General features: G+C 53.5%; 115 protein-coding genes, 1 pseudogene and 1 other annotated feature (2 of these 117 running past the window's edge). Of the genes and pseudogenes, 58 read left to right on the forward strand and 58 right to left on the reverse strand.

Annotated elements, in window-relative coordinates; translation table 11 throughout:
- A protein-coding gene (locus tag HV127_RS20910; protein ID WP_182238444.1) for an alpha/beta hydrolase crosses the window boundary here: on the forward strand, positions 1-56 show its end. 745 nt of this gene lie to the left of the window's left edge; 56 of the gene's 801 nt are visible here — the last part of the coding sequence; its start codon lies beyond the left edge, outside the window; it ends in the stop codon at positions 54-56.
- 3 nt (positions 57-59) lie between these two features.
- On the opposite strand, the gene HV127_RS20915 is transcribed toward HV127_RS20910, so the two are convergent.
- Positions 60-1493: an aldehyde dehydrogenase gene (locus HV127_RS20915; protein WP_182238446.1), complete on the reverse strand. Its 1434-nt coding sequence runs from the start codon at positions 1491-1493 to the stop codon at positions 60-62.
- Positions 1494-1766: 273 nt separating this feature from the next.
- On the opposite strand from HV127_RS20915, the gene HV127_RS20920 reads away from it, so the two are divergent.
- Both HV127_RS20920 and HV127_RS20925 read left to right on the forward strand, forming a co-directional pair.
- Positions 1767-3365 (forward strand): ABC transporter substrate-binding protein, encoded by a 1599-nt coding sequence (locus tag HV127_RS20920; RefSeq protein ID WP_182238448.1) that lies wholly within the window; start codon positions 1767-1769, stop codon positions 3363-3365.
- Positions 3366-3382: 17 nt separating this feature from the next.
- Positions 3383-3616: a DUF2526 family protein gene (locus HV127_RS20925; RefSeq protein WP_182238450.1), complete on the forward strand. Its 234-nt coding sequence runs from the start codon at positions 3383-3385 to the stop codon at positions 3614-3616.
- A gap of 100 nt (positions 3617-3716) precedes the next feature.
- Here HV127_RS20925 and HV127_RS20930 read toward each other — a convergent pair whose 3' ends face one another.
- The gene (locus HV127_RS20930) at positions 3717-4166 is read right to left on the reverse strand and encodes a DMT family transporter (RefSeq protein ID WP_182238452.1); all 450 of its coding nucleotides are present in this window, start codon (positions 4164-4166) and stop codon (positions 3717-3719) included.
- The gene (locus HV127_RS20935) at positions 4163-4681 is read right to left on the reverse strand and encodes a GNAT family N-acetyltransferase (protein WP_182238454.1); all 519 of its coding nucleotides are present in this window, start codon (positions 4679-4681) and stop codon (positions 4163-4165) included. Before HV127_RS20935 ends, HV127_RS20930 begins: the two co-directional genes overlap by 4 nt.
- Positions 4682-4839: 158 nt before the next feature.
- Here HV127_RS20935 and HV127_RS20940 point away from each other — a divergent pair, with 158 nt between their 5' ends.
- Together HV127_RS20940 and HV127_RS20945 are read left to right on the forward strand one after the other, a co-directional pair.
- Complete coding sequence (locus HV127_RS20940) at positions 4840-5415, forward strand: XRE family transcriptional regulator (RefSeq protein ID WP_182238456.1); 576 nt, start codon at positions 4840-4842, stop codon at positions 5413-5415.
- A gap of 213 nt (positions 5416-5628) precedes the next feature.
- Positions 5629-6666 (forward strand): NADP-dependent oxidoreductase, encoded by a 1038-nt coding sequence (locus HV127_RS20945; RefSeq protein WP_182238458.1) that lies wholly within the window; start codon positions 5629-5631, stop codon positions 6664-6666.
- Positions 6667-6713: 47 nt separating this feature from the next.
- On the opposite strand, the gene rihA is transcribed toward HV127_RS20945, so the two are convergent.
- Positions 6714-7649: a pyrimidine-specific ribonucleoside hydrolase RihA gene (rihA, locus tag HV127_RS20950; protein WP_182238460.1), complete on the reverse strand. Its 936-nt coding sequence runs from the start codon at positions 7647-7649 to the stop codon at positions 6714-6716.
- 298 nt (positions 7650-7947) lie between these two features.
- Between rihA and HV127_RS20955 the strand changes: the two genes are divergently transcribed.
- Complete coding sequence (locus HV127_RS20955; protein ID WP_110274828.1) at positions 7948-8247, forward strand: DUF406 domain-containing protein; 300 nt, start codon at positions 7948-7950, stop codon at positions 8245-8247.
- Positions 8248-8337: 90 nt separating this feature from the next.
- On the opposite strand, the gene pqqU is transcribed toward HV127_RS20955, so the two are convergent.
- Complete coding sequence (gene pqqU, locus HV127_RS20960) at positions 8338-10449, reverse strand: TonB-dependent receptor PqqU (RefSeq protein ID WP_182238462.1); 2112 nt, start codon at positions 10447-10449, stop codon at positions 8338-8340.
- Positions 10450-10710: 261 nt separating this feature from the next.
- Between pqqU and HV127_RS20965 the strand changes: the two genes are divergently transcribed.
- Both HV127_RS20965 and HV127_RS20970 read left to right on the forward strand, forming a co-directional pair.
- On the forward strand, positions 10711-11772 hold the full coding sequence (locus HV127_RS20965; RefSeq protein ID WP_182238464.1) for a YncE family protein: 1062 nt from the start codon (positions 10711-10713) through the stop codon (positions 11770-11772).
- A gap of 141 nt (positions 11773-11913) precedes the next feature.
- Positions 11914-12135 (forward strand): YgdI/YgdR family lipoprotein, encoded by a 222-nt coding sequence (locus tag HV127_RS20970; RefSeq protein WP_112216843.1) that lies wholly within the window; start codon positions 11914-11916, stop codon positions 12133-12135.
- Positions 12136-12305: 170 nt separating this feature from the next.
- Here the strand turns inward: HV127_RS20970 and ansP are convergent, their stop codons facing one another.
- Positions 12306-13775, reverse strand: coding sequence for an L-asparagine permease (ansP, locus tag HV127_RS20975; RefSeq protein ID WP_182238466.1), 1470 nt, complete (start codon positions 13773-13775; stop codon positions 12306-12308).
- Positions 13776-14044: 269 nt separating this feature from the next.
- Between ansP and HV127_RS20980 the strand changes: the two genes are divergently transcribed.
- Positions 14045-14587: an AAA family ATPase gene (locus tag HV127_RS20980; protein ID WP_182238468.1), complete on the forward strand. Its 543-nt coding sequence runs from the start codon at positions 14045-14047 to the stop codon at positions 14585-14587.
- A 38-nt stretch (positions 14588-14625) separates the two neighbouring features.
- On the opposite strand, the gene HV127_RS20985 is transcribed toward HV127_RS20980, so the two are convergent.
- Positions 14626-15165 (reverse strand): RNA 2'-phosphotransferase, encoded by a 540-nt coding sequence (locus HV127_RS20985; protein ID WP_182238470.1) that lies wholly within the window; start codon positions 15163-15165, stop codon positions 14626-14628.
- A gap of 194 nt (positions 15166-15359) precedes the next feature.
- Between HV127_RS20985 and glsB the strand changes: the two genes are divergently transcribed.
- The 6 genes from glsB (at position 15360) to HV127_RS21015 (ending at position 21220) form a co-directional block, all read left to right on the forward strand.
- A complete protein-coding gene (gene glsB, locus HV127_RS20990; protein ID WP_182238473.1) occupies positions 15360-16286 on the forward strand; it encodes a glutaminase B in 927 nt (308 codons plus the stop codon).
- Positions 16286-16660 carry a DUF4186 domain-containing protein gene (locus HV127_RS20995; RefSeq protein WP_182238475.1) on the forward strand — a complete coding sequence of 125 codons (375 nt, stop codon included), beginning with the start codon at positions 16286-16288 and terminating at the stop codon, positions 16658-16660. Before glsB ends, HV127_RS20995 begins: the two co-directional genes overlap by 1 nt.
- A 107-nt stretch (positions 16661-16767) precedes the next feature.
- A complete protein-coding gene (locus HV127_RS21000; protein ID WP_182238477.1) occupies positions 16768-18192 on the forward strand; it encodes a GGDEF domain-containing protein in 1425 nt (474 codons plus the stop codon).
- Positions 18193-18270: 78 nt separating this feature from the next.
- The gene (locus HV127_RS21005; RefSeq protein ID WP_182238479.1) at positions 18271-18798 is read left to right on the forward strand and encodes a GNAT family N-acetyltransferase; all 528 of its coding nucleotides are present in this window, start codon (positions 18271-18273) and stop codon (positions 18796-18798) included.
- A 239-nt stretch (positions 18799-19037) separates the two neighbouring features.
- On the forward strand, positions 19038-20489 hold the full coding sequence (locus HV127_RS21010) for a tagaturonate reductase (RefSeq protein ID WP_182238481.1): 1452 nt from the start codon (positions 19038-19040) through the stop codon (positions 20487-20489).
- 290 nt (positions 20490-20779) lie between these two features.
- Entirely contained in the window at positions 20780-21220 is a 441-nt protein-coding gene (locus tag HV127_RS21015; protein WP_182238483.1) for a GNAT family N-acetyltransferase, read from the forward strand.
- A gap of 218 nt (positions 21221-21438) precedes the next feature.
- On the opposite strand, the gene tam is transcribed toward HV127_RS21015, so the two are convergent.
- Positions 21439-22197 carry a trans-aconitate 2-methyltransferase gene (tam, locus tag HV127_RS21020; protein ID WP_182238485.1) on the reverse strand — a complete coding sequence of 253 codons (759 nt, stop codon included), beginning with the start codon at positions 22195-22197 and terminating at the stop codon, positions 21439-21441.
- Positions 22198-22383: 186 nt separating this feature from the next.
- Between tam and HV127_RS21025 the strand changes: the two genes are divergently transcribed.
- From HV127_RS21025 to HV127_RS21050, 6 genes are all read left to right on the forward strand, one after another.
- Positions 22384-23178, forward strand: a complete 795-nt coding sequence (locus HV127_RS21025) for an MBL fold metallo-hydrolase (protein WP_182238487.1) — start codon at positions 22384-22386, stop codon at positions 23176-23178.
- Positions 23179-23417: 239 nt separating this feature from the next.
- On the forward strand, positions 23418-23837 hold the full coding sequence (locus HV127_RS21030; protein ID WP_182238489.1) for a hypothetical protein: 420 nt from the start codon (positions 23418-23420) through the stop codon (positions 23835-23837).
- Between the two features lie 69 nt (positions 23838-23906).
- On the forward strand, positions 23907-24278 hold the full coding sequence (locus tag HV127_RS21035) for a copper-binding protein (protein ID WP_228727482.1): 372 nt from the start codon (positions 23907-23909) through the stop codon (positions 24276-24278).
- A gap of 13 nt (positions 24279-24291) precedes the next feature.
- Positions 24292-25539, forward strand: coding sequence for a TolC family protein (locus HV127_RS21040; protein WP_182238491.1), 1248 nt, complete (start codon positions 24292-24294; stop codon positions 25537-25539).
- Positions 25539-27011, forward strand: a complete 1473-nt coding sequence (locus HV127_RS21045) for an efflux RND transporter periplasmic adaptor subunit (RefSeq protein WP_182238493.1) — start codon at positions 25539-25541, stop codon at positions 27009-27011. Before HV127_RS21040 ends, HV127_RS21045 begins: the two co-directional genes overlap by 1 nt.
- A complete protein-coding gene (locus HV127_RS21050) occupies positions 27008-30121 on the forward strand; it encodes an efflux RND transporter permease subunit (RefSeq protein ID WP_182238495.1) in 3114 nt (1037 codons plus the stop codon). Before HV127_RS21045 ends, HV127_RS21050 begins: the two co-directional genes overlap by 4 nt.
- Before the next feature lie 167 nt (positions 30122-30288).
- On the opposite strand, the gene HV127_RS21055 is transcribed toward HV127_RS21050, so the two are convergent.
- A complete protein-coding gene (locus HV127_RS21055) occupies positions 30289-30579 on the reverse strand; it encodes a hypothetical protein (RefSeq protein WP_110274731.1) in 291 nt (96 codons plus the stop codon).
- A 194-nt stretch (positions 30580-30773) separates the two neighbouring features.
- Positions 30774-31964 carry an MFS transporter gene (locus HV127_RS21060; RefSeq protein ID WP_182238496.1) on the reverse strand — a complete coding sequence of 397 codons (1191 nt, stop codon included), beginning with the start codon at positions 31962-31964 and terminating at the stop codon, positions 30774-30776.
- 198 nt (positions 31965-32162) lie between these two features.
- On the opposite strand from HV127_RS21060, the gene HV127_RS21065 reads away from it, so the two are divergent.
- The gene (locus HV127_RS21065) at positions 32163-32612 is read left to right on the forward strand and encodes a VOC family protein (RefSeq protein ID WP_182238497.1); all 450 of its coding nucleotides are present in this window, start codon (positions 32163-32165) and stop codon (positions 32610-32612) included.
- A 139-nt stretch (positions 32613-32751) separates the two neighbouring features.
- Here HV127_RS21065 and HV127_RS21070 read toward each other — a convergent pair whose 3' ends face one another.
- Entirely contained in the window at positions 32752-33141 is a 390-nt protein-coding gene (locus HV127_RS21070; RefSeq protein WP_182238499.1) for a VOC family protein, read from the reverse strand.
- A 169-nt stretch (positions 33142-33310) separates the two neighbouring features.
- Between HV127_RS21070 and HV127_RS21075 the strand changes: the two genes are divergently transcribed.
- Positions 33311-33931 (forward strand): LysE family translocator, encoded by a 621-nt coding sequence (locus HV127_RS21075; RefSeq protein ID WP_182238501.1) that lies wholly within the window; start codon positions 33311-33313, stop codon positions 33929-33931.
- 220 nt (positions 33932-34151) lie between these two features.
- Entirely contained in the window at positions 34152-35339 is a 1188-nt protein-coding gene (locus HV127_RS21080) for a YbfB/YjiJ family MFS transporter (protein WP_182238503.1), read from the forward strand.
- On the opposite strand, the gene HV127_RS21085 is transcribed toward HV127_RS21080, so the two are convergent.
- Positions 35322-36158 (reverse strand): LysR substrate-binding domain-containing protein, encoded by an 837-nt coding sequence (locus HV127_RS21085; RefSeq protein ID WP_182238505.1) that lies wholly within the window; start codon positions 36156-36158, stop codon positions 35322-35324. The genes HV127_RS21080 and HV127_RS21085 overlap by 18 nt on opposite strands.
- 92 nt (positions 36159-36250) lie before the next feature.
- Between HV127_RS21085 and HV127_RS21090 the strand changes: the two genes are divergently transcribed.
- Positions 36251-37300, forward strand: coding sequence for a nitronate monooxygenase (locus HV127_RS21090; protein ID WP_182238507.1), 1050 nt, complete (start codon positions 36251-36253; stop codon positions 37298-37300).
- An 18-nt stretch (positions 37301-37318) separates the two neighbouring features.
- Here the strand turns inward: HV127_RS21090 and HV127_RS21095 are convergent, their stop codons facing one another.
- From HV127_RS21095 to HV127_RS21110, 4 genes are read right to left on the reverse strand one after another with little or no spacing between them, the layout of a single operon-like run.
- Positions 37319-37978, reverse strand: coding sequence for a methionine ABC transporter permease (locus HV127_RS21095; RefSeq protein ID WP_182240752.1), 660 nt, complete (start codon positions 37976-37978; stop codon positions 37319-37321).
- Entirely contained in the window at positions 37975-38766 is a 792-nt protein-coding gene (locus HV127_RS21100; RefSeq protein WP_182238509.1) for an ATP-binding cassette domain-containing protein, read from the reverse strand. The genes HV127_RS21095 and HV127_RS21100 overlap by 4 nt, the downstream gene beginning before the upstream one ends.
- The gene (locus HV127_RS21105) at positions 38763-39569 is read right to left on the reverse strand and encodes a MetQ/NlpA family ABC transporter substrate-binding protein (RefSeq protein ID WP_182238511.1); all 807 of its coding nucleotides are present in this window, start codon (positions 39567-39569) and stop codon (positions 38763-38765) included. The genes HV127_RS21100 and HV127_RS21105 overlap by 4 nt, the downstream gene beginning before the upstream one ends.
- Before the next feature lie 30 nt (positions 39570-39599).
- A complete protein-coding gene (locus HV127_RS21110) occupies positions 39600-40628 on the reverse strand; it encodes an isopenicillin N synthase family oxygenase (protein ID WP_182238514.1) in 1029 nt (342 codons plus the stop codon).
- A gap of 274 nt (positions 40629-40902) precedes the next feature.
- Between HV127_RS21110 and HV127_RS21115 the strand changes: the two genes are divergently transcribed.
- Positions 40903-41178 carry a VF530 family protein gene (locus HV127_RS21115; protein ID WP_142462423.1) on the forward strand — a complete coding sequence of 92 codons (276 nt, stop codon included), beginning with the start codon at positions 40903-40905 and terminating at the stop codon, positions 41176-41178.
- Positions 41179-41223: 45 nt separating this feature from the next.
- Here the strand turns inward: HV127_RS21115 and HV127_RS21120 are convergent, their stop codons facing one another.
- Both HV127_RS21120 and HV127_RS21125 read right to left on the reverse strand, forming a co-directional pair.
- A complete protein-coding gene (locus HV127_RS21120) occupies positions 41224-41412 on the reverse strand; it encodes a hypothetical protein (RefSeq protein WP_110274718.1) in 189 nt (62 codons plus the stop codon).
- A 193-nt stretch (positions 41413-41605) separates the two neighbouring features.
- A complete protein-coding gene (locus HV127_RS21125) occupies positions 41606-41815 on the reverse strand; it encodes a YdgH/BhsA/McbA-like domain containing protein (RefSeq protein WP_110274717.1) in 210 nt (69 codons plus the stop codon).
- A 337-nt stretch (positions 41816-42152) separates the two neighbouring features.
- Between HV127_RS21125 and HV127_RS21130 the strand changes: the two genes are divergently transcribed.
- The 6 genes from HV127_RS21130 to HV127_RS21155 are packed head-to-tail and all read left to right on the forward strand — an operon-like array spanning position 42153 to position 46514.
- On the forward strand, positions 42153-42893 hold the full coding sequence (locus HV127_RS21130) for an amino acid ABC transporter ATP-binding protein (RefSeq protein ID WP_182238516.1): 741 nt from the start codon (positions 42153-42155) through the stop codon (positions 42891-42893).
- Positions 42894-42901: 8 nt separating this feature from the next.
- A complete protein-coding gene (locus HV127_RS21135; RefSeq protein WP_142513704.1) occupies positions 42902-43600 on the forward strand; it encodes an ABC transporter permease subunit in 699 nt (232 codons plus the stop codon).
- Between the two features lie 9 nt (positions 43601-43609).
- Positions 43610-44362 (forward strand): amino acid ABC transporter permease, encoded by a 753-nt coding sequence (locus HV127_RS21140; protein WP_182238518.1) that lies wholly within the window; start codon positions 43610-43612, stop codon positions 44360-44362.
- Positions 44352-45194 (forward strand): transporter substrate-binding domain-containing protein, encoded by an 843-nt coding sequence (locus HV127_RS21145; RefSeq protein ID WP_182238520.1) that lies wholly within the window; start codon positions 44352-44354, stop codon positions 45192-45194. Before HV127_RS21140 ends, HV127_RS21145 begins: the two co-directional genes overlap by 11 nt.
- Before the next feature lie 4 nt (positions 45195-45198).
- Positions 45199-45726: an L-2-amino-thiazoline-4-carboxylic acid hydrolase gene (locus HV127_RS21150; protein ID WP_182238522.1), complete on the forward strand. Its 528-nt coding sequence runs from the start codon at positions 45199-45201 to the stop codon at positions 45724-45726.
- Entirely contained in the window at positions 45726-46514 is a 789-nt protein-coding gene (locus HV127_RS21155; RefSeq protein WP_182238524.1) for a pyrroline-5-carboxylate reductase dimerization domain-containing protein, read from the forward strand. The genes HV127_RS21150 and HV127_RS21155 overlap by 1 nt, the downstream gene beginning before the upstream one ends.
- Here the strand turns inward: HV127_RS21155 and HV127_RS21160 are convergent.
- Entirely contained in the window at positions 46511-47467 is a 957-nt protein-coding gene (locus tag HV127_RS21160; protein ID WP_182238526.1) for an AraC family transcriptional regulator, read from the reverse strand. The two genes, HV127_RS21155 and HV127_RS21160, sit on opposite strands and share 4 nt — an antisense overlap.
- Positions 47468-47575: 108 nt before the next feature.
- On the opposite strand from HV127_RS21160, the gene HV127_RS21165 reads away from it, so the two are divergent.
- On the forward strand, positions 47576-48775 hold the full coding sequence (locus HV127_RS21165) for an MFS transporter (RefSeq protein ID WP_182238528.1): 1200 nt from the start codon (positions 47576-47578) through the stop codon (positions 48773-48775).
- A 106-nt stretch (positions 48776-48881) separates the two neighbouring features.
- Here HV127_RS21165 and HV127_RS21170 read toward each other — a convergent pair whose 3' ends face one another.
- The 3 genes from HV127_RS21170 to celB are packed head-to-tail and all read right to left on the reverse strand — an operon-like array spanning position 48882 to position 52617.
- Entirely contained in the window at positions 48882-50336 is a 1455-nt protein-coding gene (locus HV127_RS21170; RefSeq protein WP_182238530.1) for a leucyl aminopeptidase family protein, read from the reverse strand.
- Positions 50337-50339: 3 nt separating this feature from the next.
- Positions 50340-51293, reverse strand: coding sequence for a N(4)-(beta-N-acetylglucosaminyl)-L-asparaginase (locus HV127_RS21175; protein ID WP_182238532.1), 954 nt, complete (start codon positions 51291-51293; stop codon positions 50340-50342).
- Positions 51294-51297: 4 nt separating this feature from the next.
- Complete coding sequence (gene celB / locus HV127_RS21180) at positions 51298-52617, reverse strand: PTS cellobiose transporter subunit IIC (protein ID WP_182238534.1); 1320 nt, start codon at positions 52615-52617, stop codon at positions 51298-51300.
- Positions 52618-52772: 155 nt separating this feature from the next.
- On the opposite strand from celB, the gene HV127_RS21185 reads away from it, so the two are divergent.
- Together HV127_RS21185 and HV127_RS21190 are read left to right on the forward strand one after the other, a co-directional pair.
- Complete coding sequence (locus HV127_RS21185) at positions 52773-53594, forward strand: helix-turn-helix domain-containing protein (RefSeq protein ID WP_182238535.1); 822 nt, start codon at positions 52773-52775, stop codon at positions 53592-53594.
- 202 nt (positions 53595-53796) lie between these two features.
- Positions 53797-54657 carry an AraC family transcriptional regulator gene (locus HV127_RS21190; protein ID WP_181486425.1) on the forward strand — a complete coding sequence of 287 codons (861 nt, stop codon included), beginning with the start codon at positions 53797-53799 and terminating at the stop codon, positions 54655-54657.
- A 37-nt stretch (positions 54658-54694) separates the two neighbouring features.
- Here HV127_RS21190 and HV127_RS21195 read toward each other — a convergent pair whose 3' ends face one another.
- The 12 genes from HV127_RS21195 to HV127_RS21250 all read right to left on the reverse strand — a co-directional run bounded on the left by HV127_RS21195 (position 54695) and on the right by HV127_RS21250 (position 65855).
- Positions 54695-56215: a carbohydrate porin gene (locus HV127_RS21195; protein WP_182238537.1), complete on the reverse strand. Its 1521-nt coding sequence runs from the start codon at positions 56213-56215 to the stop codon at positions 54695-54697.
- A gap of 90 nt (positions 56216-56305) precedes the next feature.
- The gene (locus HV127_RS21200; protein ID WP_181421818.1) at positions 56306-56638 is read right to left on the reverse strand and encodes an L-rhamnose mutarotase; all 333 of its coding nucleotides are present in this window, start codon (positions 56636-56638) and stop codon (positions 56306-56308) included.
- The gene (locus HV127_RS21205) at positions 56631-57557 is read right to left on the reverse strand and encodes a dihydrodipicolinate synthase family protein (RefSeq protein ID WP_182238539.1); all 927 of its coding nucleotides are present in this window, start codon (positions 57555-57557) and stop codon (positions 56631-56633) included. The genes HV127_RS21200 and HV127_RS21205 overlap by 8 nt, the downstream gene beginning before the upstream one ends.
- 99 nt (positions 57558-57656) lie before the next feature.
- Positions 57657-58961, reverse strand: coding sequence for an MFS transporter (locus tag HV127_RS21210; RefSeq protein WP_182238541.1), 1305 nt, complete (start codon positions 58959-58961; stop codon positions 57657-57659).
- Between the two features lie 61 nt (positions 58962-59022).
- Positions 59023-59892, reverse strand: coding sequence for an amidohydrolase family protein (locus HV127_RS21215; RefSeq protein ID WP_182238543.1), 870 nt, complete (start codon positions 59890-59892; stop codon positions 59023-59025).
- Positions 59889-60839: an aldo/keto reductase gene (locus HV127_RS21220; protein WP_220471426.1), complete on the reverse strand. Its 951-nt coding sequence runs from the start codon at positions 60837-60839 to the stop codon at positions 59889-59891. Before HV127_RS21220 ends, HV127_RS21215 begins: the two co-directional genes overlap by 4 nt.
- A gap of 16 nt (positions 60840-60855) precedes the next feature.
- Positions 60856-62007, reverse strand: coding sequence for a mandelate racemase/muconate lactonizing enzyme family protein (locus HV127_RS21225; RefSeq protein ID WP_182238545.1), 1152 nt, complete (start codon positions 62005-62007; stop codon positions 60856-60858).
- A complete protein-coding gene (gene adhP, locus HV127_RS21230) occupies positions 62004-63050 on the reverse strand; it encodes an alcohol dehydrogenase AdhP (RefSeq protein WP_182240756.1) in 1047 nt (348 codons plus the stop codon). The genes HV127_RS21225 and adhP overlap by 4 nt, the downstream gene beginning before the upstream one ends.
- A gap of 12 nt (positions 63051-63062) precedes the next feature.
- Positions 63063-63563, reverse strand: coding sequence for a D-ribose pyranase (gene rbsD / locus HV127_RS21235; protein ID WP_142513723.1), 501 nt, complete (start codon positions 63561-63563; stop codon positions 63063-63065).
- A 5-nt stretch (positions 63564-63568) separates the two neighbouring features.
- On the reverse strand, positions 63569-64498 hold the full coding sequence (locus tag HV127_RS21240) for a ribokinase (protein WP_182238547.1): 930 nt from the start codon (positions 64496-64498) through the stop codon (positions 63569-63571).
- Between the two features lie 57 nt (positions 64499-64555).
- On the reverse strand, positions 64556-65257 hold the full coding sequence (gene deoC / locus HV127_RS21245) for a deoxyribose-phosphate aldolase (RefSeq protein WP_110274695.1): 702 nt from the start codon (positions 65255-65257) through the stop codon (positions 64556-64558).
- 268 nt (positions 65258-65525) lie between these two features.
- The gene (locus HV127_RS21250) at positions 65526-65855 is read right to left on the reverse strand and encodes an NIPSNAP family protein (RefSeq protein WP_182238550.1); all 330 of its coding nucleotides are present in this window, start codon (positions 65853-65855) and stop codon (positions 65526-65528) included.
- 292 nt (positions 65856-66147) lie between these two features.
- Between HV127_RS21250 and HV127_RS21255 the strand changes: the two genes are divergently transcribed.
- The 6 genes from HV127_RS21255 (at position 66148) to HV127_RS31810 (ending at position 71468) form a co-directional block, all read left to right on the forward strand.
- Entirely contained in the window at positions 66148-66945 is a 798-nt protein-coding gene (locus tag HV127_RS21255; protein ID WP_228727483.1) for an ABC transporter ATP-binding protein, read from the forward strand.
- A gap of 19 nt (positions 66946-66964) precedes the next feature.
- On the forward strand, positions 66965-67921 hold the full coding sequence (locus HV127_RS21260; RefSeq protein ID WP_182238554.1) for an ABC transporter substrate-binding protein: 957 nt from the start codon (positions 66965-66967) through the stop codon (positions 67919-67921).
- Positions 67918-68925: an iron ABC transporter permease gene (locus tag HV127_RS21265; RefSeq protein WP_182238556.1), complete on the forward strand. Its 1008-nt coding sequence runs from the start codon at positions 67918-67920 to the stop codon at positions 68923-68925. Before HV127_RS21260 ends, HV127_RS21265 begins: the two co-directional genes overlap by 4 nt.
- A gap of 465 nt (positions 68926-69390) precedes the next feature.
- Positions 69391-69894 (forward strand): hypothetical protein, encoded by a 504-nt coding sequence (locus HV127_RS21270; protein ID WP_181486277.1) that lies wholly within the window; start codon positions 69391-69393, stop codon positions 69892-69894.
- Between the two features lie 118 nt (positions 69895-70012).
- Positions 70013-70729, forward strand: a complete 717-nt coding sequence (locus HV127_RS21275; protein ID WP_182238558.1) for a GntR family transcriptional regulator — start codon at positions 70013-70015, stop codon at positions 70727-70729.
- A 1-nt stretch (position 70730) separates the two neighbouring features.
- Positions 70731-71468 (forward strand): IclR family transcriptional regulator, encoded by a 738-nt coding sequence (locus HV127_RS31810; RefSeq protein ID WP_110274678.1) that lies wholly within the window; start codon positions 70731-70733, stop codon positions 71466-71468.
- Between the two features lie 378 nt (positions 71469-71846).
- Here HV127_RS31810 and HV127_RS21295 read toward each other — a convergent pair whose 3' ends face one another.
- Genes HV127_RS21295 through HV127_RS21305 form a run of 3 tightly spaced genes read right to left on the reverse strand, consistent with a single transcriptional unit; the run spans position 71847 to position 75267 of the window.
- Positions 71847-72968 carry a CaiB/BaiF CoA-transferase family protein gene (locus HV127_RS21295; RefSeq protein ID WP_182238561.1) on the reverse strand — a complete coding sequence of 374 codons (1122 nt, stop codon included), beginning with the start codon at positions 72966-72968 and terminating at the stop codon, positions 71847-71849.
- Entirely contained in the window at positions 72965-74122 is a 1158-nt protein-coding gene (locus HV127_RS21300) for a CaiB/BaiF CoA-transferase family protein (RefSeq protein WP_182238563.1), read from the reverse strand. Before HV127_RS21300 ends, HV127_RS21295 begins: the two co-directional genes overlap by 4 nt.
- A gap of 2 nt (positions 74123-74124) precedes the next feature.
- Positions 74125-75267 (reverse strand): extracellular solute-binding protein, encoded by a 1143-nt coding sequence (locus HV127_RS21305; RefSeq protein WP_181486273.1) that lies wholly within the window; start codon positions 75265-75267, stop codon positions 74125-74127.
- 266 nt (positions 75268-75533) lie between these two features.
- Between HV127_RS21305 and HV127_RS21310 the strand changes: the two genes are divergently transcribed.
- The 6 genes from HV127_RS21310 to HV127_RS21335 are packed head-to-tail and all read left to right on the forward strand — an operon-like array spanning position 75534 to position 80282.
- Entirely contained in the window at positions 75534-76544 is a 1011-nt protein-coding gene (locus tag HV127_RS21310) for an L-rhamnose/proton symporter RhaT (RefSeq protein WP_110274674.1), read from the forward strand.
- 16 nt (positions 76545-76560) lie between these two features.
- On the forward strand, positions 76561-77616 hold the full coding sequence (locus tag HV127_RS21315; protein WP_182238565.1) for a Gfo/Idh/MocA family oxidoreductase: 1056 nt from the start codon (positions 76561-76563) through the stop codon (positions 77614-77616).
- Positions 77617-77635: 19 nt separating this feature from the next.
- Positions 77636-78505 (forward strand): amidohydrolase family protein, encoded by an 870-nt coding sequence (locus HV127_RS21320; RefSeq protein WP_182238567.1) that lies wholly within the window; start codon positions 77636-77638, stop codon positions 78503-78505.
- A gap of 48 nt (positions 78506-78553) precedes the next feature.
- Positions 78554-79456 carry a dihydrodipicolinate synthase family protein gene (locus HV127_RS21325; protein WP_182238569.1) on the forward strand — a complete coding sequence of 301 codons (903 nt, stop codon included), beginning with the start codon at positions 78554-78556 and terminating at the stop codon, positions 79454-79456.
- A gap of 19 nt (positions 79457-79475) precedes the next feature.
- Entirely contained in the window at positions 79476-79808 is a 333-nt protein-coding gene (locus tag HV127_RS21330) for an L-rhamnose mutarotase (protein WP_220471427.1), read from the forward strand.
- A gap of 21 nt (positions 79809-79829) precedes the next feature.
- On the forward strand, positions 79830-80282 hold the full coding sequence (locus HV127_RS21335) for a MaoC/PaaZ C-terminal domain-containing protein (RefSeq protein ID WP_142513740.1): 453 nt from the start codon (positions 79830-79832) through the stop codon (positions 80280-80282).
- A 120-nt stretch (positions 80283-80402) separates the two neighbouring features.
- On the opposite strand, the gene HV127_RS21340 is transcribed toward HV127_RS21335, so the two are convergent.
- Positions 80403-81056 carry a methyltransferase domain-containing protein gene (locus HV127_RS21340; protein ID WP_228727484.1) on the reverse strand — a complete coding sequence of 218 codons (654 nt, stop codon included), beginning with the start codon at positions 81054-81056 and terminating at the stop codon, positions 80403-80405.
- Positions 81057-81692: 636 nt separating this feature from the next.
- On the opposite strand from HV127_RS21340, the gene ompC reads away from it, so the two are divergent.
- Positions 81693-82775: a porin OmpC gene (ompC, locus tag HV127_RS21345; protein ID WP_182238573.1), complete on the forward strand. Its 1083-nt coding sequence runs from the start codon at positions 81693-81695 to the stop codon at positions 82773-82775.
- 122 nt (positions 82776-82897) lie between these two features.
- On the opposite strand, the gene HV127_RS21350 is transcribed toward ompC, so the two are convergent.
- The 12 genes and pseudogenes from HV127_RS21350 to HV127_RS21405 all read right to left on the reverse strand — a co-directional run bounded on the left by HV127_RS21350 (position 82898) and on the right by HV127_RS21405 (position 96688).
- The gene (locus HV127_RS21350) at positions 82898-84160 is read right to left on the reverse strand and encodes a PTS transporter subunit IIC (RefSeq protein WP_181486266.1); all 1263 of its coding nucleotides are present in this window, start codon (positions 84158-84160) and stop codon (positions 82898-82900) included.
- Positions 84161-84249: 89 nt separating this feature from the next.
- On the reverse strand, positions 84250-85245 hold the full coding sequence (locus HV127_RS21355; protein WP_182238575.1) for a 2-hydroxyacid dehydrogenase: 996 nt from the start codon (positions 85243-85245) through the stop codon (positions 84250-84252).
- Positions 85246-85261: 16 nt separating this feature from the next.
- On the reverse strand, positions 85262-86023 hold the full coding sequence (locus HV127_RS21360; RefSeq protein WP_181486264.1) for an SDR family oxidoreductase: 762 nt from the start codon (positions 86021-86023) through the stop codon (positions 85262-85264).
- 11 nt (positions 86024-86034) lie between these two features.
- A complete protein-coding gene (locus HV127_RS21365; protein WP_182238577.1) occupies positions 86035-87573 on the reverse strand; it encodes an FGGY-family carbohydrate kinase in 1539 nt (512 codons plus the stop codon).
- A 20-nt stretch (positions 87574-87593) separates the two neighbouring features.
- Complete coding sequence (locus tag HV127_RS21370; protein WP_181486262.1) at positions 87594-88145, reverse strand: glycerol-3-phosphate responsive antiterminator; 552 nt, start codon at positions 88143-88145, stop codon at positions 87594-87596.
- Between the two features lie 16 nt (positions 88146-88161).
- On the reverse strand, positions 88162-88950 hold the full coding sequence (locus HV127_RS21375) for a phospho-2-dehydro-3-deoxyheptonate aldolase (RefSeq protein ID WP_112214963.1): 789 nt from the start codon (positions 88948-88950) through the stop codon (positions 88162-88164).
- Positions 88951-89600: 650 nt separating this feature from the next.
- Positions 89601-90521: pseudogene (locus HV127_RS21380) on the reverse strand (carbohydrate kinase).
- The gene (locus tag HV127_RS21385) at positions 90518-91888 is read right to left on the reverse strand and encodes a hypothetical protein (RefSeq protein ID WP_182238579.1); all 1371 of its coding nucleotides are present in this window, start codon (positions 91886-91888) and stop codon (positions 90518-90520) included. Before HV127_RS21385 ends, HV127_RS21380 begins: the two are co-directional and overlap by 4 nt.
- Positions 91889-91965: 77 nt before the next feature.
- Complete coding sequence (locus tag HV127_RS21390) at positions 91966-92985, reverse strand: ribose ABC transporter permease (RefSeq protein WP_182238582.1); 1020 nt, start codon at positions 92983-92985, stop codon at positions 91966-91968.
- Positions 92972-94504, reverse strand: coding sequence for a sugar ABC transporter ATP-binding protein (locus HV127_RS21395; RefSeq protein WP_182238584.1), 1533 nt, complete (start codon positions 94502-94504; stop codon positions 92972-92974). The genes HV127_RS21390 and HV127_RS21395 overlap by 14 nt, the downstream gene beginning before the upstream one ends.
- Positions 94505-94567: 63 nt before the next feature.
- Positions 94568-95521, reverse strand: a complete 954-nt coding sequence (locus HV127_RS21400) for an ABC transporter substrate-binding protein (protein ID WP_181486257.1) — start codon at positions 95519-95521, stop codon at positions 94568-94570.
- Between the two features lie 135 nt (positions 95522-95656).
- Entirely contained in the window at positions 95657-96688 is a 1032-nt protein-coding gene (locus HV127_RS21405) for a LacI family DNA-binding transcriptional regulator (RefSeq protein WP_182238586.1), read from the reverse strand.
- A 367-nt stretch (positions 96689-97055) separates the two neighbouring features.
- On the opposite strand from HV127_RS21405, the gene HV127_RS21410 reads away from it, so the two are divergent.
- From HV127_RS21410 to HV127_RS21425, 4 genes are all read left to right on the forward strand, one after another.
- On the forward strand, positions 97056-97682 hold the full coding sequence (locus tag HV127_RS21410; protein ID WP_182238588.1) for a DUF1062 domain-containing protein: 627 nt from the start codon (positions 97056-97058) through the stop codon (positions 97680-97682).
- A gap of 596 nt (positions 97683-98278) precedes the next feature.
- Positions 98279-98713 carry a DUF2975 domain-containing protein gene (locus HV127_RS21415; protein WP_182238590.1) on the forward strand — a complete coding sequence of 145 codons (435 nt, stop codon included), beginning with the start codon at positions 98279-98281 and terminating at the stop codon, positions 98711-98713.
- Positions 98714-98758: 45 nt separating this feature from the next.
- On the forward strand, positions 98759-99739 hold the full coding sequence (locus HV127_RS21420) for an IS5-like element IS5 family transposase (RefSeq protein ID WP_042934497.1): 981 nt from the start codon (positions 98759-98761) through the stop codon (positions 99737-99739).
- A gap of 323 nt (positions 99740-100062) precedes the next feature.
- Positions 100063-100497, forward strand: coding sequence for a hypothetical protein (locus tag HV127_RS21425; RefSeq protein WP_182238592.1), 435 nt, complete (start codon positions 100063-100065; stop codon positions 100495-100497).
- A gap of 32 nt (positions 100498-100529) precedes the next feature.
- Here the strand turns inward: HV127_RS21425 and HV127_RS21430 are convergent, their stop codons facing one another.
- The 3 genes from HV127_RS21430 to HV127_RS21440 all read right to left on the reverse strand — a co-directional run bounded on the left by HV127_RS21430 (position 100530) and on the right by HV127_RS21440 (position 102962).
- Positions 100530-101102 (reverse strand): DUF1349 domain-containing protein, encoded by a 573-nt coding sequence (locus tag HV127_RS21430; protein ID WP_182240758.1) that lies wholly within the window; start codon positions 101100-101102, stop codon positions 100530-100532.
- Positions 101102-101701, reverse strand: coding sequence for a dienelactone hydrolase family protein (locus tag HV127_RS21435; RefSeq protein ID WP_182238595.1), 600 nt, complete (start codon positions 101699-101701; stop codon positions 101102-101104). Before HV127_RS21435 ends, HV127_RS21430 begins: the two co-directional genes overlap by 1 nt.
- Positions 101702-101822: 121 nt before the next feature.
- A complete protein-coding gene (locus tag HV127_RS21440; RefSeq protein ID WP_182238597.1) occupies positions 101823-102962 on the reverse strand; it encodes an MFS transporter in 1140 nt (379 codons plus the stop codon).
- A 320-nt stretch (positions 102963-103282) separates the two neighbouring features.
- On the opposite strand from HV127_RS21440, the gene HV127_RS21445 reads away from it, so the two are divergent.
- Together HV127_RS21445 and HV127_RS21450 are read left to right on the forward strand one after the other, a co-directional pair.
- Positions 103283-103666: a VOC family protein gene (locus HV127_RS21445; protein WP_181486251.1), complete on the forward strand. Its 384-nt coding sequence runs from the start codon at positions 103283-103285 to the stop codon at positions 103664-103666.
- A 26-nt stretch (positions 103667-103692) separates the two neighbouring features.
- Positions 103693-104211, forward strand: coding sequence for a YbaK/EbsC family protein (locus tag HV127_RS21450; RefSeq protein ID WP_182238599.1), 519 nt, complete (start codon positions 103693-103695; stop codon positions 104209-104211).
- A gap of 46 nt (positions 104212-104257) precedes the next feature.
- Here the strand turns inward: HV127_RS21450 and trpA are convergent, their stop codons facing one another.
- Entirely contained in the window at positions 104258-105061 is an 804-nt protein-coding gene (trpA, locus tag HV127_RS21455) for a tryptophan synthase subunit alpha (protein ID WP_182238601.1), read from the reverse strand.
- Positions 105061-106254, reverse strand: a complete 1194-nt coding sequence (gene trpB / locus HV127_RS21460) for a tryptophan synthase subunit beta (protein ID WP_182238603.1) — start codon at positions 106252-106254, stop codon at positions 105061-105063. Before trpB ends, trpA begins: the two co-directional genes overlap by 1 nt.
- Positions 106255-106389: 135 nt before the next feature.
- Positions 106390-106484: a sequence feature (Trp leader region), on the reverse strand.
- 227 nt (positions 106485-106711) lie between these two features.
- Here trpB and HV127_RS21465 point away from each other — a divergent pair.
- The 4 genes from HV127_RS21465 (at position 106712) to HV127_RS21480 (ending at position 109580) form a co-directional block, all read left to right on the forward strand.
- Positions 106712-107620 (forward strand): LysR family transcriptional regulator, encoded by a 909-nt coding sequence (locus HV127_RS21465; protein ID WP_182238605.1) that lies wholly within the window; start codon positions 106712-106714, stop codon positions 107618-107620.
- Positions 107621-107719: 99 nt separating this feature from the next.
- Entirely contained in the window at positions 107720-108316 is a 597-nt protein-coding gene (locus HV127_RS21470) for an NAD(P)H-dependent oxidoreductase (RefSeq protein ID WP_182238607.1), read from the forward strand.
- Between the two features lie 21 nt (positions 108317-108337).
- Positions 108338-109138 carry a carboxymuconolactone decarboxylase family protein gene (locus HV127_RS21475; protein ID WP_182238609.1) on the forward strand — a complete coding sequence of 267 codons (801 nt, stop codon included), beginning with the start codon at positions 108338-108340 and terminating at the stop codon, positions 109136-109138.
- Positions 109139-109142: 4 nt separating this feature from the next.
- Positions 109143-109580, forward strand: a complete 438-nt coding sequence (locus tag HV127_RS21480; RefSeq protein WP_182238611.1) for a cyclophilin-like fold protein — start codon at positions 109143-109145, stop codon at positions 109578-109580.
- 154 nt (positions 109581-109734) lie between these two features.
- On the opposite strand, the gene HV127_RS21485 is transcribed toward HV127_RS21480, so the two are convergent.
- The 3 genes from HV127_RS21485 to HV127_RS21495 form a co-directional block, all read right to left on the reverse strand.
- On the reverse strand, positions 109735-111327 hold the full coding sequence (locus HV127_RS21485; RefSeq protein ID WP_182238613.1) for a TULIP family P47-like protein: 1593 nt from the start codon (positions 111325-111327) through the stop codon (positions 109735-109737).
- A 39-nt stretch (positions 111328-111366) separates the two neighbouring features.
- Complete coding sequence (locus HV127_RS21490; RefSeq protein WP_182238615.1) at positions 111367-112935, reverse strand: TULIP family P47-like protein; 1569 nt, start codon at positions 112933-112935, stop codon at positions 111367-111369.
- 164 nt (positions 112936-113099) lie between these two features.
- Positions 113100-113274 carry the 3' portion of a TULIP family P47-like protein gene (locus tag HV127_RS21495; RefSeq protein ID WP_182238617.1) on the reverse strand. It continues 1109 nt past the right edge of the window, so the window shows 175 of its 1284 coding nt (coding positions 1110-1284); the start codon falls outside the window, past its right edge — the gene reads right to left on this strand; the stop codon is at positions 113100-113102.

Raw genomic sequence — 113274 nt, forward strand, 5'->3', positions numbered from 1 at the left:
ACTTTAGCGCTGAGGCAGAACGTCAGCTTAACGATGCGGTCTCCAATAAGTCGTGACGCTTAAAATGGCAGTTCGCGCGGGCGGGTTTGCAGCGTTATCCAGCGCAGTTCGGTAAATTCGGCTATCCCCGCGCGTCCGCCAAAGCGGCCATACCCGGAAGATTTGCAGCCGCCGAACGGCATTTGCGCTTCATCATGCACGGTAGGGCCGTTGATGTGGCAAATGCCGGTTTGCAGGTTTTGCGCCAGGTTCCACGCCCGGGCGCTGTCCCGGCTGTAAACCGCCGACGAGAGGCCATATTCGCTTTCGTTGGCAACGGCCAGCGCTTGCGTTTCATCTTCAACCCGGATAATCGCTTTCACCGGGCCGAAAGACTCTTCACGCCAGATGCGCATTTCCCGGGTGACCCCATCAAGCAGTGTGGGGCGCATTTGCGTCGAACTGGCTTTGCCGCCGGTTAGCAGACGTGCGCCTTTCGCCAGCGCATCGTCTATCAGAGTATTGCAGCGGGTGACGGTTTTCATATCCACTACCGGCCCGAGAAGGCTGGCGGGGAGGGCTGCCGCTCGTTTGGCCAGCAGCAAAACAAACTCATCTGCGACGGCATTATCAATGATGATTCGCTCGGTCGACATGCAAATTTGCCCGGCATTGGCGAACGCGCCAAAAATCGCGCCTGCCGCCGCTTGTTCGAGGTCGGCGTCATCCAGCACCAGCAGCGGGGCTTTGCCACCAAGCTCAAGCACCGCCGGTTTCAGATGTTCGCCGCAGGTGCGGGCGATGATTCTCCCCACCGGCGTGGAACCGGTGAAGTTAACGCGGCGCACGGCGGGATGCGCTATCAGCGACTCCACCAGTTCAGGTGCGTCGGCGGGCGCACAGGTCAGATAGTTGACGACCCCAGCGGGAAAACCTGCTGCTGCCAGCGCATCAATAATCAGCCCTTGCGTGGCAGGCGACAGTTCTGCGCCTTTGAGGATAACCGTATTGCCGCAGGCCAACGGCGTGGCGATAGCGCGGGTCGCGAGGATTAACGGCGCGTTCCACGGTGCCATGCCGAGCACAACCCCCGCGCCCTGGCGGATACCCATTGCCAGATTTCCCGGTACGTTAGATGGGATAACCTGCCCCTCGATCTGCGTCGTCAACGCGGCGGCTTCGCGTAGAATGTCGGCGGCGAGATGGACGTTAAACCCGGCCCAGTGCGCGGTAGCACCGGTTTCCGCCGCCATAGCGGCAATAAATTTAGCCTCACGGCGCAGCATTTCCTCGGCGGCTTCCAGAAGAAGACGACGCCTCTCTACGGGGGCCGTTTCACGCCATTGTGGAAAAGCGGCGGCAGCGGCCTCCACGCAGCGACGAGCGTCGGTCAACGTTGCAGCACTGGCGACAGAAACGATCTCTTCCGTCACCGGGCTATGGCGGCTAAACGTGGCATGACCTTCGGCATCGTGCCATTGGCCGTTGGTGTACAGATTGCAGGTTATTGTCATTGTTAGCGTCTCCTGGTATGGCGATTTTGCCGAGTGTATCGGTTTGCACCGCGTCCTGGGGCGAGCGGGGCGGTAATCGCCCCCTTTTTTCCCAACCTTTCGGAGACTTCACAATTTATTGATGATGCCAATGGTGAAAAAACAGGCTTGTGTTGAATTAATCGGCGAAAACGACGTTTTCAGCATAACCTGATACCGATTGATTATTTGCCGGGGGAATATTCCTGTGCTGTTATTAAGGCTCTTATAACAATATTCATAAGGCTTATAACTATGTCTACAGGGAAAACGTTTCTTGCGCTGGCGCTAAGCGCGCTATTGCCAGCCGGTACTGCATTGGCGGCGGGGAGCGATACGCTGGTCTACTGTTCCGAAGCCTCGCCGGAATCTTTCAACCCGCAGATTGCCAGCTCAGGGCCGTCTTTTGTCGCCAGTTCGCAGGTGCTCTATAATCGCCTGATCAACTTTGACCCGGTAAAAAATACGCCGATTCCGTCACTGGCGACCGAGTGGACCGTCTCCCCGGATGGCAAAACCTGGACCTTCACCCTGCGCAAGGGCGTGCAGTTCAACAGCAATAAATACTTCAAACCGACCCGCGATTTTAACGCCGATGATGTGTTGTTCTCGGTGCTGCGTCAAAAAGACGGTAAACACCCGTACCATAATGTTTCACAAGGGAATTACGAATATTTCCACGACGTCGGGCTGGATAAGCTGATCAAAGAGGTCAAAAAGATCGATGACTATCACGTTCAGTTCGTCCTGAACGAGCCGAATGCGGCGTTCCTCGCAGATTGGGGGATGGATTTTGCGTCGATTCTTTCTGCCGAATACGGCGATGCAATGCTGAAAAAAGGCACGCCGGAGTACGTCGATACTTGGCCTATCGGCACGGGACCTTACGCGCTGCAACAATATAAAGTGGACTCGCTGATTCGCTATATCGCTAACCCGCATTACTGGGATGGTGAAGTGCCGACCAAACATCTGATCTTCTCGATCACCCCTAACGTCGAGACGCGTCTGGCGAAGCTGCAAACCAACGAATGCCAGATTATTCCTGCGCCGTCGCCGGTACAGTTCCCGGTGATTAAAAGCAATAAAGACCTGGCCCTGCATTCGGTGGAAGCGCTTAACGTCGGCTATCTGGCGTTCAATACCGAGAAAAAACCGTTTGATAACGTGCTGGCGCGTCAGGCTTTAAACTACGCGACCGATAAACAAGCGATTGTTAAAGCGGTCTTCCTGGACTCCGGTAGCGTTGCGAAATCACCGATTCCGGCCAATATGCTCGGCTACAAGAAAGATCTACCGGATTATGGCTATGACCCTGAGAAGGCGAAAGAACTGCTCAAGCAGGCTGGCCTGGAAAAGGGCGCGGAAGTGACCCTGTGGTCGATGCCGGTACAGCGCCCGTATAACCCTAACTCGCGGCGTATCGCGGAGATGATCCAGAACGACTGGAGCAAGGTTGGGATAAAAGCCAAAATTGTCACCTATGAATGGGGTGAATATCTCGCCGGAATGCGTAAAGGCGAGCACGACAGCGCGCTGTTTGGCTGGATGTCTGATAACGGCGATCCGGACAACTTCGCCGGCACCTTGCTAAGCTGCGACAACATTAAAACCGGCTCTAACGTCGCCCGCTGGTGCGATAAATCCTACGATGCGCTGGTGAAAAAGGCTATCCTGGTGAGCGACCCGCAGGAGCGCGCGAAGCTGTATGGTCAGGCGCAGGAGATTTTTTATCAGCAGGCCCCGTGGATAACCCTGGCGACCGGGAAAACCTTCTACGCGACGCGCAGCAACGTCAGCGGCTATAGCGTGAGCCTGATGGGCAGCGATTTTTCCAAAGTAAAACTGAATTAAGCCGCAAGGAGAAAAGAATGCGACATCTGGATGAAGTGATCGCCCGCGTGGATGCCACGATTGCGGAAGGCGTCATTACCCATATGAATGAACTGCTGATCGCGCTGAGCGATGACGCTGAACTGGGACGCGAAGAGCGCTATGCTCAGCAGCAGCGCTTGCGTAATGCCATCGCTCATCATGGTCGCCAGCAGCATGAAGAGCAGGAAGCGCGCCGCGAGCAGTTGACCCGTGGCGGCGAAATTCATTAAATCGCTGTTAAAACTGGTGCCTGGCCACCAGTTTTGTAGGCCGGGTAAGGCGCTAGCCGCCACCCGGCGAAAATGCGAGCACGGTGATATCTATCAGTGCTTAAAACTGGCGTCGGGCCACCAGCCAGGCGCCAATCACCAGCATCACTGCCCCGCACAGCGGGCCAACCAGGGCGCGAACCGGCACGTCGTGCGCACGGATTAGATCAATCACCAGCCCGCCAACCAGTTGACTGGCAATCAGCACCGCAATCGTGGTCGCCGCTCCGACGTTCTGGTAGCCGCTAATGCTGGCAAAAACAAAGAACGACCCCAGCAGGCCGGGAATTAACGTCCACCATTTCACGCTAACCGCCAGCTCCTGAAACCCCGCCGCGCCGTGGCGTAGCATCAGTATTGTCACGAAAATCACAATACCCACCAGCGAGTTAAGCAGCATCGCGATAAGAATAGTGGACGAGGACTGGGTAATGCGCACCATCAGCGTGTTTTGCAGCACCAGCCCAACCCCTGCGGCAATTAAACAGGCCAGGGTCAGCGTCTGGTTCATGCGCTGCCGTCCGGATCGCGACGATCGTCGAGCTGTAATTGCATAAACGTCAGATCCAGCCAACGACCAAATTTCGTGCCTACCTGCGGCATGTGTCCGGTGGTGACAAACCCCAGTGTTTCATGCAGATGCAAAGAAGCCTCATTTTGCGCTTCGATACCAGCAACCATCACGTGTTTATTCAACCGCCTGGCCTCGGCGATTAACGCAACCAGCAGGCGGCGACCCAACCCTTTACCCTGGTGATCCGGGTGAACATAGACGGAATGCTCGACGGTATGGCGAAAGCCGTCGAAGGCGCGCCAGTCACCAAATGAGGAATAGCCAGTGATGACGCTATTTTCTTCGCTGACCAGCACCGGGTAGCTGGCAAACTGGCGGGCTTCAAACCAGGCAATACGGTTGTCCGTATCGACGATTTTGTCGTTCCAGATAGCGGCGGTATGCACTACCGCGTGGTTATAGATTTCAGCGATCGCGGCGCAATCGTCTTTACTGGCATGGCGGATGGTCATGGCAAACCTCAACGTTTGTACACTATAGTAGTACGATATTATTACAATAATGTACGAAAGGCTGCATCTGCTTTAGTCATAATATTTTATTATGTCGCGTCATACCGCTCGCTACGACCGCTTGTTGCTGCCAGACGCATACACTATAGTGTCACGTTATGAATACTTTAGAAGACAACCTTAATCAGCGCATCAGCGCGCGCATCCGTATCGAACGGGAATCCCGTGGCTGGTCGCTGAGTGAACTGGCAGAGCGGGCGGGGGCGTCACGGGCGATGATCCATAAGATCGAACGCGGTGAAAGCAGCCCGACGGCGTCAATGCTTGGGCGACTCTCCGGCGCATTTGGCATCAGTATGTCAACGCTGATTGCTCGTGCGGAGATGCAGGAAGGAAAGCTGTTGCGTTTGGCGAACCAGCCAGTGTGGCGCGACCCACAGAGCCACTATCTGCGCCGCCACGTATCCCCGCGCAGTGACCTGCCCATCGATCTGGTGCAGATAGAACTCCCGGCAGGCAGCGATGTGCCGATGCCTGCGGCCTCTTATGCGCTGGCTCGCCAGCTTATCTGGCTGCAGCAGGGCGAACTGGTGTTTGTCGAAGGCAACACGCGTCACGAGATGCAGGCGGGAGACTGCCTTGAGCTTGGGCCGCCTAACGATTGCCGCTTTATTAATGAATCTGCGCAACCTTGCGTTTATCTGGTCGTTCGACTCAATCAATCTGCCTCTTAGAGCCTATCCCATTAGGGCTATTTTACTTGCCATTTTGAACTTGGGCAGTGCTCGAAATCCTCACGTACTACGTGTACGTTCCGGTTTCTCCGCGCTGTCCGTGTTCAAACTGTCTGCGCCAATAACGCCTACTGGGATAGGCTCTTAATGTCAATGCGTATTGCCGGGAAAGCAGCTAGCCTCAGTACAGACTTGTCAACAGAGGAGTTTGTTATGGCTTTTAATCCACAACGTCATCGCCGCTGGCTACTGGCGTCTCGTCCACATGGCGAGCCGACCGGGGAAAATTTCCGCCTGGAACAGGGCGATGTCGCTTCTCCTGGGCCGGGGCAGCTACTGCTGCGTACCGTTTATTTATCATTAGACCCTTATATGCGCGGGCGTATGAGCGATGCCCCGTCCTATTCGCCGCCAGTGGCAATTGGCGCGGTGATGGTGGGCGGTACCGTGAGTCGCGTCGTGACATCAAATCATGCCGATTTCCAGCCCGGAGACTGGGTGCTCAGCTACGGCGGCTGGCAGGATTATGAACTGTCAGACGGTAGCGGGCTGGTGAAGTTAGGCGATAATCCTGAGCATCCCTCCTGGGCGCTGGGGATTCTGGGGATGCCGGGCTTTACCGCCTATATGGGGCTGCTGGATATTGGTCAGCCGAAAGCGGGCGAAACGCTGGTGGTCGCCGCCGCAACCGGGCCCGTTGGCGCAACGGTCGGGCAAATCGCTAAGCTAAAAGGTTGCCGTACGGTGGGGATAGCTGGCGGTAGCGAGAAATGCCGCTATGCGGTCGAAACCTTAGGGTTCGACGTGTGTATCGACCACCGGGCGCCTGATTTTGCCGTCAAGCTGCTCGAAGCCTGCCCGCAGGGAATCGATATCTATTATGAGAACGTCGGCGGCAAAGTGTTCGACGAAGTCCTGCCGCTGTTAAACACCTCGGCCCGCGTGCCGGTTTGCGGTCTGGTCAGCGGCTACAACGCCACCGCTCTGCCGGACGGCCCGGATCGTCTGCCGCTGCTGATGGCAACAATCCTGAAAAAGCGCATTCGGATGCAGGGCTTTATTATCGGCCAGGATTACGGCCACCGCATTGCGGAGTTCCAGCAGGAGATGGGGCGCTGGGTGCAGGAAGGAAAAATCAAATACCGCGAACATGTGGTAGAAGGCCTGGAGAACGCGCCGCAGGCGCTAATCGGTCTGCTGAAGGGCGAGAACTTCGGTAAAGTGGTGGTTCGCGTCTCTCCAGATGAGTGACGTATTTCCCGGCAGGCAGTAGCGCCTGCCGGGGTTTATGACGTGAGTTACGCGTAAAACGCCAGCCGCTCGGCCAGCAGGTCAACAAACGCCTGACGGTCGACGTCGAGCATCACCGTGGCGTTCGGCTCTTTCCCGGTCAGGTTGTAGAAATCAACCACCGTCATCCCTTGAGTATATTTCCCCTGGGTTTCCACGCCGACCCAGCGTTCAATGGTGGTGAACATCTCCGGTTTCAGCAGCCAGGCAATGGTGCAAGGATCGTGCAGCGGCGCGCCGACGAAGCCCCATTTTTCATCCTTATGGTACTCAAGGAAGAAATCGAGCAGTTCGGCGACAATCGTCGAAATCGGGTTGCCAATACGGCGGAAGCGTTCGATATCTTCGGCGTGAATTTGCGCTTTATGGGTGACGTCCAGACCGGCCATCACCACCGGGATACCGGACTGAAAAACGATCTCCGCCGCTTCCGGGTCGACGTAAATATTAAATTCGACCGCCGGTTGCCAGTTACCCAACACCATCGCGCCGCCCATAATAACAATGCGGGCGATTTTGCTATGCAGTTCAGGATGGCTGTTGAGCAACAGCGCGACGTTGGTTTGCGGCCCGGTTGCCACGATTGTCACCGGCTCGGCGCTTTCACGCAGTGTTTTTGCCATCAGTTCAACGGCAGTACAGCTTTGCGCGGCAAAATCGGGTTCCGGCAGCGCCGGACCATCCAGCCCGCTTTCGCCGTGTACGTTGTCGGCGATAATCAGCTCGCGCATCAGCGGCTTGAGCGCGCCGCCGGCCACCGGGATATCCTGGCGTTTCAGCAGGGTGAGCATCCGCAGCACGTTGCGCAGAGTTTTGTCCGGCGTTTGGTTTCCAGCGGACGAGGTGACGGCTTTAACATCGAGTTCGGGTGAGGCGAGGGCAAGAACGAGAGCAATCGCGTCATCATGACCCGGATCGCAATCGATAATTACTGGCAGTGCCATGGTGGCTCCTTATTGGCGTTGTTTTGTGACAAGGGTAACGCTGTAAAACGGGATAGACGAGGCACAACGCAGGATAGTGTGATGGCGTGCACGATTGATCGCAGTTGAGTGCGGGTTGATACGATGCATGAGCTGTGGTGTTTTATCGGTGTGCACTCACGATACCGCCATGCGATGGCGCAAGAAGTTGACTCTTCCAGTGACATATACTGATCAAAGACTAATCCATACGAATTTTAATGGTTTGCTTTTCTGCTGACGGATTCTTATCCTGATGAAAACTCAAGAGGTTACCACGATGAAAGATGTTGTAGATAAATGCAGTACTAAAGGTTGCGCCATCGATGTTGGGTCGATTATTGATAATGAGGATTGCGTCTGGCAGGTTGCGAAAACTTTCCCATCACGCGAGGAGGCGGAATCTACACTGGCAGCCGTTCGCGAACGTGCTGTAGCCGCAGCGCCCGCCAGCGAGCCGCCGCAGGTTGACTATACCATTGTGGCCGCAGGTGATGAGGTGAAGCTTGATGTTTCTATCGCTTTCTCCTGCCAGGCGGAAAAGATTATTTTTGAATTGTCCTTAAGAAACATTATTTAAGGTAAAGCGCGCGTTTTGGAAATTGCCCGGTGGCGGCTGGCGCCTTACCGGGCCTACGAAAAGTACGCAGCCTGATGAGAGAAGCAACCGTTACTCAAACCGCCATGCCAGATTCAGCCCGACACCATAATTGCGACCCGGTGCCGGTTCGTAGTAGCGACCGTTGGATTCGTTAACGATAACCGATCCCGCGTAGCTGCGGTCGAACAGGTTATCGACGCGGCCAAACAGATCCATATCCACCTTGCCGTAGCTCCATTTATAGCCGGTCGTCAGGCCGACCACCGTCCAGGACGGCGCTTTGGCGGTGTTTTCATCATTAGCCATAATATCGCTCATATAGCGAATATCGCTGCCCGCGTACCAGCCTTTTTCGGGCTGATAGCCGAAGGACGCATAGCCCATATTGCGGGCTATCCCCGGAATACGATTACCTTTACAGCTCGAGTCGTCGCAGACGTTGGTGCGATAAGTCGCATCCAGCCAGGTCCACGCTGCTTTCAAACGCCAGCTATCGCCGAACTGCTGATCCAGCCCCAGCTCCATCCCCTGACGACGGGTCTTACCGGCGTTTTTATAGCTGGTACGCCCACCGCTGCTGGCGTCGACCACAATCTCATTATCGGTATCAGTCTGGAATAGCGCAGCGGTTAACAAGCCATTGCCAATACGCGCCTTGCTGCCAATTTCGACGGTTTCGTTGGTTGACGGCTGGAGACCAAAGTTCAGGCCGCCCTGGTTGCCGGAACGATACGAAAGCTCGTTAATCGTTGGCGTTTCGAAGCCGCGACCGGCGGAAACGTACAGATTCCACGCGTCGGTTACTGCATATTTTAGCGAGCCCGCTGGCAGCCACTTGTGATAGCTGGCATCGCCGCTATCATCGCCGTTGCCTGGGGTAATGTAGTAGTCATTAGAATCGAACCACACCGAGCTGTAGCGCACCCCGGCGTCCAGCGAAAGTTTCTCGGTAAGCTGCCACTGAGTTTGCAGATACGGGTCGATATTCCACATCAGATTACGTTCATTGCGGCGCAGGTCGCCCTTTTCGCCGTACTGCGGCGCGCCGTTGCTCATGACAAAGTTTTCGAAGCCTTTGCGGCGCTCGCTCATGGTTTCGTAATCGAGACCGGTGGTAAAGGTGACCGGTACCAGCAGCTCGCCGCGGTGGGTCCAGCGGGTATCAATCCCCTGATAGTGTCGGGTCAGGTCGATAACGCCGCCCGCATGGGTCGGGTTAAGCTGCGGCGCGCGTGGAATCGACTGATATTGCGTGGTTTCGCGCTCACCGGCGTACATCATTACGCTCAGATCGTCCTGCTCGCCCAGCTGGCGCTCATAGCGCAAACCGGCCTGGGTCTGTTTGATGGTTTTGCGGGTATTGTACTCATCACCTCTTGGCGACTGGCGCGGATTATTTTGCCATTCGTTATAGCTCAGGCCGCCCGCGTCATTAGCTTTAATATCCACGCTGTTAAACAGCAGGGTCAGCTTACTGACGTCATTGATGCGCACGCCGAGCTTCGCGTTGGCGAGATTCTTACGCGCGCCGCTATGGTCGCGGGAGCCGTGGGTGGTGAAGCGGTTGGTGGAAACCACGTAGTCGACGTCGCCCGCGTGCGTACCGTCACCAACAGCGCCGGTTGCTTTCATGCCGTAGTGCCAGGTACCGAAGCTACCGTAGTAGCTGCTGGCTTCGATGGTTGGCGGCTGGCTGCCGGTCTGGCTAGTGGCATTAATTACTCCGCCGGAAGAGTTGCCGTACAGCGAGGAAAAGGGGCCGCGCAGCACCTCAAGCGAGTCGAGGCTGCCAATGTCAATATTCGAGGTTTGCCCCTGACCATCGGGCATGGTGGCCGGAATACCGTCGACGTATATGCGCAGCCCGCGCACGCCGTAGGTCGAGCGGGAGCCGAAGCCGCGAATAGAAAGCTGCAGATCCTGGGCGTAGTTTTGTCGGTTTTGTACCTGGAGGCCGGGAACCGCGCCCAGCGACTCGGAGAGGTTTACGCGCGGCGCGGCCTGGCGCATTTCATCGCCGTTAACCACGCTCACGGCGGCTGGGGTATCGAGTTCAGAAACCGTAGATGGCGCAGCGGTGACGACCATGGTTTGTTCAGCGGCGCTGGCGGTTGGCGCGCTGGCAACCAGCGGCAGAAGCAGGGCGGGGAGCGCGGCGGCGCGCACGGAAAGGATTTTCATCAGAGTTACTCGCAAAACGAACCAAATGGAACATATGTATATATGTTAACTCTATTGTAAATTATTTGAAAAGACTTAACGATATTTGAGTTAACAAATAGCAGGAATTGCGTGATCACAAGGCCACTATACGTAATTAATGCTCCACATTGAGATAAATAATGATTACTATTCGCATTCCGTAAATGGCGTAAAGCAATGATTTTGCGCCCGGAAGCACTGTCGAGCAGGCACATATTTGTTTTATCAAAGGGAGTCGTTATGTCATTACGTCATCTGTCCGCGCCGCGTCTGCGCCGTTCACTGTTATTAACTTCATTGCTGCTGGCGGGGAGCTTCAGCGCTCACGCGGCGGAAGAAATGCTGCGCAAGGCCGTCGGCAAGGGCGCATACGAAATGGCTTATAGCCAGCAAGAAAATGCGCTGTGGGTGGCCACGTCTCAGAGCCGTTCGCTGGATAAAGGCGGTATCGTTTATCGTCTTGACCCGACGACCCTTGAGGTGACTCAGGTTATTCATAACGACCTGAAACCGTTCGGCGCGACCATCAACAACGCCACCCAAACCCTGTGGTTTGGCAACACCACCGACAGCACCGTGACGGCGATTGATGCCAAAACCGGCAAGGTGAAAGGGCGTCTGGTACTCGACTCCCGCGAACGTAGCGAAACCGTACGCCCGCTGGCCCCGCGTGAACTGGCGGTCAACGAGAAAACCAATACTGTCTACATCACGGGTCTCGGTAAAGAGAGCGTGATCTGGGTGGTTGATGGTGACAAGCTGACGCTGAAAGATACCATTGCTAATACTGGCGCAATGGCAACGGGCCTGGCGGTGGATGCCCAGGCCAATCGTATCTACACCACCAACGCTGATGGCGAGCTGGTGACTATCGACAGCACCAGCAACAAGATCCTGTCACGCAAAAAGCTGCAGGATGACGGCAAAGAGCACTTCTACCTGAACCTGAGCCTCGATACTGCCGGTCACCGCGCCTTTATTACCGACGGCAAACAGCCGGAAGTGCTGGTGGTTGATATTCGCGATGGCAAAGTGCTGGAGAAAATCGCCGCGCCGGAGTCTCTGGCCGTGCTGTTTAACCCGACCCGCAATGAAGCCTACGTGACGCATCGTAAAGCTGGTGAAGTGAGCGTGATTGATGGTAAGAGCTATAAAGTGGTCAAGACCTTCAAAACCCCGACTCACCCGAACAGCCTGACACTTTCCGCTGATGGTAAAACGCTGTACGTCAGCGTGAAGCAGGAATCGACTCGTCAGAAAGAAGCGACTCAGCCGGATGACGTTATCCGCATCGCGCTGTAATCTTCTCAGGAGGGGGCAACCCCTCCTGTCCCCCCCATATCACCCTCTGTTACAAACCCTTGTTAGCCTGATAAATTTAATGGTTATACACTTACCTCTTCCCTGCGAAAGCGGGACGGTGGCATTAATCCTGGAGAAAAGATGAAAAAATCATTAATGGTTGTGTGCGCTGGCGCGATGCTGGCTCTTCTGGCGGGCTGTAGCTCAAACTACGTGATGACAACAAAAAGCGGGCAGACGATTGTGACTCAGGGTAAGCCGAAGCTGGATAAAGATACCGGCATGACCAGCTATACCGATGAGTCAGGCAACCAGCGCCAGATCAACAGCAGCGATGTCGCTCAGTTGGTTGAAGATAATTAAGTACTAACAAGAGTGGTTTCAGATTGCTGACAAAGTGCACCTTTCTGGAATTGCCTGGTGGCGGCTAGCGCATTACCGGGCCTACGAAAAATGCACAATTTATTGATGTTGTGGGTTTTGTAGGCCGGGCAAGGCGTCAGCCACCGCCCGGCAGAAACGCTGGTTTGTTATCAATCTCGTTTATTGCTGTTTTCTATCCCCGGCGCGGTGCTATGAATGGCCTGCACGCGTTTACGCACGCCAAACCATCCCGCAACCAGCAACACGGCAATCAGCGGAATCGAGCCGATAGTATAAGTACCGTTCGGATAGTCGAAAGCCATTAATACCAGCACGCTCAGCAGGAACAGCAGAGTCAGCCAGGAAGTGAATGGCGCGCCCGGCATTTTGAAGCTGACGTCCGCCGCTTTGCCTTCCTTAATCGCTTTACGCAGGCGCATCTGACACACCACGATAAAGCCCCACGAAGCGATTATCCCCAGCGAAGCGACGTTAAGGACAATCTCGAATACCTGCGAAGGCACCAGATAGTTGAGGAATACCCCGACCACGTAGACCGCCAGCGTCGCCAGAATCCCGGCGTAAGGCACATGATGGCGGCTCATTTTCGACATAAACTGCGGCGCGGAACCGCCCATCGACATGGAACGCAGAATGCGCCCGGTGCAATAGAGACCGGAGTTCAGGCTGGAGAGCGCAGCGGTTAACACCACGATATTCATCACGCTGCCGATATACGGCACGCCCAGCTTCGAGAAAAAGGTGACGAACGGACTTTGCCCGGCCTGATAAGCATTCCACGGCAGCAGCAAAACCAGCAACAGCACCGAACCCACGTAGAACAGGCCGATACGCCAGATAACGCTGTTGATCGCACGTGGCACCATGGTCTGCGGGTCTTTACACTCGCCAGCAGCGGTACCAACCAGTTCGATAGAGGCGAAGGCGAAAACCACGCCCTGCACCAGCACCAGCGCGGGTAGCAGACCGTGTGGGAACAGGCCGCCGTTATCGGTAATCAGATGGAAGCCGGTGGCGTTGCCGTCCAGCGGCTTGCCGCTGCCGAGGAAAATAGTCCCAACCACCAGAAACGCCACGATCGCCAGCACTTTTATCAACGCGAACCAGAACTCCATCTCGGCGAACCATTTCACCCCGATCATGTTCATGGTGCCGACAATCGCCAGCGCGCCAAGGGCGAAAACCCACTGCGGAACATCACCAAATGCGCCCCAGTAGTGCATATACAGCGCAACGGCGGTGATATCGACAATGCCGGTCATCGCCCAGTTGATAAAGTACATCCAGCCCGCAACGTAAGCGGCTTTTTCGCCAAGGAACTCACGGGCGTAGGAGACGAAGCTGCCGCTGGAAGGGCGGTGAAGCACCAGTTCGCCCAGCGCGCGTAAAATAAAGAACGAGAACAGGCCGCAGACCAGATAAACCAGCGCCAGCGCGGGACCTGCCATCTGTAAGCGCGCGCCCGCGCCGAGGAATAAACCGGTACCGATGGCACCGCCGATGGCGATCATCTGCACCTGACGGTTGCCCATTGCCTTGTGATAACCGGACTCTTGCGAGTTCAGCCAGTGGCGTTTTGCAGCATGCTGCTCCGCCACAGTAGTGTGTTTCGTATTCATTGATATTGCTATTTTCCTGTCAATGTCCATGAGTGGTTCGTGATGCTGGCCCCCCCATCATTCTGGTGAATGAGATAAGCCAACATGGCGGAGAATCCTACACGCATCACAAAATGGACGCACGCAAAACATTAGCGGACAGCACTTGCTTAAATATCAAGGAGATCGGTTATTTTCTGACGGCAGGAGAATGGTCAGATAATTTTGCTCATCGCTTGCGACGTTATTGCGCTATTATTCTCAACCCGCGTTTTGCCCGAGAGACAACGATGAAAATCAACGTAGTAGGGACCAGCGGCGTCGGCAAATCTACCCTCGCGCGTCGGCTGGCTCAGGAACTGTCATTACCTTATATCGAAATGGATGTGCTTTACTGGCGGCCGGAGTGGCAAGGGACGCCGGATGATGAGTTTTACGCCAAACTTGCCGCTGCTCTCGACGCGCCAGGCTGGGTGTTGGACGGTAACTACAACCGCAGTCGTGCGGTGAAATGGCGTGAGGTTGATTTGGTGGTGTGGGTGGATTATAGCTTCTGGCGCACCTTCCGCCAGGCGGTATGGCGGGCGGCCTCCCGTGCAAGCCGCCGACAGGAGCTATGGCCTGGCACCGGCAATTGCGAAACCTTCCGCCGCTCCTTCTTTAGTCGGGAATCCATTATTCTCTGGACGCTAAAGACCTGGCGTAATAATCGCCAGCGCTATCTGGAGGATATGCAGGACCCACAATATCAACATATCCGCTTTGTGCGTTTGCGCAACCAACAGCAGACCGAGGCGTTAGTCCGCGAGCTTCAACAGCAATGCCGGACGTGAACCAGGAGGCGCGCCGCGCCGCCTCCGGGATTGTCTTATCATTCGATAAACTTCGCGGGCACCGCCGCCGTTAACCAAACGCCATTCTCCGCCTGATAAAACTCAATGTTCTGCTTATACATCGATAAGGCATTAATTTTCAGCACCACGGGCTTACCGTAACGTTGTCCCACCTCAGCCGCGGTTGTTTCGTTGTCGGACAGATGCACATATTGTCTGGCACCGGGAATCAACCCCTGCTCACGGATCGCATCAACAAATCGCGTTGCGGTCCCATGAAATAAAAACTCAGGCGGCGTTGTTGCAATAAACGTGATATCAACCTGTCGGGAAGAGTGCCCCTGAACCGCGCGGATGCGTTGGCCATCGGCTGAAATGGCAAAGCGCTTTTTATCGTTGTTTTCAACAATTGATTGAATGAGCTGCCTGTCGAGCTGCACGCGTTCTCTGGCCGCGCAGGCAATCAATGTGTCGATATCCGCCCAGCCTTCGTTATCCAGTCTCAGTCCGATGGCTTCGGGCTGATGGCGTAAGACATAACTTAAAAATTTACTCACTTCTGTATGTGATTTGCTCATTAAATTTAACCCTTGCTTCCTTGTTGAGGGGGAGTGATTAGCGTGCTTTCATATTACTCATAACATTGACCAATGGTTTTTTTATCAGCGATGATCCATAACGTGCGGCCAGAAGAGGCTGAAAGAGGCTGTTTCTTCGCTCCCTGTGCGCCTATAATTGCAGCCCGAATTTTGATGTTGGCAAGGAGCCGCGTGTGGCGACAATAATCAATAACGCAATGCTCGATGCCATTTTGGCTGAAGTCAGGCCGCTGATTGGGCGCGGCAAGGTGGCGGATTATATTCCGGCGCTGGCCAGCGTCAGCGGCGATAAGCTCGGCGTTGCTATCTGTACGGTGGATGGTCAACACTACAGCGCTGGTGATGCTCACGAGCGTTTCTCTATCCAATCTATCTCGAAAGTGCTGAGCCTGATAGTAGCAATGAACCACTATCAGGAAGAGGAGATCTGGCAGCGAGTGGGCAAAGATCCTTCCGGGCAGCCATTTAACTCGCTGTTGCAGCTGGAAATCGAACAGGGTAAACCGCGCAATCCGTTTATTAATGCCGGGGCGCTGGTGGTCTGCGATATGCTGCAAAGCCGTCTTAGCGCACCGCGTCAGAGAATGCTGGAAATCGTCCGTCGCCTGAGCGGCGTGAGCGATATTGCCTATGATCCGGTGGTGGCCCGTTCCGAATTTGACCACTCGGCGCGTAACGCCGCCATCGCGTGGCTGATGAAATCGTTCGGCAACTTTCATAACGATGTTGCGACGGTGCTGCAAAATTACTTCCATTACTGCTCGCTGGAGATGAGCTGTGTCGAACTGGCGCGCACGTTCTTGTTTCTTGCCGATAGCGGCATTGCTCCGCACCTTACGTCGCCGGTTATTGCACCGATTCAATCACGCCAGGTTAATGCGCTGATGATGACCAGCGGCATGTACCAGAACGCCGGTGAATTCGCCTGGCGCGTTGGTTTACCGGCGAAATCCGGCGTTGGCGGGGGGATTGTGGCTATCGTCCCGCAGGAGATGGCGATTGCGGTGTGGAGCCCGGAGCTTGACGAAGCCGGGAACTCGCTGGCCGGTATCGCTTTACTGGAAAAACTCACCCAAAAACTGGGGAGGTCGGTGTTCTGATGGTGCCAATCGACACTCTATTTTCTCGCCTTCAGCGTTCCACTTTTCGCTCCCGATTTCGCCTTGGCGTTAAGGAGCGGCAGTATTGCTATGATAAAGGGGCGGACGTTATTGACCAGCACGCCGCCGATTTTATCGGCAAGCGGTTGGCTCCTGCTGAAATACCTAACGATGGTAAACAAACCCCAATGCGTGGGCATCCGGTGTTTATTGCGCAACACGCCACCGCTACCTGCTGTCGCGGGTGTCTGGAAAAGTGGCATGCCATCCCGCAAGGACGGAGACTTAGCGAGCAAGAGCAGCGCTACGTGGTGCAGGTCATTCACCACTGGCTGGTCATCCAGATGAATTCTCCCGACCAACGCTCGCTTTAATTCATCAGGCGTCGGTGTATGCCTGATAATTATTCTCATGATATGATGCCGTGCTAACTAATTATTAACATAATAATTGCCTGAAACAATTAGACGGATAATCATGAATGTCTCCACTGTCGATTCGGTCATTCACGCTGTTTCGTGAGGAACAACCCGTGCGCGATGCGCTGGTCTTGTTCACGTTAACGCTACTGCTGCATTTCTTTGGCGCGATGCTGCGTCTGGTTCAGGAACTGTCATTCTTTTGGCCGCTGAATGCGGTAATGGCGGGTATTTTCGCACGTTATATTTGGCTAAATCGCAGTTATTTTTACGCCGTCTGTTTTGCCGCCATGCTGGTTTATGACGGTTTAACTTCGCGCTGGGGAATGGGCTTTGCTTCCTTCCTGATTAATTTCTCCAATATTGTCTTTATTGTCACCCTTGCTCAGTTGATCCTGTGGGATAAACGGCGAACGGATTCAATGCCTGGCCCGATTAACGCGCTGAGTCTGTTTTGCTATTGTTTGCTGGCGGCGTTGTTGTGTGCCGCCGTGGGTGCGCTGGGGTCGGTGGATGTTGAACGCGCCACCTTTATTCCCCAACTGGCGGACTGGTTTAGCGAACAGTTTTCAACAGCCGTGCTGATTCTGCCGTTTATTTTGACACTGACGCTGCCCTCGGCATTTGGCCGTTTTCGCTTGCGTCAGCTGCTGCCGGCTATTGCCCTGGTGTTGTCGATTATTCTCGGCGTCGCCGTTGGCGGGGCGGGAAGCATTACTTTTCCGCTACCGGCGCTGATTTGGTGTGCCATTCGGTATCCCTTGCCGCTAACCTGCCTGTTGACCTTTATTACCGGAATTAGCGAAATTTTGCTGGTGGCCAACTCGCTTATCCATCTCTCGCACGATGCGCGGATGCAGCCGTGGCAGCTCTTCTCGACCCGGCTTGGCATAGCGGCAATGCTGATTAGCCCGATTATTGTTGCCTCCAGCGTCGAAGCGATTAATAACTTGATGAAACAGCTGGCGCTGCGTGCTGATTTTGATTTCCAGACGCGCGTTTATTCCCGTTCCGGTTTAAGCGAGGCGCTGAAGCGTCGGCCATTATCATCCCAAAATCTATTAACGGTCATGGTGCTGGATATTGACGGCTTTAAACAGGTCAACGATTGTTGGGGGCATGAGTGCGGTGATTGCGTGCTGGCCCAGTTTGCACAGCAGGTGCGGCTGCTGGCGGGTGAACAGGGCATGGTGGCGCGTATTGGTGGCGAAGAGTTCGTGGTCGCGGCGTTAACGGCCTCAGAGCAGGAAGGACAACTACTGGCGGAGAAAATTCGCCAGGGCATCGAATCGCAAACCTTTACCTGGGGTCAAAGCCAGATCAAACTGACTATCAGTATGGGAATGGAGAGCCGACAGCTCGGCGCTGCGCGGGTGAACGATCTGTTTAATCAGCTATTAATGGATGCTGATGATTATATGATTCGGGCGAAAAAAGCTGGGCGTAACCGGATCTGTACGGAAAAGCTGGCTGAAAGCACGCTATAAGAAAACGCGATGATAAATATTGTTGTGTTAAATATACGTTAAAAACATAGTGGTGTGGTCGATTTCAAGGAGTTACTTATGACCACATCCTTTTCTCTGCGCACGCTGTCGCGTGACGATATTCACGAACACCTTTCTCAATTAACCGACATCCTCGTCAGTTGCGTCAGCGGCGGGGCATCGGTGAGCTTTATGCAGCCCTTTAATCCGCAAACCGCGACGGCATTCTGGCAGAGAATGGCGCAGAGCGTTGCCGCCGGGGAACGAACCATCCTCGCGGCGGTGGATGCGCAACAGCGGTTGGTCGGTACAGTACAGCTAATTACCGACCAACCGGAAAACCAACCGCATCGTGCCGACGTCGCCAAACTTCTGGTTCACCAAAATGCACGTCGACAGGGGCTGGCTAACGCACTGATGAACCGGCTGGAAGAGATCGCGCGTGAGCAGGGTAAGAGCGTTCTGGTGCTGGATACGGCGACGGGCAGTGGCGCAGAAAACTTTTATCTTCAATGCGGTTGGGAAAAAGCCGGGGAAATTCCGCGGTATGCGCTGATGCCGGACGGAGAGCTGACCGCGACATCTCTGTTCTATAAATTTCTGTAATATACCCGTCATACTTCAAGCTGCATGTGCGTTGGCTACGTTCGCTCACCCCAGTCACTTACTTCAGTAAGCTCCTGAGGATTTACTCACTTGCCGCCTTCTTGCAGCTCGAATTATTTAGGGTATAAATTTGATATTGCATACAGCTTTGATCAAAACAGGGTTTCACTCGTGTAAAAACCTGATAACTTATTGGACCAATTACTCAGGTTGTATGACTACTCTATGAGGGAACCCTTGTGAAAACATTAAACCGTCGCGATTTCCCGGGCGCGCAGTACCCTGAACGTATCATCCAGTTTGGCGAAGGAAACTTTCTGCGCGCGTTTATCGACTGGCAGATCGATCTGCTGAACGAGCATACCGACCTGAATTCTGGGGTGGTGATCGTGCGTCCGATTGAGAGTTCATTCCCGCCGTCGCTCAGCACTCAGGATGGTCTCTATACCACGATCATTCGTGGCCTGAATGAGAAGGGCGAAGCGGTCAGCGATGCAAGGCTGATTCGTTCTGTAAACCGGGAAATCAGCGCCTATGCGGATTACGATGAGTTGCTGCGTCTGGCGCATAACCCTGATATGCGGTTTGTGTTTTCCAATACCACTGAAGCGGGCATCAGCTACCACGCAGACGACCGTTTCGATGATGCGCCTGCGGTTAGCTATCCGGCGAAGTTGACCCGCCTGCTGTTTGAGCGCTACAGCCATTTCTCCGGTGCGGCGGATAAGGGCTGGGTCATCATCCCTTGCGAACTGATTGATTATAACGGGGAAGCGCTGCGTGAACTGGTGCTGCGCTACGCGCAGGAGTGGGCGTTGCCGCAAGCGTTCCTGACCTGGCTGGATGAGGCTAACGCCTTCTGTTCCACGCTGGTGGACCGCATTGTTACCGGCTATCCGCGTGATGAAGCGGCGCAGATTGAAGAGCAACTGGGCTATAAAGATGGTTTCCTTGACACCGCAGAGCACTTTTATCTGTTTGTGATTCAGGGACCAAAATCCCTGGCCGCGGAGCTACGCCTCGACAAGTTGGCGCTTAACGTACTGATCGTTGACGATATTAAGCCGTATAAAGAGCGCAAAGTCGCCATTCTTAACGGTGCGCACACTGCGCTGGTGCCGGTCGCTTTCCAGGCTGGCCTGGATACCGTTGGTGAGGCGATGAATGACACCGAAATCTGTTCTTTCGTCGAGAAGGCGATTTATGAAGAGATCATTCCGGTTCTCGACCTGCCGCGTGATGAGCTGGAATCTTTCGCCAGCGCGGTAACCGGGCGCTTCCGTAACCCGTACATCAAGCACCAGCTCCTGTCTATCGCCCTTAACGGGATGACCAAATATCGCACCCGCATTTTGCCACAGCTGTTGGCGGGGCAGACGAAGGGCGGCAAGCTCCCGGCACGTCTGACTTTTGCACTGGCGGCGCTGATCGCGTTTTACCGCGGTGAGCGTAACGGCGAGAGCTATCCGGTGCAGGATGACGCTGAATGGATGGAAAGCTATCAGGCGCTGTGGGCCCAGCATCGTGATGCGCAAATCAGCACCGGTGAACTGGTGAAAGCGGTGCTGTCCGTTGAATCCCACTGGGAGCAGGATCTGACTAAAGTTTCTGGCCTGGTAGAGCAGGTTACGCAGGATCTGGATGCTATTCTGCGCGATGGCATGCGTGCGGCGGTTAAACCGCTGTGCTGATGTTCTTAAAGACCTCACGCTGGATTTTGCAGACCGGGTAAGGCGGCGGCCGCCACCCGGCGATTATCCAGGCGCACGATCTCAACCCGGCTACCGCCGGGTTAGTTTTGCGCTTAAATTAGTTACAACATACTTTTATTTTTTTCTCTAAGCAGGTTTGCAACATCGCGCAACCTTTGCCTGGCAGACAAACCAAAGGCAATTAAGATAAAAGGATGAATTGTGCCCCAGGCGCTTGAAGAAATTATCTGTCCGGAAAATAATGGCTTATCCGTTTAAGGGGAAATGCGATGGTCATTGAGATTCGCGAAGCAGGTCCGCAGGACAAAGCGCAGTGGTTACAGCTGTGGGAAGGTTACACCAAATTTTACGGCAGCCCGCAGCCGCAGGACGTCACTGAATACACCTGGCAACGCCTGCTTGATACCGCTTCGCCGCTGTTGGGCCGCGTTGCCGTGGTGGACGGGAAAGTGGTTGGGTTTGCGATTTGCGTGCTCCACGAAGGAACATGGGTAAAAACCCCCATCTGTTATCTGGAAGATCTGTATGTTGACCCGCAGGTGCGCGGGCGCGGTATCGCCAGGACGCTAATGCAATCGCTGCAAGCGGAAGGCATAGAGAAAGGATGGTCGCGTCTTTACTGGCATACTCGCACTGACAATCCGGCCCGGCGTCTTTATGATGAATTCACGCCAGCTGATGACTATGTTCGCTACCGCATAACGCTCTAAAAGTCTGAGATTAAGAAGTTGTTAAGATTTTATCTGTAAAACAGGTGAAAACGACTCAGGAGAAGCAAAAATGGAAAAACGCATAGAGACAGTCGTCAATTTAATCATGTTTCTTTCGCTGTTGGCCACCGCATGGGACCTCTCCCTGGTACATCACCTTTCCTGGTAAATCAGATGATACGGCGCTCGTTTCGGCGCCGTATTCCCATTCTTATCGTTCAAGACGAGCGTCGCGCCACTATAAACAGGCGAGGAAATAACAATAAAACCTTTCCGTTACACTGTAACGGATAATGCTCTCTGAGCAGTTCCAGATAGCGCTCAAGAAACGCCTCGCGCTGCTGTTCATCCAGCGGTTGCAGAAACGGTCTAAGCCCTGTGGACTGCAACCAGTCAATAATGGCCTGATGTGAATCCAGAGGGTGGTAATAGGTTGTGCGCCAGATATCCACCTCGCAGCCGCTAGCGGTCAGAATATCGTAATACTCCTGCACGCTCGGCAGCGGATGACGTCCGCTAGCCGGATGCCCCAACTCGTTTGCTACCTGGCGCATCAGGGTATGCGACGGCTCCTGCCAGTTATCAGGCATCTGCACCGCCAGCACGCCATTCGCCGCAAGATTCCCCACCAGATGAGGAAACAGCAGCTGATGATCGGTTAGCCACTGCAGAGAAGCATTGGCGTAGATCACGTCCGCTGGGCGCTCGGGGCGAAACTCACCGATATCTGCGGCGACAAACCGGCAATCGGCAAGCGTCCGGGCGGCTTCTTCCAGCATCGCTGGTGAATTATCGACGCCAATAATCGTTGCCTCCGGCCAGGCGTCGCGCAACAGGGCGGTACTGTTGCCCGGTCCACAGCCTAAATCGATGGCCAGCGCTGCGGGGTGATGGGCGATACGGGCGAGAAGTTCAGCGGCGGGGCGCGTACGTTCCGCGCCAAATTTCAAATACAGTGAAGGGTTCCAGTCTGCCATAGTGCGCTCCGGTTGTGAGAAACTTGCCATCAGCATAGACGGCAATGATGCTCTGGCAACAAAATCGTTGACGCTTTTCAGTGACACCGTCACTTTTTTATGCACCGTGCTGAGCGATGCATCACGGTACTTTCAGTGGTTGCCAGGTAGACTACGCGCCGTGAAATAGTGGCTATCGGAAGGACAATGGCTCTAATAATTAAGGTGTTACTTGAAAATCGACTCGGTGAGGGAAAGGACAAAACGCTGCGGGCGAAACCGGGTTTGAGCCTGCTTTTGCAAGATGAAACCAGCCGCGTCCTGTTTGATACCGGGCCTGACGGCAGTTTTTTACACAATGCCCAGCGTATGGGCGTTTCTTTAAAAGATTTAACTGCGACGGTGCTGTCGCATGGGCACTACGATCACTGCGGCGGCGTGCCGTGGCTACCGGATAACAGTCGTATTATCTGCCATCCGCAGATTGCGCAGCGGCGTTACTCGGCGCTATCGCTGGTCGGGCACCGCTGGAAAATTAAGAAACTATCGCGGGAAATCGACTATTCCCGCCACCGGATGGAGTATAGCCGCGAGCCGTTGCGGATTAGTGAGCGGTTAACGTGGTCCGGTGAAATTGCCGTCGCCAGGCCAAAAGCTTACGGCGTACTTGATGGTCAGACACAGGATTATATTGCCGATGAAGGCGTGCTGATCTACCGCTCGACCCGAGGGCTGGTCATTATCTGCGGCTGCGGACATCGCGGATTGATCAATACCATCAGGCACTGCCAGAAGATAATGGGCGAACAGAAAATACACGCTGTCATCGGCGGTCTTCATCTGCGCAGCGCTTCCCCCTGGCTCATACGCCAGCTGAAACTGTTTTTGCAGCAGCAAAAGGTAGAAAAAATTATGGCGTGCCACTGCACCGGCTCATGGGGGCGATGGTGGCTTTCAGCGGACGCGGCCCCGGCAACGGGCGATACGTTAGTGCTGGAGTAGCGGCTTAATTTATAATTGAGTCACATATAAATAACATTTTTGTCATTTATTAAGTACATTATTTCCAACCCTATACACCTTCCCCTTGGGGGAAGGTCAAATCGTTATTTCACTATTATGTGTAAAGGTATATAGAGAAACTTCATTCTGTTTAATACCTGTTTTTCCTTCTGAAATATTATTTAATTCTGCCGGTGAGTGTGATTTAATTCGGCGGTCATCTCATTGTGAATATCAATATGATCCCGTTACTTCAGGCATTATTTAAACAAGCAACCCGGCGCAGGCTACGTATCCGCGCTGGGCTTGTTATTGCCTGTTGGTTACTGCTCAATCTTCAGCTCGCGGTCACGGCGCATCATGGCGGCGGCCAACCATCGGTCGCGCCGGAAGTGCAGGTTCACCATATTGTTGATGGCATGGTGAGTATGCCCGGTATGGAAAGCGCTGGTCAGAAGGTTATTTGCGAGAAACACTGTGACCCGGACACGGCTCAACCTAATTCTTCAACTGCGCTACAGCTGAATGCTCTTCCCTCAGAGACCGCGCTGTTAGTGGTTTCCCCGCAGCAGGAAAGTTGCGCTGAACGTATGGACTGGCATACGCCGCCGGTCACTGGCCCTCCGGCTGAAATACGCTTCTGCCGCTTCAGAGAATAAATCTCCGTTAAAAACATCCATCAGATCTGCCCGGTCTGCGGGCGACTTTATGTTTTTTTCGGAGATATTATGATGCGTTCTACTTCTATTTTTCTGCTTATTACCAGCGTTCTGACCTTTACCGCCGTCTCATTTACCGCCAGCGCCGAAGACAGCACCATGCATCACCACAATATGTCCACGATGACGGACATGTCGGATATGAATAAGCAGGATGATTCCGTTACGACTTATTCGGCAAATGGGCTGATTAACGCCTGGCGCGATAATTCGGTATCCATTGCCCATTCGCCCGTTGCGCAACTGAACTGGCCCGCGATGACCATGAGCTTTGCGCTCGGCGAGTATCAGGGTGAAAAGTTAGCAGTGGGGCAGCGGGTTAATTTTACCTTCCGTCAGACTGACTCCGGCTACGCGCTCGTTACCATTACCGCGCAATAACTCCGGAGTCACTATGCACATCTTAAATAAGGCGGCCTTTGGGCTGCCGCTTCTGCTGTCGTTGATTTCTACCAACGGCTGGGCGACGACGCTGGCTGAGGCCCTGTCGGCTGCGCAAAGCTACTCCGCCGAGCTTTCCGCCAACGATCATCAGGTTAACGCATTAGAAAACATGGCGGACTCCGCCATGCAGCTCCCCGACCCAAAGCTGAAATTTGGCATTGAGAACGTCCCGCTGGGGGGGAACAACGCCAGCCGCCTGACCCGTGAGGGTATGACCATGCAGCGGGTCGGTGTGATGCAGGACTACGTCAGCAGTACCAAGCGCGAGCGCAAAGCCGACTCGATAACCGCCGAAGCGCGGCGAACCGCTGCCAACGCTGATGTGATTCGCGCCCGGCTCCAACGGGAAACCGCTCAGGCATGGCTGGCGCTGGCGGTGGCGCAGAAATCGCTACGCTCAGTACAGACATTGATCAGCGAAACTTCCCGGCAAATTGGCGTCCAGAAAGCGGGCGTCAGTAGCGATAGCGCCAGTCCCAGCAGCGTGCTGGACGTTCAACTGGCATTGAATGCGATGAAAAATGAGCAGGATAACGCGCGTCGCGATGTACAGGTCGCTCAGGCGCGCTTGCTGCAGCTCACCGGCAAGGATGTGCGCGATATCTCAGGCCCGCTGCCGCGCATCGAACGACTTCCGGCGGATGAAACCACCTTAATCGAGGGGGTTAAACTCCATCCGGAGCTGATCCAGGCCGCGCGAGAAGCCGATCTGGCAAAAGCGAAATCAGGGCAATCGGAGGTGGCGGCGATCCCCGACGTCGGCGTTGAAGTCTATTACGCCAGGCGCGGGGATGATTACGACGACATGGTCGGAGTGATGTTCACCGTCGATATGCCTATTTTTCAGGGCAAACGTCAGGACAAAGACCACGCCGCCGATGTTTCGCGCGCCTTTGAGGCCAACGACCAGCTAACGCTACTCCTGCGCGAACACCAGGCGCAGCAGTATCGGCTGATCTCGCAATATAACGCGGCGAAAGCAATATACGACCGCCAGCAAAGCGAAGTGCTGCCGCTGCTGCGCAAAAAAGTCAGCCTCGTAAATGCCCAGTATCGGGCGGGCAGCTCTGCGCTTAGCGAGCTGTTATCCGTGCGTCGCGATCTGCTGAGCGGCGAAATCGCCAGCAACAATGCCGAGAAAGCGCTCGCTGACGCGTGGGCTGCCATTCGCTACCTGATTCCGCAGGATGTTAAATAATGAAGCTTAAATCTGTTATTACCCTGGTGGCGCTGGCCGTCGCCCTTGCCGCTGCGGGCGGATACTGGCTGGGCGCACGAAAAGCCCCGACAATGGCCAACGGTGGAGAGGAAGCGGTAGCAGGCCGCACAGTGCTGTACTGGTACGATCCGATGACCCCCGGCACGCGTTTTGATAAGCCGGGCAAATCGCCATTTATGGATATGGACCTGGTTCCGCGCTATGCCGATGAAGGCGAGGGCGATAATGCGGGCGGCGTGCAGATTAGCGCTCGCCAGCAGCAAAATCTCGGCGTGCGTACGGCAAAGGTTTCCCGTCAGGCGCTGGCGCTCAAACTCAACGCGTTTGGTACCGTTGCTATTGACGAACGCAGCGTTGAAACGGTTCCTGCGCTGGCTAATGGCCTGATTGAGAAGCTTTACGTCAACGCCTCGCAGCAGTTTGTGAAAAAGAATCAAGCGTTGGCCGAGCTGTGGATCCCGCAGTGGGCGGCAGCGCAGCAGGAGTATCTGGCGGTGAGGCAGCTTGGCGATAGCGGGCTCACCGCCGCCGCGCGCGGGCGCTTGCAGTTGCAGTTTATGCCTGAAGCGATTATTCGCAGCGTCGAGCGCAGCGGCAAACCGCAAACCCGCATGACCGTTCGCGCGCCAAACGCGGGTTACGTCAATAAACTCGATGTGCGAACCGGTGCGCTGGTGGCGGCCACTCAGGCGCTGTTCGAACTGGCGAGCCTCGACCCGGTATGGATAGTGATTGATTACCCGGAAAACCAGGCCAGCCTGCTGCGTCTCGGTAGTCAGGTGACGGCGACTACCAGCAGCTGGCCCGGGCTGACCTTCCAGGGGAAAGTCAGTGAATTGCTGCCCGACCTCGAAGCCACCACCCGCACCCTGAAAGCGCGCGTGGTGCTGGAGAATCCGCAGCATCAACTGAAGCCGGGAATGTACTTAAACGTCCAGTTGGCTGAGGCGAATCAGAGTCGCGCCGTTCTGACCATCCCGGAAGAGGCGCTGATCGCCACCGGCACCAGCAACCGCGTGCTGATCGCGGATGGCGAAGGGCATTTCCGTCCAGTTGAGGTTACCGCCGGACGCGCGCAGAACGGGCTGGTCGAGATCAAATCCGGCCTCGAAGAGGGCCAGCAGGTGGTCACCTCCGGCCAGTTCCTGATCGACTCCGAAGCCAGCCTGCGTAGCGCGCTGCCGCAAATCGCTGGTCAGGAGGGCGAGGAGGCTAAAACGTACTCGACGCATGGTGTTATCAAAGTGCTGAACGATGAATCGGTCACTATTGAGCATCAGCCGGTCCCGGAACTGAAGTGGCCAGCGATGACCATGGATTTTGCCATTACGCCGCAGCAGCGTCAGCAAATCCGCCCCGGCGAGTCGGTGATGTTCAGCTTTTCCCTGACCGACGACGGTGCGCAAGTCACCTCAATTATGCCGATGACCGGCGCTAAGGAGCAGCCATGATTGCCGCCGTTATCCGCTGGTCATTGCGCAACCGTCTGCTGGTGCTGCTGGCGACGCTCATTATGGCTGCCTGGGGCGTCTGGTCGGTGCAGCAGGCACCGCTGGATGCGTTACCGGATCTCTCCGATACCCAGGTGATCATCCGCGTCAGCTATCCCGGCAAAGCGCCGCAAATTGTTGAAGACCAGGTCACTTATCCGCTGACCACCACCATGCTATCGGTACCGGGTGCGAAAACCGTACGCGGCTTTTCGATGTTCGGCGATTCCTACGTTTACGTGCTGTTTGATGACGGCACCGACCCGTACTGGGCGCGCTCCCGCGTGCTGGAGTATCTGAGCCAAATCCAGAGCAGCCTGCCGCCGGAAGCGAAAGCCTCGTTAGGGCCGGACGCCACCGGCGTCGGCTGGGTGTTTGAATACGTGCTCACCGATAAAAGCGGTAAGCACAGCCTCGGCGATCTGCGGGCGATTCAGGACTGGATCCTCAAATATGAGCTGAAAACCGTGCCGGATGTTTCAGAGGTCGCCAGCGTCGGCGGGATGGTGAAAGAGTACCAGGTGATCCTCAACCCTGACCGGCTGCGGGCGCTGAACGTGACACACGAGCAGGTGATTAGCGCCGTTCAGAGCGCCAACCAGGAGGGAGGCGGCTCGGTGCTGGAGCTGGGCGAAGCCGAATATATGATACGCACTACCGGCTACCTGAAATCCATCGACGACTTTAATCAGGTGGTGATTGCCTCGCGCAACGGCGTGCCGGTGCTGCTTTCCGACGTTGCCAGCGTGCGCCGCGGCCCGGCGATTCGTCGCGGTGTCGCCGAACTCAACGGTGAAGGGGAAGTGGCGGGCGGGATTATCATTATGCGTTCGGGCAAAAATGCGCTGACCACCATTAACGCGGTGAAGGCCAAACTGGCGGAAGTCAAAAAAAGCCTGCCCGCTGGCGTGGAGATTGTCCCGGTGTACGACCGCTCGCAGCTGATTAAAAACTCGGTTGAGACTCTGACCCATAAGCTTATCGAAGAGTTTATCGTCGTGGCGGTGGTCTGCTCGCTGTTCCTGTTCCACTTTCGCAGCGCCCTGGTGGCGATGATCACGCTGCCACTGGGGATCCTCGGCGCGTTTATCGTCATGCACTATCAGGGCGTCAGCGCCAATATGATGTCGCTCGGCGGGATTGCGATTGCCATCGGGGCGATGGTGGATGCGGCAATCGTGATGATTGAAAATATGCATAAGGTGCTGGAGCAGTGGCGGCACGATCATCCCGAGCGCCAGCCATCTTCAGATGATTACTGGAAAATTGCCCAGCAGGCGGCGTCGGAAGTGGGGCCTGCGCTGTTTTGCAGCCTGCTGATCATCACCCTGTCGTTTATTCCGGTATTCACCCTCGAGGCGCAGGAAGGCAAGATGTTCTCGCCGCTGGCCTTCACTAAAACGTACTCGATGGCGGTAGCCGCCGGACTGGGGATCACCCTGGTTCCGGTGCTGATGGGTTATTTTATTCGCGGCAAAATCCCCGATGAGACCGCTAATCCGCTCAACCGCTGGTTGATTCGCGCCTATGAACCGCTGCTGGATAAAGTGTTGCAGTGGCCAAAAGCGACGCTGGCCGCCGCCGGTGTGCTGCTGGTTGCCACGCTGTGGCCGCTGGCGCAGCTTGGCAGCGAATTCCTGCCGCAGATTGATGAGGGCGATCTGCTGTATATGCCGTCCACGCTGCCGGGGATCTCCAGCCGCGAAGCCGGACGCCTGCTACAACAAACCGATCGCCTGATTAAAACCATTCCTGAAGTGCAAAGCGTGTTTGGCAAAGCTGGTCGTGCCGATAGCGCCACCGACCCGGCGCCGCTGACGATGCTGGAAACTACCATTCAGTTCAAGCCAAAAAGCGAATGGCGGCCCGGTATGACCATGGATAAGCTGATTAGCGAGCTGGATAACACGGTGAAAGTGCCGGGGATTGCCAACGTCTGGGTACCACCGATTCGTAACCGCCTTGATATGCTGGCAACCGGCATTAAAAGCCCGGTCGGCATCAAAGTGAACGGCAACAATCTGGCGGAAATTGAAAAAACCGCCGAGGAGATCGAGCGCATCGTGCGCAATGTGCCGGGAGTGACGTCGGCGCTGGCTGAGCGTCTCGACGGTGGACGCTATATTGATATCAAGATCGACCGGGTAAAAGCGGCCCGCTATGGCGTGTCGGTGAAAGAGCTGCAATCGGTGGTCGCCAGCGTAGTGGGCGGCGATAACATTGGCGAGACCATTGAAGGGCGTGAACGTTATCCGATAAGCGTGCGCTATCCGCGTGAAATGCGCGACTCGCTGCAAAAGCTGCGCGATCTGCCGGTGGTCACCAGCGGCGGGGCGCAGGTGGCGCTGTCCGAGCTGGCGGATATCGCCATCACCGACGGCCCGCCGATGCTAAAAAGCGAAAACGCCCGCCTGTCGGACTGGATCTACGTCGATATTCGCGGCCGCGATCTGAAATCCGCTGTTGACGAAATGCAGAGTGAGGTCAGCAAACAGGTTAAATTGCCGGAAGGGATCTCGCTGACCTGGTCCGGGCAGTATGAATATCTGGAGCGGGCCACTGAAAAGCTGAAAATCGTGCTGCCGTTTACCCTGATGATCATCTTCGTGCTGCTTTACGTTACCTTCAGCAAGGTTAAAGACGCGCTGTTGATAATGGGTACCTTGCCGTTTTCGCTGATTGGCGGCGTCTGGTTGCTGTGGCTGCTGGGCTATAACCTGTCGGTGGCGGCCGCCGTTGGCTTTATTGCGCTAGCGGGCGTCGCGGCGGAGTTTGGGGTGATTATGGTGCTCTATTTAAATCAGGCGATCGCCAAACGGCGTGAGCAACTTGATGATCGGACCCTCAACGAAGCGATTCATGAAGGCGCGGTGCTGCGCGTGCGCCCGAAAGTGATGACCGTCGCGACGATTATGGCCGGGTTGCTGCCGATTATGTGGGGGGGCGGGACCGGCTCAGAGGTGATGCAGCGTATTGCCGCACCGATGATTGGCGGGATGATCACCGCGCCGCTGCTGTCGATGCTGGTGATCCCAGCGGTGTACCTGCTCACGCACCGCAAAAAGCGCTAACGTTATCAATTCCCCCGGGCCTGGCGGTCCGGGGAAGCATTAGATATTGTGCTCGTATTTCTGCCGGGCGGCGGCTGGCGCCTTGCACGGCCTACAAAACCCGCCATATCATCAGGTGACTCATTTTCCGCAGGCCCGGGCCCGAGAGGCGCACTTTATCAGTAATCTCAGTCAGCGTTTTTAAGGTCTTCCGCACGTTTGGCGGTGGCGTAGACAAAATCCAGCATCGGTTCGAGGTCAGTGTCATAGCCAGCCTGAATGATTTTGCCGCGAAGCCATTCGATCTCGCTGGCAATATCCGAGTGGAATATATTGTTGTCCTGGGCTTTGCGTAGCCATTTCAGCAGGAAGTTATTCTTCCCGCGAACGCCGCCCGATTTCTTTGAATTTGCGTGTATTTTCAGCGCAACCAGAATGCAGTAATAGAAATGAACGCGCTGATTAAAACTTTGGTGCATGTCTTTTATTTCCCGCCAGAATCAGGTTGAGGACGGGCATGGACCTTAATCATGCGGTCTCTGATATCCACCCGTGCCACCATTGCGCCGCCAGCCGGACGCTGAGGCGATGGTGGCACGGAAGCCGAATAGCAGTCAAATATTGATTAGTTTTTTACCAGACAATGCGAGAAACGCCGTCCGAAGAGTATTCCTCAGGCCCGCTGCAAATCAGCGCGTTGTCGTAGATAAATTCGCAAAATCAATATAAATGCCAGCGCGACCACCACCGCGGCGAGCAAATAAATAGTGTCCAGATCGTAATAACCCGCCACCCATCCGGCAACCGGGCCGGTTAACCCCAGCGCCAGATCGAGAAATGCCGAATAGGTACCCAGGGCAGTTCCCTGATTTTGCTCTTCGACCTGCTTCACCGCTTCAACCCCAAGCGCCGGGAAGACCAGCGAAAAACCTGAACCAGTGAGGAATGCGCCGATTCCGGCAATCCACGCAGAAGAGGCATACCAGATGATCAGCAGGCCCAGACACTCCACCATAAAACAGGCTAACGATACCGGCACGCCGCCGTAGCGGGTAATCATGTTGCCCAACACCAGGCGGATGCAGATAAAGCCGACGCTGAACAGGGAAAGTGTAAACGCCGCGCCTTGCCAGCTATGGGCGGAAAAGTAGAGCGTAATAAAGGTGGCGATAACCCCGAAACCCACGGTGCTCAGCGCCAGCCCCATCCCGTAAGGCCAGATTTTGCGCACCACCACATGAAACGGTGCCCGGATACCCGCCGTCACGCTGACGTCCTGACGGGTACGGGCAAACAGTAGCCCCACGATGGCCACCAGCACCACGACAATGGCAAATCCGCTAATGCCAAAATAGCTATTGAGCAGCACCCCCAGCGGGGCGCCGACCGCCATCGCCACATAGGTCGCCACGCCGTTCCATGAAATAACTCGCGAAGTGTGGATCGCGCCAACGGTTTTAATCCCCCACAAGGTTGCGCCGGTGGCGGTAAAACTTTCCCCGACGCCGAGGAAAATACGGCCGACCAGTAAAGCGGTCACCGCCAGCGGCGGCACGGCCTGCAAAAGGACGGCGAGCAGGGTAAACAGCCCGCTCAACATGCAGCAAATAATCCCCAGACTGACAACTTTTTTTGGCCCCCAGATATCGGCATAGCGGCCTGCATGGGGGCGGCTGACCAGCGTGGCGATGTACTGAAGGCTGATGACCACCCCGGCGATAAAGGTGCTGTATCCCAGTTGGTAATGGATATAGCCGGGCAACACGGCGAGCGGCAGGCCAATCGAGAGATAACAAATACAGGTAAAGACAACGATCGAAATAATGCGCAGATTAAGCTGAGTGGTGCTGACGGAAGTGGTCATAACGCTAAGTATTTAAAACAAAAGGGAAGCTAAGCATAGCGCAGTGCTGCCGGGCGCGACGAGCAGACCATGCGCTTTCTCAATGATTCAGCCAAACCTACTAAAAATTCTAATGTGTGAAGAGGAATCTGGGCAAGCGGCACGCAACAGAGTATAAAATTTGTTAAATCATCACGGACAATGACCAGGAGAAAGAGTATGGAAGACGATTTAGCGGGTATGGATGTGTTGTTTGTTGCGGGCTTTGGGCCGATAACGCAATCAACCTCAGACAGTAGCGCATTTTATACCGATGCGCTGGGCCTGCCGTTAAAACCGATGCCCAATAATGAAGATTACTTGCTCACCGATCATGACGCGTTGGGTGGGGTAAAACATTTTGCCCTCTGGCCGCTGGCACAGGCCGCTCGCTCCTGTTTTGGCGCCGACCGTTGGCCTGACGATCTCCCCATTCCCCAGGCGTGGATCGAGTTTGAAGTGTGCGATATCGACTCCGCGACCGACGTGTTGAAAGCCAGAGGCTACCGTCTGCTGGTCGATAACCGCATGGAGCCCTGGGGCCAGACCGTGACACGGCTGCTTAGCCCGGAAGGACTGCTGGCCGGGGTTACCGTCACCCCGTGGCTGCGCGAGGACATCTCCAGATAAAATGTCGGGATGGTTTTCTCCCTCTCCCTGTGGGAGAGGGCCGGGGTGAGGGCATCTGTGCGAATATCCTCCTCACCCTAATCTCTAACCGAAGGGGAGAAGGAACCGCCTCTCAGCTCTTCAGGGGAAGGATAAGTCACTACGACCAGCTTCTGTTTTGCAGCACGACCCGATAGCCGTCGTGGTTGACAAAGGTTTTACCGTTCACATTCCAGTACAAATTAAACGCGCTGGCCTGCGCAAAACCGGCGGCTAGCATTTTCTCGCATTGCGCCTGCCACTGTGCAATTTGCGGATAATACAGCACCAGCAAATCTTCCTCGCTGGGCGAGGGCGTTACCGGATGGTGGTGGCAGAGAGTGAATTCAAGGTGCCAGCCGAGATCCCGACGACCAACCATCATACCACTAAAGCCATCATGGTCGGAAAACTGCGCGATTTGCTCAAGCCCCAGCCCTTCACAGTACATTTTGCTACTGAATGAAAGGTGGACGACCGGTCTGGCGATACGCATTTGAATAAGTGTCATAAGTACCTGTCTTGATGAACGTTTGGTCGAATGACTGTATCTGCTTTTACCTACGGCATTTGTCGCGAAGGACTTGCAAGTTGTCAGTACTCGATTGCGAGAATATGAAATTTATTTGATTGCCTCAGTAGAGGCATTTGCCTAAAATTCTCGCTTTCGGAGAGACAAAATGTCCGTCGCAGATTCCCTTCTTGCCTATTCCTTTGCTGCACTCTTGCTGACTCTTACCCCCGGCCTCGATACGGCCCTGATCTTGCGAACGTCCACTGTGGAAGGCGGTAAAAAAGCCTTCCAGGCAGCGTTAGGTATTGATGCCGGGTGCTTTGTCTGGGGCGCGGTGGTCGCCTTTGGACTCGGGGCGTTGCTGGCGGCATCGGCGCTGGCGTATGACCTGCTAAAGTGGTGTGGTGCCGTTTATTTGTGTTGGTTGGGCGTTCAGTTAATTCTCCGACCGCGCCGTTATTTTAATAGCCAGGAAATAACGACGAGACAGGCCAGCAACTGGTTTTTAAAAGGGATGCTGGGCAATGTGCTTAATCCCAAGATGGGCATATTTTATGTGTCTTTCCTGCCGCAGTTTATTCCCGCTGGCCACTCCCCGGTGGGCTGGACTTTTCTGCTGGTCGCCATTCATGTCCTGATCGGCACACTGTGGTCGCTAACTCTCATAATAGCCAGCCGTTATGCCGCTAATCTGTTGAAAACGCCGCTGTTTGTTCAGTGGATGGATCGCGCTACCGGCGGCGTTTTTATGCTGTTTGCCGCCAAACTGGCGCTAAGCCATCGCTAAATGGTCCCGGACATAGCTGTTCGGGGCTCAAACCAGTTTTACGCCATATTTCGCCCCCCGACGAAGCATCTCCATACCTTTTACGTAAAGTCTCTCACCATGCAGGGCGACAAGCCTCTGCATGGAGTCACTTGCGCGTCGGGTCAACCGATATCATAATGAAAAGAGAATAATAATTAAAAATAATTCTCTTTTTGAGATTAAATTAAAGAGGTAACAGGTGAACGTTGGCGAAATCAGACCTGAGTTAAAGGCTTTTCTACTGGCGCTGGCCGGTTCAGTCGTACTGATCATTGGCATGGGCTACGGGCGTTTTGCCTATACCGGTATCCTGCCGCTGATGCTGAATGAGCAGGTGCTCTCGCTGCGCGAAGGCAATCTTGCCGCTTCGGCAAACTACGCCGGCTATCTGGCGGGCGCATTGCTGCTGGCGAAAACCAGGCCTGCGGACGCCAGATTGTTAAGTCTGCTTTCCGCGCTGCTAACGTTGCTGTGCATGGCTTTACTGGCGTTTTTAGTTTCGCCGCTGGCGATTATCGTAGTACGCGGTATTGCTGGATTGTTAAGCGCGGTCACGTTGATTGCTGCTTCGCTGTGGTTGCTACAGCATATGAAGCATCATAACGGCGCGCCGGTGCTCTATTCCGGCGTCGGGATGGGAATATTTCTGTCGGCGGAAGTTATCTACCTGGGCAAGTCGCTGGCGCTCTCCAGCCAGCAAATCTGGTTGATATGTGCAATAAGCGCTGGCGTCCTGTTTGTGTTGGCTCTGCGCTTATTGCTGAGTCCGGCCGATTATCTTATCGCTTACAAACCTGCCGATACCGCACAGCATGAGCAGGCAGAGGGCGGGGCGCGCGAGGCGTGGAAGCTGCTGCTGATATATGGCCTGGCCGGTTTCGGCTACATTATTACCGCCACCTATCTGCCGCTGTTTCTCAGCGGTTCGCTGAACGCCATCGATCCGGTGCAAATCTGGGCTATCTTCGGACTTGCGGCGGTTCCGTCATGTTTTGTCTGGCATCGGCTGGTGATTAAGTTTGGCTATCGCCGCGCGTTTACTGCAAATCTGCTGATTCAGGCGGTCGGCGTGATCCTTCCAGCGTGGAGCCATTCGTTACCCTTTTGCATATTGAGCGCGCTGCTGGTTGGTTTCACCTTTTTGGGGACAGTGACCATCGCGCTATCGCAGGGAAGGCGGCTGAACCATCTGGTGTCATTCAATATGGTTGCGGCGATGACCGCGACCTATGGCGTAGGGCAAATTATCGGCCCGCTGGTCGCCGAGGCGCTGTATAACCGCAGCGGATCGTTCAATCCTTCGCTGAGTGCGGCGACATTTGCGCTTCTGGTCGCCGCTGCGCTGGTCGTTATGGGAGTCCGGCGGCAGTCAAATGTCGGACGCTGATTCAAGGATCTGGCGCATATGTTCAAGGGCCGGTGAGGTATAGCCTTTGCGCCAGATAAGTTGCGTGTTCGCTTGTCCGACCGGCCGCACCTGGCACCCCAAGGGCAAGGCCAGGGTATCAAGCACGCTTTGTGGCAACAGGCAGGCGTAGCCGCCGGAGGCCACACAGGCGATCATCGCGTGGTATGAGCTGACGTCCTGAATGTCGACCTGCGTGTCTACCCACTGAGCCAGGAAAATTTCGCCCTGTGCCCGGTAGGAACAGCCTTCCGGGAAGGCAGCAAAGCGAAAATTTTGCTGATTAACCGGGATGACCAATACCAGTTGTTCATTAAATATCGGCACGGATTCAATGTCGGCAGGTGCGGCTGCGTTTTGCGGCAGGCAGACCAGTGCGCAATCGAGAGAAGCGTCAAGCACCTGCTGAATAAGCGGGCGGGTCGGCTGCGTTTTTAGCGTCAGCGTCACCTCCGGGCATTGGGTGTGGAAGAGAGGGAGAAGCTGCGGCAGACGGCTGGCGGCGGTGGCATCCATCGCCCCCATGCGTAAATTTCCCCCCGGCGTGGCTGGATGCAGCGCCTGTTTGGCCTCTTCGGCGAGGCTGAGGATCTTCACGGCATAGCCCAAAAAGTTCTCCCCGGCGGGCGACAGCAGCATCTTCTTATTGCCGCGGGCAAAAAGTTCAACTTCCAGCTCTTCTTCCAGTTGATGAATGCGGGTGGTGATATTGGATTGCGCCCGCCCGAGAAGCTTTGCCGCACGGGTGACGCTCTGCTCCTGCGCCACCGTTTTGAAAATCTGTAATGTGGTGTGGTTCATATTTTTATTCTTAATTTGAAAATAATATTGATCTTAGCATCTCTAAAAGAGATTTTAATCAGCCAATCGCGCAAATTTTAACAGGACAGCCTATGAGCAACCGGCTTACGCAGCAGCTTGATATCGATTATCACATTATTCAGGCACCGATGGCGGGGGTCTCGACGCCAGAACTGGCGGCGGCGGTGAGCCATGCCGGGGCGCTTGGCTCGCTGGGGCTGGGATCGTCCACGGTGGCTCAGGCTGAAGCGTTAATTAACCGGACCCGGCAGTTAACGACGCGACCGTTTAACGTCAATCTGTTTTGCCACGACCCTGCGATCCGTGATCCGCAGCGTGAGGCGCAGTGGATTGAGCAATTGCGCCCCGAGTTTTCCCGTTTTAATCGTCATCCCCCCGAAACGCTGGCGGAAATTTATCTCAGTTTTAAACAGAATCCACAGATGGCAGAGCTGCTGCTCGACCTCGCCCCGGCGGTGATCAGCTTTCATTTTGGCATCCCGGACCGGGAGATTATCCGCCGGATGCGCGAAAAAGGTATCGTCACCCTGGCGAGCGCCACCTGCGTTAAGGAAGCGCTATGGATTGCAGCGCACGGGATCGATATGGTTGTTGCGCAGGGCTACGAAGCCGGTGGTCATCGCGGGATGTTTGACCCGCTCGCGCCCGACGGGCAGATGAGCACCTTTACCCTGGTTCAGGCGCTGAAACAGCAGATGGAATTACCGATCATTGCTGCAGGCGGGATTATGGACGGCGCGGGAATTAACAGCGTGATGAACCTTGGCGCTGAGGGCGTACAGCTTGGCACGGCCTTCTTGTTGTGCCCGGAATCCGCCGCCGATGCTGATTATCGGCGGGCCATTAAAGACCGTTCCGATGGGCAGACTTTTTTAACCTCGGCGATTTCCGGACGTCCGGCAAGATGTATTGCGAATGGCTGGCGTGAGGTGAAAGAGCTGCACGCGGTACCGGCGTATCCCGTGGCTTACGATGTCGGGAAAGCGCTGGCGACGGCGGCAAAGGCCTACGGTGATCATCAGTACGGCGCGCACTGGGCGGGACAGGGCGTTAATCTTATTCGTGAGCTTTCGGCGGCTGAACTGATTCAAACCCTGATTAACGAAAGCGGTTTTCAATAGCGAAAACCGCATGTTCCGCTAACGTCGGTGCGCTAAACCGCGCACCAGACGGTCGCCGACCATCTGTACGCCCTGCACCAGCGCGACCAGAATCAGCACCGTCCCGACCATCACCTCATTATTAAAACGCTGATAGCCGTAACGAATCGCCAGATCGCCCAGGCCGCCGCCGCCAATCACGCCCGCCATCGAGGAAAAACCGATCAGCATCACGATGGTTAGCGTGATGCCCGCCAGCAGCGTCGGCAACGCTTCCGGCAACAGCGATTTAAAGATGACGTGCCAGATATTGCCGCCCATCGACAAAATCGCCTCTATACGCCCGTAATCCACCTCATCCAGCGCATTCTCGGTGAGCCGAGCGAAGAACGGAAAAGCGCCAATCGTGATCGGAACCACTGCGGCGGTACTGCCCAGGGTGGTGCCGATAATCAGCCGGGTGAAAGGGATCAACGCAATCAGCAGGACGATAAACGGCAGCGAACGCCCAAAGTTGATAATTGCGCCCAGTATTGTGTTTAGCTTTGGCATCGGCGACAGACCATTGCGACGTGAGACAAACAGCAGCACGCCGGTAGGTAGCCCGATCAGCACCGTAAACAGTGCCGCCAGACCGACCATATAAACGGTATCCAGTGTTCCCTGAAGCAACAGCGGCCAGAGATCTTGCCAACTTATGCTACCCCGCATAATGGCCTCCCGTGAAATCCGTGGCGGGCGAGAAAATCCCGTTCCGCCTGAGGGTCATGCAGTAGCGATTGTCTCAGCCGTGACCACGGGGCCACCAGCAGATCGGCAATTCTCCCGCTTTCAATAATCTCCCCGTGCTCCAGCAGCGCCGCGTGATCGCAGAGGGTTTTTACCACCTCCAGCTCGTGGGTGATCAGCACGATAGTCAGGTTGAGCTTTTGGTTAATGTCCGCCAGCAGGCTGAGTACCGAGGCGGTGGTTTCGGGGTCCAGAGCGCTGGTGGCCTCATCGCACAGCAGCACATCCGGCCTTGCCGCCAGCGCGCGGGCAATGCCCACACGCTGTTTTTGCCCGCCGGAAAGCTGAGACGGGAAGGCGGCGGCTTTATCCGCCAGCCCCACCAGCTCAAGCAGCTCGGCAACGCGCGTCTGGCGGGCGGCTTTCGGCACTTTGGCTATCTCCAGCGGTACCGCCACATTGTCGGCCACGCTGCGGGCATGAAGTAAATTAAAGTGCTGGAAGATCATGCCGGTGCGCAGCCGATACTCGCGCAGTGCGCTTTTATCCATCCGGGTAATATCGTTCCCGTTCACAATAATGCGGCCCGCAGTGGGCCGCTCCAGCAAATTCAGGCAGCGTATCAGCGTACTTTTGCCTGCGCCGCTGCGCCCGAGGATGCCGTAAACGGCTCCTTTCGGCACCTGCAGAGAGACATCGTTTAACGCCGGTCGGCCTGTTCCGGCATAGGTTTTACTCAGCCCGACAACCTCAATCATGACTGAGGGGCTACCGGGATCACCGATCCGTTATATTGTTTACGGATAAATTCAGCAACCTGCGGTGAAATGAGGTCTTTTGCCAGCGCCTTGATGCGCGGATCGTTAGCCAGCTCCGGCGTGGTCACCAGGATATTGGCATAAGGGTTATTGGTGGCGCTTTCCAGACCCAGCGCGTCTTTTGCCGGAACCAGTCCGGCTTCCAACGCATAGTTACCGTTGATCACCGCCAGGTCGACGTCGTCCAACGACCGAGGAATTTGTGGCGATTCAATTTCAAGAATCTTCAGATGCTTCGGGTTTTCGACGATATCTTTCGGTGTCGCCAGCGTGGTCGCCGGGTCGGTGAATTTTGCCGCCAGCTTAATCAGCCCCTGGCTTTGCAGTAGAAACAGCGCGCGGCTCAGGTTAGTGGTGTTGTTTGGCACCGCCACGGTGGCATTCTCAGGCAACGATTTAAAATCTTTATGCTTGCGCGAATAAATGCCCAGCGGCTCAATATGCACGGTCGCCGCAACGGCAAACGTTTTGCCGAGCGCCTTTTCTTGATCCTTCAGATAGGGCACGTGCTGGAAATAGTTGGCATCGACGTCGCCGTTAGCCAGCAGTTCGTTGGCATTCACGCCGCTGGTTAATTCGACAATTTTCAGATCGAGGCTGGGATCGATTTTTTTAATGTAGTTCAGGATTTCAGCGTGCGGCACCGGGTCAGCGGCAACGCGCAGCGCGGCGGCCTGAGCGGAAGTCCACGCCAGAGAGAGAGACAGTGCGACCCCTGCCAGTTTAAATGCGGCATATTTCATTATCTTAATTCCTTGTGTTTGTTGTTATGTTTAAACGATCAATTGCTCGGCGCGTTCACGAAAGACATCCTGGTAGTAGCGTTCAGCGACATCAGGATGCGAGCGCAGACGTCCTTTCAAATAATTCCAGCCCACTTCACGCAGCAGCGGGTTTTGCGGGTCACTATCCGGTCCGAGGGCTTCACGGGCCAGTTCGGGAGGAAGCGTATAAACGGGAACCACGGCATCCAGTTGCGCGCCGAGGAAGAAAGCAATCGACAAACGCTGCCGTGTGGCGGGCGGAGAGACCACCCGGTGCACCGTCGCGCGCAGATAGCCGTTGGTTGCCAGTTCCAGCAGCTCGCCAATATTCACGACAAAGCTTCCCGCCAGCGGCGTAGCGTCAATCCAGCGGTCGGGTGAAACTTCGACCTGCAATCCTTTTTGCTCATCCTGCAACAGAAAGCTAAGAAAACCAGAATCCTTGTGCGCGCCGACGCCCTGGGCGCTTTGCGTTTCCTGTTGGCCCGGGTAGCGGATCAGCTTGATATGCTCGTTGGGTTTATCGCCATACAGGCCATCAAAGGCATCCTGCGGCAGGTGCAGTGCTTCGGCAAACGCGCGCAGCAGCGTGATCCCAACCTGGGTCATCTCCTGCTGCCAGGTTAGCAATGTCGGTTTGAGTGAGGGCAAGGCTTCGGGCCATAAATTTGGCCCCTGCAGGCGCTGCCAGCGCGGGGCGCGTTCGTTGAGCGTGAGCGCCGGGCGCTCGGCACCGATATCGAACTGCTCGCGCCAGTCTGGCTGACCACGGGTTAATTCCGATGCGGCGCGGTTGTAACCACGAAAGTGTGGGGAGTGGATCATCGCCACCTGCTGCTTTTGCTCATCAGCAAGGGCAAAGAAATCGCGGGACTGCTGCTGGACGGCCTGTTGCAGCGAGGCATCAACGCCGTGGTTAATCAGATAAAAGAAGCCAATATCGCGTGCCGCGTGGCGCAGGTCGGCGAGGAACGCCGTTTTCTCAGCGGGGTTCGCGTAGCGGGCAAGATCCAGTATCGGTAGGGTTGTCGCGTTCATTGTGTTCTCCGAAGGCGGTTTTCAGGCATTTTCGTTTAGTCAGATTCAGGGTTCGGGGACAACAACAGCGCATGATCGATTCCTCAGTCGGGTGGTTGAAGCCAGCTTGCCTTAAGCGAAAATAATCAACCAATAACGTTCTTTTCTAATTTATGTCTGCGCAGGGTTCTGTGCTTTTGCGAATTTTGGCTAAGAGGAGGGTGAGTCGGGTTGCGCACGGCGTCGTGAGCCAGTATGGTGGGCGAAATTTTTCTATTCAGGTAAAAACACGGTCATGCAGCACGCAAAAGATCCTCTGCACGGTATCACGCTGGAAGCCCTGCTCAACGCGCTGGTCGCTAAATACGGTTGGGCTGAACTGGCGAAGCGCATCAATATTAATTGCTTTAAAAGCGATCCGAGTATTAAGTCGAGCCTGAAGTTTTTACGCCGCACGCCGTGGGCGCGCAAAGAGGTGGAGGAGCTGTATATCGACTCGCTGACGGATGTGGCGTCAGACGTTGCGGATGCCCCGACAGAGAGTCCGTGGGCGAACTGGCAGAAAAAGTAAGGAGCGCGGCGGATATTTCCGCGCGCTCCTTTTGCTATGTCTTACTTACTGAAGATTACCCGCCGTCAGGCTCTCTTTATCGAAAGCATGGCTGACATCAATATGGTTCTGATGCACCGAGGTATCTATATTTGAACCTGCTTCTGGTCGCGCAAAGCTATTCTCTGCGGCCATCACGGTAGATGACAGTGTAGCGGCCAAAAGCAGTGCGGTGACCACGCTGATTTTTTTCATATTTAATTCCTTATTTCATCGTGTTGTCGCTGTCGCCTGTTCTTTTGGCGGCCCGGCAATAGTCTTATACCCTAAATAATTCGAGTTGCAGGAAGGCGGCGACGCAGGGAGTCCCCAGGAGCTTACTTAAGTAAGTGACTGGGGCGAGCGAGGAAAGCCAACGCACATGCAACTTGAAGTATGACGGGGGAGTTTATTTAGTCAGTTCAGCAGTCATATGCACGCGGTTATTAAACTGAGCGCTGGTAATTTTGTATGACGCGCCTTGTTCTGCTGCCTGAGCGGCGATTTTGGCTTCTGCGCGGTCCAGAGTTGAGGCACTGGCGCTAACGCTTTGTGCAAAAGAACCGAAAGAGATCATAGAGAGAGCAGCAACTGCAACGAAAGTTTTGATGGATTTCATGGTCGTATTCCTTACGTGTTTTGTCAGTGTTGGAGCGTTGTTGCCCCGATGTGATAAATAATAGACCGAGTATGCGGTGATTAAAATCGAAACAATTTGCGCATCTTTTTCAGAAAAATTGAATGATTTTGGCGTTTCAGTGTTAACCCCACTGAATGGTGATGCATTGGTTACAATCCGGACTTAATACCATAACAAATATATAAAAAGTTATTTTTCGACTTTAGATATGTTTTTTTCTTGTTTGCTATCCCCTGAACCGCAGCAATATAGTTTTTACACAGCAACAAACGTCGATAAGCGGCGGATTGGAAAATATATTCACGAATATCTCATTATGATAACTCTCGATAAAATCAGTAAAAGTTTTTCCGGTGAGCGGGTACTCAAAGATGTTTCACTGAGCGTAAATCCCGGCGAAATTATTTGCATTATTGGCCCTAGCGGCTCAGGAAAAACAACGCTGTTGCGGACGCTTAATTTTTTAGAACCCGCTGATAGCGGACAAATTAAAATAGATGATGTGGCGCTGGACTGTGCAGATGCGGGTAAAAAGGAAATTGAAAAGCTACGCGCCAAAACCGCAATGGTTTTTCAATCGTGGAATCTTTTTCATAATCTTACCGCACTGCAAAATATCACCGAAGGCTTGATTTATGCCAAAAAACGCTCGCGCCAGGAGGCTGAAAACATTGCCGAACGGTTATTAAAACAGGTAGGGCTACTGCATAAGAAAGACCACTATCCTCATAGCCTTTCCGGTGGGCAAAAGCAGCGCATCGGTATTGCCCGCGCGTTGGCAATCAACCCCGCTGTACTGCTGCTGGATGAGCCGACTTCGGCGCTGGATCCGGAGAAAGTCGGCGAAGTGCTGGAACTGATACAGACGATTGCCGCCGAGGGGCAGACGATGATTATCGTCACTCACGAAATGGAGTTTGCCCGCCAGGTGGCTTCTCGGGTGGTGTTTATGGAAAACGGCGAAATTGTTGAACAGGGGCCCGCGGAGCAGATATTTGGTGCCGCGCAGCAGGGGCGAACCCGGGCGTTTCTGGCTCGCTTGCACTACCATGGTTGAGGCTAAAGATGGACAATAACGCGTTGTTTAGCTGGCAGGATATCATCCAGATTATCCCCAAATTGCTGGAGAATTTACCGATCACCCTCGGGATGACCTTCGCATCATTGCTGTTGGGGCTGATGCTGGCGCTGATTATTGTGGTGCTACAATTTAGTCGATTTACGCCGCTCAGGATTGTTGCAAAGGGGTATACCGATATTCTGCGCGGGGCACCGCTGGCGCTGTTGATCCTGCTGTTTTTCTTCGGTGGCAAACTGATTCTGACGGCGCTGGCGCTTCCACCGCTGTTGGTTGGCGATACCACCTTTGCCATTTTATCTATCTCGGTTAGCATCAGTCCTTATTTCGCCGAAATGATCCGCTCGGCATGGAATGCAATAGATATTGGCCAAAAGGAGGCGATTCGAAGCCTGAATATTCCCTGGCACATTGGCATTCGGCGAATTATTTTCCCCCAGGGATTAATTATTGCTATTCCCAACTTTGGTAATCTTTTAATCAATCTGGTGAAGATGACCTCTCTGGTGAATATTATTGGTATTGTCGATATTTTTGGTCGGGCACAGAAGATCTCACAAAATAGCTATGGTGCTAAACAGGTTGCGGCCTTTATTAGTGTGATAATCGTCTACTGGTTGCTGAATAGTATTATTCTCTATTTTACCACCCGTATTGAAAAGAAATATCAGTTCCTGCTGGAGTGACAGATTAACATGTTTAGCTTTGCATTCATTCGGGATAATTTTACCTTTATTTTGAGCGCACTGCCGGTGACTCTGGCGATAACGCTCTTATCACTACTTTTTTCTACTCTGCTGGGGGCTGTGCTGGCATATGTCATTATTCGCCAGACACCCGGCGTTAAATATGTGGCGAAGATATTCATCTCCTTTGGCCGTTCGGTACCGGTACTGGTGATGCTCTATTTCTTTTTTTATGTCTGGCCGTGGATTGCCGCCGGACTGTTTGGCGGCCCGCAGGAGAATATGTTCGGCTATAAGCTCTCACCGCTAGTGGCGGCGGTAACCGCGCTGTCGCTGATCTTCAGCGCTTACTTTGCCGAGACCTTTCGCGCCGGATGGAACGCAGTTGATAAAGGGCAGCGGGAGGCCGCCTGGTCGATTGGCGTCAGCGGGTTTACCCAGTTTCGGCGGATTATCTTTCCGCAGGCAGCGGTATCCGCGTTGCCTAATTTCACCAGCGTGCTGATTGATCTGATTAAGGATACCTCGCTGGTTTATACCATCACAGTTATTGACCTGATGGCGAAAGCCAACATCGCCGCCGCACGCGGCTTCCACTTTGTCGAAGCATATTGCGTGGTGCTGGTGATTTACATCGTGTTGTGTCTGGCGATCGCCCGGGCATTGCGCAGCGTAGAAATATCTCTGAGCGCACGTTGGCGAGGAGATGCACAAAAAAGAGTGGCAACTTTATCATTTTGGGGAAAGTATTTTGAAAAATAAAACGTTACTGGTGAGTTCTTTGTTCCTGGCAATGGGAATTAGCGCTGCGCAGGCTGCTGAAAAAAGCCCGACGGCGAAAACGGTAGAAGTGGTGGTGAATGCCAACGGTTTTCCTTTTAGTTTTGTTGACGATAACAATACTATTACCGGTTATGATGGCGATCTGTTAAAGGTGCTGGATCAGCGGCTGGCCAATTATAAATTTCATTTTAATGCTGTCTCGCGCGATGCGATGATAGTCGGCTTATCTACCGGGGCCTATACCCTCGCGGCGGATCACTTTTATCTCACTAAAGAGCGGGCAGAAAAATACGAACACTCCGGTGAACCGACCGGGATCAGCGATTTACGCCTGATCGTGCGTAATAACGAGAACGATATTCATAATCTTGGCGATCTTGTCAGCGGTAAGAAAAAGCTGGTGCCGATTCATACCACCGATGCGCGCTATACGGTGATTGAAAACTACAATAAAAAGCACCCGACGCAGCAAATTAATCTGCAACCGAATGGTGAACAGTCTGCCGCTGATATTTTTAAAGCTGTGGCTTCAGGCGAATACGATGCGGCAATTTATCCTATTGGCGCGCTGCTGGCGTTAAATAAGGCGCTAAATCTTAACCTTAAAGCTTCGGATTCTGTCGGCTTATTCCCTAACGTCTATTTATATAAAAAGAATACCGATCCACAGTTGATCAAAGAGATTGATAGCCAACTGGCGGCCCTGAAAAAGGACGGCACGCTTGCCGAGCTTTCACGTAAGTGGTACGCCGAAGATGTGTACGCCTTACCCGGCGCCAATGACGTCAAAGTCAATACCGACTGGGAATAAGCGCATGAGCGAAATCACCGCAAAACCGGTGCATAACGTGGCAACCTTAACTGATGAAGTCACTCTGGCACTGCGCGCGATCACCGAAAAGCGGGCGGCAACCCTCGGTTATCTGCTTGATGAAAGCCGCCAGCGTAACATCACTGATGATTTTGCCCGAGAGGCGATTCGTCATTATGGCCGGGATATTGGGCATAAGATTCGCGCGCAGATGCACGATGGACGAGATCTGGAAGCGTTCGCCAGGCTGTTTACTCGCGGTCTTGAATCTCAGGTTTATGAGATGGAGCCCGTCAGTGCCAGCTGCACGGAATTTATCGTCCTGTTTCACTATTGCCCTTACGTCAACTGCTGGCGGCAGCAGGGGCGCGATGCCCGTGAAGTTGAGACGCTGTGCGATGTCTGTATGGAAGGCGACCATGCGTTAACCGACGCATTCCCGGGACTGAAGTTAGACGTACAGACCGCGCTGGCTCGCGGTGACGCGGTCTGTCGGCTGCGTTTTTATCAGTCAGAAGAGCAGGAGGCATAATGGCAAATGTTCATTTTATCGGGGCCGGGCAGATGGCGGAGGCGATTATTCGCGCGTCTTTAAGCAACGGTACGCTGCGAGCGGAAGAGATCTCGCTGGAGGATATTGATGATACGCGTGTTGATTATCTGCAAAACCTCTATTCGCTGCCGAAGGGGGGCGGGTTAACGGACGCTTCTCTGGTGGTATTGGGGATCCGTCCGCAGGACGATCTGACGGCGGTGGCTGACCGTGCTCGTTCGCAATTGACGGGGGGAACGACGATTGTTTCATTGATTGCTGGAGTGACGCTGGAAAAACTGTCCTCCCTGTTTGGCGCTGAAACGCCGATTGTCAGGGTGATCCCCAATACTCTGACCGATACCGGATTTGGCTATAGCGGCGTGACCCTAAACGCCCTGGCCAGCACGGAGCGGGTCGAGCCGTTTCTGCGCGGTTTCGGCAAAGTACTGTATCTGCCGGAACGATTGATCGATATCTTCACCGGCTTTGGCGTCGCAGGTCCCAACTATATCTACTACTTTATCGAGTCCTTTACCGATGCCGGGGTGTTGGCTGGGTTGTCGCGGACTCAGGCCACGGAAGTGGTGCTGGAAAATCTGCTCGGCGCGGTAGAGATGCTGCGCCGCAGCCAGAAGCATCCGCACCAGCTTCTGGATATCAACAATTCACCGGCGGGAGTGGGGATTCACGGTCTGTACGAGCTGAATAGTAGTGATTTCGCCGCCGGGCTTCAGCGTAGCGTGCTGGCGGCGGTCAGGCGCACTCGCGAATTAGGGCAGGGCTAAAACTCTTCTCCCCGCGACAGGTCACGCAGTGCGCCCGGCGCTTTGCCGGTGATGCGCTTAAAGGCGCGGCTAAAGGCGGCATGCGAACTGTAGCCTAGTTTGAAGGCCACTTTTTCCAGCGCCTGCCCCTCATGGGAAATGTACTGCACCGCCAGCCGCATCCGCAGCTCGGTCAGATAGCGGGCTGGTGTGGTACCGGTGGCGGAGAGAAAGCGTTCAGCAAATACCGAGCGGGAGGTTCCCGCCTCGCGGGCCAGATCTTCGACTTTCCAGTTGATGCCGGGTTGTTGGTGCATGACGTAAATGGCTTTGGCCAGCTTCGGGTCGCGCAGCACCTGCACCCAACCGGTGGCATTGCCGCAACCGCACTCCACCCAACCCCGCACAATCAGCGCGGCGACCACATCCGCCAGCCGCGCCAGAATGCCAGCATAGCCCGCCTGACGCGTCAGGGTTTCACGCTCCATGGCGGCGAGCATCGGCTGGATCTCCGGGCGAGTGGTCAACAGGCTGCTGACCAGCATCACTTCCGGCATCGCTTTGACCAGCGGCTGCATGCCGCCCAGTTCGAAGTCCATGCAGCCGCTAAAGATAATGGCGCTGCCATTTTTCGCGTCGTCGCCCTCATTTTTAACACAACACACGGTGCTGCAAACCGGTTCGCTGGGAAGCTTCAGGACGTTCATCACCGGGGCCTGTTCGTCGGAAAGCAACGCGTGGCTATCGCCGTTGGGAATAAATAACGCATCGCCGCTTTCCAGCGTCAGACGTTGACCGCTGGCCATGCGCAGCAGCACCGGGCCCCGGCTAATAAAGTGGAACTGCGCTTTGCCGGGCACATGGCTGAACTCGACGCCGAACGGGCGGCTGGTCTCGATGCGGCGATAGTTAACGCCGGAAAGACGCATGCCGCGCAGCAGTTCACTGGTGAGATCGAGGGCTTGCTGAGTCATTACATCACTCCCGGACGAATTATCAATAATTGCAGAGTATGCATCATAGATCGTCCGGACAGAACCGCCTAATCTTAACGAAATGTTAATTGTTCTGGAGAGATGTATATGAGTTCTTGCATTGCCGCTGAAGAGAGTCTGGCAAGCGCTAAGCCCGCCTGGCGCGCCGTTTATGCGCTGGCGCTGGGGGTGTTCGGCCTGATTGTCGCTGAGTTTCTTCCTGCTAGCTTGTTAACGCCGATGGCGGCAAGTCTCGGGGTCAGCGAAGGCATGGCGGGGCAGGCGGTAACCGCAACGGCGCTGGTGGCGTTGTTCACCGGCCTGTTGATCACTACTGCGACCCGAAACATTGACCGCCGATGGGTGCTGATGTTTTTTTCCGTTTTGCAAATCATCTCCAGCATGATGGTGGCCTTCGCCGGAACGCTTGAGTTTTTACTACTTGGACGATTGTTGTTAGGGATTGCGATTGGCGGCTTCTGGTCGATGTCGACCGCCACCGCTATGCGCCTGGTTCCGGCGGCGATGGTACCGAAAGCGCTGGCGATCATCTTTTCTGCTGTGTCGATTGCCACCGTGGTTGCCGCGCCGCTGGGGAGCTATTTCGGCGCGCTGATAGGCTGGCGCAACGTGTTTATTATTTGCGCATTGCCGAGCGTAGTTGCGCTGTTCTGGCAGCTGTGGGTATTGCCTTCGATGCGCCCGGAAAGCGCGGGCAGCTTCGCGACGCTGTTTAAGGTGTTGCGCCGTCCGGGCATGATTGGCGGGATGTTGGCGACGATCCTCATTTTCAGCGGTCACTTTGCCTTCTTCACCTATCTGCGACCGTTTCTGGAGACCGTGGCGCAGGCCAGCGTTGAAGGGGTTTCCCTGATCTTGTTGGGTTTTGGGGTAGCGAACTTCATCGGTACGTCGATTGCCGGTCATCTGCTGGCCAGAAGTCTGCGCATGACGCTGGCGTTGGTGCCGCTGGCGATGAGCGTGCTGGCGCTGATGATGGTGACGTTCGGGCACTTCGCGCTGTTGGATGGTTTGTTAGTGGCGATGTGGGGTTTTGCCTTTGGCCTGGTGCCGGTGGGTTGGTCAACGTGGCTTGCCACTACGGTTCCTGATGAAGCGGAAAGCGCGGGCGGGCTGTTGGTGGCATCTATTCAATTGGCGATTGGCGCGGGCGCGGCAGGCGGCGGAGCGGTGTTCGATCTTAACGGTGCCAGCGGGGTTTTCGCCGGTAGCGGTTTGTTGCTGGTCAGCGCGATGGTGATTGTGTTGTTTGCGGTAAGAGTCAAACCGGTGGTGAGCGAGAAGTAGGGCATTCCCCGGAGGCGGTGCTGGCGCACCTGTCCGGGCTACTTTATGGCAGGTACATCGTGCGGGTAGCCCGGGCAAGGCGCAACGCGCCGCCCCCGGGAAGGTTTTAAACATGGCTGATATCGTTAAGCAGATGCTGGATCAGCAGCGGTATTGGCCTGCCGGAGGCCACGCTCTTGCCACCTTCGCGCCACAGCGCCGTGCCGCTGACGTCGAGGTGGGCCCACGGGATTTCCGGCGGACAGAAATGCTGCAACAGCCAGGCGGCGGAGGCACTGATTGCCGCGTTGTTGCCCGGCGTATTGCAAAGATCGGCAATCGCGCTTTCGGTCTGTTTTTTCAGCCGACTGTTCAGCGGCAGCGACCAGACTTCATCTCCGCTCTCTATTCCCGCCTGAGTCAACGCCGATCGCAGGGTTTCGTTTTGAGTCATTAAACCACTGAGGTCATAACCCAGCGCTTTCACCACCGCGCCGGTCAGCGTTGCCATATCGATAATGTAGCGCGCCTGCGGATGGCGCTGGCTGGCCCAGGCGATGGCGTCGGACAGCACCAGACGACCCTCGGCATCGGTATTGTTGATTTCTACCGTTAAGCCATTGCAGGCGCGCGCGACGCTGCCGGGCTGCATGGCGTTGGGGCCAATGGCGTTTTCCGCCAGCGCCAGCACGCCCATCGCCCGCACCGGCAGCGCAAGCTTCGCGATGCTCAGCATCAGGCCGAGCACGTTGGCCGCGCCGCACATGTCATACTTCATGGTATACATCCCGGCGCCTTCCTTCAGCCACAGTCCGCCGGTGTCAAAGGTCACCCCTTTACCGACGTAGCAGCGAACCGGACCATCGGTGATGCCATCATAATGAATCGCCAGCAGGCGCGGCGGGCGCTCAGAACCTTTTCCTACCGCATGAAGCAGCCCGAGCTCCTGGTCAATAATCGCCTTCTCATCCAGTACTTCGCAGCGCAGGGAAGGGATATTGGCGCACAGTCGCTGGGCTTCTTCTACGACATACTGCGGCGTGCACTGCTCGGAAGGGAGGTCCGCCAACCGTCGTGCGGCGAGCATACCGTGCGCGGTGGCCTGCTGCTGATAAGCCAGAGTTTCCAGCGCCGCTTGTTGTGCTGGCAAAGCGTAAAGCGCGAGCTGGCGCAGGCGGGGTCTGACAGCCTTCACCTGATGCAGACCTAAATCATCAAGCTGCCAGTCAAGATTGAATAAATAGCGCAGCGCTTTGCCCATCGCACCATGTGCCTCTTGAGAGCAATCGAAAACCAGCACATCGCTTACCGGCGCTTTGAACAACGGGCGCAGCGCCTCGATCAGGCTGTCGTTAAGCGAGTCCTGCCACAGCGACTGCGGGATAAGCGTAATGCGGGCGAAAGGCGAGCAGCCAAAGCGGGCATCCGCCACTTCGCCGCGCGCGGCCTGCTCAACCATTTCGGCGAGCAGGGGGCTGGCGTTGTGGGGGGATTGCGCCAACAGCGTACTGCCGGGCCAGGTCACCAGATGTGCGCCATTGCAGGTGCTATCCAGATGGTTAATGAAACGATAATCCAACATAACTTACTCCTCGATGGGGGCGCGAATGCGTGCGGCGTAGGCCTGCATCCATTCGTCGTCCACCGGACGATAATGGGTTTTTTCCTGCACGCGCTCGGCGCAAAACACGGTGAGCGGCTGCGTCGCGCTGGCGATCACAAAAGAGAAGGTTTTGATATTGGTCGCCGCGCCGAATTCGCCGTGGCGGTTCATGCAGACCACCGAAAGATCCCCCGCGCGACCAAAGCGCGACATCAGCTTGTCTTCCAGTTCGCACACCACTGAATCTGCTGCCTGCTGCGGGGTCATCCCCTGAGCCATTCGCCGCACGATCTCGTAGCTGGTACAGCCTTTCATCAGATCTTCACCGACGCCGGTCGCCGTGGCGGCTCCGGTTTCGCTATCGCAATAGAAGCCGGAACCGATAATCGGTGAGTCGCCCAGCCGCCCGCGTTTTTTCATAAACAGGCCGCTGGTTGACGTTGCGACGCTCATGGAACCTTGTTTATCGAGGCCGATAATGCCGACGGTGTCGTGGCCATCGTAGGGACTGAGGCCTTTATCCAGCGTTTCGCGGCAGCGCTTGTGGTAGTGCTGCATCGCCCGCTCGGTCAGCATCTCTTTGGCGGCGAACCCCTGAATCAGCGCCCACTCACGGGCGCCCTGACCGACCAGCAGGCTGTTGTATCGCTGGCGGCTCAGGGCGTGAGCCACCTTGACCGGATTGGCGATGTCCACCAGATTGCCAACCGCGCCGAACGCCAGGGTGTCGCCGTTCATATAGGCGGCGTCCAGCTCGACCTCGCCGTTTTCCGTTGGTAAACCGCCATAGCCCACTGATTTGTAAAGCGGAAAATCTTCGACTGCGGCTACCGCATTCACTACGGCGGTAGAGGTGTCAGCCCCGGCGGCCAGCGCCGCAGCGGATTCCGTTACCCCTTCCAGCGCCATTCGCCAGGTGGCAATAATTCCCCACATTGGTTTACTCCTGTTTAGCAAGCGTGTTGTCCGTTTCGGCATGGGCGGTGATTTCCGCCGCACGATACTGCTTATCGACGATGCGCATGAAAGGCAGGTACAGCATTGCGCCAATCAACAGATTAAGCAGCTGCATGATGCTACCGCTGAGATGCCCGGTGACGATAAAACCGCTGATCACCGGCGGTAGGGTCCACGGAATAAAGACCCCGGTAGTCACTGCTACCGCACCGATTTTCATCGCCGCGTACTGCACCGTCACCAGCACCAGCGGCACCAGGTTAAACGGGATCAGCATGATCGGATTCATGATCACCGGCAGACCGAAGAGAATCGGTTCGTTGATATTAAAGATGGAGGCACCAGCGCCGAGGCGGGCGACTTCGCGCATATTTTTGCTGCGGGCGAAAATTAGCATCGCAATCACCAGCGATAGCGTCGCGCCCGCGCCGCCCATCCAGATCATATCGAAGAACTGTTCGGTAATGATGTGCGGAGGCGTCATGCCAGCCTGAATGGCGGCGATGTTATCGGTCTGGTTTTCCATCCACAGCGGACGAATGATGCCGTTAATCATTGAACCGGAGTTGATGCCGACCGACCACAGAATGGTGATGCTGAAGACGGTCATCAGCGCGCCAAAATAGGAGGTGCCGTAGTGACGCACCGGCGAGGCGACGACCTCATAAATAAACTGATGGATGGTCACGTAGTGGGTGTGCTCAAACCCGATACGAATCGCCAGGATCAGAATCATCACCAGCAGCGCCGGGATCAGCGCGGCGAAAGATTCCTGTACCGCAGGCGGAACGCCTTCCGGCATCTTAATCACCAGTTTTTTACGCTTTAACCAACAGAAGAGCTCGGTCCACAGTAGCGAACCGATCATGGCGACGAATAATCCTTTGGTGCCAATCCATTCCACCGGGATCACCGTGATGCCGCCGTTTTCTGCCACCTTGATAAACGGCGTCAGAATAAGAAAACCTACCAGCGAGAGGATACCGCAGGAGATACGGTCATCGCCGTAGTGTTCCGCCAGGCGGTAGGCTACCAGGAAGCTGATAAACAGTGACATGGTTGAGAAGACCGCGTTAAACGGGATCTCGATAATCGCGCTCCAGCTGGCACCGAAGGTGCTGGCCATAAATTGCTGATACGCCTGATTGGGGAATGACGAAATCACCAGCAAAATTGAACCGACAATAATAAAAGGCATGAATGAAACGTAGGCGCCGCGGATAGCACCAAGGTGACGCTGCTGGGCAGTTTTCGCCGCCAGAGGCATCAATTTAGCTTCAAGAAATCCCAGAACATTGTTCATTGTGAACTCCGTACAAGATCGACAGGGTGTGTGTGTGTTATCTATGACGGATTATGAGAGAAAGCGGTGGCCTGAAAGGTGAAGCGGTTCACATTGTATTCTCTGCAATAATATATATCTCATATGATTAGTTATGTTTTCTTGTAGGGGAATGAATGGAAATCAAGCTGCACGCCAACGCCACTACCACGCCAAGAACGCGCAAATATCTCCAGGAATCGGATAAAAGTGACCGGGAACTGGCGCAGGAACTGGGGATTTCCATCACCACCGTTCGCCGCTGGCGTAACCGCAGCCAGATTTCTGATAATCACACTACGCCGCATTTAATACACAAAGTGTTGAGACAAGAACAGGAAGCATTGATTAACACACTGCGTGACGTCCTGCGTGCGCCGCTGGACGAGTTGCTGTTTATGGTTAATGAAGGACTGGGGATCGCCATCTCCCGCGCAACGCTGAACCGTTATCTGCATCCGGCGCATAAAGGGCGAAAGAATGCCGCACCGCAGGGAAAGAAGGCATTAAAAGCCGGGTTGCGCGCGAATACGCTGATGCTCCATTACCGCCTGCTGGCGCTCTCAATGGACGACGGCGGCGAGCATCATCTGCTGTGGGCGCAGGAGCCGGTTAGCGGCTGGTGCTTTGGCCGCATCTATTGCGGGATTTCGCCCGCGCTGGTTGATAGCTGGCTGGAGCAGGTACTGGAAGCCTGTCCGGCTCAGATACAATGTCTTGAGACTTACGAGCAAAAAGGCTTTCATCCTTCCAGCGCGGAGCTGTTGTGTAGAGCGGTAGCGGCACAAGAGGTTGGGGCGGTACAGCTGAGTGAAAGATTAGCCGACGTTATTCCGGCGCTGGATGAACCCGATGCGACTCTCCAGCGTCTCTGCGCGCTGTGGAACCAGGGGCGGACACAAAAAAAGCTGGGTGATATGACGCCGCAGGCGTTTCTTGAGTCGCAGGGGCAAGAGTGAGGGTAAATCTGCTTTAGCGCTTGTGCAAAAATGCACTTTGTCTTACTCAAAACAGCAGCGTTGAATTTCCTGAATGCTTTGTTGTGAGATAGCTCAAAAATCCATAATACAACCGGCCTGAATGACCACATACCGTGTCACGATAGATATCCATAGACTTGATGAATATTGATTATTTGGGGAGTGGTATATGACTTCACTCGTGCAGCGAACGCAGGTCATCGAAAACTGGTATCGCGAATCTGATGATTTTTCGACGCTGGTTAATTATCGGGTTCTCAGGGCGGGCCATATCCGGACAAACGGTAATTTCCATATTCAACGTCAGTCGGTTGTCGGGCATGAACTTATATTTTGCCTTAAAGGGCGTGGGGTTATTCGGCTGGAAAATAATCTGCATCATGTGCAGGAAGGAAATCTGGCCTGGCTACCGGTACGTTGGCCGCATGAACATTATCCTGATAGCGCTGAACCGTGGGAAATATTATGGCTGAGAATTGATAGCTCAAAATTAAATAATATCATGCAGATTCTCAATGTTCTTCAGGAACCTGTATTTGCCTTCCAGCAGCCGGAGAAAGTGACAGAAATTTATTATCAACTGTTCAGTTTAATGAAAAGCCATACTCTGGTTTCAGACGCGCACTGCGATGCGCTGTGCGCAAAACTTATTTTTACCTTGCTGGAGAACCGCAGCCAGGAAACGGAGAAATCCCCGGTGATTACCCATCGTGGCCTGGGGCGGCTTATATATCAGATCCACAGCCACTATAATGACGAGTGGGATATTGAAAAATTTATGCAGTACTGCCAGGTGAGTAAATCGCAGCTATTTCGTCTGTTCCAGGAGACCTTTAATCAAAGCCCGTTAAAATGGCTGAAAAATTATCGTCTGTCTCAGGCCCGGCGGTTATTAGTCGAAACCGATGACACAATTAGTAAAATCGCCGGGCAGGTGGGTTATAACGATCCGCTGCATTTCTCGCGCGACTTTCATCGCGCGGTAGGCGTTTCGCCAAGCGAATTTCGCCGTCAGGAAAAACAACTCTCGGATGGCGCGTGAATACGAACGGCTTCGTCAGGGAAGCCGTTCGCTGCGATCAGAAGAAGGTTTCCATCTGAATACCAAACGACCACTCTCCACCAGAGGTAAAGCCTTTCTGGCCCAGCGTATCGTTGGGACTGTAGTTATCCAGCGCTTTATCCCAGTTCATCCAGGTGGCAAAAACGCGCAGTTCCGGGCGGGTGAAGAACGGCGAGACATCGTCCGGGCGGAAAGTCGGGGCAAAGGTGAGCTTATAGAAGTTGCCGTGGACCTTCTGGTACTGCTGATAGCCGTTAGGATCGAGATCCATATACTGCCAGGTGGCTTCATAGCCTAACGCGAAGTTCTGCGTGATATTTTGCATGACGCGACCGTTCAACGTTACCCAGCGATAGTCATCGCCTTTGACGTAGCGATCGCTGCTGTATTGCGCAAGAATTGACGGTGCGAAATCCCAGTTGCGGGCCAGGTTCACCATGCCATAGCTGGCAAAACGCAGGGTGCTGGCGTCAGAAAGTAGTGCCGGGTCGGTACCGATATTTTTCACCTCCGCGCCCAGCCCTTGCCCCCATGACAGCACGCTGCGTGATTCACCTTGTGCCATCCCATAGAAGCTATCGCCCTGATAACCGAGCAGTACGGTGTAGCCTTTATTAGCGGCGTTGAAGACTTTATAGCCGCTGAGCGTCTCGCGCTCCTCGTTGTCTTTGGCCTGCATGCCGCTGACGAAAAGCTGCACCGGGCCGAAATAGTTGTTGGCGGTGAGAATGTAGTTCTGCACATCGTTATTCACCACGTCGACATCGCCGAAGCTGCGCCCGATAAAGGAGAAGTTGCTGCGCGTGTTCTCTGACCAGCGAACGTCATAAATGCCGCCGCCGGTGCCGTTGAGCGCCACGAACTTGGAGTCCAGCCACGGAATTTCAAAGTTGTCGCGGTCGACGCGCTTCCCGGCCCATAAGGTGGTGTCTTTGAGCGGCCCGGTAAAGCTGGGCAGGGAGGCAATTTCGGCAAACGCCTGGCTGACGTTTAGGGTGCTGGAATCGGCGGTCCAGTCGTTGTAGCTCTTTTGCTGGTCGGCGATCATGGTCATAAAACGGGTTGTCGCGCCATTATCCAGACGTTGTTTTTTCTCCAGATAGACTTCGACGTAGGTGTCCGGTTCGTTGCCCAAACGGCCAATCGCGCCGCCGGTTTGCCCGGCAGGGGTCATAAATGGGCCACCCTGGGTATGGCGGGCGTTGTGGTTGGTCATCATCCCGGCGCGCGCGTAGCCGTGAAGCTCAAAATAGCCATTATCGTCCGGGGTGATTTTTTCAATTTTTTGCGTGCGGGTTTCAAGGTCTTCGACTTTTTTCTTCGCCTGGTGCGATCCCTCTTCAGTTTGTTTTAACTGGGTCGCCAATTGCGCGTTTTTTTGTTCCGCGATAGCCGCGCGGTTTTCCGCCTGCTGGAGCCGTAATTCCAGTTGATTAAGTCGTTGTTCAACGCTGATATTGGACGCAGATAAAGCATAAGGGATCGTCAGTATATTTATCAGACAGAAACCGGGTAGGGTTATAGAGGTAATTTTCATACTATTCTCATAAGTCACTATCATAAATAAAAAAGACAGGAAACCCTGCGCTTATTAATAAGCGCAGAGAGGTTGTTATTTATCTTTCTACTAATCTAAGTGGTAAACTTCTTCCATCTCAACCCACAGCGTACCTTCCGGCTCACCGTCTAGAGGCATCTGACATGGGCCGGTTTCTCGCCACCACTGCTGAGTTTTTAAATGTCCAGCCATTTTCTCTTGATCGGCTTCATAGTTATCGCCGACATACTCCAGATAGCTAAATAACAATCCGTTTTTATAATAAATTGAGAAGTTGCGTAGGTTGCACTCTTTAATCATGGCGTTCACTTCCGGCCAGGGGTTAGCGTGCAGCTCTTTATAATAATCCAGTTTTTCCGGACGGACTTTAACCACACAGCCAAAGCGGCGAATTTTACTCATCGTCGTCATCCTTATTAATAACGTGGGCACGTTGCAGAATCTGTTTAATTTCGGCTTTCATCTCTTGTGTTAATGGTGATGCGGGAGGTAGGGAATAAACGGGAATATCCAGACCGGTCAGCTGTAGCGCATATTTCACGGCGTTATAAAACGGCACGTCAATGCTGTAGAGCGGCGGGACCCAGGAAAGAGACTGCTGTAGAGCGACCGCCGCGGCAAAATCCTGACGCTGCCAGGCGGCGAGTATTCCGCAGGTGAGCTGCGGCGCAAAGTTGGCGCTGGCCGGGATACAGCCGTCGCCGCCGAGGATCAGGGTGCCCAACAGATACTCGTCATAACCTGCGAATACCGCGAAATCCGGGCGCAGCGGTTTGACCGCATGCAGGGTTTCCCGGATATGCGAGAGTGTATCAACGGTATCTTTCAGTCCCACGATATTCGGGCAGTTCTGCGCCAGCGTTTTGATAACCGATGGTGGAATCGACTGACCGGTCAGCGCCGGGAAATTATAGAGAATAATCGGCAGCGGCAGAGCGTTAGCAATGGTGGTGAAGTGGTGCAGCAGGTTGCTTTCGCTCAGAGGGTTGTACCAGGGATTGACCACCACAACGCCGTCGGCTCCCGCCAGTCGCGCATGTTCGCCAGCCGCAATCGTCTGCTGAGTCCCACAGCTGGCGATACCGATCAGCACCGGTTTTCTCCCGGCGACCGTGGTAATGCAAAATTCCGTGACTTGCCGCCGCTGGGCATCGGACATATGAGCAAACTCCCCCGCGCTGCCGAGGAAAAACAAGCCGTCGACCGGGGAGGCCAGCAGGTGTTCAATTAAGCGCGCCTGGGCAGATTGATCAAATTCTCCCTGCGCATTAAATAACGTCGGGACCGGGGGGATCACCCCGCGAAAAATAGACTGAGTCATTATGTTCTCCTGTCGCGTATTCCTGAGTCAGTACCAGGCGCAGGCGAGGGCCTTCACACTCATCGCTGAGTGTGTTCTCGCCTGCAAACTACGCGTTATTTATTTAACGGATTTAATCGGTAATACAAAAAATGATGATGCGAATACAAACACAATGGCGGCAATAAACAGCGACGAATAATCATTATTAAAGGTCGCCAGCAGCCAGGCGGATAATATTGGGCTGAAGGATTGCGGTAATACGGTCGCAATCGTCAGAATGCCCATATCTTTACCCGCTTGCTTTCCGCCGCCGGGTAATACCTGTGTCATCAGCGCCATATCAATAGAGGTATAAGCGCCATAGCCCAGCCCCATGATGGCGGCATAAATATACATCCCGGTAAGCGTTGGCATAAACAGAGGCACACACAAACCGGCAGCCATTAACAGGGTTGAGAGGAAGACAAAGATTTTCCGCCGCTGCAGTTTGTCCGAGAGCACGCCGGAAACCAGGCCGGAGAACAGTAACGTCACCAGGGTGATCACCGAGATAGTGCCGATGGCGTAGTTAGACTCCTCGACGCTTAAGCCAATGAAATCCTGCAAAATATACAGCTGATAGGTTACGACCCCCTGGTAGCCCAGATACATGGCGAAGCGACCAAAGAACGCCCAGCCAAAATCCGGGTACTTACGCGGACTGACCCAGAAGTTTTTGAAGAACGAGCCCCAGCGGAAGGGTTCAACTTCCATGTTTCGGGTAGAGGGTTCACGGTTGATAAGGACAAAAGCCACACAGCAGGCGGCAATCGCCAGCGCAAATACCAGGTAGCCTAGTTGCAGGTTCCACGCCAGATAGCCTGCGAGGATAATCCCCACCGTACCGCCGGCAGTCGAGCCCGCGCCGACGAAACCGGAGGCGATACCGCGGTTTTCAGGTAAGAACCGGTCGGCGATCACGGTGGCTAATGGACCGTTCATGCAATTAAGCGAGACGGCAGCCATCAACCAGAACACCGCAATACCGGCAATCGTGGTGGTCATTGAAATGCCGAAGATAGCCAGCCCACCGATTAACGCGCCGCCAACGATAAACGGTGAACGACGCCCCCAGGTTGAGCGGCAGCGGTCGGATAACGCCCCGGCAATCGGCTGGGCAAAAATGGTAAACAGCAGCGCTGAGGTCATCACGATCGCCAGGTTATTAGCCTTATTGGCAGGATCGATTTGCGCCACGTGGTTGGGGAGAAGAACCGAGATAACCCCACAATACAGCGCCAACAGTACAAAGAAATTGGTAAACAGCGAGGCCAGCAGGATATTTTTCTTACGCCCCGTGACTCTGTTGCTATTTTCTGACGATACGCTATCAGGTTTATCGTCAACCTTGCCGGCAGGCAGTGAGTTGATATTATCGGACATGCTTATTTCCTCATTATTATTCAGTAGGGTGAATTGAAAATAAACGTTATAAACTCCGGTTTTATTTATTTCCCCCTTCTGATTGCGTCAGATATATACGGCGCGCGTTTTCGCCCATGACTGCGTTAATATCCTCCAGCGATAAATGGGCAATCGCCGCCATCACGCACGTTCTCCAGCGCGGGTAGCCACCGGCCAGCTCGACCACCGGCCAGTCGCCGCCGAATAAACAGCGCTGCGGGCCAAATGCCGTTATCGCCTGCTGGATCCACGGCTGAAGCTGCTCAGGTTCCCAGCGCTGCCAGTCGGCTTGTGTCGGTAAACCGGATATTTTGCACGCCAGAAGAGGAAAGGCGGCCAGCGCGATAAATGTCTCCTGCCAGGTCTGCCACTGGTTATCAGCGATAGCAGGTTTCCCCATATGATCCAGCACCACGCGAGCATCAGGTGCGTGTTGATACAGCCACGTCAGTAAATCGTGAAGCGCAGTCAACTGAGAGGCCCTGACGCACATATCCAGCACAAAGCCCTCACGAGCGGCAGCCAGTAAACCGTCGCGATAATCGGTGTTGTAAAACAGCTCCAGGGGCTCGTTTTGCAAGGAGCGCCGGATCCCCACCACGCGCGGCAGTTCATGTAAATGACGCAGGTAAGGCACCACGGCATTGCCCGTTTCCAGCGGAGCCCAGGCGACAATACCGACAAGCTCAATGGTGCTGGTTTCCGCCTGCTGGTTTATCCACTCCACCTCCAAAAGCGCCTGCTGCGCTGCGCAGTCGGCCTGAACCACAATCGCGGCATCCGGCGATTGAGCGGCTTTAGCCAGCTGCGCAGGCAAAAAAGACCGGTTAAGCGCCGGGAGATCGCGCAGCCAGTCGTAGCGCAGCACGCCCGGATCCCAGAGATGCAGATGGCTGTCGAGGATCTTCATTTTTGCGCCTTCCCACCGTTGCCCGGCAGCAGGTCCCAGCCAATATTCAGCACCGGAGCCATTAACTCATCGATTTTCGCGAGCAGCTCCGGATCCAGCGGCTGCGTACACCAGCGGATATTGTCCAGCATATTGTCGGCGCTGGCGGTGCCGATCACCGTGGAGGCAATGCCGTTATCCGCCGCGGTGGTGAGTGCAAATTGCAGGGCGACCTGGGCAATATTTACGCCGTGGCTGTCGCACAATGTAGAAACTTTACGGCAGATAGCCTGCACATCCTGATGCGCCGGATGCCAGTCGGGCGCGCCGCCTCGGGTCAGCAGCCCCATCGAAAGCGGTGAGGCGTTGAGGACGCCGATACCCGCCTGATTCAACCGTTGCGCCACCGCCCCAAGCCGCCTGTCCTGTAAGGTCCAGGTGCAGTAGGCCATCACGCTATCCACTTTTTGCTCGCAGGCGACGCGTTCCAGCAGCGCCAGGTCGTAGCCGGTAACGCCAACGTGGCGCACGACGCCGCTCTCGCGCAGTTCGCGCAGCGTCGGCAGCCCTTCATCGAGCAATTGCTGCATGTCGCCATATTCAATGTCGTGACACTGAATCACGTCGATGTAATCACAGCCTAACCGGGTCAGGCTTTCGTCTACGCTGCGTAGGGTAGCCTCGCGGGAGAAATCCCACAGGCTGTCGCCGTAGCGCCCGACCTTCGTCGCCAGGGTATAGCTGTCGCGCGGTACGCCTTTCAGCGCGACGCCCAGCGCGGTTTCCGCTTTGGTTAGCCCGTAATAGGGAGCGACATCGAAATAGTTCACGCCGTGGGCGAGAGCCGTCGCCACGGTTTCGTTGGCCTGCTGTTGCGATACCGGGTGATAGATGCTGCCCAACGAGGCCGCGCCCATCGCCAGCACCGGGACCTGAATCCCCGTGCGTCCAAAAGGTACTGTTTTCATTGTTTGTTCATTATGATTAATCGTTGGCAGACGTCCGTAGGCTCAGGCGCAGCCCGGCGCGTTCGGGCCTGACGTGCGGGCCTTGTGCTATCGTCCAACTGCCATCGTTCTGCTGCTGTTGCAGCGCGTTTTCATCGATGGCGATCCCCAATCCCGGTTCATTTCCCAGCACGATACCGCCGTCTTCGATGCGCTGATCCACGTGTAGTCCGGTAGGGAAGCTGAGGTCCTGAATTTCGCAGCTCAGATGATTGCTTACCGCTGCTGCCGCGTGGGCCACTGGGTTGGCGTTGTAGCCCACCGGACTGACCGGCAGACTAAAGGCCTGCGCCAGGTTGGCCACGCGCAGAAAGTGGGTTATGCCCCAGCACATACCCGCCTGAAGAACATCCACCGCGTTCTCTTTCAGCAGCGGCAGAAACTGTTCGAGGCCGGTAAGGTTCTCCCCGGTGGCGACCGCGCAGCGCACCTGTTGGCGGATCGCGGCGTGTCCGGCGGCATCCCAGCGGCGCACGGGTTCTTCGATCCAGCTCAGATCCAGTGCTTCCTGTAAACGGCTGACGTAGCGCACCGCCTGTTTGGCGCTCATCGACTCGTTAACATCAATCATTACCGCCGGAGAGGGGCTGTTGACGAGATACACCTCGCGCACCGCCAGCAGGCGCTGTAAGTCCTCTTCAACGTCGAGACCGCCTTTGAGCTTAAAGGCGCTGAATCCACGTTCGGCAAAACGCTGATGCAGTGCGGTTAACGCCTCCAGCGGCAGTGGAAAATCCAGCCCCGACGCGTATCCGGGAACAAAAGGGCTTCTCGCGCCGAGCAGCCGCCAGAGCGGTTCCCCGGCACATTTGGCTTTCAAATCCCACAACGCCATATCAACCACGCCAATCGCGCCGAAAACGCTGCCCGCATGGCCGCTTTTGAAGACCCAGGCCTGCATCCGGTCGTAGAGCGCGGTGACCGCGCGCGGGTCTTCGCCTTCGATAGCCGGGAAAATACGCTCAATGTCCGCGTGTCCGCCAACGCCGATACCGCTAATGCCTTCATCGGTTTCGAGGATCAGCAACGGAACTTCCGTCACGCCAGAGGTGAGGGTGCCGTTGACATCGCCAATCGGGCGTCCCCAGCGATGCCAGGTTTTAATCGTGCGCCAGCCGGTGATTTTCATGCGCCTGACTCCTCTTTCTGCCGCGAGGTGCGTAAATCAATCACCATGCGTCCCTGGATGGTGCCGTTGTCCATCTCGTTGAAAATAGCGTTGATCTCTTCCAGCTTGCGGGTCTGTACTATCGGGCGAACGCGTCCGGCCAGCGCGTGCTCAAAAGCTTCCGCCAGATCCTGACGGGTACCGACCAGGCTGCCGACAATCTGAATACCATCGAGCACGGTTTTGACGATGTTCAGGTCAAGATCGCCCGGAGGGACTGCGACGCACACCACTTTGCCCCCGGCCCTGACGCTATTGACGGCCTGGTGAAAGGCGGCGCGCGCGACGGCGACCACCACGGCGGTATGCGCACCACCAGCGGTCAGCTCCTGAATGCGCGAGGGAACGTCGTCCCGGCTCGGGTTGAGGGTGATTTCTGCGCCGCACTCGCGGGCAAGCTCCAGCTTGTCGTCCTGTAAATCAATAGCGATAACGCGGGCGTTAAAGACGTTGCGGGCAAACTGGATCGCCATATTGCCAAGCCCTCCTGCTCCCCATATCGCCAGCCACTGCCCGGGGCGAACGCCGGAAACGCGAATGGCTTTATAGGTGGTGACACCAGCGCAGGTGATGCTGCTGGCAACCAGCGGATCGAGGCCGTCCGGGACTTTAACCGCGTAGTCGGCTTTCACGATGCACTGTTCAGCCATTGCGCCATCGACGCTGTATCCGGCGTTTTTCACGCTGCGACAGAAGGTTTCCCGGCCGCTGACGCAGTATTCGCACACGCCGCAGCCTTCATAAAACCAGGCGATGCTCACCCGGTCGCCGGGCTTCAGACAGGTCACGTCATCGGCGACGGCGCGAACGATGCCGATCCCTTCATGGCCGGGAATGCGTCCCGGTACCGGGCCAAAATCGCCTTGCACGACGTGGAGATCGGTATGGCAGACGCCACAGCACTCAACGTCGACCAGCGCTTCACCGGAGACTAACGGGCGCACCGGCATCTGGCGAATCTCGACTTGACCGGGATGACTTTGACTCACTACAGCTGCTTTCATCATGACCTCCCGTCAGTTCAGTTGCGGCGTGACGTTATCGTTAATCCGCTGACGTCGGGCGACATAGGCGGGCAGGGGCTGTACGCCTGAAGCGTCGGTAAACCAGGCAAAAGGATCGGTGCTGGCGACGAGGGCGAAATTTGCCCATGGCTCGAACGATCCGGAACGGATAATCAGCTTGGCTTTGTGCGCGATGTCGTGGCATAGCGTTTCGTGGCTGGCGGCGAGAAACTCCGCGCCAGAGCCGGTATAGATAGTTTGTACTTCGCGATACAACTGCGGATGGCAGTCGCGCACTTCGCTGGCAAAATGCACCTCTTCAACGAAAATCTCTTTGCGCAAAACGCGCAGGATGTCACGGACATCAACCGTGCCGGGCCACAGACCCAGATCGATGCGATTCGCGCTGGCGGGAATTGGAAAACCGGCGTCGGTTACCAACACAATATCGGTATGGCCGAGGGTCGCCAGGGCAGCGGCAAGTTCAGGGTGTAAGATTCTATCGGGTCTCATTATTGTTATTCCTCGGTCACGGCATGCGATTGCAAGAAGGCATCGACGTCGGTGCGGTATTTGTAAGAGGGCACGGTTTCCCAGTCTGAGCAGCATAGCGCTGCGGTGGCGTTGGCAAACAGGGCCGCTTCGCTTATCGGCTGACCTTCGTCCAGCGCCACCGCAAGGGCAGCGTTGAAGCTGTCGCCCGCGCCGTTGCTGTCAACCACCTCAACCAGACAAGGGGGAATTTCCTGTGTGGTTTGCGGGCCGAATACTGCGGATCCCGCATCGCCCAGCGTCATCACCACATAACGGCAACCCGTTTCCAGCAGCATGCTGGCGATTTCCCGGTTGCTACGAGCGTCGTCCGGCGCCAGGCCCAGCGCCACGCGCGCTTCGGTTTCATTGGGGGTGAGGTAGTCGATCGCGCTCAGATCGAGACCGCGGAGATCTCTGGCCGGCGCGGGGTTAAGAATGGTGATTTTATCCAGCGACTTTGCGCGTCTCAGCCCGTAGAGCGCGGTTTCCAGCGGAATTTCCAGCTGGGCTAGCGCCACGCCGCAGCTTTTGATTTGATGCAGGGCGTTATCTACCAGCGCCGGGGTAAAGAGTTTGTTCGCTCCCATATCCACGACGATGACGTTACGGGCTTCTTTATCTTTAATAATCAAGCCAGCTCCGGTCGGCAATTCGGTGGTCAGAGTGAGACCATCGATATTGATCCCTTCCTCCAGCATCAATTCAACGAATTCGGTGCCAAAAGTATCTTTACCCACCACGCCGCTATAGACCACGTCAGCTCCCAGGCGGGCAGCCTGAACCGCCATATCGGAGCCTTTTCCTCCCCAGGTCTGGCGGAAGTCATGCCCGATTAGCGTCTCACCAGCCAGCGGAATGCGCTCGGCGGTCATCACCAGGGCTTTTGCATAACTGCCGAGAATAAATACACTCATCACATACTCCTTAAATTGTGCGGGTGTGGTACCGCCATTTCCGGCGGTACCGTTCGGTTAATAGGCGTTGATGTCGCCGACCAGACCTTTCACCAGCTCGGGTCCTGAGCTGGTGCCAACCAGCTCTGCGCCTGCGACGAACATCTCTTTCATCTTCTCCAGAGTGTTCACTTTACCGGATACTTTGACCCGGCAAGGGGCCTGGATATTGGCTTTGAGAAGTTGAACATCTTCTACCGTTGCCGCGCAGCCGCCTTTGCCCCAGCCGCTGGATTGTTTCACCCAATCAATACCTGCTTCATAGGCGTAGCGAGTGGCTTTGATTTTCATCGCCTCTTCGGTGATAAAACCGAACTCCAGCATTGCCTTCACTTTCATTCCCAGGTCGTGGGCGATGTGGGTGACTTCCTTCAGTTCATTGAAATAGAGGTCATCCATTCCGCCGAGTAAAAAGCCTGGGTTCGGTGGGAAATCAAATTCATCTGCGCCTTCTTTGGCCAGTTCTCTCACCACGGCGACTTTCATGGCCGTTGTGTCGTTGGCCTGAGGGAAGTTCACGGTGGTGGCGACGCGAATACCGGTTCCTTTCAATACATCTTTGGCGACGGAGACCCAGCACGGTGCGATCATCGCCGCATCGAACTGATACTCCATGCAGACATTCAGATGCTGAATCAGTCCTTCACGGGTTAAGTCCGGGTTGACGTTGGTGAACTGAATGGCCTTCGCGACCTGACGGGGATCATTAAAATCGATCATGTACCACTACTCCTGTTGGCTGAAAAAACATACGTTACGATGTGAATGACATGGGCTTACTGTAAGGAGGTGGCAGAAAAGGCGTGATAGGCAAGAATCCCGACCATATGGACAGAATTTTCAGACGGATAATTTTGTGAGGGAGTTGGCAAAATTGAGTGGGTGAAGAGTACGAGAAACGGTGGAGTTTTGTAGGCCGGGTAAGGCGTCAGCCGCCACCCGGCAAGAATATCGAAAACAGTGTCAACCTAATTTAAGGCAATACGCGTTAGCAAGAACGCAGCGCGTCAACTGCGCTGGTACTCAGGATCATCGTTGATTTTACGCTGACGCTGATTTTATCGATAATGGCCTGACGCGGGCCATCACGCCAGGCCTGACTGCTATAAAAAGCTTCCTGAGATGCTTTTAAATGAGCCAGATCATCATAGACTCGAATCAAATAGTAAGCATCTTTGTCTTCGACTGAGTTGCCAAAAGAGACGATATCCATTCCGGCGGCACGGTGGCAGGGCGCGCTTTGCTCCAGCATAATTCGGTGAAAATCCTCCCCGGATCCGGGTTTGAGGGTGTACAGCAAAAACTCAACTGCTTTCATCCTGAAAGTTTCCTTATTATTAGAAATCACGTTAGTAATACAGCACAGCGCTACTCTCTGGACAACCCCTGCTTTCTTCTTCTCACGGACTCTGGCCTGGAGAACAGGCTGTTAGTTTTTACTATTTAATGTTATGTTATAACATAAATTAAAAATCATTATAAAATATGTGACTATTCACCTTTCTTTTTAAATGATAATGATTATCATCTTTTCTGAGTGGTGAAAGATGAAAAAATTGAGTGTTTCAGCAATCCACGCTGAAGAGAGGAGCCTGCTAATGGAGGAGAGTTTGACAACGTGTTGTACGGCTATTGACTCAGTACTCAGCGTCAATATTGCATCATTACCGCGTCCCGGAGGCGGGGAACTCCTCTCCAGCGTCCATTTTGCAGCCAAAAAGGGTGAGTGTCTGGCGGTCATTGGGCCAAACGGCAGCGGTAAAACCTCGCTGCTGCGGGCGATCGATCGAGAACTGACCACGCTGAATGGCGACATCCTGCTGTTCGGACGCCCCATAAGCGAACTGTCGCGACAGCAGCGCGCTAAGCAGATTGCAGTGCTCGCGCAGAATGATACCCCCGATATGAGGCTGGCTCTTGAGGATTACGTCGCTCTCGGGCGCATTCCCCACGCCCGCGATATGTCACACCGTGAACATGAAACCATCGTGACCCGGGCCATTATCGATACCGGATTGCAGAGGTTCCGAAAGCGTTCGCTGTCTGCGCTTTCCGGCGGAGAAAGGCAACGAGCGGCGCTGGCTCGGGTGTTGGCTCAGTCACCCGCGTTGGTGTTGCTGGATGAGCCAACTAACCATCTGGATCCTCCAGGCCGGGTGGAACTGCTTTCGTTGGTAAAAAGCAAAGGGATCACGGTGGTGGCGGTGCTGCATGATTTATCGCTGGTTGAGTCTTTTGCCGATCGCGTTTTGCTTTTGTCGCAAGGGCGTGCGGTGGCCTGGGATATACCGGAGCGGGTACTTGTCTCTGAACAGCTTTATCCCGTTTTCGGCTTGACCTGTTTTACTGTACCGCACCCTGATACGGGTAAGGCTCTGCGTATTTTTGAGGTTCCAGGCTATGCCTGATGAATATATGAGGATCGTAATGAATAAGTGGCTTGTTGGTATTATTGCTATTATGTCGGTTACTGCGGTGCACGCTGCTGATTATCCGGTCACCATTGAGAGTTGCGGAACGCCAGTGACATTCACGCAAGCGCCAAAGAGGGCGGTGATCCATGATCTTAATATGTCTGAAATGGCTTTCGCACTCGGTTTACAGGACCGCATTGTTGGGCTAACCGGTATTAGCGGTTGGTATAAAATGACGCCGGAATTTAAAAAGGCGATGGGATCAATTCCCGAACTGGCCCCTAAATACCCTTCACTGGAAACGTTGCTGGCGGTGAATCCCGATTTCTTTTTCGCGGGCTGGAATTACGGTATGAAAGTGGGCGGCGAAGTGACGCCAACCGTCCTTGATAAATATGGCATTAAGACTTTCGTATTAAGTGAAAGCTGCGTTTTTACTTCTGGCGATAAACGCAAAGCGAGCATGGATTTGCTGTATAACGATGAGCTGACGCTGGGTAAGATTTTCGGCAAGCAGAAAGAAGCGCAGGTGTTAGTCGACGGCTGGAAAAAAACGCTGAGTACGTTGCCAAAATCGCCGCAGGGCGCGCAACCGTTGAAAGTGTTTGTTTATGATTCGGGAGAGGATAAACCCTTTACCAGCGGTCGCTACGCTATGCCAACGGCGATTATTGAAGCGGCCGGAGGTAAAAACGTGATGGACGGGCTGGATATTAGCTGGGGGACGACCTCGTGGGAGAGCGTTGCGACGGCGGAACCGGACTTTATTATTCTCCTGGATTATCAGACCGGCAGCGGGGCGGATATGCTTCGTCATTTCCTGGAAAATCACCCGTTAATGAAGATGACACCTGCGGTGAAGCATCAGCGTTATCTGAAGTTGCAATACGCTGAGTTGACCCCGGGGCCGGCCAATATTAAAGCGGTAGAGAAGCTGGCGCACGCGATGTACCCGACGGCGAACCAATGACCTTTTCTGCATACCGTTACCATTGGGCAATATGGGGTGCGCTGGTTGTTTTAGCTGGGTTAATGCTGCTCAGCGTTGCCAAAGGCAGCGTACCGTTATCGCTGATTCAGGTTCTGGGCGCATTAGGGCTCATGGACGTTCCAGTCTCTGAGATGGTCAGGCGCATTGTGATTGATCTACGCGTCCCGAGAACGCTGCTCGCCGTACTCACGGGAGCTGTTCTGGCGATGGTGGGGGGACTGCTGCAAACCACCACCCGCAACGATCTGGCCGATCCTTTTTTATTCGGTCTTTCCTCCGGCGCATCGGCGGGGGCGGTACTGGTGATCACCCGATTTGGCGAGCGGCTTGGCGCACTCACGCTACCGGTATCGGCGTTTGTCGGCGGGATCTGTTCCGCCGTGGCGGTGATGCTGCTGTTTCATTTTAAAAAACAGCGCGGTGCTGAATATCTGGTTATCTGCGGGCTGGCTATTTCCTTTTTATTTGGTGCGCTGACCAGCTATCTGATCTTCTCCGGCGATCAGCGGGCCGCCAGTTCGGTGCTGTTCTGGTCGCTGGGAGGGCTGGGGCTAGCGCGTTGGGATAATCTACCTTATGCCATATTTAGTCTGCTGTTTCTCGGCGCTTTTGTCCTGCTACGTTGGCGTTCGCTGGATGGTTTGCTGGCCGGTGAACAGACCGCGCAATCATTAGGCATTAACGTCAGCCGCCTGCGGATGGAGGTTTTCTTCTGCTGCGCGCTGGCTACCTCTTTGCTGGTGGCGTTAACCGGAGTGATTGGTTTTATCGGGTTGATGGTGCCGCATATGTGCCGCTATTTTTCCGGCGTTAAGCATCGGCTTTTGCTCCCTCTATGCGGCTTGTGGGGCGCAGTACTTTTATGCGGTGGCGATATTGTCAGCAGGACGCTGCTGGCCCCGCAGGAGCTGCCAATTGGCATTATCACTGCGGGAATCGGCGGCCTGTTTATTATTATGTTATTGGCCAGAAACAGAACCTAGTGTCATCACAAAAGTAAGCAGAGGCATTCCTCATGCCTGATGACTTCGCTAAAATGTGAACTTACACTTTCTAAACGAATGGCAAACAAACGTTTAGAAGGTGTATCAACGTTTCACACTCTCTGACGCAGAATATTCATAAACCCGGATTTATATGTTGATAAATCGACTCTAAGCGATTTAATTTGTTAGTTATTGCTTATTTTTAGAATATCCATCTGCTTTATCGCGCACGCCAGGGAGGTGATGAGAAAAATCCTAAAATCACAAAAGCAATAGCCACTACATACGGGTGTTAAGAATTCAAATAACTTCAGCCAGTGATGGATTTTTCTTAAAATTGACCGTCTGGACAATAAAGAATAAATAACTTTATAATTCACCCTCTTCACTCATGGGTATATGCCCATGGATGTGCTATGCGCACATCTATAAAGGATTATTGAACTTTCGTGAGGGAAAGGGATGTTAACTATTTTCAGCCCCAACTATTTTTTCAAAAAAGCCATACAACTGAAAATAAATGATATCAAGCCATTCAGGGACGCAAATCTGGTTGATTTGTGTTTAACTAAGTACACATCTCACACCAACGCGCAGTTCCATTTTCTTATCAATAGCTTTGAAATGAAAAAGAATTTTGTCTGCTTCAGAGTCGAAGATAACATTGTCTGTTTGATAAATAAAAAACGCACAGCACATATCGCCAGCATAATTTCCAGAGTGACCGATGGTATTCCTGTCGGGGAGGACGTTAACTTAACGGAGAGAGAGTTTCAGTATATTTTTATTATGAAGTTTAATTTACTGGCAAAAGATTACCCCGATCTACTTGGCGTTTCGCCAAAAGTTTATAGCAACTATAAAAGAAAATTAATCGAAAAGTTTGGCTTTAACTCATTTCATTCGCTCTTAGCATTATCTCATTATTTACATGCCTCCTCGATGATCGATAAATTTATGCCCTGAAGGCGCTGGCCCATTGATTCTGCGATGCTGCTGGAATAGTGAACATCAAAGTGTTGCACAACGGACCTGGCTTCCGTAAATTCATGGATATGAACCTTGTCCGTATATGGAAAATATCATGGATGTGACCGCACTGAAGAAAACCACCCTGACCGAACAGATTATGGAACAGATAGCCTCGCAGATCACCTCTGGAAAGCTGAAGCCCGGGCAGCGTTTGCCGAATGAACGGGCGATGGGTGAGATGTTCAATGTCACGCGCAGCCGGGTGCGCGAAGCGCTGCGCGCACTGTCGCTGATTGGGCTTATCGAGATAAAACCAGGCGATGGCAGCTATGTTTGTGAGAACAAACCACAACTGCCTGAAGAGACGATGACCTGGATCTTCCATAAGGAGATTCACAACCTCGATGAAATTTATGCGGCGAGGAAGCTTATAGAAGAAGAGGTTTACCTCACCGCTATTACTGCAGTGACTCACGATGACCATATCCGTTTTCAGGCGATAATTGACCAGATGGCGGAGCTGATTTCGCAGGATGGTCAGCCGGAGGCCTATCACCAGTTGCTTGATGAGTACGATCTGCTGATGGGACGCCTGTGCGGCAACCAGATTTATGACAAGTTAATGCAGACTATCGTGATGCTGCGTAAGGATTTTTCGCGCAAATTACTGAATGCCGACGGTGCCATGGCGCACAGCTTTAAGCTGCGACTGAATATTCATGAAGCCTTTGTTCTGCGGGATAAGGTTCAGTTGCGTAAAAATCTGAAGTCGTTCTATCAGTCTTCGCGCAAATTCTACGATCGCATTGCGGATAATAAAGATAATTAATATGGCCAAAGTTAAATCTGCTGAAAGATCGTTTCGTCTTCTGGAGTTGATTGCCAGCCACCGCGAGGGACTGAGTTTCACTGACCTGCAAACCAGTCTCGACATCCCCAGAAGCTCCGCCCACAGCCTGATTCAGGAATTTCTTGATAACGACTACCTGTTGTATATGCCGGATACACGGCTATATCACGCGGGTCTGGCGCTGATAAAAATCGCCGCTAACTGCATTGAGAGCACCGACCTGGTTCGCGATCTGCGGCTGCTAACCGCCTTTTTGAGTAAGCGTCTGGGCAAAACCAGCCACGCGGCGATTCTCGATGGTAAGCAGGTGGTCTATCTGGCAAAAGCGCTGGCTCAGGACGATCTCTCATTGATGCGGCATATTGGCAACCATCTCCCGGCGCACTGTACCGCCGTTGGCAAAGTGCTCCTTAGCCAATATCGTGATGAAGAGCTTGTGCAGTTGTATGGCGACGCGCCGCTGGAAAAAATGACGGTGGACTCAATAAGTTCGTTACCGGTGTTGCTGGCAGAACTGCGCCAGGTACGCGAGCAGGGTTACGCGATTGAGCAACGGGAGGCCAATGAACGCGCGGCCTGCGTTGCGCTACCTATTTACTCCTCAAATGGCAAAATGGTGGCGGCTTTTAGCGTGACGTTTCTTGCTTACGAATGGGAATCACTGGTGCTGGAGGACATTCTGCCAGTGATGAAAGAGTGCCGGATACTGGCGCAGTAGTCGCTGTATCCCCCCGGGTCTCGGCCGTCTTCAGCCGTCTGCGAGCCCGTAGCCCGGGCAAGGCGCTTGCGCCGCCCCCGGGAGAAAGGCCGCAGAGTGTTGCAGAATTTCCCCGGAGGCGATGCTGCGCATCTGTCCGGGCTACCCGTCTTCAGCCGTCTGCGATCCCGTAGCCCGGGCAAGGCGCTTGCGCCGCCCCCGGGAGAAAGGCCGCAGAGTGTTGCAGAATTTCCCCGGAGGCGATGCTGCGCATCTGTCCGGGCTACCAGCCTTCAGCCGTCTGCGATCTTGTAGCCCGGGCAAGGCGCTTGCGCCGCCCCCGGGAGGAAGGCCGCAGGGGAGCAGAATTTCCCGGAGGCGATGCTGTTTGTGGCATGATCATCCCGGATTATGCGCGCCAAGCGGTGGTGCGCCCACGGTGCTGGTGAAGATCTCGCCGTCGATTTTTATCGGACAGCGGGTGGTTTGCAGGGTTTTTCCGCTCTGCAAACGCACTTCCTGTAGCATCTTCAGCGACTGAAAACCTTCGCTGGCAATGAGCTGCTCCCAGTCCATCACTCGCGCGCACCAGATATCCTCCGCTTCCAGAATACTCAACCACTCCTCGCTCTTTTTGTGCCGCAAATGTTCGAGCAAAATTTGCTTGATCTCATCTCGCCGGGTAAACCACTGCTGCGGCTCGTTAAATTCCAGCAGCGCGGTGCAGCCCAGCAAATTTCCCAGCCGGGGGATGGGGGCCATCGCCAGCGCAATAAAACCATCGGCGGTGGGATAAATACCGTAGGGCGCGGAAATATAGGCATTGGCGTTATTGACCGCGCTTCTCGTTGGCGGCTGTCGTCCATCGTTCAGCCAGGTGGTGAGAACTTCAAACTGCAGATCGAGAATAGCGTCCAGCAGGCTCACCTGGACCAGGCATCCCGTGCCGGTTCTCGCCCGCTGTACCAGAGCGGCCATCAGACCCTGAACCAGATATTCCCCGGCGAAAATATCGCAGACGGACAGCCCAAAAGGGAGCGGCGGCTGATCCCGGTTGCCGTTGAGCCAGCACAGACCTGAGAGCGCCTGCACCAGCAAATCCTGACCGGGACGCGAAACCCAAGGGCCGCTGTCACCGTAGCCGGAAATTTCACCGTATATCAGACCGGGATTGATCTCCCGCAGCGACGCATAGTCCAGGCCGAGCCGCGTTGATACGCCCGGACGGTAATTAAAGATGACCACATCTGCCTGCTCGAGAAGCGGGCGCAGCCTGCTTTTCTGCGCTAAGTCTTTTAGATTCACGGTGACGCTTTTTTTATTGCGGTTAATCGCGTGGAATAACGAGCTGTCGCCATCAACTTGCAGTTCGGAAATGTAGAGCTTGCGGCAGATGTCGCCGCCATCGGGGTTCTCGATTTTGATTACGTTGGCCCCAAGGTCGGCAAGCCGAAGCGCAGCCGACGGGCCGGAAAGGAACTGGCTGAAATCCAGTACATTAATACCTGACAGTGGTTTCATTTCTCTGCCTCCCGTAAATGAAAATCGGCCTGAATTTGTGCGCTACTTGCGCCTAACGCTGGAGCCGGGCGGGAAGAGGAGGCGCGTGCGCCATTAAAGCGCAGCGGGGATTTCAGCATCGCGATCGTGTTGCCGTCCTCAAGTTTGACATGCTGGATCATATCCAGCGCCTGGAATCCCTCGCTTGCCGTCAGCGTTTGCCAGTCGCAAACTTCAGCGCACCAGTAACCCGCTTCCTCAAGTCGGGTGACCCAAAATGCGGCGCTATCTGTCGCCAGAATCCCGGCAATCACCTGCTTGATCTCATCCCGACGGCTGAACCATTCGTCCGGTTTGTGATATTCGGCGAGTGCTGGAGCGCCCAAGATTTCGCCCAACTCAACCACTGAGCCCATAGCGAGCGCGATATAGCCCTGTTGCGTAGGATAAATACCGTAAGGCGCGGCGAGATAAGCATGGGCGTTATTTTCCAAGCTACGACAAGGCGGTTGATGTCCGTCGTTGAGCCAGGTGGTCAGTACTTCAAACTGCATGCTGAGCAGCGACTCCATCAGGCTGACCTCAACACGTCCTCCAGGCTGAGTTTTCCCCCGACGAATCAGGCAGGCAAGGATCCCCTCGACCAGATGTGCACCGGCAAGTGAATCGGCGACCGAGAGCGCAAACGGCGTCGGCGGCTGGTCCTGATTGCCGTTGAGCCAGGTGAGCCCCGACATGGCCTGCACCAGCAGATCCTGACCGGGTTTTTTAACCCACGGCCCCTCGGTCCCGTATCCGGTCACGGATGCATAGACTAGACGAGGGTTGAGCGCCTTCACCTGTTCATAGCCAAGACCGATTTTGTCCATCACGCCGGGGCGAAAATTTTCGATAAGAACATCGGCCTGCGCGATCATCTGCTTTACCGCAGCCAGCTCCTGGGGCTCTTTCAGATTTGCTGTGTAGCTCTCTTTACCGCGATTAATAGTATGAAAAAGCAGGCTGTCATTATTAATCCACTGATTATTAAGGCTCAGGTTTCTGCTGGCATCCCCACCCTGAGGACGTTCCACTTTGATGACCCTGGCCCCCATATCCGCCAGGCGCAGCGCAGCGGAAGGCCCGGCCAGAAACTGGCTGAAATCCAGTACCACTAAACCTGTTAAAGGAAGCATAGTTACCCCATTAAGCCGCGTGATTTTTGATAAAGCGCGTTCAGGTGGGCAAAGACAGCAGCGCTGTTGCCACCGTGCATCACATACTCCTGAACCACATCACCCGCGTGATCCTGAAAGTTCAAAAAGCCGCTGTAGCGCGGACGCTTTGCTGAGCGATCAAGAGTGGGAAGGGTGTCGATGAAGAAATCCAGACTGCGGCGATTTACCTCTTTATCAAGCCAGGCCCCGCGATGGCCCGGCTGACCGCCGTTATCAAAGAAGAGGGTTTTCTGTACCTCTGCCGAGGCGGTATAGCTGGCATAGGCGAGGGCAGCCTCTTGATGCGGACATTTCGCGGAAATGGCCAGTCCCGTCCCGCCAAGCACGGTTTTCAGCGGCTCGCCGTGCCAGGAGACCACATCGGTCGCCTTCAGCAGGTGGCGAGCATATCCGGCGCGGGAATAATTTGAATAGCCATAGGCGAAGGGGCAGTAGCTCCACTCATCACGGGTCGAAAGCTGTTCGTGAACGGCGATAGGGTCGTAGTCAAAAATCTCTTTTGAACAGTGGCTGGCCAGTTCGCGCAGCGCTTCAAGCGCTTCGATGCCGGTATCGCGGTGGGTAATATTTTCCTCGTCAAACCAGGTGCCGCCGCGGGTGGCGCAGAGCATCAGAAAATCCATCAACAAGTTGATCGGGATCCCGGCGTAAATCACTTTGCCGCTGCGGGCAAGGCTGAGTAAGTCTTGCCAGGTTGCTGGCAGGGCGAACTGCCCTTGTTGCAGATGATCGGGCCGATAGACCGCGACAGGCGTGGCCGCATCAATGGCGAGGGCGCTTTGAAAACCGTTAAATAGATAGCTTTCGTGGGAGCCGCCTACCGAATTGGCCGCCTGATCGTCAAGATACGCTTTTGGTAAATGGTTTTGCAGAGGCAAAAGGATCGCTTTCTCCGCGACAAAGCCCGCCCACGGATGGTCAATAACCAGCAGGTCGTAATGCCGCGCCAGTTCATCCAAATCGCCATCGGCGAAGGCCTGCAATGAACGTTTTTCCCATAAAATTTCGATGTCGGGATGCAGTTCGCTAAACCGCTGTGCGGTTGCGACAACGGATGTGAATCCGCGGCTATGACCCCAGGTAATGCCCCTCAACGTCACCATAACAACTCCTTTTTGCAATGAACTTCACATAAAATTGGTACTACCGCACTACCATTGAGTCACAGCTACTGATACTTTTGTAGTCAGATTGGGTGAATTTGTGATCAGCATTGAAAAATAATAATTGAAGTTTTATTTCGATTGACCATTAAAAAAACGAGAGTTAGTTTTCGATTAGTTTTTATTTGTGGTCATTAATTCACATATATGAACAAAACAATGAGGATAATCCTTGAGTAAATAATCTAATTAACAGGAGATGCTCTATGCTAGCGGGATTTTTTGTATTGATGATCGCTTGTATGTTCCAGGGAAGCTTTGGGCTGGGGATGAAAAATTACCGGCCATTTTCCTGGGAAGCCTTTTGGGTGATATTTTCTATTATCGGCATACTGATCATTCCTATTGTCTGGACCTGGATTGAAGTTCCAGGATTTTTAAAATACATCCTGATGACGCCCGGTTGGATTTTAGCTATCGCCGCCGCCTGCGGTTTTCTTTGGGGTATTAGTGCCATCTGGTATGGTAAAGGCATTGATAATATTGGCATGTCGTTAACCGTCGGGATTAATACCGGGGTAGGGTGCTCACTCGGTTCGCTAATTCCGTTATTTATCCTTAACAAAATACCACCTGCTAACTCAATGAGCTGGCTGCTGGCCGGAATGGCGGTGATGCTAATTGGCGTAGGGGTTATCACCAAAGCCGGTATTCTCAAAGATAAAGAGTCAAAGCAGGATGCTTCGCGGGTCAAAAACGATAAATTTGTCAGCGGGCTATTGATGGCGCTGGCCTCGGGATTTGGTACCGCGGCGATGAACGTCGGCTATACCTACGCCAGTCGGGCCAGCGCGTTGGCAGTGGAAGATGGTATCAATCCGGTGAGCGCTAGCCTGATTGCTTACGTCATCGTTTTTGCCTCCGGCGGCTTCATATCCAATATCGGCTATGCGCTGTGGGTATTGAGAAAAAACAACACGTTCAGCGACTTCGCCCGCCCAGGTTCTTCCTTTGCATGGTTTAAAGCATTACTGACCGGGGGGATCTGGTTTGCCGCATTAGGGTTATATGCCAAGTCCACGGCGCTGCTGGGCGAGCTGGGGCCGGTCATTGGTTGGATAGCGTTCCTCTCCGGGGCGCTGATTATTTCCAACGCCTGGGGACTCAAAACAGGTGAGTGGCAAGGTTATGAAAAACCAAAAAAAGTTATGCTGCTGGGTAACGTTATTCTGGTTCTATCCGTCGTTATTGTTGGATATGCCAACGGATTAGCATAAAGAAGAGGATAAAGAGATGACAACACAACTGAACATGCCGCAAAACAGTAAACCTATCGTCATTATTGGTGCTGGCGGTATTGTCACTGACTCACATTTACCCGCGTATCGCAAAGCCGGATTCCGGGTTCTTGGTCTGTATGACCGGGATTATCAGAAAGCACAAAGCGTGGCTTCGCAGTGGGATATTCCTCATACCTGCCAGACGATTGAGGAGTTGGTATCGCTGGCGAGATCCGAAGACTGCGTATTTGATATCGCCGTACCGGCCTCAGAAATTTTGCCGATTTTACAGAAACTCCCTTCGCAGGTTGGCGTATTGATTCAAAAGCCGATGGGCGAATCCATTGAACAGGCGAAAGCCATTCTTGATTGTTGCCATGAGAAAAATATTACCGCTGGCATTAATTTCCAGCTACGTCGCGCCCCCTTTATGATCGCCGCGAAGAAAATGATTGATGAAGGTCTGCTTGGCGATATTCATGACGTTGAAATGCGAGTTATTTGTCAAACGCCGTGGAATCTTTGGAAGTTTCTTTTTGAGAAAGAACGGATGGAGGTTAATTACCACAGCATACATTATATCGACGCGATTCGTTTCTTCCTTGGCGACCCCCAGTCCGTTTATTGTAAAACTATGAAGCATCCTAAAATGATGGAGCTGGCGCAAACTCGCTCATCGATTATTATGGACTATGGCGATGTTATTCGTGCCAATATTCATACTAACCATGGTCATGATTACTCTCCGGATAAACAGGAATGTTTCTTCAAAATAGAAGGCACTAAAGGGGCTATTAAAATCCAGATTGGGGTTATTTTAAATTATCCGCAGGGTGCTGACGATAAATTTGAATTCATCCTTGATGATGGCAAAGGGTGGCGAACGTTAGCAATTGAAGGGACCTGGTTCCCGGATGCCTTTATTGGTCCGATGGCGGGGCTACAGTGCAAACTTGAGGATCCAAATTATATCTGGCTTAACGACATCAATGACGCCTGGAAAACCATGTGCGTGGTGGAAGCCTGCTACCAGTCAACCGCTAGCGGTGCGACAGCGGTGAAATACTGATTACTACGGGAGGTTTGGCATGTTGCACATTACCGATACGCATCTTCATCTATGGGATCTGTTGCGCTTTCGTCTGCCGTGGCTTAGTGCGGTTCCGGCGTTGAATCATGATGTTAGCTGGCAGGATTATCGCGCGCGGGTTGACCAGGAAAAGTGGTGTATCGACCGGGCGCTGTACGTCGAGGTTGACGTCGCGCCAGAGCAGCGAGATGAGGAAAGCCTATTTCTGCACGAACTCTGTGAAGATCCGGCGAATTTTGTCGAGGGCGGCATTATCTCCCTCGACCTGCAACAGCCAGATGCGGTCTCACGCTGGCTTGACGCCGGTAAGTACCATACGGCGATCAAAGGCGTGCGTCATGTTTTGCATGTTGCCAGCCAGCTGCCTGGCGCCTGCCTGACCTCTGATTTTCTCAATAATGTTAATGCGCTGGGTAAAGCAGGGCTCTGCTTTGAGGTCTGCCTGCGCAATGAAGATCTGGCGGATGCGGTGGGGCTGGCGGAACGGACGTCAACGACCCTGGTGCTAAATCATATGGGCAATGTTGATAGCGTCCGGTTGATGGAGGAGGCGACCTACGCGGCGAACTGGCGACAACGTTTGCAGGCGCTGGCGCAGCAGCCACACGTCTGGTGCAAAGTCTCTGGGGTCAATATTCCCGTTGATGGCGATATCAGTCTGGTACGTCCAGCCGTTGAGCAGTGTCTGGAGATCTTTTCCGCCGACAGGATCGTCTTTGCCAGCAATTTCCCGGTCTGCTTACTGAATACCGGACTGATCCCGTGGGTCGATACGCTAATGCGCATTACCGAGGGGCAGGGCCGCGTCTGGCAAGAAAACTTTTTTAGCCACAATGCACACGAACTCTATCGGTTGAGGGAAGCATGACGCGCAGGCGTCTTTGACCGATATCTTTTAGAACATCAGGAGTGACACATGAGTACGAAATTTAGCGGCATTATTCCCCCGGTCCCTACGTTGTTTGATGAGCACGAGCTGCTGGATCGTCCGGCTATGTCGCGACTGATTGACCATCTGCTTGCCAGCGATGTGGATGGACTCTTTTTTCTCGGCAGCGCGGGCGAATTCGCCCATATGTCAGATAGCCTGCGCCTGGAGGTGATGCAGTTTTGCATTGAGTACGTTGCGGGACGTAAGCCGGTACTGATTGGCATCTCACACTCGGGAACTCAGGCAACCCTCGAATTTGGCCGCAAAGCGCTGGAGGCTGGTACCGACGGCGTGGTAGTGATCAACCCATGGTACAACCCGTTGGGCGATGAATATCTGTTCGAGCATTTCCGCTATATCGCCGAACAGTTGCCGGTACCAATCGTGTTGTATAACTTCCCGGCGCTGACCGGCCAGTCGATCCCTGTTTCCTGTATCCAGCGTCTGGCGCTGGAATGCCCGAATATCGTGGGTCTGAAGGATACCGTTGATACCTTAAATCATATTCGCGAAGTGATTCATGCGGTGAAACCGCTGCGCCCGGATTTTGCTGTGTTCTCCGGATATGATGAATATCTGTTTGGCACCCTGATTTTAGGCGGCGACGGCGCGATCCCCGCCAGCGCGAACTTTGCCCCGGAGCTGACCTGCGGCATTTATCATCACTGGCGTAACGGGGAGCTGAGCGAAGCGGTCGCGTTGCAGCAGCGGTTGTCCTGGATCCCACCGCTCTACGGCCTGGATGTGCCTTTTTATAACGTCATTAAATACGCATTACAGCTTATCGGCCTTGATGTGCCGGTGAATTCGTTGCGCCCGACCGGACCATTAAGCGAAGAGCGGAAAATTAAAGTTCGTGAGGTGCTGAAGCAAAGCGCCATTATCTAATCAATTTACGAGGGATAATATGAAAACTATTCAACGCTTCGGCGGTGTTATTCAGGTTAAACCTGAAAAATATGCTTATTATGCGCAACTGCATGCTAATCCCTGGCCTGAAGTGAATGCCATGATTAAAGCCTGTAACATTTCAAACTACTCTATTTATTTTAAAGATGGCTGGCTGTTCAGCTATTACGAATATCACGGCGATGATTATCAAAAAGATATGGCGAAGATGGCCGCAGACCCGGTAACACAGCGTTGGTGGGAAGAGTGCATTCCGTGCCTGACTCCCCTGGAAACCAGAAAGGAAGGGGAGCTGTGGGCATCAATGGAAGAGGTTTATCACCTGGAGTAACCGCCTGAAGAGGTATGAATTATGTTTATTGATAAATATTTCGAAGATTTTTCCCTGTCTGAATGTCGGACAACAACGGGGCGCACCATCACCGAAAGCGATATTGTTATTCACGCCGGGCAGACCGGCGACTTTTATCCCCATCATATGGATGCCGAGTGGTGTAAAACTCAGCCTTTTGGCCAGCGTATTGCCCACGGTACTTTAACCTTTGCCGTCGCCGTAGGCATGACGGCTGGCGTTATTAATTCCAAAGCGATGACCTATGGCTATGAAAAATTGCGTTTTCCGCATCCGGTTTTTATTGGCGATACCATTCGGGTCAATATTTCTATTAGCGAAATGAAAGATCACCCGCGTAATGAGAAATACGGCTTTGTGACGGAAAAGCTGGAGGCCGTGAATCAGCGCAACGAGTGCGTCATGGCGACACAGCATGTGCTGCTGGTTGAAAAACGGAATATTGGCGAATAAAAGTACGCGCCTGTCCGGACCTACGACTACCGTATAACATGTTGATATTGTGGTGTTGTAGGCCGGATAAGGCGTTAGCCGTTATCCGGCAGAAAGACCTACCCAATGCGTGTTGGTTATTTATTTAATAACATGACCGATCATTTGAATAAAACGCAACTGCTTACCCGTCTCTTCATCTCCCCAGGTCATATCGGCTGCGGCAAACACATTTTCGCACTTCTGCCACTCCAGCCACGCCTGGCGACCGGAGGTCATGTGGCGACACTGGCTGATAGTCAAATATTGGCTTTTAGACCACACAGAGCGCCAGCGGTCGGTGGTCAGGAGATTCACGCCGCTATCAATAAGATAACGCATTTCAGGGAGTGCTTCAGCGTTTTGAGTACGCAACCCCGGGATAATGACGGCCACCATGCCGCCATTTTTGATATACGGCGCGATGCATTGATCAAAAAAAGAGCGATCGGTGCCGAAGTAGTGCCAGGCGTTAATACTGACAACCGCATCAAAAGCGTCGCGAGCGAAGATCCCGAGCCCTGGGGAGGCGCTGATGTCGAGATTAATTGGCGTAATTTTGTTCTCCATGCCAGCGGACGCGAAGCGGCGGGCATTATCATCAGCGTTAACCCACAAATCCGCTGCCACAACTTCGACGCCAAATTCGGTTGCCAGATACATTGATGACAGCCCCGTACCACAGCCCAGATCGAGAATACGCATGCCTGGCCAAAGTTCCAGGGAACGGCTGAGTTCCTCTACCAGTCTCAGCACATTCGGCCCCATCATATTCTGATTAAGATAATCTCTCGGGCAATTTTCTGGACTAAATTTATTCATTACTAAAGCCATCCCTTAAAAATACTGTAGCCGACGTCCCTTTCACAGAAATACTAAACAAACCTTAAACAGTGGTGGTATAATATTTTGAAGTTTTGTAAAAAAGCCAAAATAAAACAGGTAATAAAATCAGACGAAATCAAATCAGGATAGAAAACTCCGAATATACCGTTTGAAAGCCAATGTGGCGAATTGACTCTTTTATATTTAGGATTTTTCAAGGTCAAAGTTTAAATTGTAACTTATTGATTTAACTTCAATTTAACAAAATTTAATGTTTAATTTATCTTATCATTAGAATTTCCTTATGTGAATATCTGTATTTTAGTTGAACATTCTACTTTTGCAGGTTGAAAGGATTCTGATTCAGAATAATTGCGTGTTGGCAGTGCGATTAATTGATGTGCGTCAATTAACAACCACCACCTCTGTCACAATTACGGTTTTTGGTATAAAAACAAGGAACTTTTCATTTCAAGTCGTCTTGAGAATTATCGCATAATGGATCCGCTCAGAAGGCATCTGAGATTTGATATTCTTTTAATAAATAATAGTTAGGGACGAAATAATATGAAGTTAAAATTACTAACAGTGGCCGTCTCTACACTTCTTGCTGCAGGAACTTTGCAGGCAGCTGAAGTGTATAACAAGGACGGAAACAAACTCGACCTCTACGGGAAAGTGACCGGCCTGCATTATTTCTCTGGTGATAAAGGTGAAGATGGCGACCAGACCTACGCGCGTCTGGGCTTTAAAGGTGAAACGCAAATCACCGATCAACTGACTGGTTACGGCCAGTGGGAATATAACTTCAGCGCCAATAACGTTGAAGGTGACAATTCCGGAGACAAAACGCGTCTCGCGTTCGCGGGCCTGAAGTTTGGCGAGTATGGTTCTCTGGACTATGGTCGTAACTATGGCGTTGCTTATGACATCGGCGGCTGGACCGATATGCTGCCTGAGTTCGGTGGTGACACCTGGACGCAGACCGACGTCTTCGCAACCGCGCGTACTACCGGCGTGGCTACCTACCGTAACAACGGATTCTTTGGCCTGGTTGACGGCCTGAACTTTGCCGTACAGTACCAGGGTAAGGAAGAGAAACGTGATAATCTGGCGAAAGATCATGGCGATGGTTGGGGTATGTCCTCTTCCTATGAGTACGAAGGATTTAGCGTAGGTGCGGCCTATGCGGCTTCCGACCGTACCGATGCTCAGGTTAGCCAGGGTCGTAATAACCCGGGCCTCTATGCTCGTGGTGAAAAAGCAGAAGTTTGGGCTGCCGGCCTGAAGTATGACGCCAACAACATCTACCTGGCGACGACTTATGCTGAAACCCACAATATGACCAAGTTTGGTGGCGACTATATTGCTAATACCGCGCAAAACTTTGAAGTGGTTGCCCAGTATCAGTTCGATTTTGGTCTGCGTCCATCCATCGCCTACCTGAAATCAAAAGGCAAAGATCTGGGCCGCTACGGCGACCAGGATCTGGTTGAATACATTGATGTAGGCGCGACTTACTACTTCAATAAAAACATGTCTACCTACGTGGACTATAAAATCAACCTGCTGGATGACAACACGTTCACCAAAGATGTCAAGATCAGCACCGACAACATCGTTGCTGTAGGTATGACCTACCAGTTCTAAGTCATGCGTTTTATCGTACAATGCCTGCCAGCTAACCCTCCTGGCAGGCATTTTTTTGGTGAAAGCAGGGCGATAAAAAACCCGACGCCGTTTCCAGCGCCGGGCAGGGAGAGAAGGGGAATTTAGGGCGCAGTACTGAAAAACTCACCGAATTTCACCGCCAGCCAGCCAACCGGGGTGGTTGCTCCTCCGACGATATTAGTGATTTCAGACATCCCTTCCGGCACCGGAATATTAGAGTTGACCGCTGCCTGGGTGTACTCTTTCGAAATATCCGTACCGACGTACAAAATGCAGGTTATCACCAGCGTACCGGTAATAAACATGCGGAACATATTGCGTTTACAGAACGGCGTAACCATTGCCAGCAGGAACATCAGCGAGGCCAGGTCGACAAACGGCAGCACGCGGTTGCCCGGCAGGATAATTGACAGCACTACCGCCATTGGGATCAGCAACAGCCCGGTCGCCAGCACCGAAGGCTCGCCTATGAGCAGCGCTGTATCCATCCCGATATAGAAATCGCGGTTAGGGAACTTAGCCTTCAGCTTAGCTTCAGCGGCATCGCGAACGATCAGTAAACCCTGAACTAAAATTTCGATCATTTTTGGTAGCAGCAGCATAGCGGCGGAAACTTTAATCGCCAGCGATACCGCAGCTGAAACATCGTATCCGGCAAGGAAGGCCAGCAGCAGTCCCAGCACGAAGCCCAGGGTTAGCGGTTCACCAAAGACGCCGAATTTCTTATTAATACTCTCCGGGTCGAAATTGATTTTATTGATTAGCGGGATCTTATCAATAATATAGTTACAGGCAATACCAAACGGGACATAGGTTATACAGGTAAGATGGGGGAAAGAAATCCCTTTAAGATTATAGTTTTTTTGTAAATATGGTGCGGTTAAATCTGCTGCCAGCAGGGTTAAGACAAATATACCGAAAGTAATACCGACTGAGAGCCAGTAGTTACCGGTTCCGGCATACACTACCGATCCCATAATCAGGAAAATCCAGTAGTTGAATATATCGATATTGACCGTTTTGGTGAGTTTGAGCAGCAGCATGGCGATATTGATAACGATAAAACCGACGACCACCGGCAGCATCAACGGCGAACCCCAGCCGATGGTCGAAGCGGTCGGCCAGCCAGTATCCACCACAGTTAGCTGCAGGCCAATGCGCTCAACCATCGCCTGCGAGGCCGGGCCGATGTTGGTTAACAGCAGACCAATCACCAGGCCAACCCCTTCAAAGCCGATCCCCACGAGCATCCCGGCTTTAAATGCGGTGCCGATTTTTACCCCAAAACAAAGTGCGATAATAAAGAATATTACTGGCATCATTACTGATGCCCCCAGACTAATAATGCTGTTGATAATATCCATAATAATTCCTTAAACAGGCTGCTGAATTGGGCACGAGCGAACCCGTGCCCAATGGGCCGTATAAAAATCTTAACTGGTTCTTTTAATATTTAGCCGAGTTTCTTTAATAAGATCTCAGAAAATAACTTTGGCGAATTGCTGAATGCGTCAATCGTGCTACCGGCAATATGCGGCGTTATCGTGACGTTATTCAACGTATAAAACGCGCTAGCGTCCGGCAAAGGTTCATCATCAAAAGTATCCAATGCCGCGCCCATAATTTTTCCTGCCTGAAGTGCGGCAATCAGATCCTGTTCGTTGATTAACCCTGAGCGTGCCGTGTTGACAATAATGGCGCTCGGTTTCATTAGCTCAAAATGATGGGCGTTGATCAGGTTTTCGGTTTCCGGCGTCATGCGGGCGTGTAGCGACACGACATCCGCCCGCTGAACCAGTTCGTCCAGCGAGTCCACCTTTTCATAGCAATCGTGCCCGGAGACGTATTTATCATAAAAGATAATCTCACTGCCGAAACCGCGCAGGAACCCGGCGACCAGCTGGGCAATGTGCCCCAGCCCGACAAGACCGACCACTTTACCGCCCAGTTCAGGAATGGCCTGGTAGTTAGGGCTGTCTTTGCGCCAGAACTTATCGCGCAGCGCGTCGTGTGAACGGGCGATATTGCGCATTTCCGCCAGGATCATGCCGACTGTAAACTCCGCTACGCTGCGGGCGTTGCGCCCCGGCGTGTTCATGACCTCAATTCCGCGGGTTTTCGCCACTGTCTGGTTGACGTTTTCAATTCCGCCGCGCAGCACGCCCACGTACTTGAGCTTTGGCAGTTTATCGAAAACTGCCGCATTAACCGGGGCGAACTGGGTTATCAGGATCTCAACGTCCTCTGCCCCCTGGAGCAGGGCGGCGGGCAATGCCACCGCTTCAGCGCCTTGTTGCTCAACTTGTAAATTGTCCTCCTGTAGCTTTTCGATTGATTCATGCGACCATTCGCGAACTTCCACCTCGATACCTTTATCTTTAAGCGCTTTCAGACCTGCGTCCATCATCGCTGCATTGATAAAAAGATCGGCAATTGCCAGACATTTCATAATGATTCTCCATAAATTAACGCATCAACATACCGCCGGTGACATCCAGAGTTGCTCCCGTCATATAGCTGGTTTTAGGAGAAACCATGAAGACCCCAATGTCGGCAATTTCCTGCGGTTGGGCCACCCGGCCCACCGGAATACGGCTGACGTAATAGTCAGGGTTTTGTTCAATGTTTTTACGGATCATCGCGGTATCCATGATGCCGACGGCGATGTTGTTGACATTGATTTTTTGTTTTGCCACTTCACGCGCCAGCGAGATAGAAAAGGCCACCAGGCCCGCTTTACTGGCCGCGTAGTGGGCATGGCCTGTGGTTGAGCCGTGGAAGGCCGCCTGGGAAGTAATGTTCAGAATGCTACCCGCCTGATCTTTACTCAGACAGTGATTTACAAACAGCTGGCTTAAGTGGAAGACCGCCTTCAGGTTGACATTCATCACCTTGTCCCAGTCCTGCGGCGTGATTTCGGTGACATAGCCACTCAGCCAGATCCCGGCGTTGTTAACCAGAATATCGGCATTACCCAACTTCTCGATGCAGGTGGCGAACAGATTCTCCCGGCTTTGCTCATCGGAAAGATCGGTTTTAACCGCAATAATCTCGACGTTGGTGATGCTTTTCACCGTTTCGACCAACTGTTCCGGGCACTCTTCATCACGCATATACGTGAAGCAGATGTTGACCCCCTCTTTGGCCAGCGAGAGGACAAACTCTTTGCCGAGTCCCGTTGCGCCGCCGGTAACGATAGCTGTGCGATGGTGTAAATTCAGATCCATACTTTCCTCACTTAATGCGTGATGTAGTTACTGCAGCTTTTCCACGGAGACTGCATTTCCGATAACAGGTTTTTGTAGAGCTGATACTTATCCTGATAGACCTTGTTGTTGTCCGGATTAGGGGCGACGGTTCGCGAAACGTGAACCATCTCGTTTGAGGCGGCAAAGACATCATCAAACCAGCCAACCATCACTGCTGCGGTCATCGCGGTGCCCAGCGTGCCGTGCTCTTTAACGTCAACAATCTCCAGAGTGGACTGGAAAATGTCGGCAAAGACCTGTAGCCAGACCGGGGAGTTGGTGACGCCGCCCGCAATGCGAATAGTGCGGCTTAAATTTGGGTTGATATTGCGTAAACGCTCGGTGTGATAAAGATGACTGAACGCGACGCCTTCGTAGATTGCGCGCAGGAAATGCGCCTTTTTATGGAAACTATTGAGTCCGATAAAACCCGCTGAAGCATCCGGGATGGTGTTGGATCCAAATACAAACGGGAAGAACAGCAAGTGGCTTTCATCGGCGGTGGTTGTAGAGACCAGTTCATTGCACAGCTCATAGACCGATGAACCCTGTGCCGCAGCGGTTTTGCGGTCACTTTCCATGAAGTTATTGATAAACCACTCAAGATTGCTGGCGGAAGTCGGGCTGGCCTCGGTGATTAACCATTTGCCCTCAATCGGGTAGATAGAGGTCATAAACAGATCTTTATCGATAACGGGATGGTCGGTCACGTATTCGTTGATGCTCCAGGTCCCGGTGATGATCGCCAGCTTATCCAGGGTATTGATACCGGAAGCGACGGATGAAGCGGAGATATCAAAGACGCCGCCGGAGACCGGCGTTCCCGCGCATAACCCAGTTAACCGGGCTACTTCGTCGGTAATATAGCCGCAGCAATCTGTGGAAAGCTTAATCGGCGGGAGTTTGTCGCGAAGCTCGGCGAGCCCCCACCAGGCCAGCAGCGATGAATCATAATCACGGTCGCGGACGTTGATCAGGTTGGTGCCTGAGATATCGGTGAGTTCGAGGAAGGCGTCACCCGTCAGGTAAAAACGAATCAGATCCTTGACCATAAAAATGTAGCGCGCCTTACCCAGCGTTTCAGGCTCGTGGTCTTTTAGCCAGGCGAGGAGGGCAACGGGCTGCCCGGCCCAGATTGACTGCATGGTTTTTGGCAATATTTCGGTCAAGAACGTTGGTTCGCGGTACCACTTTTCAACGTACGCTTTCGCCCGGCTGTCGGTGGAAATAATCCCGTTACGCACCGGTGTACCGGTTTCGTCCACCATATACAGTCCGTTGCCGTGGCCGGTCACCGCCACGCCTGTAATCTGGCTGGCGTCGATACCGGACTGGGCAATAGCTTTTTTAATCACTTCAACGTTTGCCGCCCACAGTTCGTTGATATCGCGCTCGGTATGAAATTCCTTTGGCGTTAGCATTTGCGTTGATTTTGAGGCGATGGCCACCACGTTACCGCTGCGGTCATAAATCGCCGCTTTGGTCACGGTGCCGCCATTATCAATACCCATGACATATTGTTGGTTCATTTTCGTGAACTCCTTATTAGTTACCATAATCCGGGTTCGCTGGTGGTGATACCCTTAAATCCGGCATGGAATATTTTATCAACGAGGTATTTCCGCTTAACAAAGCCTCCGGCGATGAATATCACGTCAAAGCCTTTTAAATTCCGGCTAATCAATTCCAGACACTGGCAGGCATATTCAGCAGGTAAGATCTCAATGGCATCCGGCGGGTTATGTTTAACAATATCGATGGACTGGTCCAGCGAACGCGAATCGATAAGCAACACCCGAAAGATAGTTAACAACCCCTCTTTTTTGGCAAATCGTAGGGCCGAGAGATTGGACGAAATAACACCATCAACTTTGTAGTAATTTTTTAACAAACTGATCCCCGCCTGGTCTGGCTTAAAACCACCCAGCAACTCCAGGTGAATAAGGACTTTCTTGCCACTTTGATGGCATTTGCCAATCAGTGATTGCAAATTTCCGATATTCGCTTCGGATAACAGTACATATTCTGAAGGGCAGGCTAACGCCTGTTCAAAATGTTTGTATTTTCTAACTGACGGTATGATGGTGTTATTTAAAAACATATTAGTATCCGTGTGATTAAGCCATGTAGAGGCTGTATGCATCTTCCGCTGTGGCATTTTCATGGATGATGGCATTCAGACCTGCTACTACTTTTGCGGGCTGTGGGTCCTGGGTAATATTACGGCCCACCGCTACGCCTTTTGCGCCAACCTGCATGCAGTGCTCGACAAACTTGAAGTAGCCATCAATACCGGTTTTTGGCCCACCGAGCGCCAGTACCGGCACGCCGCTTGCTTCAACAATCAGTCGGTCATCCGCGGTACCAGTGAAGCGCGTTTTGATAACATCAGCGCCAAGCTCAACAGCGATGCGCGCCGAGGCGGCGATAATGGCCGGGTTGTTGGAGTCATCGCTGGTGACGGGGTAGCCGTACGGTAGAGATTCAACGATCAGCGGCACATTCCAGCGGTCAGCGGCCTGCGCCAGCTGCATCGCCATGATGTGCGTTTTTTCTTCATTGAATGCACCGGGGAAGGTCATGCAAACCACGCCTTCGGCACCGACTTTCAGTGCATCTTCGATGGAAAAAACCGGAGTCGTATCGGGAACGGTATTATCAAAAATACTCACCGTGCTATCGACGCGTAATACAACGGGAACGCAATTGAAAACCTCGCGGAAATTTTTGAGCATGCCATAAGTAACCAGCGCACAATCCAAACCACTCTCAACCAGGGTAGGGAGCTGGTTTATTGTATTATCAATACCATTTGTTTTGGTTGAAAAATAGTAGCCATCCAGTGCCAGAGTGACTGATTTACCATCTTTTGCGAAAATGCGAGAGAGACGACGTTCTTTAGACATTTTTTTACTCCTGAGATAGAAAAACAAAAAAAGCCCTCAGAGACTTTCGTCTCTGAGGGCTTTCGATTCACTTACCCTTTTGATAACCGTTCAGTAATCCAAACCATTATCAATTAAATTTTTTTAGCTTATTGGGAAGGGTTTAAATTCTGTTTAATTTAAATCCGTTCTCCTGCTTGATTAAATTACTAACATGCTTACGATCTTACTGTCCAACGCTTGTTTAGAAAATGAGAGATTCATCACAATATTTCATTAAGGTTAATCTGAAGTGAAATGTGTGACTGAAGATATTGGATTATTCAGATAACAGGAGTGTTTCGAGCACAAACTGCGCCAGAAATAACAATGTAGCAATAAATGCAAGCCATTTCACCGGACGAAATTTGTGTTGCGGAATTGACGTGTCGCGTAGGTATGCGAACCATTTTCTCTTTTTCATTAATGACATCCTGTCCCTAAAAATGATGTCGACTCAGACGACAAATGTACTCGTAACCTGATATTAATGAATCAGACGACAATATCCATAAATAAATTAGAGTGGTTTAGGTTTCATTCAATTACTTCGACACAAATTATATGGCGAAAATGGCCAGATGACCTGCGTATGAGCCATCTCGCAGGTCATCATCAGCATCCAAATGGATTCACAACTCGTGATCCCACGGCGGATTGGCTCCTGGCCTTGAGACCGTCACTGCCGCCGCCCGCATACCGAGGTCAACGGCATGACGCACCTGCTCACGTGACAGTGTCACTAATTTGCTTTTCTCAAGACATTGCGCCTGAGACAGGCTGGCTAAAATCCCGGCATTGACCGTATCTCCGGCACCGACGGTGTCAGCAACGTGCACGCTAACGCCGGGAACATGCAGTTTGAAGTTAGCCGTCCACGCATCAGCACCATCCGCACCACGGGTCACAACGATAAGTTTTGGACCCAACGTCAGCCAGCGGGCAATAACCTCATCTTCGCTTGCGCGCTCGCCAAACCACGCAAGGTCTTCATCGGAAAGCTTGACGATATCCGCCAGCGCAATCATCCGCATCATCCGCGCCAGGTGTTTCTCGCGGTCCTGGATGAAAATTTCGCGGATATTCGGGTCGAGGAACATCACCCGGCGCGGTGCTTCTCGCACCATCAGCGATTAATACACGCTGCCACAGGGTTCGGCGATCAGGCTGATGCAGCCGAACAGAACGGCGGAAACATCATCTTTCAACGCGGGCAGGTCGCTGTCTGCCAGCATTCTGCCCGCGCTATTCTCATCGTAGAAAGTATAGCGCGCCTGCCCGTGTACCAGTCTGACGAAGGCCAGCGTCGTCGGCAGCGGCGCTCGTGTGGAAGGTGAGAAATCAACCCCGGAAGCTTCAAGAGACTGGCGCAGCATATCGCCCATAAAGTCATTTGAGAGACCAGAAAACAGGCTCACCGGCATTCCCTGGCGACCCAATGCGATCGCGGTATTAAACGCCGCACCGCCGACGCAGGGAATAAATGCTGAGGCATTCTCGCGGGTTCGACAGGGCAGCATATCGATTAAGGCTTCTCCACAGCACAGGATCATTGGTCGTCTCCTTTGCTCACTGATATGTACGGCGGCGTTTCCAGTTGATTGGCAATATGCATCCAGTTATCGGCAAATATTCCGCAGGCAGTTTTGATATCAACCCCGACAGGCAGTTCTGGGCACTCGTTTTCGCCGTTACTTCCCCAGTTGACCCATCCTGACTGACGGCGTTGGACTATCTGAAAAGCGCCGGAGGGTTGAGAAGTCCACCAGATCATTGCCCGACCGCTTGCTGAATCATATTCGACGGTTTTACTGGCCGGACCGGGAAAAATGGTTTCATCGGGCACGGCGGAAACATCCACAGGCGAATCGGTGAGTATCCACTCCCGTTCATTCAGATCGGCCCTGAGGTGCGCTCTGGCGCGGACTAAGCCAAGTCTTTCACGGATCTCAGCTTCATCGAGCACGTTCTCCCAGCGGCAGAACATTCTCCAGTAAAGATCCCAGTGTGCAGATGCCATATCACAAAGCTGTTCGCGGAATTCGGCAAATTTCGAGCTTTGATTCTCTGAGGTAGTGACGGTATGGGCGACCATCGCGACCAGCTCTTCGGCGTAGGGGTCGCCTGCGCGATAGCGGGTGCCGCCGTGAGCGGCGAAGCGATCGAATACCAGCTTTCCGGGGCCGCTTTCAAACTCGTCGCCAACGGTAATTTTATTGGTCACCGAGCGTCCGTTAATCACGGTTGAAAAATCATCTACGCGGTAGCGGCGCTGAAACCAGGGGGTATTCCAGCTGAACTTCCAGTCAATAGAAAAGCGCTTACCGCGCAGTTCCGGTAATAAACCATCGGGGATCGTTCCATGCATTCGATAGTGATGATAGACCGGACCTTCTTCGATCGTTTCAATATCAACGAGGGTATGTTCAGGCGGGTTAATCAGGCCGTTTTCGGGGGTAAAGAACGGGCCGTAAAATCCGCCGATGGCATTATTTCCGGAAGGAAGGAGTTCGATGTTGTCCTCCCGGCGGCGGAAGTGGCGCAGACCCCACTTGGATGAACCCACCCCCTGAGCGGTTCCCCGGCACATTTCCAGATCAAAGCAGCCGGTATTAAGACGGGCAAAGCAATCTGCCTCTTTACCGTTCAGTTTTTGAATGCCCGTGGCCTCACGGGTTTCGGCATCAGTGCAAGGACGCTCAAGTCGTAAACGAAGCGTGCCGGTAAAGCTGACCGTAGCGATGAACGTTGTACTATTTTCCACCACCGAATGGTTAAGCCGTTGGCAAAGGATCCGCTCTCCCGTTTCGGCAGTGGCCCACCACAACGGTTCTGGCAAAATGTCCGGGATAGTGAACGTAATGGGTTCATGATCCCGAAGGCCGTTGAGCGGGTCTTTTAGCGTAATTTGGTATGTCATGGCCATATACTCCATCAGAATTTAAGCAAGCGAAAACCCGCCGCCTGAGCGGCGGATAAACAAAGCGACATGGAAAGTTAGCGTGGTCGGGCGATCTCTTTTTTCCGCCAGAAGGTGAACAGCTCCGGGTGCTGCTTCAGCCCGTCTATCGCCACGGCGAGTATGATGACGATGCCTTTGATTAAAAGTTGGGTGAAGAAGGGGACGCTCAACAGGATCAGCCCTGTGCTAAGTACGCCAAGGATCACTGAGCCTATCAGGGTGCCGATAATCCGCCCGCGTCCACCGGCAAGGCTGGTGCCCCCCAGGACAACCGCCGCAATCGCGTCCAGTTCATAGCCTGTCCCGGCGGTAGGTTGGGCGGAGATGACCCTCGCGGCAAAGATAATGCCAGCCAAACCTGCGCAGACACCGGCAATCATATAGACGGCGGCAAGAACACGTTTCACCCGTACACCGGCCAGACGAGCAGCCTGAGCGTTGCCGCCGACGGCATAGATATGACGCCCGAATCGGGTACGCTCAAGGATGAACCACGCCAGCAGATAAACCACCAGCATGATAATCACTGGAACAGGGATACCGGCGATATAACCATTTCCCAGTTCACGGAAGCTGAGACTACTCGAAACAATGGGTTGTCCTTCGGTAATGGTGTAGGCCATACCGCGCAGAAACGTCATCGTGCCGAGGGTCACAATGAAGGGGGCGAGGGCGAGATAAGCGGACAGGACGCCATTGAGCAGCCCGCAGAGAGCACCAACGCCGATGCCGGCCAGAATCGCCAACGGTGCCGGGATGCCGGCCATCGCAGCAACGACCGAGACCACGCCGGAGACGGCGACGATAGAACCGACGGATAAATCAATGCCGCTGGTTAAAATCACGAAGGTCATGCCTGCTGCCAGGATGGCGTTAACGGAAATCGATCTGGCAATATTCAACAAGTTATCGACCCGATTGAAGTTAGGGGCAAAGGTCGACATCAGGATCAGCAGTACCAGCAGAACGATCAGAATCCCCACCCGATCCCACCATTTTGCAAAATCAAACGGCGCGTTGACCGGCAGTTCCGTCACTGGTTTATTGTTGTCCATGGCATTCTCCGGGTTGACTGGTGAAGGTTCCTGTTGCGTGCAGCATCACTTCTTCTTCCGTTGCTGAATGTGAAGGTAACTGGTGAACGATACGGCCAGCGCGCATGACCAGTAGTCGGTCGCTGATCCCAATGGCCTCGGGCAGGTCGGAAGAGATAACCAGAATGGCTTTTCCGGCGCGGGCGAGCTTGTCGATCAGTTCGTATATTTCTCTTTTCGCGCCAATATCGACGCCGCGCGTGGGTTCATCGAGGATCAGCAACCGTGAGTCGCGTAGCAGCCAACGCGCCAGCGCCGCTTTTTGTTGGTTACCGCCGGACAGGGCGCTGACCGGCAGCTCAACTGCATTTTCTCGCAACCGAAGTCTGCGCATCTGTTCGAGAACCGCCGTGCGGATGGATTGACGTTTGACGACACCGCTGGCGACAAAGTTATCGAGAGAGCTAATATCAATGTTGTGTTCAACCGAGTGCCCCAGGAACAGCCCCTGCGTTTTTCGGTCTTCAGTCACCATCCCAATACCTTCTGCGATGGCGGCGGTAGGGTCTGAAGGGTGGATCGCCTTGCCATCAATATGCACGCTACCGTGGGTTCGCGGATCGGCACCGAACAATAGCCGGGCGACTTCGGTGCGCCCGGAACCGACCAGTCCGGACATGCTGACCACTTCCCCCGCCCTGACGTCAAAAGTCACCGGGCCGGTTGCGCTACCCGCGAGTTCTCTGACATCCAGCAGCACATCTCCAGGCGTGCGGGGGTCGTGTTGATACAAGTCGACAATTTGCCTTCCCACCATCATGCGCACGATATCAGTGGTGGAGACGCTACCCATGGTTTCCGTGCCGATCCAGGTGCCATCGCGGAACACCGTGACCCGATTGGCCAACTGCCATACTTCTTCCATGCGGTGTGAGATATAGACCATCCCGACGCCGTCCTGACGCATCTGTTCAATCAAGCGAAATAACTGCAGCGTTTCCGTTCGCGACAGGGCCGCTGTTGGCTCATCAAGCACGAGCACTTTGGCGTTTTCACTGACGGCGCGGGCGATTTCCACCATCTGCTGGCGCCCGATACTGAGCGACCCGAGCGGTGCATGCGGGTCAATATCCGCATTGATGCGATCCAGCTTATGCTTTGCTTCCCGGTACATCCGTTTCCGGTCGAGAATACCGGCAAAGGTCGTAGGCTCCTGACCGAGAAACAGATTTTCCGCCACCGTCATATCCGCAACCGTATTCAGTTCCTGGTGGATAATGGCGATACCCTGCTTGCGAGCATCACGAGGTGTGCGTATATCAATCTCATGCCCATCTTTAAAAATGGCACCGCTGTCGCGCTGCTCATTTCCGGAAAGAATTTTCATCAGCGTGGATTTACCCGCCCCGTTTTCACCCATCAGGGCGTGAACCTCTCCGGCAAATAAATCAAAACGTACATTGTTCAGCGCCAACGTCGCGCCGTAGCGTTTTGAGATCCCCTCAAGCCGGAGCAGGGGTTGTGATGATCTGTCGGCCATTGTCTTTACCCTCCGGGATGAACCTGAAATTCATCCCGTTTATCGCATCTTGAAGTGATGTTTTTACCAACCCGGATAGCTACTCACGTTATCGCGCGTGACCAGTACGCTGGGGATTAAAATGGTATGGGAAGGTACGGGTTTATTCGCCACGATATCCTGAGCAAGCGATATGGCCTGGCGTACCATTTCTCCGGGGTTTTGCGTTGCTGTACCGATAAACGGTGAGCCGCTGCGTTTTAGCTCATCAACTGCTTCCGGGCTGCCGTCTACGCCAGTGACTTTGATGGTGCTTGCTTTGCCCGCCTGTTCAACGGCCAGTACGGCGCCCAGAGCAGAGGGATCGTTCATACCGAAAATACCGGAAACATCCGGGTTGGCAGTGAGCATATCGGTGGTGACCATCAGGCCGGAAGCACGGTCGTTGCGCGATGCCTGCTGACCGACGATTTTGATATCCGGGTATTTTTTAGCGACGTTTTTACACCCTTTAATACGGTCGATAATCGTCTGGATCGGCGTTCCATCAACCAGCAGCACTTTGCCTTTTCCGCCCATCTGGCTGAACAGATATTCACAGGAGGTTTCTCCGGCCTGGATGGCGTTGGTCATGATGGCGGCGTCAGCACCTTTAGCGGGCGTATCGACCGCAATAACGATGATGCCCGCGGCTTTTGCCCTTTGAATTGCGGGCTCAATCCCGGACTCGTCAACCGCAGAGATAATAATGAGATCCATTTTTTGCTGAATAAACGCATCAATCTGGGTGTTCTGATTTGCCAAATCGACCTGCGCGTCTTGTACGTTAATGGAGGCACCGATCTCACCAGCGGCTTGCTTAGCATTTCTCTCCATTGCCGAAAAGAACGGGTTGGACATGTCCTGCACCATTAGTCCAATACGGGCAATTTTTTTGCCCTCCTGGGACGCGGCGCTGGCGGTGGGAGAAAAGCCGGTCATGGTGGCGATGACCGCTGTAACCGCGACAGCCAGCCATGCTTTGCGAAGTTTAGTCATGTTCTGCTCCTGTAATTATCTCGTTGTATGACGGTACGGCCAGGTATGGGGGAACCTCAGAAATAATTCCCTGATGTTGTTTTGTAATATTGGCTGAACGCTCAGCCATTATTTAAATAGATGAAAATGCGTCTTTTATTTCTTATTCGTTTTGCTACAGCCGCAGGACTGGCGAACAACCAGCTCGGCGGGCACTCTGAGTTGCGTTGTGGTGTCTCCTTTTCCTTCTTCTTTTATTAATCGGATCAGCATTTCTGCAGCCTGTTTGCCAATTTCTTCACTATTTTCATTCAGTACGGTGAGCGGCGGATTTAACAGCGGCGCCCAGTCAAATTCGTCATAGCCAATAAGGGCTATATCGTCGGGAATGGCGATTTGCCGTTGCTGGAGTTGTTGAAGCGACCCCAGCAGAATAGGGTTGTTACCGGCAATAAGTACGTCGGGCAACTGCGTCTGGCTATCGAGGTATTGACTCAGTTTTTCAGAAGCTGAATGCGCGTCGTTTTCGGTTTCCAGCACCCGCAGCGTTGCGCCGCAGCGTTCTGCCGATTCGCGGATCCCGCGTTCGCGTTCAAAGCGTGTCGTCCAGCGTTCGGGGTAGATAAGCAGCAGCCAGTTTTTATATTCGTGCTGCGCCAGATGTTCCCCAACTAACAGGCTGGCGTGATAATTATCGGTGGTCACGCTGGGAAAATTATGATCGCCCCGAGGAGGGGAATCGACAAAAACCACCGGAATATCCCATTTAGCCAGCAGACTCAGGCTCTCCGGATGGAGCGTCACCGTCGAAATGATGCCCGCCATTCGGGATTCAATCAGGCGGTTAATCATGCGATCTTCCTGGGTCCGATCGTAGATACCGTTTACCGCAATATCCCCAAGAACCACGGTCCATTGCGAAGGTTGCAGCATATGCTGAATCCCGGACATCAGGTTGAGGTAGTAGGAGTTCGAGGCGTGTGCGGTGATAACCGCCACGGAATCCCTGCTGGAACGGCGTAGCGCCTGGGCTGCACGATTAGGGACATAGCCAAGTTCCCGCGCCACCTTGAGTATCAGTTCCCGGCTATCATCCGCAACGCCATCTCCGCCGTTTAGCGCACGTGAGACGGTAAACATTGAGAATCCTGTTGCCTCACTGACGTCCCGCATTGTCGCTTTTCGCATTTTCCACTCTCTATCTTTATGAGCATCAACTGGTGATATAAACGATTATTCCATTAACCTAAACGTTTATGATGTAAAACATAAACGTTTAGGTTTGTTAGATCAGTGAGCGGTTTCTCGTTTTGTGAACAAGATGTAATCAAGGTGGTTTGTGAATGAAATTTGATATTTATTGATTTCATGCATGATTGAACGCTCAATCATTTTGTTACTCTTGGCCTATTCGTTCGCCGTCAGACAGGGTAGTCGCGTTGGAAATCTTTTTTTAACCCACTGAAAAGTATTCTCTAAATATTTTTCACATCGCAAAAAATCACGGTCCGTTAAAGATGGATCCGCTTTTGTATGGGTTAAAAAAAGGGTTACCATGAAAGTCACATGGAACGTCAGTCCTGTGGGCTACCAGCTGATTAGCAAACGCTGTCCCTCATGTCATGGGGCGCAGGATTTCACGCCATCCGGAGCCTTCCGGATTAATTCGCAAAAAAAGGTACTGGATGTCTGGAGTATCTATAAGTGCGTGCGCTGTGCCTACACCTGGAACATCAGCCTGTTCTCTCGTTTGCCAATCGGCAAAATCAATCCGCAACTCTATGGGCAACTTGTCGCTAACGCTGAATCTGCCGTTCATCACTATTCTCACGATCTGCAGGTTCTGCGGCGCAACGGCGCAACGCTATCAGGTTCGCCTGAATTCGTTGTTGAAGAGTGGTGGCAAATCAGCCTTCTTCGCACTTCTCGCGTTAGGGTAAGAGTCAAACTGGAACGTACTTTTCAGGTCAGCTTGCTGGCGGTGCTGCGCAGTCATCTGGGCCTGAGCGGCAACGAAATCCGCAAGCGCCTTGATTCGGGAGATATTGCGGGTATTACGTTGAAGACGTTGAAAGCACGAAGATTAAGGCCAGAAGGGTATACGCTTTATATCGCTACGGAAGTTCTCCTGGCGCACAGGCGTATTCAATTATCTGCAGGATCTGACCTGAGGAGAAAATAGCCAGTACCCCGGATAGTTATTCTATCCGGGGAGCTGCCTCGCAAAAATTAACTCTGGTTGCCATGAGAGGAAAAACGACCTTGCATTTATTACTGGGTATTTATACAGTTTTAGCACGTGTAACAACACGCCAATTGCGTCGATTGCAAGAGCGACGCCAGGCAATCCGAACGCCGTCACGGCGGAATCTGTGTTTACCAGAGTTTTCGCGGAAAGCCCCTTCCTTTGAGGTAGGGGATGTAGAGCGAAAACTCTGGTAAAAACGAATAGCACGAGGCAGATCGTTGGTGCCAAGCATGATATAGGAAAACATGGTGCCTCCTGGATTTTCGCCTGAGTAACATGTCAATCTAGCAGCTATGGCGGTGACACGAGGCCTGGCAGGCCAAAAGTTCTACATTGATCGTGATTAATCAGCGCGGGTTGTTATCTGTGGCAAGGTATTTGAACGCAGGTAAAGAAATTAACCTGATGAAATATAATGGTAAATAGATGTTTTAATCTTTTTGTTTATCGTAAAACGATAAATTATTATTGTTTTGCAGTGATTCTGTGTATTCTGTCATCACTTACTCAGAGAAATTACGAGGGATTGAATGTCTACTGATGCACTTGCGCGGTTCAGCCAAAGGATGGTCAGTATCACCCTGTTATTGATGGTGGCGATTATCGTGATGAATACGGCCGTTCTGTTCTTTCCATCGATATCATTGACCCATGAACTGGCGGGGATCAATCTCTCGCTATCGGATCGACTACTCTCGACGCTTAACATTCGCTTACCGGATTTACCATGGTGGCAAGCCGTTGGTGCCGGGGTCATCAGCTTTCTGGTTGTGCTCCCTCTTTGCTACAGCCTGTTCCACCTGCGGGCGCTATTTCACTCCTATGCGCGCAGGGACTACTTTTCTGCCGGTGCGGCGCAGCATATGCGCAAAATTGGCGCTTCACTGGGGGCCTGGGTCATCATGACGATCGTCGTGGACCCGCTACTCAGCTATTGGCTAAGGAAGGTGCGAACAAGTCCCTGATATGAGATCATGTTTGTCATCTGGAGCCATGGAACAGGGTTCATCATGAGTCATCAACTTACCTTCGCCGACAGTGAATTCAGCAGTAAGCGCCGTCAGACCAGAAAAGAGATTTTCTTGTCCCGTATGGAGCAGATTCTGCCATGGCAAAACATGGTGGAAGTCATCGAGCCGTTTTACCCCAAGGCTGGTAATGGCCGGCGACCTTATCCGCTGGAAACCATGCTACGCATTCACTGCATGCAGCATTGGTACAACCTGAGCGATGGCGCGATGGAAGATGCTCTGTACGAAATCGCCTCCATGCGTCGGTTTGCCCGGTTATCCCTGGATAGCGCCTTGCCTGACCGCACCACCATCATGAATTTCCGCCACCTGCTGGAGCAGCATCAACTGGCCCGCCAATTGTTCAAGACCATCAATCGCTGGCTGGCCGAAGCAGGCGTCATGATGACTCAAGGCACCTTGGTCGATGCCACCATCATTGAGGCACCCAGCTCGACCAAGAACAAAGAGCAGCAACGCGATCCGGAGATGCATCAGACCAAGAAAGGCAATCAGTGGCACTTTGGCATGAAGGCCCACATTGGTGTCGATGCCAAGAGTGGCCTGACCCACAGCCTAGTCACCACCGCGGCCAACGAGCATGACCTCAATCAGCTGGGTAATCTGCTGCATGGAGAGGAGCAATTTGTCTCAGCCGATGCCGGCTACCAAGGGGCGCCACAGCGCGAGGAGCTGGCCGAGGTGGATGTGGACTGGCTGATCGCCGAGCGCCCCGGCAAGGTAAGAACCTTGAAACAGCATCCACGCAAGAACAAAACGGCCATCAACATCGAATACATGAAAGCCAGCATCCGGGCCAAGGTGGAGCACCCATTTCGCATCATCAAGCGACAGTTCGGCTTCGTGAAAGCCAGATACAAGGGGTTGCTGAAAAACGATAACCAACTGGCGATGTTATTCACGCTGGCCAACCTGTTTCGGGCGGACCAAATGATACGTCAGTGGGAGAGATCTCACTAAAAACTGGGGATAACGCCTTAAATGGCGAAGAAACGGTCTAAATAGGCTGATTCAAGGCATTTACGGGAGAAAAAATCGGCTCAAACATGAAGAAATGAAATGACTGAGTCAGCCGAGAAGAATTTCCCCGCTTATTCGCACCTTCCTTAGCGGAATTTCCGTCAGAGTGGATTTTTACCGATGAGAAAACGGGAGAGACGATAGAAGTTGACGGTATTTTATCGACCGGGGTGTTCCATCAGTTTCTCACCACGCTGGATTATCCACAGAGACAGCTCGTTCTGAAACCCAGAAGCGGAACTACAGCTCATGTCAGCCCTGATGTGACAGCAGCCGCCAGGATCCCGTTTATTCTTGATGGTTCGCATTTCATGATTGTGAAAGGGGCGATCAACGGTAAAGAGGGAATGACCTTTTTCCTCGACTCCGGCCTGGACGACCCGGAGGCTTCGATTCTACTGCAGCAAGGGGCTCTGGATTATGTCGGTATTAAGCGCGATCCGCAGGATGCCTTTGTGCCGGATAACAGTAAAGGCGGGCTTGGCGGCGGTGGCTTTGAGATAACCCGATTAAGCATTGATAGCGTTGCTTTAGGTCCGCTAAAGCAGACAGGGCTAACCGGTCTCTTTGGTGTTTTGCCTGACGCGTTGTACCACACTGAGTCGGGGATGATTCTGGACGGTTTTATTAGCCATCAATTCCTCAGGCACTATAAGTGGACGATTGATTTTGATTCGATGGTTATGACATTTGAGTAGAAGCAGAGGCGGGAGGGAGCCCTCCCGGCGTCTCAGCTCAGGTCGTGCAAATCTTTACCATTCGGCGGCAGCAGCGAAAGGTCGTGGAAATCGACCTTGAGTCCACTGCGTTGCGGCGTACAACACATCACGCCGACCTTTGCCATCCCGGTTGGAAAAGGGCACAGGCGCAGCAGCGGCCAACGGTCACCGTCCGTGGAATATTGCAAACGTAGCACTTCTCCCTGACGGGTCAGGCGCAGCCAGAACTCTCGGGGATCTCCTGAATAGTTGCCGGTTGCCCAGTCTGATTTCCCCAGCGTCAGTACGCTGCCGATGGCAGGTGCGCCGTCGTTATACTCAATGCCCGCCTTAAGCCAATGTCGCTCATCCTGCATCAGCATAATCCCCGCCTGGTCATACAGGGTGTCGAAATCAGCGCGAACCCGAACCTGGAAGGTGAAATCGTTGGAGACATCCGTTGCGTAGATATGCCCGGAAAAGCGCTCAAACCCGTACCAGGTTTCACGCCAGAAATCAGTTTGCGCGTCGGTTACCACGCTGAGGACGCCATCCTTATCGGCCCATGTTGTCGGTTCGTTAATCCAGTGAAATGCCTGATGCATCATGCCTCCTGTTTCTGCTGAATAAGGGATATGAATAGTTCTGCGGCCTCGGATGCCTGCTGCGCAAGGCATGCGTCCCACGCCTGGCTATCGGCATCACAAAAGCCGTGCTGTGCATTGAACATTCGACAGGACACAGACGGTTTTTTCTCAAGTTCATTTTGCATTATGCGGGGATCGAACGCGGGCTCATCGCTGGCAATAACAACAAGCGTCGGGCAGGGCGGCGCAATGTCACTGTGCTGACGGATCCGTGAGCCATAATGGCAAATGACACCGTCGCAGAGTCCGCTTCTGGCGGCCAGCCAGCCTAAGGTTGCGCCCACGCTATAGCCGATCACCAGTATCGTGTCATATTTTTCCCTTAGCCCGGATAGCAGGGACTCGACACCCGCCGTATCAAAGCCGACGTTATCGCTAAAGTGGCGGTAGGCTTCATCCTGCTGGTCATAGCGGAAAGGCGCTGAGTGGGGAAAGAGCATTGGGGTATAAACATCGAAACCGCGTCTTTTCCATATATCAGCGGTTCGCTGAATATGCGCATTGATGCCGTAAATTTCATGCAGCAGAACGATGGCTTTATCGCAATCAGGTAACATAAACGCGCCTCTGTTGGATAAAAATGAGTTTGTCAGAAATTGAGAACCATCCCGAACTGGGTCAGTGTATCAGAGCCCGTCAAGATGGTTGCTCGCTTCTGATTGTTTCTTGCTTGTACGCCTACCTCTCCGGCGCAACCGTGCGCGACATTGCAGCAACGATAAGCATCAACACGGTGATAAAAATAAACGCATAGGTCAATGAGCTAAGATGCGCGACATAACCAATCAACGCAGGTCCCGCCAGTACGCCCAGATACCCCATGGTGGTAATCGCAGGAACGGCTACGGATTGTGGCATGACCTGCTGACGCCCCACGGCTGAGAACATCGCCGGGACAATATTGGCACAGCCTGCGCCGACCAGCACGTAGCCAAGCAGCGACAGCGACCAGGCGGGGACAAACGTCACCAGGCAAAAACCGATGGCGGCCAGAATGGAACCGCCAAATACCACCGGTACAAAGCCGAGGCGAGTGATAAGGCGGTCGCCGCTCAGGCGGACTGCGGTCATCGCTATGGCAAAGAAGGCAAAACCCAGCCCGCCCAGGTTTTCCGGCATGCCGCGAACTTCGGTGAGAAAGACGGCGCTCCAGTCGAGCACCGTGCCTTCGGCCAGAAAGACCGCAAAGCAGATTATGCCGATCAACAACACGATGCCGCGCGGGATAGCAAATGCAGGCCCGCTGGACGGGTTGGCCCACGGTAAAAGACCTTTGGTACAAATGAGTAACAGCCCGGTGACGATCAGTGCAACAGCGATGGTGGCGGAGAGAACGGCAAGTCCAGCGGTCAGCAGGAGAGTCATCACCCCGGCGCCGGCAATTCCCCCGACGCTGTACATCCCATGAAAGCCGGACATTAATGGTTTGTTTGCCTGGCGTTCGACGATAATCGCCTGAATATTCATGGCGCAGTCCGTCACGCCGATGCCCACACCAAATATCAGCAGCATAAAACCGAGCAGCCGGGCATCGCTAATGATGGCCAGTAAAGGCATAGACACAATAACGATAGCCACTGACGACACAATCACCCGACGACAACCGTAGCGACTGGTCAGTATGCCGGTCAGCGGCATGGCGATAAGCGCGCCCATCCCCAGACACAGCAGCAGGGTACCGAGCATGGCGTCGTTAACTGCCGTGTTGCTTTTGGCGAATGGCACGATCACCGCCCAGGTTGCGGTGGCAAAGCCTGAAATGAAAAACGCGATACGTGTTGCCAGGGACTGGCTGGCATTTAGAGCAGAAGCGTGCATTGATGTTCCTTGTCGTAAGATCGTAAGGCTTCCCTGTACTCAGTTGGCATCACGCCGATACCTTCAGAGAGGACTAATCATTCAGGTGCTCAATATTGCTCGAATGGTGTTTTCAGGGTGGTTTTGTTGCTCGATTTTGCAATATTAGCGCAAGGGCAGCAAGCGTTGATTAGCTGAAGGCACTGGTCAGGATGTCCGTAGTATCACAGTCTGTTGCATGCTAAACGGGTATTATCATAATAACTGTGAATACTCTGAGCATGACTCCTGCGGTAACTCACAGTAAAGGAACATCTTGCTTATTTTTCAGGGAGAAATTCATGTTCGATCATACCGGCATCACCGTGACCCATTTTGAACGTAGTAAAGTTTTCTATACCTCGGCGCTCTCGGCCCTGGGCCTCGGGATCAGTAAAGCTCCACCGGGCGAGCGGGTAGGGTTTGGCAATTTACAAAAGACCGGGCTGGAGCTGGCGGCGGAAACCTTCTGGATAACCGTCGGGATCCCTTATGTACCCCGAACCCATATTGCCTTTCGTGCGTATTCGGAAGAAGAAGTCGTGGCGTTTTATCACGCCGCTCTGAAAGCAGGTGGTCGTGACAACGGTTTGCCCGGTCTACGGCCCCAGTACGGCGCCGGCTACTATGCTGCATACGTTCTCGACCCCGATGGCTACAATATCGAAGCCGTTTATCGATACTAATGCGTCTGGATCTCTGGTCGCGCCAAATGGATATACAAGTTGTGAATCGGGATAAATTACTTCAGCTACTTAATAATCTGCATATCGATTATCGCTATATTGAACATCCGGCAATGAACAGCGTCAGCGATCGAGAGCGCTATGCGGTGAAGCTTCCTGCGCAACTGCTTAAAAATATGCTCTTAAAAAACAGCAGCGGACGCCATTTCTATCTTTATATTCTCGATGGTGAAAAGAGGGCCGATCTGAAGGCGTTAGCCAGAGAAATTGGTGACTCCCGTCTCTCCCTCGCAACACCTGGCGAGCTAAAGCAGCTTTTGGGGCTGGAGCCGGGCGAGGTCACTCCCTTTGCGCTGCTAAACGATCCGGCTCATAAAATTAAGGTGCTGATTGATGCCTCGGTTGATGAACTGGGACCATTAGGTTTTCACCCACTGGTGAATACCGCCACAGTGTGCATTTCACTCAGCGCGCTCCATCAATTTTTACACTACTGTACGCATGCATCTCAGCAGGTCGGCGATGTTGCCGGTCACTGCGGCTAACCGCAATGACCGGTATTTTTAATACACTAACGTTGCGTGATGCTGATCAGACGGTTGCAGCTTTCAGACGGGCAGCAAAGGCTTTCAGCTCTGTCAGCATGGCATCACGATCGTCAACATGTTGCTCAATGATCTTCACAATAGCAGAACCAGAAATCGCTCCGGCGGCGCCCGCTTCTAATGCATCCGCAACCTGGCCCGGGGTTGAAATTCCGAATCCCTGTAGCGCCGGGACAGCCTGGTATTCTTTAAGCTTCGCCACCAGATGTTGCAATGGCACTGCGCCACGATTTTCCGCACCGGTTACGCCCGCTCGCGACAGCAGATAGGTGTAACCGCGACCGTGGGCGGCAATCTGGCGCAGTAGCTCATCGTCAGCGTTGGGAGGACAGATAAAAATAGGCGCAATGTTGTGGCGTATTGCCGCCTGGCGGAACGGGGCTGATTCTTCGAACGGGACGTCCGCCACCAGTACCGAATCGACTCCGACGCGGGAACAATCGGCATAAAATGTATCGATCCCTCGGTTATAGACCAGATTGGCGTACATCAGCAGGCCGATGGGGAGAGTCGGATATTTCGCGCGGATAGCCGCCAGCATCTCGAAGCAGCGGGCAGGGGTGACGCCTGATGCAAAAGCACGCAGAGCGGCGTTTTGAATGGTCGGGCCATCAGCCAGCGGGTCGGAGAACGGGATACCCAGCTCCAGCGCATCAGCACCTCCGGCAACCAGCGCGTCAATAATTTGCAGCGATAGCCCCGGTTGCGGATCGCCCAACATGACAAAAGGAACAAATGCGCCTTCTCCACGGTTTTTCAGCTGCGTAAACAAATCGTTATAGCGTTCCATCACATTTCTCCTCGCGCTTGCAGAATGTCGTGTACGGTAAAGATGTCCTTATCGCCGCGACCGGAAAGATTCACCACCAGCAACTGCTCTTTGTCCGGATTTTCGCGCATCATCCTCAAGGCATGAGCCAGCGCATGGGATGACTCAAGTGCCGGAATAATCCCTTCAGCGCGGCTCAGGGTTTTAAATGCTGCCAGCGCTTCATCGTCGGTCACAGAGACGTATTCTGCGCGACCAATGCTGTTCAGATAAGCATGTTGTGGCCCGACTGATGGGAAATCGAGCCCAGCGGAAATAGAACAGGACTCTTTGATCTGGCCGTCATCAGTCTGCATCATGGGCGACTTCATGCCGAAGTAAATGCCGGTGCGACCGTGTTTTAACGGTGCTCCGTGCTCACCGCTCTCAATGCCATGTCCCGCAGGCTCAACGCCAATCAGCCCGACCTGTGGGGTATCGATAAAGTCCGCAAACATGCCGATGGCGTTGGAGCCGCCGCCCACGCAGGCGATAACGGCATCCGGCAGGCGTCCCTCTTTTTCCTGTATCTGTACTCTGGTCTCTTCGCCGATCATGCGCTGGAATTCACGCACGATAGTTGGAAAAGGATGCGGCCCCGCGGCGGTGCCGAGCATGAAGTGGGCGGTTTCATAGCTTCCGGACCAGTCACGCAGCGCCTCGTTCGACGCATCTTTCAGGGTGGATGAACCGCTGTGAACGGGGATCACTTCCGCACCCATCAGGCGCATACGGAAGACGTTAGGCGACTGGCGTTCAATATCTTTCGCGCCCATATAAATGCGGCATTTCAGGCCCAGCAAGGCACTGGCCAGGGCCGATGCTACGCCGTGCTGTCCGGCACCGGTTTCGGCGATAATCTCCGTTTTGCCCATACGCTTTGCCAGCAGCGCCTGGCCAAGAACCTGATTGGTCTTATGCGCGCCGCCGTGCAGCAGGTCTTCTCGTTTTAGGTACAACGTTGTGCGGGTTCCTTGCGTAAGATTGCGGCATTTTGTTAGCGCTGTTGGACGACCGGCGTAATTTTTCAGGAGATGGGTAAATTCAGCCTGAAAGAGCGGATCTTCGCGAGCGCTGACAAACGCCGCTTCCAGCTGGCGTAGCGCCGGGATCAAAACCTGCGGAACGTACATACCGCCGAATTCGCCAAAGTAGGGGTTAAGTAATGTGCTCATTATTGCTCCTTAATATATGCGCAGTACCTGAGTCGGGTTCCATCTCTCCCGGTGAGGACTCTGCACGTGAAGTGAAATCGGGTACTGCGCAGCGGTCGCGGCTATTTTCCTGCGCCGCATACGTAAAATCTGGACAAAAAAAAGCCCGCTTATTGGCGGGCCGGGTATCGGTGTGCAAACTGCAGACGTGACGATACTGCCCGTTAACGGGAAGTGCGCCACCAGCTGTGCAGAGTCATCATGATCACGAGTTGCATTTTTCGATACCTGGAAAATAGAGTTTGTACTAGTAAACTAGTTCTTGAGGTCAATGTCAACTTTGGAATTATTGGTACCAAGAATCGATCATTGCGATTTTTCTCGTCAGCGCAAACGTGAAACAGCGCATTGCTTCAATGCATCAAGTCGAGTTACCGTGGTTTTTTCAGCTGATTTTCTACCACGTTAGCGAGACCGTATGAATTTGAACCGTGCCGATATGGCCGATCTTATCTATTTTTGCGCCATCGCACGCCATCACAGTTTTAGCAAGGCAGCTATCGAGCTTGGCGTCAGCGCCTCGACCCTCAGCCACGCCCTGAAGGGGTTTGAGGCGCGACTGGGCGTACGTTTGCTGAACCGCACCACTAAAAGCGTCACTCTGACGGCGGCGGGTGAGAGCCTGGCCCGTGAGGTGAACGAACCGGTAGCCACGATCGATGCGGCGATCGAGCAGCTTAATCAGTTCCGCGACTCACCCGCAGGACGCATTCGGCTTAACGTCGCCGTTGAAGCCGCCACGCTGCTCCTGGCTCCCATTTTGCCGATTTTTGCTGAGCGCTATCCCGACATTGAACTAGATATTGCCGCCAGCAACCGCATTATTGATGTGACGGAAGAGCGTTTTGATGCCGGGATCCGCTACGGCGGAACGGTACCTGAGGATATGGTGGCCCAGCGCCTCTCCGCCGATGTTCGCTGGGTTGTCGCAGCGTCTCCGGCCTATCTCGCGCGGTTTGGAGAACCTCAGCATCCAGACGATCTGCATCACCATCGCTGCGTTAGCAACCGGCTGGGGAATAATCGTATTTATAAGTGGGAGTTTGAGCGCGGTGAGGAGCAGCTCACCATAAAGGTCCCCCCTTTGCTGACGGTCGATCAGGCGGAAACCGGGGTGGTGGCGATATTGCAGGGATTCGGTTTGATGTACCTCCCGGAACCGCTGATTTCTCAGCACGTCAGCGAAGGGCGTCTGCGCCTGGTGTTGACCGACTGGGCTTCTTCCGGGCCGGGGTTCTATATCTATTACTCCAGCCGTCATCAGCTTCCCGCAGGGCTGCGCTTATTAATTGATCTTGTCAGAGAGTTAAAACCGCTGGGCCTGTAGCCTGATTGATGAAAATTACTCACAACCCCATTCGATAAGCGGGGCTGGCTCCTTCGCAATGCACGCCTTACCCTTGAGGCAAAAGAGAAGGAGACCTCAATGAAATTACAACACCGCAGTATCCCTGGACTATTTTGCTTTTTGGCCGCCATCATCTTTTTTATCGGCTCTGTCAGTACCCGCGCGGTCGCAGAGACGAAAACCCTGGTGATTGTTTCTCACCCTTATCCTGAACAATCGGTCATGACCAAAGGTCTTGAGACCGCAGCGCAAAGCATACCCGGCGTGACCGTGCGCAATCTGGAGACGCTTTACGGTTATGACGCGCGAAAAATCAATGCCGATGAAGAGCGACGCCTTATGCGTGAACACTCGCGCATTGTTTTCATTTTCCCCACTCACTGGTTCAACATTACGCCGATGATGAAGGCCTGGATGAACGATACCTGGGGCAGCGTGGGACCAGGGTCGTGGCAGGGCAAGGAAATGCTGATTGTGACCACCGCAGCGGGAGGCGACACGACCTACGGCGAGTCCGGTCGAATTGGCGTCAGCCTTGCCGACGTATTTATGCCGATGAAGGCCAGCGCCCTGCATACTGGAATGACCTGGCTTCCACCGCTGGTGTTTCAGAGCGCCACTCGCAGCCAGTTGCCTGAGTATCAGCGCCAGCTAGTGGAAAGACTCTCAAATTAATTTGCCCACAAGGAGTTGACCATGAAAGGTTTTATTGCCGTTGCTGCGATGTCACTTATGTTGGGCGATCCTGCCTGTGCTGAAGAAAAAAGAGGTACCAGTATGACTCCATTTACTCCATCCGTATTGTCGACTACGGATATCCAGTCGGTCTCCCCGGCGCTTGCACGTTTTGGCAATGAAGTCCTGGCTGAGGATCTCTGGAAGAGAAATGAACTCTCGCTGCGCGACCGGAGTATCGTCACCATCGCTATTCTTATTGCCCGCAATCAGCCCGCTGAGCTGAAGCATTACGTTGAAATCGCCCTCGATAACGAGGTCACCCCGGCTGAAGTCTCAGAGGTGATTACTCACTTGGCCTTTTATTCCGGCTGGCCAAACGCCATGTCCGCCATCGCCGTGACGAAAGATATTTTTGCCGCTCGTGGTATTAGCCACGAGCAGCTGGCGGCGGCCTCACCGGCGCTGCTTCCCCTCAATCAGGAGGTTGAAAACCAGCGTTCGACCACGGTAGAAAAGAGCGTCGGCCCCATTTCCCCAGGGCTTGTAAAGTTCACCACCGATCCGCTTTTCCTTGACCTGTGGCAGAGAACGGGGCTGAAGCCGCGCGATCGCAGCCTGGTAACGGTGAGTGCGCTGGTTGCTGCCGGGCAAAGTGCGCAGATTGGCTATCATCTTAATCGGGCGATGGACAACGGTCTTACGGCGCCAGAGGCAGGGGAGGTAGTGACTCACGCGGCGTTCTATGCGGGATGGCCCAATGCTTTTTCCGCCGCGCCGGTGGTTGGCGAAGTTCTGCGCGCTCGCGGTCTGGTCGGATGAGCCTATGTTTAAAACTCTCAGCACCGCGCTGTTTATCTTTGCCGCGCTGACGGGTGTCGCATCGGCTAACGGGCAGGAGAACAGGGTGAGAATTCAGTTTGTTTTTAACGGGGTGAAAGTGGTTGGCTCTCTGGAGGAAAGCGCCGTTACGCACGAGTTTTTAACGCAGTTACCGTTGACGGTGAAGCTTGAGGATTACGGCTCAACCGAGAAAATCGCCTGGCTACCGGCGAAGTTGCGCCAGGCAGACGCCCGGGAATCGATAACGCCGAAGCGGGGCGATATCGCGTATTACGCGCCTTGGGGAAATCTGGCTATTTTTCGTGAAGATTACCGCCATTCGCCGGGTTTAATAAAGCTGGGTAGGGTGGAGCAAGGGCTTACCTCACTTAATCTGTCCGGTGCTGAAGTGGTGACTATCACGCGTGATGAGGAGCTATAAACGACTCCCTGCTCTGGCGATACCGCGGACATGTTATTTTTTAACCGTCAGGTAGCCGCTAATTCTGTAGGCTTCTTGCTAAGAAAAGCGTTGGGCCCTCCGGCATAGATTAAATCTGGCCGGAGGACCTGCTACTTAAAAGACAGGGACGGCATTATGCAAAAGCATCACCGCCAAGCTGCAATGTTCCATTGAGGGATGAGGTTTTTATCACGAAATTCTGCCCGCCGGGCCAGACGACGGCGTTAGTGGCGTCCGTTACCATGCCAGAAATAGACGGGAGCTTATCCGTGGTACCGCTGCCTGCAATTCTCGCAATTAATTCGGGTATCGCGGCAGCGACCCCCAGAACCAAAGCAACAATGATCGCAACAACAATGCGCACTGCACCCTCCAGCATTTTAGCCACGCCAAACGTAATACACGCAGCAATAATTCCGGCAATGACTTCGGTGATAATGACCCATGTCGCTTTTTCAACCCAGCTGTTTTTATCAGCTGGCCGCAGATCATAATATGAGAGCGTTTGTTCACCTTGATCATTGTTACCTAGCTTAACGCCCTGATAACTGGTGGACTCTGCATAGGCATCTATACCTGGCAATATAGGAATATGCACTTTCATGTACACCACCAACGTATCACCCTGCACCATCATCCAGAATTGTTGGCAAACGGGATAATAATCGCTCAGGGCATAGGTGATTTTCTTCATCGGGACATCTTTGGTATTGACGATCTTGGTATTATTCCCCGTAAGCTGAAAGTAGCTATCGTCAACATTGTTATCCCACGCATTTGCCAGGGTCGGCAAGGCCATCTGTTGTAAAAACATTGATTGTGAGATCGAAAAACCTGATTGCTGTCCGTCGGGGACTGCCGCCGGGGCAATCTGGTTAGCCAGCCCATCAACGCTGTGATCAAGTACCATGCATAGCACGCCAAATAGCTGATTATTGCCGGCGGTATCCTGGTAATAAGCATAATCAGTCGTTGTGGGTTTAAGCCAGGCAAAAGCACCGCTGGATGCCTTCATATTTAAATTAACCGTATTAAAAACATAGGTTATTTGCTCAAGATGGGCATTGAGATAACCTTGAATGGCCGCTTTTAACAATGCATTAAGCGTTTCATCGCCAGAATTGGGATTATCTATTTTCAGAACCACGACCGGCTCGACGCCAGAACCTGGACTGCTCTGGTTGAGTTTTAAATTATAAGGAATACCATTTTCTTCCTGTGCATTTTGCTGCTCAAGGTACTTCAATGTAACCTGGACTGTGGCGATCACTCCATTAATACTAAGAGGATTACCCCCTTGTGGCGTCAGCGTTCCATTGGCGACCGGTATTTTCATATTCATCAAACCACCTGTACCGCCGGCAGTAATTAACCATGGGCCAAAGTTGCCATTAATAGTTAATGTTACTAACGACCCCACAAGGGTGTAATCAAAATTTGTTGGGTACTCGCCAGAGACGGAGAAAACCTCATTGACTTTATCAACCGGAACAGCAAAAACAGTGTCCCAGCCCAGGGTAGTAAACGTCATCGGATCATATAACGATTCACCTTGTAAAGTTGTCGCCAGACGATGGCGCCGGGTCAACAATTGTTTGTTGGTATGTTCGGAACGATTGATTAACTGGCCGCTGAGCAGCGAGGGGGTATTTTCATGGTCAGGAAATTGGAACCGTAATGCACCACGATAAAGGGCATCTGCGGGTAATACCGTTTCAGTAGACATGATGAACTCCTAACATTGGGTAGCTATTTCAGCGGTGACCTATGCGGTGATAAATGCATTCCCACCAAACTGGAATGTTCCATTCAGTTGGGCTAGCGTAGGGGTAAATGTTGTGCCGTCAGGCCAACTGACTGGATTGGTCATGTCAATCACCAAACCCTCAACCGAAGGCAGATGATCTGCGACACCGCCACCAACGATAGTTGCGACCAGACTGGCCGTAATAGCAGCCGCCCCCATCACAACCGCAATGACGCAGGCCACCACAATACGTGCGGTGGTCGTCGCCAAAACGCCCACGATGGTGCTGATCACTGCGCCCAACAATGCAATCAGTACTTGAGTAATCACAATCCAGTTTGCGATGTCTACCCAGTGATTTTGGTTAGGGGGAGCGGCTTCTACATAGCCAAGTGTGCTGGTACCATCTTCTTTCGTTACCAACTGAAGCGAGAGATAACAGGTTTCTTCGTAATAAGCATCTATACCAGCTGAAATATGACAGTGCACCTTCGAGTAAATACAAATCATATCAGCATCAATCCAAAGTCGAAATTGCTCGATTTTAGGATGGTAGTTAATTGCTCCATATTTTACGGGGGCTGTGGGAAGTTGCCTATTCGCAATAATGGTGGTGTCGATTGCTAATAACTTAAAATCATCTGCTGTGGTATTTTGACCAAATGCTACAGGTAAACCGGGCAAAACCATTTGTTTCATAAATAATGGCTGGGAAACTGAAAACCCGGATTGTGATTCTGCAGGAATAGCCATTGGACCGAGTTGGTTAGCCGCAGTCCCCGGCTCATTATCTTGTACCATACAAAGAACACCAAATACGGCGTTATCAATACTGGCAGCATCATAATAGGCGTAGCTACTGTAAGTTGGTTTAAGCCATTGGAAACTTTCTTTATCGGCCACCATATTGAGGTTGATAGTATTAAAAACGTAGGTAAACGCAGACAGGTTTTGATTCAAATAGGCCTCAAAAGCCGCAGAGGCCGTTGCCAGTACCACTGGGTCGCTGGAAGCAGGCAATTCAACTTGCAGGACTGTGACTGGATAAAGACCGCTTTGTGACTGAGTATTGAACCGTAGGGCATTCAGTGTGCCATTCTCAGGTATCTGCGGTTGCGGAACATAAACCAAATTTACCGAAATGGTTACTTTTCCCCCCGCCATATCAATTGGCTGCCCACCAACGGGGGCGAAGGTACCGCTACTAATTGGAAGCGCCATGCGTACAATTCCTCCGCTTCCCCCGGTCGTGAGTGCCCAGGCACCGAATTTACCTTTAATATTGACGTTAATAATCGAACTATTCAGCGTGTAATCAAATGATTCAGGGTATGCCCTGGAAGCAGCAAAGGCCGTATTCACATTTTTTACCGGTACCGCAAATACGGTATCCCATCCCAGGGTATCGTTTTGTTGCACGGTCCTCAACGCCGTATGGCCAGCGATTCCGGGCGACTGTGGGCCAACCGCGCCGAGTGATGCGGCGCCGACATGCGGGGCGCCAAAAATGCCTGGAATTTGAATTCTGACCGAACGTTTAGTGGGGGCAGTGTCATCTTGAGAAACAGGATCTTTAATTTCACTCATACTATAACTCTCCGATGATGTTGTTTAAATACATGACTGTTTTAATCCCCAAATACTGGCGACGGTATTAAACTACGCGTGAAAATATTTCACTGAACTTACGTAGCTAACCTGTCTGGAACGATAAATGTCTCCAGTTAACCATCCCCGGGGAGTACCACAGATTATTTACTGGTCATCACAATCGCATCTTCCATTGTAACGGAATCAGCAACAAAACTACTTGCTCCAATAAAATGAACGGATGAAGGAGGAACGGCAGGAAAAAAATTCCCGGAGATCTTATCTGATAAATCTTTGACCAGAGCGCGGGCAATGAGACTGACTACCGCGGCACAG

The sequence above is a fragment of the Klebsiella sp. RHBSTW-00215 genome (assembly GCF_014103785.1).
Classification (GTDB): Bacteria; Pseudomonadota; Gammaproteobacteria; order Enterobacterales; family Enterobacteriaceae; genus Klebsiella.

What these genes read in the sequence shown, in the direction of transcription:
- HV127_RS20915 (WP_182238446.1), bottom strand. Translation starts at nt 1,493, where the DNA reads ATGACAATAACCTGCAATCTGTACACCAACGGCCAATGGCACGATGCC.
- HV127_RS20920 (WP_182238448.1), top strand. Translation starts at nt 1,767, where the DNA reads ATGTCTACAGGGAAAACGTTTCTTGCGCTGGCGCTAAGCGCGCTATTG.
- HV127_RS20925 (WP_182238450.1), top strand. Translation starts at nt 3,383, where the DNA reads ATGCGACATCTGGATGAAGTGATCGCCCGCGTGGATGCCACGATTGCG.
- HV127_RS20930 (WP_182238452.1), bottom strand. Translation starts at nt 4,166, where the DNA reads ATGAACCAGACGCTGACCCTGGCCTGTTTAATTGCCGCAGGGGTTGGG.
- HV127_RS20935 (WP_182238454.1), bottom strand. Translation starts at nt 4,681, where the DNA reads ATGACCATCCGCCATGCCAGTAAAGACGATTGCGCCGCGATCGCTGAA.
- HV127_RS20940 (WP_182238456.1), top strand. Translation starts at nt 4,840, where the DNA reads ATGAATACTTTAGAAGACAACCTTAATCAGCGCATCAGCGCGCGCATC.
- HV127_RS20945 (WP_182238458.1), top strand. Translation starts at nt 5,629, where the DNA reads ATGGCTTTTAATCCACAACGTCATCGCCGCTGGCTACTGGCGTCTCGT.
- rihA (WP_182238460.1), bottom strand. Translation starts at nt 7,649, where the DNA reads ATGGCACTGCCAGTAATTATCGATTGCGATCCGGGTCATGATGACGCG.
- HV127_RS20955 (WP_110274828.1), top strand. Translation starts at nt 7,948, where the DNA reads ATGAAAGATGTTGTAGATAAATGCAGTACTAAAGGTTGCGCCATCGAT.
- pqqU (WP_182238462.1), bottom strand. Translation starts at nt 10,449, where the DNA reads ATGAAAATCCTTTCCGTGCGCGCCGCCGCGCTCCCCGCCCTGCTTCTG.
- HV127_RS20965 (WP_182238464.1), top strand. Translation starts at nt 10,711, where the DNA reads ATGTCATTACGTCATCTGTCCGCGCCGCGTCTGCGCCGTTCACTGTTA.
- HV127_RS20970 (WP_112216843.1), top strand. Translation starts at nt 11,914, where the DNA reads ATGAAAAAATCATTAATGGTTGTGTGCGCTGGCGCGATGCTGGCTCTT.
- ansP (WP_182238466.1), bottom strand. Translation starts at nt 13,775, where the DNA reads ATGAATACGAAACACACTACTGTGGCGGAGCAGCATGCTGCAAAACGC.
- HV127_RS20980 (WP_182238468.1), top strand. Translation starts at nt 14,045, where the DNA reads ATGAAAATCAACGTAGTAGGGACCAGCGGCGTCGGCAAATCTACCCTC.
- HV127_RS20985 (WP_182238470.1), bottom strand. Translation starts at nt 15,165, where the DNA reads ATGAGCAAATCACATACAGAAGTGAGTAAATTTTTAAGTTATGTCTTA.
- HV127_RS20995 (WP_182238475.1), top strand. Translation starts at nt 16,286, where the DNA reads ATGGTGCCAATCGACACTCTATTTTCTCGCCTTCAGCGTTCCACTTTT.
- HV127_RS21000 (WP_182238477.1), top strand. Translation starts at nt 16,768, where the DNA reads ATGTCTCCACTGTCGATTCGGTCATTCACGCTGTTTCGTGAGGAACAA.
- HV127_RS21005 (WP_182238479.1), top strand. Translation starts at nt 18,271, where the DNA reads ATGACCACATCCTTTTCTCTGCGCACGCTGTCGCGTGACGATATTCAC.
- HV127_RS21015 (WP_182238483.1), top strand. Translation starts at nt 20,780, where the DNA reads ATGGTCATTGAGATTCGCGAAGCAGGTCCGCAGGACAAAGCGCAGTGG.
- tam (WP_182238485.1), bottom strand. Translation starts at nt 22,197, where the DNA reads ATGGCAGACTGGAACCCTTCACTGTATTTGAAATTTGGCGCGGAACGT.
- HV127_RS21025 (WP_182238487.1), top strand. Translation starts at nt 22,384, where the DNA reads ATGGCTCTAATAATTAAGGTGTTACTTGAAAATCGACTCGGTGAGGGA.
- HV127_RS21030 (WP_182238489.1), top strand. Translation starts at nt 23,418, where the DNA reads ATGATCCCGTTACTTCAGGCATTATTTAAACAAGCAACCCGGCGCAGG.
- HV127_RS21035 (WP_228727482.1), top strand. Translation starts at nt 23,907, where the DNA reads ATGATGCGTTCTACTTCTATTTTTCTGCTTATTACCAGCGTTCTGACC.
- HV127_RS21040 (WP_182238491.1), top strand. Translation starts at nt 24,292, where the DNA reads ATGCACATCTTAAATAAGGCGGCCTTTGGGCTGCCGCTTCTGCTGTCG.
- HV127_RS21045 (WP_182238493.1), top strand. Translation starts at nt 25,539, where the DNA reads ATGAAGCTTAAATCTGTTATTACCCTGGTGGCGCTGGCCGTCGCCCTT.
- HV127_RS21050 (WP_182238495.1), top strand. Translation starts at nt 27,008, where the DNA reads ATGATTGCCGCCGTTATCCGCTGGTCATTGCGCAACCGTCTGCTGGTG.
- HV127_RS21055 (WP_110274731.1), bottom strand. Translation starts at nt 30,579, where the DNA reads ATGCACCAAAGTTTTAATCAGCGCGTTCATTTCTATTACTGCATTCTG.
- HV127_RS21060 (WP_182238496.1), bottom strand. Translation starts at nt 31,964, where the DNA reads ATGACCACTTCCGTCAGCACCACTCAGCTTAATCTGCGCATTATTTCG.
- HV127_RS21065 (WP_182238497.1), top strand. Translation starts at nt 32,163, where the DNA reads ATGGAAGACGATTTAGCGGGTATGGATGTGTTGTTTGTTGCGGGCTTT.
- HV127_RS21070 (WP_182238499.1), bottom strand. Translation starts at nt 33,141, where the DNA reads ATGACACTTATTCAAATGCGTATCGCCAGACCGGTCGTCCACCTTTCA.
- HV127_RS21075 (WP_182238501.1), top strand. Translation starts at nt 33,311, where the DNA reads ATGTCCGTCGCAGATTCCCTTCTTGCCTATTCCTTTGCTGCACTCTTG.
- HV127_RS21085 (WP_182238505.1), bottom strand. Translation starts at nt 36,158, where the DNA reads ATGAACCACACCACATTACAGATTTTCAAAACGGTGGCGCAGGAGCAG.
- HV127_RS21090 (WP_182238507.1), top strand. Translation starts at nt 36,251, where the DNA reads ATGAGCAACCGGCTTACGCAGCAGCTTGATATCGATTATCACATTATT.
- HV127_RS21100 (WP_182238509.1), bottom strand. Translation starts at nt 38,766, where the DNA reads ATGATTGAGGTTGTCGGGCTGAGTAAAACCTATGCCGGAACAGGCCGA.
- HV127_RS21105 (WP_182238511.1), bottom strand. Translation starts at nt 39,569, where the DNA reads ATGAAATATGCCGCATTTAAACTGGCAGGGGTCGCACTGTCTCTCTCT.
- HV127_RS21110 (WP_182238514.1), bottom strand. Translation starts at nt 40,628, where the DNA reads ATGAACGCGACAACCCTACCGATACTGGATCTTGCCCGCTACGCGAAC.
- HV127_RS21115 (WP_142462423.1), top strand. Translation starts at nt 40,903, where the DNA reads ATGCAGCACGCAAAAGATCCTCTGCACGGTATCACGCTGGAAGCCCTG.
- HV127_RS21120 (WP_110274718.1), bottom strand. Translation starts at nt 41,412, where the DNA reads ATGAAAAAAATCAGCGTGGTCACCGCACTGCTTTTGGCCGCTACACTG.
- HV127_RS21125 (WP_110274717.1), bottom strand. Translation starts at nt 41,815, where the DNA reads ATGAAATCCATCAAAACTTTCGTTGCAGTTGCTGCTCTCTCTATGATC.
- HV127_RS21130 (WP_182238516.1), top strand. Translation starts at nt 42,153, where the DNA reads ATGATAACTCTCGATAAAATCAGTAAAAGTTTTTCCGGTGAGCGGGTA.
- HV127_RS21135 (WP_142513704.1), top strand. Translation starts at nt 42,902, where the DNA reads ATGGACAATAACGCGTTGTTTAGCTGGCAGGATATCATCCAGATTATC.
- HV127_RS21140 (WP_182238518.1), top strand. Translation starts at nt 43,610, where the DNA reads ATGTTTAGCTTTGCATTCATTCGGGATAATTTTACCTTTATTTTGAGC.
- HV127_RS21150 (WP_182238522.1), top strand. Translation starts at nt 45,199, where the DNA reads ATGAGCGAAATCACCGCAAAACCGGTGCATAACGTGGCAACCTTAACT.
- HV127_RS21155 (WP_182238524.1), top strand. Translation starts at nt 45,726, where the DNA reads ATGGCAAATGTTCATTTTATCGGGGCCGGGCAGATGGCGGAGGCGATT.
- HV127_RS21160 (WP_182238526.1), bottom strand. Translation starts at nt 47,467, where the DNA reads ATGACTCAGCAAGCCCTCGATCTCACCAGTGAACTGCTGCGCGGCATG.
- HV127_RS21165 (WP_182238528.1), top strand. Translation starts at nt 47,576, where the DNA reads ATGAGTTCTTGCATTGCCGCTGAAGAGAGTCTGGCAAGCGCTAAGCCC.
- HV127_RS21170 (WP_182238530.1), bottom strand. Translation starts at nt 50,336, where the DNA reads ATGTTGGATTATCGTTTCATTAACCATCTGGATAGCACCTGCAATGGC.
- HV127_RS21175 (WP_182238532.1), bottom strand. Translation starts at nt 51,293, where the DNA reads ATGTGGGGAATTATTGCCACCTGGCGAATGGCGCTGGAAGGGGTAACG.
- celB (WP_182238534.1), bottom strand. Translation starts at nt 52,617, where the DNA reads ATGAACAATGTTCTGGGATTTCTTGAAGCTAAATTGATGCCTCTGGCG.
- HV127_RS21185 (WP_182238535.1), top strand. Translation starts at nt 52,773, where the DNA reads ATGGAAATCAAGCTGCACGCCAACGCCACTACCACGCCAAGAACGCGC.
- HV127_RS21195 (WP_182238537.1), bottom strand. Translation starts at nt 56,215, where the DNA reads ATGAAAATTACCTCTATAACCCTACCCGGTTTCTGTCTGATAAATATA.
- HV127_RS21200 (WP_181421818.1), bottom strand. Translation starts at nt 56,638, where the DNA reads ATGAGTAAAATTCGCCGCTTTGGCTGTGTGGTTAAAGTCCGTCCGGAA.
- HV127_RS21205 (WP_182238539.1), bottom strand. Translation starts at nt 57,557, where the DNA reads ATGACTCAGTCTATTTTTCGCGGGGTGATCCCCCCGGTCCCGACGTTA.
- HV127_RS21210 (WP_182238541.1), bottom strand. Translation starts at nt 58,961, where the DNA reads ATGTCCGATAATATCAACTCACTGCCTGCCGGCAAGGTTGACGATAAA.
- HV127_RS21215 (WP_182238543.1), bottom strand. Translation starts at nt 59,892, where the DNA reads ATGAAGATCCTCGACAGCCATCTGCATCTCTGGGATCCGGGCGTGCTG.
- HV127_RS21220 (WP_220471426.1), bottom strand. Translation starts at nt 60,839, where the DNA reads ATGAAAACAGTACCTTTTGGACGCACGGGGATTCAGGTCCCGGTGCTG.
- HV127_RS21225 (WP_182238545.1), bottom strand. Translation starts at nt 62,007, where the DNA reads ATGAAAATCACCGGCTGGCGCACGATTAAAACCTGGCATCGCTGGGGA.
- adhP (WP_182240756.1), bottom strand. Translation starts at nt 63,050, where the DNA reads ATGAAAGCAGCTGTAGTGAGTCAAAGTCATCCCGGTCAAGTCGAGATT.
- rbsD (WP_142513723.1), bottom strand. Translation starts at nt 63,563, where the DNA reads ATGAGACCCGATAGAATCTTACACCCTGAACTTGCCGCTGCCCTGGCG.
- HV127_RS21240 (WP_182238547.1), bottom strand. Translation starts at nt 64,498, where the DNA reads ATGAGTGTATTTATTCTCGGCAGTTATGCAAAAGCCCTGGTGATGACC.
- deoC (WP_110274695.1), bottom strand. Translation starts at nt 65,257, where the DNA reads ATGATCGATTTTAATGATCCCCGTCAGGTCGCGAAGGCCATTCAGTTC.
- HV127_RS21250 (WP_182238550.1), bottom strand. Translation starts at nt 65,855, where the DNA reads ATGAAAGCAGTTGAGTTTTTGCTGTACACCCTCAAACCCGGATCCGGG.
- HV127_RS21260 (WP_182238554.1), top strand. Translation starts at nt 66,965, where the DNA reads ATGAATAAGTGGCTTGTTGGTATTATTGCTATTATGTCGGTTACTGCG.
- HV127_RS21265 (WP_182238556.1), top strand. Translation starts at nt 67,918, where the DNA reads ATGACCTTTTCTGCATACCGTTACCATTGGGCAATATGGGGTGCGCTG.
- HV127_RS21270 (WP_181486277.1), top strand. Translation starts at nt 69,391, where the DNA reads ATGTTAACTATTTTCAGCCCCAACTATTTTTTCAAAAAAGCCATACAA.
- HV127_RS21275 (WP_182238558.1), top strand. Translation starts at nt 70,013, where the DNA reads ATGGATGTGACCGCACTGAAGAAAACCACCCTGACCGAACAGATTATG.
- HV127_RS31810 (WP_110274678.1), top strand. Translation starts at nt 70,731, where the DNA reads ATGGCCAAAGTTAAATCTGCTGAAAGATCGTTTCGTCTTCTGGAGTTG.
- HV127_RS21295 (WP_182238561.1), bottom strand. Translation starts at nt 72,968, where the DNA reads ATGAAACCACTGTCAGGTATTAATGTACTGGATTTCAGCCAGTTCCTT.
- HV127_RS21300 (WP_182238563.1), bottom strand. Translation starts at nt 74,122, where the DNA reads ATGCTTCCTTTAACAGGTTTAGTGGTACTGGATTTCAGCCAGTTTCTG.
- HV127_RS21305 (WP_181486273.1), bottom strand. Translation starts at nt 75,267, where the DNA reads ATGGTGACGTTGAGGGGCATTACCTGGGGTCATAGCCGCGGATTCACA.
- HV127_RS21310 (WP_110274674.1), top strand. Translation starts at nt 75,534, where the DNA reads ATGCTAGCGGGATTTTTTGTATTGATGATCGCTTGTATGTTCCAGGGA.
- HV127_RS21315 (WP_182238565.1), top strand. Translation starts at nt 76,561, where the DNA reads ATGACAACACAACTGAACATGCCGCAAAACAGTAAACCTATCGTCATT.
- HV127_RS21320 (WP_182238567.1), top strand. Translation starts at nt 77,636, where the DNA reads ATGTTGCACATTACCGATACGCATCTTCATCTATGGGATCTGTTGCGC.
- HV127_RS21325 (WP_182238569.1), top strand. Translation starts at nt 78,554, where the DNA reads ATGAGTACGAAATTTAGCGGCATTATTCCCCCGGTCCCTACGTTGTTT.
- HV127_RS21330 (WP_220471427.1), top strand. Translation starts at nt 79,476, where the DNA reads ATGAAAACTATTCAACGCTTCGGCGGTGTTATTCAGGTTAAACCTGAA.
- HV127_RS21335 (WP_142513740.1), top strand. Translation starts at nt 79,830, where the DNA reads ATGTTTATTGATAAATATTTCGAAGATTTTTCCCTGTCTGAATGTCGG.
- ompC (WP_182238573.1), top strand. Translation starts at nt 81,693, where the DNA reads ATGAAGTTAAAATTACTAACAGTGGCCGTCTCTACACTTCTTGCTGCA.
- HV127_RS21350 (WP_181486266.1), bottom strand. Translation starts at nt 84,160, where the DNA reads ATGGATATTATCAACAGCATTATTAGTCTGGGGGCATCAGTAATGATG.
- HV127_RS21355 (WP_182238575.1), bottom strand. Translation starts at nt 85,245, where the DNA reads ATGAAATGTCTGGCAATTGCCGATCTTTTTATCAATGCAGCGATGATG.
- HV127_RS21360 (WP_181486264.1), bottom strand. Translation starts at nt 86,023, where the DNA reads ATGGATCTGAATTTACACCATCGCACAGCTATCGTTACCGGCGGCGCA.
- HV127_RS21365 (WP_182238577.1), bottom strand. Translation starts at nt 87,573, where the DNA reads ATGAACCAACAATATGTCATGGGTATTGATAATGGCGGCACCGTGACC.
- HV127_RS21370 (WP_181486262.1), bottom strand. Translation starts at nt 88,145, where the DNA reads ATGTTTTTAAATAACACCATCATACCGTCAGTTAGAAAATACAAACAT.
- HV127_RS21375 (WP_112214963.1), bottom strand. Translation starts at nt 88,950, where the DNA reads ATGTCTAAAGAACGTCGTCTCTCTCGCATTTTCGCAAAAGATGGTAAA.
- HV127_RS21385 (WP_182238579.1), bottom strand. Translation starts at nt 91,888, where the DNA reads ATGACATACCAAATTACGCTAAAAGACCCGCTCAACGGCCTTCGGGAT.
- HV127_RS21390 (WP_182238582.1), bottom strand. Translation starts at nt 92,985, where the DNA reads ATGGACAACAATAAACCAGTGACGGAACTGCCGGTCAACGCGCCGTTT.
- HV127_RS21395 (WP_182238584.1), bottom strand. Translation starts at nt 94,504, where the DNA reads ATGGCCGACAGATCATCACAACCCCTGCTCCGGCTTGAGGGGATCTCA.
- HV127_RS21400 (WP_181486257.1), bottom strand. Translation starts at nt 95,521, where the DNA reads ATGACTAAACTTCGCAAAGCATGGCTGGCTGTCGCGGTTACAGCGGTC.
- HV127_RS21405 (WP_182238586.1), bottom strand. Translation starts at nt 96,688, where the DNA reads ATGCGAAAAGCGACAATGCGGGACGTCAGTGAGGCAACAGGATTCTCA.
- HV127_RS21410 (WP_182238588.1), top strand. Translation starts at nt 97,056, where the DNA reads ATGAAAGTCACATGGAACGTCAGTCCTGTGGGCTACCAGCTGATTAGC.
- HV127_RS21415 (WP_182238590.1), top strand. Translation starts at nt 98,279, where the DNA reads ATGTCTACTGATGCACTTGCGCGGTTCAGCCAAAGGATGGTCAGTATC.
- HV127_RS21420 (WP_042934497.1), top strand. Translation starts at nt 98,759, where the DNA reads ATGAGTCATCAACTTACCTTCGCCGACAGTGAATTCAGCAGTAAGCGC.
- HV127_RS21430 (WP_182240758.1), bottom strand. Translation starts at nt 101,102, where the DNA reads ATGCATCAGGCATTTCACTGGATTAACGAACCGACAACATGGGCCGAT.
- HV127_RS21435 (WP_182238595.1), bottom strand. Translation starts at nt 101,701, where the DNA reads ATGTTACCTGATTGCGATAAAGCCATCGTTCTGCTGCATGAAATTTAC.
- HV127_RS21440 (WP_182238597.1), bottom strand. Translation starts at nt 102,962, where the DNA reads ATGCACGCTTCTGCTCTAAATGCCAGCCAGTCCCTGGCAACACGTATC.
- HV127_RS21445 (WP_181486251.1), top strand. Translation starts at nt 103,283, where the DNA reads ATGTTCGATCATACCGGCATCACCGTGACCCATTTTGAACGTAGTAAA.
- HV127_RS21450 (WP_182238599.1), top strand. Translation starts at nt 103,693, where the DNA reads ATGGATATACAAGTTGTGAATCGGGATAAATTACTTCAGCTACTTAAT.
- trpA (WP_182238601.1), bottom strand. Translation starts at nt 105,061, where the DNA reads ATGGAACGCTATAACGATTTGTTTACGCAGCTGAAAAACCGTGGAGAA.
- trpB (WP_182238603.1), bottom strand. Translation starts at nt 106,254, where the DNA reads ATGAGCACATTACTTAACCCCTACTTTGGCGAATTCGGCGGTATGTAC.
- HV127_RS21465 (WP_182238605.1), top strand. Translation starts at nt 106,712, where the DNA reads ATGAATTTGAACCGTGCCGATATGGCCGATCTTATCTATTTTTGCGCC.
- HV127_RS21470 (WP_182238607.1), top strand. Translation starts at nt 107,720, where the DNA reads ATGAAATTACAACACCGCAGTATCCCTGGACTATTTTGCTTTTTGGCC.
- HV127_RS21475 (WP_182238609.1), top strand. Translation starts at nt 108,338, where the DNA reads ATGAAAGGTTTTATTGCCGTTGCTGCGATGTCACTTATGTTGGGCGAT.
- HV127_RS21480 (WP_182238611.1), top strand. Translation starts at nt 109,143, where the DNA reads ATGTTTAAAACTCTCAGCACCGCGCTGTTTATCTTTGCCGCGCTGACG.
- HV127_RS21485 (WP_182238613.1), bottom strand. Translation starts at nt 111,327, where the DNA reads ATGTCTACTGAAACGGTATTACCCGCAGATGCCCTTTATCGTGGTGCA.
- HV127_RS21490 (WP_182238615.1), bottom strand. Translation starts at nt 112,935, where the DNA reads ATGAGTGAAATTAAAGATCCTGTTTCTCAAGATGACACTGCCCCCACT.